The sequence below is a fragment of the Flavivirga rizhaonensis genome (assembly GCF_004791695.1).
GTDB classification, from domain to species: domain Bacteria; phylum Bacteroidota; class Bacteroidia; order Flavobacteriales; family Flavobacteriaceae; genus Flavivirga; species Flavivirga rizhaonensis.
This window is the reverse complement of record NZ_SRSO01000010.1, coordinates 1-115343: the sequence shown is the minus strand read 5'-3', so window position 1 is coordinate 115343 and position 115343 is coordinate 1. Positions and strand designations below refer to the sequence as shown.

The window sequence follows — 115343 nt, the reverse complement described above, 5'->3', positions numbered from 1 at the left end:
GGCCGTCCAGGAAGTTGTTTGCTATCCACTCTATATCGAACCCCTTTTTTCCAAAGCGCTTTACGAAAACGCATTTCTGGTTTGGTATTTTTACCACGAATTTTGCTCATCATTTTGGAGCGTTTCTTTGTGGTATAAAAACCAGATTCTTCATTGAATCTAGGGACTTTTATTTTTTTGTATTCGTAGGACATAATTACTCCTAAAATATAAATAATTATGAGTCAATGAAAAAAATAAACCTTAAGTTGGGTTGGTTTATAATAAAAAACCCTCACATTTCTTGTAAGGGTTTTAAATATCTTGAGTGTAGCAATCTAAAATTAAGAGTGCAAAATCTTTAGTATCTATAGTGCTCTGGCTTATACGGTCCTTCAACAGTTACACCAATGTATTTAGCTTGATCGCTTCTAAGCTCTGTTAACTCAACACCAATTTTAGCCAAGTGTAATTTAGCTACTTTTTCATCTAATGCTTTTGGTAACATATACACCTCATTTTTGTAAGCATCTGCATTATTCCAAAGCTCTATCTGTGCTAAAGTTTGGTTGGTAAACGAGTTACTCATCACAAAACTAGGGTGACCAGTAGCACAACCTAAGTTTACTAAACGACCCTCAGCAAGAATGATAATATCATTACCATTTACAGTGTACTTATCTACTTGAGGTTTGATGGTGTTTTTAGTATGACCGTGATTTTCATTTAACCAGGCCATATCAATTTCATTATCAAAATGTCCGATGTTACAAACAATAGCCTTGTCTTTTAAAGCTTCGAAATGACGCGCCTGAACAATGTCTTTATTACCCGTAGTCGTAATTACAATATCAGTATTACCAATAACAGTTTCTAGTTTTTTAACTTCAAAACCATCCATAGCAGCTTGTAAAGCACAAATAGGATCTATTTCTGTAACAGTTACAATGCTCCCGGCACCTTTAAAAGAAGCTGCTGTTCCTTTGCCAACATCACCATATCCACAAACCGTTACGCGTTTTCCAGCTAACATAATATCTGTTGCACGACGAATAGCGTCAACAGCACTTTCTTTACAACCATATTTGTTATCGAATTTCGATTTTGTAACCGAATCATTCACATTAATAGCAGGCATAGGTAATGTACCATTCTTTACACGTTCATAAAGTCTATGAACACCTGTAGTAGTCTCTTCAGATAAACCGTTAATTCCAGCTGCTAATTCTGGGTATTTATCTAAAACCATATTAGTTAAATCACCACCATCATCAAGTATCATATTAAGTGGTTTTCTGTCTTCACCAAAGAAAAGCGTTTGTTCTATACACCAGTCAAATTCCTCTTCTGTCATGTCTTTCCATGCATAAACCGCTGTACCAGCAGCAGCAATTGCAGCAGCAGCTTGATCTTGCGTAGAGAATATGTTACAAGAACTCCAAGTAACTTCTGCCCCTAAAGCTTGTAAAGTTTCAATTAAAACTGCTGTTTGGATAGTCATATGTAAACAACCGGCAATTCTAGCCCCTTTAAGAGGCTGTGAATTTTTGTATTCTTCACGTAAACTCATAAGCCCAGGCATTTCTGCTTCAGCTAATTCTATTTCTTTTCGTCCCCAATCAGCAAGTGAAATATCTTTTACTTTACTGGCTACATAAGGAATTGTTTTTGTACTCATATTAATTTTTCTTTTTATTTTTTAAGACCAAACAAGATTGCGATTAGCGCTTAAATAGTTAAATTCGCTTATCAAAAATTACAATCCTATTTATATAGGAGATGCAAAGATAACCAATAACTTTAAGAAAAGTAAATGCCTCTTTATAAAAGCATAAGTCCAAACTCACAAACTACTGTTAAAATCTGGAAGATTGATGAGTCCTATGATGATTTGATGCAATCAATACAACTAAGACCTGAAAGTTTAAAACGTGTTTTAGGTATGAAAAGTGAACTACATCAACGTGGGTTTTTAAGTGTTCGTTGTTTATTGGCAGAATTTGGGTATCAGGATTCAGATTTGTTTTATGATGAACATGGAAAACCACATTTAAAAGATGGAAAACAAATCTCTATTACGCATTCCTTTAATTTTTCTGCAGTAATTATTAGTGATTTAATTAGTGGGATAGATATTGAAAAACAACGTGATAAAATTACCATTATAGCTCATAAATTTATTGATTATGAAAGTGATTATTTAAATGAAGATGATAAACACTATATAGAGAAACTAACAGCTATTTGGTGTATAAAAGAATCATTGTACAAACTATTTGCCACTCCTGGATTAAGTTTTAAAGAACATTGCTTAGTGATTCCGTTTTCTAATAATGATAACCAAACAATAGCCTGGATTGATTATAAAACAAAAAAACGGCGTTACAACATTTATTTTTTCACGTTTGAAGGATTCACCTGTGCTTATGCCATTTTTTAGATGAAGCATATTTACAATGACATATTAGCTTCAATTTCTAAAGGAGAAAAACCACTAGCCGTTTTAATAGACCCAGATAAAATAAAGTTTGATAGCGTATCAAGTTTTATTGAAAAAGTGAATACATCTATAGCAACTCATATTTTTGTTGGAGGAAGTACTGTCAATGAAAATATTACAGATGCTTTAGTCGAAGAAATAAAGAGGCATACAAAAAAACCTATTGTTTTATTTCCTGGGGATACCACTCAAATCACTAGTAAAGCAGATGCTATTTTATTTCTTTCTTTAATTTCAGGAAGAAACCCCGAGTATTTAATTGGTAAACATATTAGATCTATTTCGAAATTAAATGAAACAAACCTTGATGTCATTTCAACAGGTTATATTCTCATTGAAAGTGGAAGAGAAACAGCAGTTGAAAGAGTGACAGAAACAAAGCCGTTATCAAGAACTAATATTCAACATATCGTTGATACAGCAAAAGCAGGTGAATTACTTGGAATGAAATTAATTTATCTGGAAGCTGGAAGTGGAGCAAAATTTTCAGTTTCAAAAGAAATTATATTAAATGTAAAGAAAGCGATAAATATTCCGTTAATTGTTGGAGGCGGTATTAGAAGTAAAAAACAATTAGAAAATGCTTATAATTTTGGAGCCGATTTAGTGGTGATTGGCACAGCTTTTGAGGAAGATGAATCTTTTTTTGATGAATTAAAAACCCCATTGTCCGTTGGACATTTCCCCAAAGGGGGAAAATAAAATGAGGATATAACAAATTATAAATTAAGTTTAACATAATAATGTCGACCATAAGGGGAGATTAAGAGGGGAATGAAAATATCAGTAGAATTAACCATAACACCTTTACAGAATGATTTTGAACCTACAATTATTCATTTTATTAAGAAGTTGAGAGCTTCAAATCTTAAGGTTATGGAAAATCCATTAAGCACCCAGGTTTATGGAGATTATGACGACGTAATGAAACTACTCACTACAGAGATTAAAGAAGCTTTCGAGCTTATGGAAAGTGGCTTATTATATATGAAGGTTGTAAAATCAGATAGACACGATTATGAACCCCATTTTTGATTTTTTTTTAAATTCTTATCGAGATAAAGAAACATATATTATTGTTTTAGAGGCTATTGTGTTAGTTACAGGAATAGCTAGTGTGTGGTATGCTAAAAAAGAAAATATTTTGGTTTATCCTACAGGGTTAATAGCAACTATAATTTCGGTTTATATTTTATTGAAAGATCAGCTTTATGGAGATATGATGATGAATTTTTATTTTTCTATTATGAGTGTTTATGGTTGGTGGAATTGGGCAAGAACCAAAAATAATAAAAAAGTAGTTCGAATTTCTAGAACTAACACTAGTGAGAAAATTATTGGATTTGTATTATTTGTATTAACAATGGTTATTACCTATATAGTTTATAAATCTTCAGGTATTCAAATTACCATATCCAATTATATAGATATTTTTACTTCAGGAATGTTCTTTACTGGGATGTGGTATATGGCAAGAAAGAAAATTGAAAATTGGACACTTTGGATTATCGCAGATATTATTACTGTACCGCTTTATGCATATAGAGGTTGGGGCATGTTGTCTTTTCAATATCTTATTTTTACCGTTTTAGCTATACAAGCTTATATTTTATGGAAGAAAAGTATAAACAACAGCCTGCAAACTGTATAAAAGTTGTTTTATTTGGTCCAGAATGTACTGGAAAAACAACATTGTCAAGACAATTGGCTAAGTATTACAATTCAGTTTATGTGCCAGAATATATGCGTGAATATCTCCAAAATAAATGGGATAATGAAGGTGAAGTGTGTGTGCAAGAGGATTTGTTGTCTATAGCAGAAGGACAAATGAAGCTTGAAAATGAATTGGCAAAAGAAACAGAATCGGTTTTAGTTTGTGATACCAACCTATTAGAAATTAAGGTGTATTCTGAAGCTTATTATTCAGGGAGTTGTGATCCTTTAATTAAAAAATACGCTTTGGAGAATACTTACGATTTGTATTTTTTAACTTATATTGATATCCTTTGGGAAGCGGATGATTTGCGTGATAAACCAGAAGATAGAGAAGGGATGTTTAAAGTTTTTCAAAATGAATTAATAAAAAGTAAAAAACCATATGTATTGTTAAAAGGCGATAAAAATCAACGTCTGGAAACAGCTATTAAACATATAGATAAGCTCCTAAAAAATAATTAATGTTTACAGAAAAAAATATTCAACAAATACAAAATAAAGGTATTACTATAGATCAAGTTAATGCTCAAGTGGCGCGCATAAAAAATGGAATGTCCTATTCTAATTTAGTAGCAGCAGCAACTATAGGAGAAGGTATTGAGAGTTATAGCGAGCAAGAGAAAACGGATTTTATTAAACTGTATGAATCAAAACAAAACTCTTTATCTTCTTTAAAATTTGTACCAGCATCTGGAGCAGCAACCAGAATGTTTAAGTTTTTATTTCGGTTTTTAAAGAATTTCAATCCTTCAAAAGAAAGTATTGAGGATTATGCCGAAAAACATAATGACACATTGATTAAAACTTTTGTTTCTAATTTAGAAAAGTTTCCATTTTATGATGACGTTGTGTTAAAAGCTAAAGAAGAACATTCAAATTTTTATAATTTATCACAAGGAGAAAAATATCTGCAATTTGTAAAAGTCATGTTGGACGAAAATAGTCTTAATTATAGTTTCTTTCCTAAAGGATTGCTCCCCTTTCATGAATATGGAGATACTGTGATAACAGCTTTTCAAGAGCATTTATTTGAGTCAACACTTTATGCCGCATCAAACAATAAAGCAAATCTTCATTTTACAGTTTCAGAAAAACATCATCCTTATTTTATTGAAGAGTTAAATCGTATAAAACAAGATCTGGAACAAAAAACGAATACTACTTTTAATGTATCGTTTTCCTATCAAAAAGAAGCCACAGAAACCGTTGCGCTAACGATGGAAGGAACTATTTTTAGAAATGAAGACGATTCTGTTTTATTTAGACCAGCAGGGCATGGTGCTTTGTTAGAAAATTTAAACGATTTGAATAATGATTTTATTTTTATTAAAAATGTTGATAATATTGTAGTTTCTGATAAGAATATCGAGGTTTCTGAGTATAAAAAACTACTTGCAGGCATTCTTATAAAAATTCAAGAGCAGATTTTTGCGTTTTTGCATAAACTAGATCAAGCTGTTGTTTTAGAAGAAGAACTTCTTGAAATAGCGCTCTTTTTATCAAATAAGATACATGTTCCCATTCATATAGATTTTGAAGATTTTATTTTAGAAGAAAAAAGAGCATATCTAAAGGAAAAATTAAACCGTCCAATTCGCGTGTGTGGTATGGTTAAAAATGAAGGAGAGCCAGGAGGTGGTCCTTTTTGGGTAAAAGATAAAAACGGAGTTATATCTTTACAAATAGTAGAGTTTGCTCAAATCAATATTCAAAATGAGGCACAGCATGAAATCGTAAAAAACGCTACCCATTTTAATCCAACAGATTTGGTTTGTGGTGTTAAAAACTACAAAGGCGAGAAATTCAACCTTAAAGAATTTGTAGATCCAGAAGCTGCTTTTATAACTACAAAAACTCAAAATGGAATAGATATAAAAGCATTGGAACTCCCAGGATTATGGAATGGGAGTATGGCACATTGGAATTCGCTTTTTGTTGAGGTTCCTTTAAGTACTTTCAATCCTGTAAAAACGGTTAACGATTTACTTAAGCCGGCACACCAGATATAGTTATGTTCAATAAAGAAATCTTAATAGAAGAGTTAAGTTTTAAAGCAATTAGAAGCTCAGGAAGTGGCGGGCAACATGTCAATAAAGTATCCTCGAAAATTGAATTAACCTTTAATTTAATTGAGTCACTTGCATTTAATAATGAACAAAAAATACGTCTTCAAAATAAGCTAAAACAGCGATTGACTAAAGATGGCTTTCTAATTTTACAATGTGATGAAAGCCGAAGTCAACATAAAAACAAAGAACTTGTTATAAAACGTTTTCTAGAATTAGTCCGTGTGGGCTTAATCATTCCAAAAAAGCGCATTCCTACTAAAATTCCTAAAGCAGTTATTAGAAAACGATTAAAAAATAAACGTAATCTTTCCGATAAAAAAGCAAATAGAAGGAAACCAGATATTGACTAAAATAATTATCAATTAGTATATTAACAATTATTAATTGTTAGTATCTTTGTGGCGTTCTCAAAAAGGGGTGCTTTTAGAGCTGAGATCATACCCAATGAACCTAGAACAGGTAATGCTGTTTAGGGATTTTAATAATTAACTAACAATAAAGAATAATGACCTCTTTTTATTCGATTATTAAATATAATCGTAATGAAATCGACTTTAAAAAAGTTATTCTTAAATTCAAAGAATGATAGTTTTTTTAACTTTCAAAATAACATCTTTCAAATTAAAAACGTATTTCTTTTTTTAGCACTATTAGTGTTCTCGATCAGTGCCAAAGCACAAGAAAATCAAAAACAACAAGATTCAACCAAAACAGAAAAACTAGACGAGGTTCTTCTTTCTGCAACCAGAGCTAAAGATAAAACACCAGTAGCTTTTACTAACATTGCAAAAGAGAAATTAGAATCAATCAATCTAGGTCAAGATTTGCCTATTTTATTAGATCAATTACCATCTGTAGTTACTACAAGTGATGCCGGTGCAGGAGTGGGGTATACAGGTATTAGAGTACGTGGTAGCGATGCTACCAGAGTAAACGTAACCATTAATGGGATCCCTTATAATGATGCAGAAAGTCAAGGGACTTTCTGGGTTAATATGCCAGATTTTGTCTCCTCTGTAGAAGATATACAATTGCAACGAGGTGTAGGAACATCAACCAACGGTTCGGGTGCTTTTGGAGCAAGTTTGAATTTGAAAACTTTAAACCCTTCAGCTAAAGGGTATGCCAAGACCACCAATACTGTTGGAAGTTTTGGAACGAGAAAGCATAACATTAGCATTGGTTCTGGACTTAAAAATAATTTTTATGCAGAAGGACGATTATCAAATATTCAAAGCGATGGTTATATAGATAGGGCAAGAGCAGATTTAAATTCATACTATTTAGAAGCAGGGTTTTTAAACAAAAAAACAGCCGTGAAAGCTATTGTTTTTGGAGGAAAAGAAGAAACTTACCAATCTTGGTATGGTACACCCGAAGCTGTTGTAAATAATGACAGAGTTGGAATACAAGCATTTATTGATAGAAATTTCCCTTCTGATGCAGAAACTCAGAATCTATTAAACTCTGGAAGAACTTATAATTTTTATACTTACGATAATGAAGTAGATAACTATCAGCAAACACATTATCAGCTACATATCTCTCATCAATTTAATAATCATTTTTCTGCAAATATTTCAGGTAATTTTACTAGAGGAAAAGGTTATTTTGAGCAGTATAAAAATGATGAAGAATTAGGTGATTACTTCCCTAATAATGCAAATGCATCAGACGAAGGAGATGTTATTAGAAGACGTTGGTTAGATAACGATTTTTATGCATTTGTATATTCCTTAAGTTATAAAAAAGAAAACTTAAACTTGTATTTAGGTGGGGGGTATAATACGTATAAAGGAGATCATTTTGGTGAGGTTATTTGGGATTCGTTTGCTTCTTCAATACCTATTAGAAGTAACTACTATTTTAGCTATGGAGACAAAAAAGATTATAGTACTTATGTTAAAGCGGAATATAATGTAACGGATAACTTATTTGCCTTGCTAGATCTACAATATAGAACGGTGGGTTATGAATCTGTAGGAACAAGTTCAGATTTATTAAATATTAATGTAAAGGAATCATATAATTTTTTCAATCCTAAATTTGGATTAACATATACAATAGATAATTATAATAGTATTTATGGGTCTTTCGCTGTGGCTAACAGAGAGCCTAACAGAGATGATTTAACTAAAAACCCTGTGCGCCCAAAATCAGAACAGCTCCATGATTTTGAGTTTGGTTACAAACTAAGAAAAGAAAACTTTTATGCAACAGCTAATCTCTATTACATGAATTATAAAGACCAGTTAGTTTTAACAGGAGATTTAGATGATGTTGGAGACCCCATAAGAGAAAATGTGGCAAAGAGCTATAGAGCAGGGATAGAATTGCAAACAGGGTATAAAGTATCTAACCAATTTAGAATTGATGCAAATGCGACGTTTAGTCAAAATAAAATAAAAGAATTTGATTATGTGATTTACGATACACAATATGACCCAAATACATTTGATAGTGTTTCTTATGAACCTGTAGTAGCACAATTTGAAGATACAGATATTTCCTTTTCGCCAAATGTTATATTTGGAAGTACTTTAACGTATTCACCAATTAAAAATGGAAGTATTGCATTGTTGTCTAAATATGTTGGGAAACAGTATTTAGATAATACATCCAGTGATGAAAAAAGTATGGATGCCTATTTTGTGAATAATTTAAATGTATCCTACAAGATTCAACCAAAGTGGATTAAAGAAATAGGGCTTAATTTATTAGTTAATAACTTATTTGATTCTCAGTATGTTTCCAATGGCTATACCTACAGCTATTTTTATAGACCAGTAGGATCCTCTGATGCTGCTATAACGGAAAATTTTTACTATCCACAGGCAACCATTAACTTCTTGTTAGGGATGACATTAAAATTATAAAAATAAGTTAGTTGTTATATTGAGTTTGTCGAAATGTTTTTAATTTACGGATGATTAATATTGGTTTCGACAAGCTCAACCTGACAAATCAAATCCCTTTTTTTATCCCTCTAATTAAAAATTAAGAGATTATTTCCATTTTTTTCTACTCTATAATTTTTCAAACTACATGGTAAGCTTTTACCTCCTAATAATTGACCAGTAACCAAGCTATATTCATTTGCATCATCACAGCCACAAGTAGCGTTTAATCCAGAAGGAACAAGCGTAGAGCAACTACTAGGTGTATGGTTTGGGTCACTAGCATCCCATGCTAAAAAATCGGCGCCTGTGCTGGCAACAATAATCCCCCATTTCCCGCGTTTTCTATGTAAACAGAGTTGCCTGCAAAAGGAAGCTGACTATATTGTGGTAAACTAAGATTGATATTAACATTAACCCCCAGATCTAATAAAAAATTACAATTTTTATTATCAACAGAATTTTTACTGCAAGATGTTAAAATAATTAGGGCAATAAGGTAGAAAACAGGTTTCATAAATAATTATAAAAATTAAAAAATGCAATTTACAACAAAAAGCAAATTGAGTTAAATATTTTGTATATTTGTTATACAATCTCGTGTTAGCGAGATTTTTTTATATGCTGAACCTGAGTGTTCGGCATCTTTTATTAAGTAAAACGATGAAGTTATGAGTAAAGTATCGTACTATACACCAGAAGGGTTAAAAAAATTAAGAGATGAACTACAACAATTAAAAGATGTAGAGCGAGTGAAGGCATCAAAAGCAATTGCAGAAGCCAGAGATAAGGGAGATTTAAGTGAAAATGCCGAATATGATGCTGCTAAAGAAGCACAAGGGATGTTGGAAATGCGTATTTCTAAATTAGAAGAGGTATTAGCAGGAGCGCGGGTCATTGATGAATCTCAGTTAGATAATTCTAAGGTATTAGTGTTATCTAAAGTTAAAATAAAGAATCAAACCAATGGCATGGAAATGAATTATACATTGGTGGCAGATGGAGAAGCCGATTTAGCTTCGGGTAAAATTTCAGTGAACTCTCCTATTGGAAAAGGTTTGCTTGGAAAATCTGTAGGTGACGTTGCTGAAATCCAAGTGCCTAATGGTGTTATGAAGTTTGATATTATAGAAATTTCTAGATAAAATTTGATATTTTTATTTCAATCTTTTCGTCAAGATTTCAGATAAACTCGAACAAAAAATATTTTCTGAATAATATATCCTCTCAATCAATATGGCTTCAATTTTCACAAAAATAGTTAATGGAGAAATTCCTTGTTATAAAGTTGCAGAAACAGACGACTTTTTAGCGTTTTTAGATGTAAACCCAAATAGTGAAGGACACACACTTTGTATTCCTAAACAAGAGGTTGATAAAATTTTTGACTTAGACGAAGCAACTTATAATGGATTAATGAGTTTTTCAAGACGCGTTGCTTTGGCTATAGAAAAAGCTATTCCTTGCGAGCGAGTAGGGATGTCTGTTATAGGTTTAGAGGTGCCACATGCACATGTACACTTAATTCCATTACATACTATGGAAGATGCTCGTTTTATTAAAAAAACAAAACTTTCAACAGAAGCATTCCAAAACTTAGCAAAAGCAATTAAAACTCAATTATAAATTAAAGGGGTATACTACTGCTAATGTTATTGCAGTGATGATTATAATGCTAGTTAAAATAATAGCAATCCACGACGCTTTCTTTAAGTAGGTTGATGCCTTTTTTGGTACAAATGCTTTTTTATGATATTCGAAAACACGCTCAATATCATCAGTCCATTTTACGGGATAAATAATCATTTTACACGTTTTACAGGTAATTTCATGACTAATTTTAGAAGTGATAGACTTATAAAATTTAGTGTCAATTATTTTCTGTTTAAAAGATAAGCGTAAGCCTTCTTTACTATAACACTCTGGGCAGTTGTTTGTTAATACAACTTCTTTTATGGTAACTAGTTTTTCAGACATAATTTGGGGCACGTTTTAAACTAATTTGTATTGTAGTTCCTTTTTCTTTTTGAGATTGTAAAACTTTTATTTTACCATCATGGAAATCTTCAATAATACGTCTGGTAAGTGATAAACCTAATCCCCAACCGCGTTTTTTTGTAGTGTATCCAGGGGTGAAAATTTTATTAAAATCTTTTTTAGAAATTCCTTTTCCCGTATCAGTAATACTAACCTTTACATTATTTTCTAATTGAGAAATTTCAACTAAAAGCTTACCTCTACCTTTCATGGCATCAATGGCATTTTTTACTAAATTTTCAATCGTCCAACTGTATAATTGTTTATTAAGTTTAACAGGGATATCTCCTTCTGGAGTTATAATTTCGAAGTCTATAAGGTTAGAAGATCTTGTTTTTAAATAATCGTAGGAGTCAATAGTTTCTTTAATAATGTCAGTTGTTTCTAAAGTAGGTAAAGATCCTATTTTACTAAAGCGTTCGGTAATGGTTTGTAATCGATCTACATCTTTTTCAATTTCTGCAATATAATCTGGATTTACATGCTCACTTTTTAAAATTTCTGTCCAGCCTATTAAAGACGATAAAGGTGTTCCTATTTGATGGGCTGTTTCTTTAGCCATACCAGACCACAATTTATTTTGGGTAGCATTCTTATTACTACTATAAAAAAAGAAAATAACAGCACCAAATAAAACAACAATAAGTAAAAGTGCTAATGGATAATATTTTAACTTGTTTAATAAAGGAGAATTTCCGTAGTAAATTGTACTTATAAGTTTACCATCAATTTTTACGTCAATTGGAGTGTTTTCTTTTTCAAAATTTGAAATTAGCTTTTTAATATATGCAGAATCCTTTGCTTTATCTTCTCTTATATTATTAAAGTCAAAACTACCATCAATATTAACTTTAATCATGGGAGTTGTTTTGTTACTTGTAATTACCTTTAAGGGCAAGTCACCTATATTACCATTAAGATTATCTGTTTTTAATAAATCAGATTGAGCAAACGACCAATTTTCCATTTTGGTGCGTTCTTCCTCTTTAAAATGTTGAAAAAACTCATAGGTTTTCCATAAAATGAGAGAAACAATAACAAAAGATGCTATTATAATAATCCAACGAAATGCGTTACCATACTTTGTAAAAATCATTGATTAATTAAATTTAACTTGTAATATAATGCAAATCTGTTAATATTATTGTTTAAGATGTTAGTAAATTGGTTTTTAGTTAAACAAGATAATAGTTACATTTGTTAAAACTAAAAGCTAATGACATCGTTTGAGCCAAAAAGCTTATCTACCAGTAAATTACATGGTTATTTGTTAAGCGCAGTAGCACCAAGACCAATAGCTTTTGCAAGCACAATGGATGCAGATGGGAATCCGAATTTATCGCCATTTAGTTTTTTTAATGTGTTTAGTGCAAATCCGCCTATTATGATATTTTCACCTGCACGACGTGTTAGAGATAATACGACAAAGCATACGTTAGAAAATGTTGAAGAAACTAAAGAAGTAGTTATTAATGTGGTGAATTATGATATGGTTCACCAAATGTCGTTAAGTAGTACGGAATACCCTGATGGGGTTAATGAGTTTGATAAATCGGGATTAACCATGTTAAAATCTGATATTGTTAAACCATTTCGTGTAGCAGAAGCACCAGTACAGTTTGAATGCAAGGTGAATGATGTTATTAAGTTAGGAACAGAAGGAGGCGCAGGAAATCTAATTATTTGCGAAGTTGTTAAACTTCATATAGATGAGGATGTGCTTGATAAAAATGGTATGATAAACCAGCAAAAATTAGATTTAGTTGCCAGAGCAGGTGGTAGTTATTATACGCGAGCTAAAAAGGGCTTTTTTGAAATCCCTAAACCGTTGTCAACATTAGGAATAGGGGTTGATAATTTTCCAGACCATGTTAAAAACAGTATGGTTTTAACTGGAAATGATTTAGGGATGTTAGCCAATATAGAAGCATTGCCTACAGATGAAAGTGTGAAGCGTTTTGTTGAAGATTTAGGAGCAAGATATTCAAATATTAAAACGGCTACACATAGGCAAAAGCATAAATTAGCACGTAATTACCTTAGTTTTGGTGATGTTGAAAGTGCTTGGAAAATATTGTTAAGTTAAATAAGTAATAAATAATAATTAATGGAAGTTCAAGGTAGAATTAAAATGGTAGGAGAAACTCAAACTTTTGGGAGTAATGGGTTTAGAAAAAGAGAAATTGTAGTAACAACAGAAGAGCAGTATCCACAACACATTATGGTGGAGTTTGTTCAAGATAAAACAGATTTGTTGAACAGTTATCAAGTAGGGCAGCAAGTAAAGATTAGTATTAATTTAAGAGGTAGAGAATGGGTAAATCCACAAGGAGAGACTAAATACTTTAATTCTATTCAAGGATGGAGAATAGAAGCTTTACAAGCTGATGCTTCAGGTGAAAATTTACCACCAGTACCACCAGCCGATGCTTTTGAGCCTGCAGGAGATTTAAAAGAAGACGATCATGATGATCTCCCTTTTTAATTAAAATGATTTATTATTCTCTTTAGTCTATACTGAGTGTAGTCGAAGTAAAGGTGGGAATCTTATAAAAACAACCTCAATGTTTATTTTAACGTTGAGGTTGTTTATTTTTATGAACTCATTTAGACTTTTTGAATTTAAGCGAAAATTAGAAGTTTTTGCCTCTGTTGAAGACTTTTTTGAGTTGCATAGCAGAGCTACGGAAGGAAAAAAAGACAAAAACAGAGCTGAAAACAGCAATTTTTTAGCAAGTTGAAAAAGTCTAAATGAGTTCTATATAAAAAAACTTTAGATGCAATACCTAACAGAAGATATTTGGTTTCCTGACCTAAGTGAAGCTACCAAAGATGGTTTACTGGCTATAGGAGGTGATTTATCTGTAGAACGGTTATTGCGTGCCTACAAATTAGGTGTTTTCCCTTGGTTTGAAGCAGAAGAACCTATTTTATGGTGGTCACCAGATCCGCGTTTTGTACTATTTCCAGAGAAACTAAAAATATCCAAAAGTATGAAACAGGTATTACGAAATAAAGATTATATAGTTACTGTTAACAAAGCTTTTAAAGAAGTGATTACAGAATGTTCTAAAATAAAACGTGATGGTCAAGCAAGTACCTGGATAACAAATAATATGATTGAAGCTTATGTGAAACTTCATGAGTTAGGTTTTGCAAAATCTGTTGAAGTTTGGAAAGATGATACTTTAGTTGGCGGACTTTATGGGGTCGATTTAGGTAATGATGTGTTTTGTGGCGAAAGCATGTTTACTAAAGAAAGTAATGCCAGTAAGGTTGGTTTTATAACGTTTATTCAAAATACTAATTATAAACTTATAGATTGTCAGGTGTATACAAACCACTTGGAAAGTTTGGGTGCCGAAGAGATCTCCAGAGATACTTTTTTAGGATATTTATAGTAACTTGTATCATAATAATTGTGGTGTCATCTTGTTTGAAGTTTGACATAATACAACTTGAGTTGCATTTGCTTTATTTTTAAGCTTTTATATCCTTAAAAGTGATGTACTAAATAATCCAAGGACTATTATATAAAAATTAAACTTGTTCATATCTAAAACAACTCACTTCATGGTCGTTTACCATGCCCGTAGCTTGCATATGGGCATAAACAACTGTGGTACCAACAAACTTGAATCCTCGCTTTTTCAAGTCTTTGCTAATAGTATCACTTAAAGGGGTGTTAGCAGGAACATCTTTTAGAGTTTTAAAAGCGTTTTTTATAGGTTTGCCATCTACAAAGCCCCAAATATACTTGCTAAAACTACCAAATTCTTCTTGAATTTTTATAAAAGCTTGTGCATTGGTAACCGTGGCATTTACTTTTAGTTTATTCCTAATAATCCCTGAGTCTAGTAGTAGCGAATCAATCTTATCTTGTTTGTAATTGGCGATCTTTTTATAATCAAAATGATCGAATGCTTTTCTGAAATTTTCACGTTTTCTTAAAACGGTAATCCAACTTAAACCAGCCTGAAATGTTTCTAAAATTAAGAATTCAAAAAGAGTTTCATCTTCATAAACAGGATTGCCCCATTCTTCATCATGGTACGCTTCATATAACTCATCTCCAACACACCAATGACATTTGTGCTTTGTTTTCATAAAAATCTCGTAAGGTTCAATACAAAAGTATGACAAATATCATCTTAATTAAAAAATCAAGATGCTAATTTTGTAGTATTCATTAAAAGAAGATTATGGACATCATTATAAAAAATAGTTTAGATAAAAGTATTTCATATCAAGATTATAGAAATTTGGTAAAGCAATTAGTTGAAAATAATTCTACTACTGGAAATGAAAAAACAGAAGCTTTAATTAGTTACACTAAGCTTAATGATCGACGTATGAAACGTTGGGATAAAACTATTAAGGTAACTAAAGAGGCTTTAAATAAAATAGAATCGTTTAAAGAACCTGTTACCTGGCTAGTAATTACAGAAAGCTGGTGTGGTGATGCTGCACACATAGTACCTGTTTTGAATAAAGTTTCCGAACTAAATGATAATATTACTTTTAAAGTGGTGCTTCGTGATGAAAACCCTGAGTTGATGGATGCTTTTTTAACCAATGGAGGTAAAGCCATTCCTAAACTAATCATGTTAGATAATAACACAGGAGATGTTTTAAGTACGTTTGGACCAAGACCTAGTGAAGCAACTAATTATGTTAATAGATTTAAAGCAATGCATGGGAAATTGACTCCAGAATTTAAAGAAGATTTACAACATTGGTATAATATTAATAAGGGGCAAAATATTATAGACGATTTAACCGATATGCTTTGCGAGTTAGAGCCTAATGTTTGCCAATAAAGAAAAATGTAATAGACCCTAATTGTGTTTTCTTGGTTGGGTCTTCACTAAAGCGAGAATCTTTAGCATACTGTAAAGCATGTTCTATTAGGCACTCGTTGTCTGAGGTTGAAGACGTATTTATATAGGCGTCTATAACATGTCCAGTTTCATTAACTGTAACATTTATAACTATTTTACCATCAACTTCGCATAAGTAAATAGGAATAGGGATATATACTTTATTTCTGTTGACTAATGAGAAACTGATGGTACTTTTTGTATTAGCACCATCTTCTTGCTGTTTTTTCAATAAATCATTGACTTTACTAAATGATGATAATTCGTCTTTGTTTACTTTAGAATCATCAGGGGCTTCATATGCTTTAGTGTAAGATTCGGTGTCTTCTGAAGTATTGCTAGATTTTGGTACATAATCTTCTGGAGGAGCAATAGGTTTAAAGGCTTCAGCAAAATGCTTGTTGCTTTTTGTTTCATTAAAAGCCTTGTTAGTTTCTGCTTTACTTGCATTTAACTTCTCTAAAGCCTCTAATATTTTAATTTCTTCTTCGGTTAATTCTTTTTCAGGCTCTATTTCATAATAGCTTTCTGAAGCAAATTTGTCTTGTTTCTTAAGACTTAAATTAAAAACAGACATGATTACCGTTCCTGAAATTAGGAACGTGATTAGTAGGGCTTTATGTTGATTTGTTAGGTGCAAATCGTTTTTGTTAGAGAGAATTATTTGCTTAATATACGGCAAAATACGCTAAAAAGTTTAAAATAACATAAATTCTAAAAAAATTGAAATGCTTGATAACCCTTCGATGGTTTTATATCCAAATTGTTTTCTGGTAAAATCTATTCCTATTAAAAATGAATTTCTGAAGTTTTGATCAAAAGTTTGAACACCAATACCAATTTTGTATACGTTACCTTTTTCAAAATTTTTATTCAAACCTAAAAGTGTTCCGTACCCAGCTCTCACAAAAATATTATCATCATCTGCGATAACATTATGTCGGAGATTTAAATAGGTTGGAAAAAAGTGAAGCCCTTGTTGTGAATGGTAATCATACTCAAAATTTAGTCCTAGAGAGGTGCGTTTATCGAATTGATAACCAATAGTGTTATTCAAGAAATATGCACTTGGATTTAAAAATGTTTCATCGTCATCATTGTTGATAGTATATTCTTTGTTGATGGTTAATGTTGCAGCCAGTGATAATTTATAAAAAAGACCATGAGATTTTTCTTTACGGATTTGAGAAAAACAAAAAAATGGTAAACATAAAAGTAAGATGTAAATTTGTTTCATAATTGAAGATTTCGTGAAACAAATTCTGTTATCAATAATTATTCCAAAGAAAGTGCTCTTATAAAAAACTCAATGGAAACAGCTTCATCTACATCAAAATTACCAATTTTAGTACGTCTTAGAGCAGATAAGTGAGCTCCTGAATTTAGTGCTTTTCCAAAATCGTTTGCCAAAGAACGAATGTAAGTGCCTTTACTACATACCACCCGAAAATCAATATTTAAACCATTTATTTTTGTGATTTCGAATTCTGAAATGGCAACAGTTCTCGGCTTTATTTCAACGGTTTCGCCTGCTCTGGCAAATTCGTATAATCGCTTTCCATCCTTTTTTAATGCTGAAAAAACAGGTGGATATTGTTGAATATCCCCTATAAATTGTTTCGTTGTATCAAGAATTGATGCTTCGGTAACATGGGTGGTAGAGAATGTTTCGTTGATTTCAGTTTCTAAATCATAAGACGGTGTTGTACTGCCTAAAACAATAGTACCTGTGTATTCTTTAACCTGACCTTGAAAAGTATCAATTTGTTTGGTCATTTTACCTGTACAAATAACCAGTAGTCCAGTCGCCAAAGGATCAAGTGTGCCAGCATGCCCGACTTTTATTTTTTTAATATCAAAAGCTTGACGGATTTCCCAACGCAATTTATTAACCACTTGAAAGGAGGTCCAGTTTAAAGGTTTGTCTATTAACAAGACCTGTCCGGAAAGATAGTTTTCTTTCGTAATCATTCTACGAATTTAATAATGAAAAAGCAATAGCAATAATACCAACAATAATACAGTAAATGGCAAAATAACTTAACTTACTTTTTTTAACCAAAGCAATCATCCATGTACAAGCAAATAATCCTGCAACAAAGGCAGCAATAAAACCAATTGATAATGACGTGAAGTTTCCACTATCATAAGTTAAATCACCACTCATAATATCTTTTGCGATTTTACCAAAAATTAGAGGAACTACCATTAAGAATGAAAAACGAGCTGCTTTTGTTTTGTCGTTTCCTAACAGAACAGAGGTCGAAATAGTAGCGCCAGAACGTGAAATGCCAGGAAGCATAGCTATAGCTTGAGAAATTCCTATAATAAAAGCGTTTTTAAAAGAAACTTTTTTATTAGTGTTTTTAGCTTTGTCTGCTAAAAAAAGTAAAATAGCCGTTATAATTAGCATGCACCCTACTAATAAAATATTACTTCCAAAAAGTTGCTCTAATTGCTCTTCAAAAAATAATCCGACAATAACCGCAGGGATCATTGATACTATAATTTTTGAAACAAATTGTAAATCTTCATTCCATTCAAATTTCAGTACCCCTTTAACAATGTCTAAAATATCTTTTCTAAAAACGACAATAGTACTTAAAGCAGTTGCAAAATGTAGAACGACTGTAAATAACAAACTTTCCTCTGGTACAGAACTGTCACCAAGAATGGCTTTTCCGAGTTCTAAATGACCACTTGATGATACAGGTAAAAATTCAGTGAGCCCTTGAATAATCCCTAAAATAATTGCATCGATAATATCCATGGCGCAAAAATATTAAAATAGACTTAGCAATAATGAATTCTTGCCAATATTTTAAACTTTAAAAGTAGAGTCACGTATTATGAGTGTTCCTTTAATTTCTATCATTTTATTAGATATAGTATCCGTAGTATTTTCTATTTCTTCAATTAAATATTTTACAGCATTCTTGCCTATGGTTTCACCGGGTTGATCAACAGTGGTAAGGTTCGGCTCAATAATTGTAGAAAATCTAGAATTACTAAAACCCACTACAGCAATCTCTTCAGGTATTTTTATGTTGAATTTTTTTAAAGTTTGTATAACACCAACCGCAGAACTATCTGTTATTGCAAAAATAGCATCTGGTTTTTTCTTTATACTAAGTAAATGGTTGGTCATTCGTTTTCCTTGTTGGGTAGAAATATCATCTACACTAATAATTATTTTTTCATCTATTTCTATGTTGTGGTCCTTTAATGCTTTTAAATAACCAGCATATCTTTTTTCTGAAGTATACGAGAACTCACGTTCTTTAATAATGGCGATCCTTTTTTTCCCAATATTTATTAAATGCTCTATGGCACTATAAGCCGCTTCTTCGTCATTTATAGTAACTTGTGTGCAAGGGATTTTATTAGATACTTTATCAAATAAAATTAAAGGACATTTATTTAATGTTTGGAGAACCGTATCAATATCTTTAGTCATTTTGGTTAATGATACTAATATACCGTCTACACCAAATTGAATCATTGTATTTAGCATTTCTGTTTGCTTTGCAGTATCATTATTAGATTCTGAAATAATAACTCTATATCCTTTTAACTTAGCTTCTTCAAGAATCCCTCTCACAATAGTTGTTGTAAAATAATGTGTGATGTTAGGAACTATAACTCCAATAATGTTTGTTTTGTGTTTTCTAAATCCTCTGGCAAAAATATTTGGGACATAGTGCATTGATTGGGCAAGATTCTTTACTCTTTTTCTGGTTGCTTCGCTTATATCTTGATGGTCGTTTAAAGCTCGTGAAACTGTAGAAGTAGATAATTCAAGTATTTGTGCTAGCTTTTTTAGTGTAATTATCTCCTTTTTCATCTTATTAGGTTATTCTATTGTTAACTAATGTATAAAGCAAACGTTCCCGCAAACGTTTGCATAAAAATATGGCAATTTTTTTAAACTTTTATTATATGTCTTCTTATAATTTTGGAATAAATTAACTAAACTATACAACATGAAGAAAATTATTTTTACATTATTATGTGCATTTAGCATTCCCGCAATATTTGCGCAAACAGATATTTCGGGTACTGTTAAAGACAAATCGGGTATGCCTATTACAGGAGCTAATATCCTTATTTTGGGTAGTGCTTCGGGAACTACATCAGATTTTGATGGAAACTTTAGTTTCACCTCAAATGCTTCAGGAGAACAGACAATACAGGTGTCTTTTATTGGGTACAGTTCAATTGAACAGTCTATAAATCTTGACGGAAGTGAAATTACTTTACAATTTATTTTAAAAGAAGGAGGAAACGAATTAGATGAAATTGTTTTAACAGCAACATCAACAACACGTTCACAAAAGGAGACACCATTATCCATAACTTCTTTTGGAGCTAAACAATTATCGAAAACAAACATTAGTAGCCAAGCAGATGTTTTAAGAAGCGTACCAGGTATTACCGCAGAAGGTGGTGGAGGAGAAGTTGCATCAAACATTTTTGTAAGAGGTTTGCCATCTGGCGGTCAGTACCAATTTAATCCTTTACAAATAGATGGAATGCCTGTGTTGAGTACATTCGGATTAAACTCTTCTGCACATGATGTTTATTTTAGAAACGACATAGGTGTTAAAAGTTTAGAGTTTGTTCGTGGGGGTTCTTCTATTTTATACGGAGTGGGTTCGGTTGCAGGTATTATTAACTATACTAGTGTAACTGGAAATGTAAAACCAAAAAGTATTATTAGAACGGAAGTCGCTTCAAATTCTAGATATAAAGCAGACTTTTTAACTAGTGGTCCTTTAGGTGATACAGATTCTAAAACTTTTTATGCGCTTTCTGGGTTTTATAGATATGATGAAGGACCTTTAAAAACAGGGTTAGCTACTGAAGGATTCCAGCTAAGAGGAAATTTAAAACATGTTACGGACAAAGGCTCAATAACATTCTCAGGACAATTTATCGATGATGCAGTTCAGTTTTTCTTGCCTTATCCTTTAGAAGGAGGCTCACGTAATCGCCCTAACGGCAATGATGGACAAGAAATATTTACATTACAAACAGCTGCAGCCTCCGATATATCGTATGCCACACCAGATGGTATTTATAGTTCTCCAATAGAAGATGGCGTCCTTACTAAAGGGGGGTATTTTTTAACCAGCTTTAAGCATAATTTTTCTGATGATTTAAAATTAGATGCCAAATTAAGATACTCTCGGTACAAACATCAATTTAATTTATTCTTAGACGGAAGTGGTGTTGGAGGAGCAAAAGTTGTTGAGACACAACAGGAATATTTAGATGCTAGAGGTCTATCTGGAGGAAGTTTCACATTGCTTAATGGGGAAGCGTTACCAGCTAATGCCTTATTATTTGAAAACAGAATTTTAGACAGAAACAGACCATTAACAGAATTAATGGCAGATTTTAAATTAACGAAAACAGCAGGACAACATAGTATCACTTTAGGAACTTTTATGTCGCGTTCTAAAGCTGGAGATTTTAATGTAATTACTAATTATTTAGGGGAGTATAATGACAGACCAGAGTTGGTAAACCTTTCGGGGTATACTGTTAATGGTGTAACTAATAGAGGAACTGCTTATACTAACAGAAATATTAACAGCAATAAAGTAGCTGTTTTTATTGCTGATGAGATAAAACTAGATAGATGGAATTTAGATTTTGGTATCCGTTATGAAAGAGCATCTGGAGATATTGAGAACGAAGGAACATCTTCTTTCAATGTCGACAATACAGGCATTACTAATTTAGATAATGTTTCATGGGGAAATGGTACTTGGACACGCGGACACGTATCTGCTGATGATTTTGCGGTAGCTATAGCTGGACTGTACAAGGTTAATGATAACCTTAGTGTTTATGGAAACTTTTCAAGAGGTTACTTTTTTCCAGAACTTAGAGGGACCAAATTCGATAATTTAGGAAACCCTAATAGTTACGATACGGAAAAAATTAATCAGGCAGAATTAGGTGTTAAATATGGTCAAAATAAATTTTCTGCAACAGCAGCACTATATGCAGTAAACTTAAAAGACAGAAGATCGGTAAGTTTTGTGAATAATGGATCTGGAGGAACCACTGAAGAGGTTGATAAACAAGATACTAAAACTTTTGGTATTGAGACTACCTGGAAATATAAATTCACTGACGAATTTAATTTCAACGGATCTTTTACATATCAAGACCATGAAATTAGTAAATCTGAAAGTAATCCAGATTTTGAAGGTAATGAATTAAGAAGACAGCCCAATATAGTAACGGCTTTCGGCTTAGATTATGATAACTCTAAATTTGACGGAAGTTTTGTTTACAACTATACGGGAAAAAAATTCTCTAACGACTCTAATTCAATTGAATTAGACGGGATAGGTTTAGCGAATTTAAATTTAGGATATACATTCCCTATTGGAGAAAATAGTGAAACACTGCGTTTCGGAATGCAAATATTTAATTTATTCAACGATTCTGGCGTAACTGAAGGTTCTCCAAGACTTAATAATAGTCAAACGGAAGAAGAATATTTTGTAGGAAGACCTGTATTGCCAACAAGGGTGTTTTTTAATGCTACATTTAATTTTTAATTTAAATTGTTTGGTTTGATTACTCATCACTTACTGCTAAGTGTAAGTGATGAGTTTTTTATGATTATAACAAATTCAAGGCTAATCGAAATAATTAAAAACAAATAATAATCTGAACTTTAAAACAAAAGATAACAGATGAAAGCTATACAAAACAAAGCGATTGAAGTTCTTAACAAGAACTGGAAAGATGGCTTTAGTGTACCTTGTGCTAACCTATATCCATTCCAATGGTTTTGGGATTCTGGTTTTATTGCCATTGGTTTTGCGCATTTTGATATGCCTAAATCCGAAAAAGAAATAGAAACTTTATTAGATTCTCAATGGGGTAATGGATTTATTCCGCATATCATTTTTCATACAGAAAGCGATACCTATTTTCCGGGATCAGATTTTCATCGTTCAGATTTACATGTACAAGCCTCTAGAGAATATAGGTCAACGGGCATGACACAACCACCAGTAACAGGTTTTGTTTTGCAAGAAATGTACAGGATAAGTAAGGATAAAAAAGCGACACTAAAATTCATTGAGGGCGTCATTGATAAAGTTTACGATAACCATAATTATTTTTATACTAATAGAGACCCTCAAAATGAAGGACTCATTTACATCTATCATAACTGGGAATCGGGTACCGATAATTCCCCTATTTGGGATGATATTTGGGCTACCATGAATCCGCCAGAATATACATTCGAGCGTAGAGATACTACCCATGTTGATGCTTCAGAAAGACCATCAAAAAGAGAATATGACCATTATCTGCATATCATTGATATTGCTAAAGAACACAATTATAAAGATGAAAAAATAGCAGAATTGTCACCGTTTTTGGTGCAAGACCCACTATTTAATACCATGCTCATCAAGTCAAACGAGAGTTTAATAGACTTGTATCAGCTTATCGGTGACAATCAAGATAAAATAGCACAACTTGAAAAATGGCAAAATCAAGCTATTGAAAGTTTCAATAATAAGCTATTTGACAAAGAGCTAGGAGCCTACATTCATTACGATTTAAGAAACGAAAAACCTTTAAGATTTGTATCCTCATCTTCTTTTTCTCCAATATATGCTAATATTCCTAGTAAGGAAAAAGCAGCCATATTAGTAAAAACAATGATGGATAAATTCGGAAATGACCATCAATATTTATGTGCCTCTTTCGACCCAACTAGCGAACGTTTCAATCCCAAAAAATATTGGAGAGGACCAGTTTGGGTTAATCTTAATTGGATTCTTTATAAAGGGTTAATCCAGTATGGATATAATGATATTGCTAAACGTGTAAAAGAAGATACCATAGAAATTATTGAGAAAAATGGGTTTTATGAATACTTCGATTCTAGAAAAGAAGAGCATGTTGATGGAAAAGCAGGTTATGGAGGAAAAGATTTTTCTTGGAGTGCTGCTTTGTTGATAGATATGCTAAATAATTAGTTTATCCCGCAAGGTTTTGATAACCTTGTAGGTATTCTAATAAGAACATTTAAACCTACATAGGTTTTTGAAACCTTGCAGGAGTAGTAAAAAATTATTAAGTACTAAAATAAAAATGTATGTTAGATTTCGATTATTCAAAAGCATATATTCTAGAGGATAATCGGGTTAAATTAAGCCCTTTAAAAATGGAACATGTTGAAAGTTTGCTTGATATTTCAAACGAATCAAATGTTTGGACATACTTTCTTGAAAAAGGAAACGGACTTGAAAATTTAACCAACTATATACAATCAGCCATTGATAACCGAAAACTAAAAAAGGAATATCCGTTTGTTATTTTCGATAAAATAAAAAATGAGTTTGTTGGAACAACAAGGTTTTATGACTACATAACAGACTTGAAATCAATAAAATTAGGACATACCTGGATTGGGGAAAACTTTAGAGGTACAGGATTAAATAAGCATTGCAAATATGTGTTGTTTCAGTTTGCCTTTGAAAAATTAGAAGTAGAACGCATAGGTTTTGGTGCACATATAGAAAACAAAACAAGTATTGCGGCTATGAAAAGTATAGGCTGTAAAGAAGAAGGCCTATTACGAAATTTTATTCCATCACTAGATGGAAAGGGAAGAACCGATATCATTCTATTAAGTATTTTAAAAAATGAATGGTTTGAAAAAGTGAAGACAGATTTGAAAACAAAAGTCAAGACGAGTTCATTAAAATTCTTAAAAAAATAAAATAATGAAACATGTTTTTTTTGAAAGCTTAGAGAATTTAGATATTAAGAATGATGATATAGTATTGGTTCATTCTTCTTATAAATCATTAGGACAAATGCCCTTTAGAGCCAATGATTTTCTGAATTTTTTCATTGAATATCTTTACAGAGGAACTTTGATTTTTCCAGGGTTATCACATAAACATGTAAATGCTTTAAACCCGTGTTTTGATAATAGAAAAACAAAATCATGTGTTGGGTTTTTACCAGAACTATTTAGGCAAAGTTTTAGGGTTAATCGAAGTATGCATCCAACACATTCAGTATGTGCCATAGGTAAAGAAGCCATGTCTATTACAGAATCACATGGTCTAGATAATACACCTTGTGGACCAAACTCTCCATTTGCGCTTTTACCAAAATATAATGGTAAAATTTTAATGTTAGGTTGCGGTTTAAAACCAAATACGTCTATGCACGCTATAGAAGAAACTATAGAGCCACCTTACTTATTTGGAGAAACAGTTAATTATACACTAATTAATAAAGAAGGTAATTGTTACAATAAAGATTATACGACGCATAATTTTGATGGCTTTGTACAACGCTATGATAGAATTATTGATTCTAATACAGACAATTGGATTAAAAAAGGAAAAATTTTCAAAGCAGAATGCTCAATATTAACTGCCAAGAAACTTTGGAATGAAGCATCAAAAATGCTGAAGTTAGATTCACACTACTTTGTAGAAAAAACAGAAAATTTAAACTAACACCAAAACTTAAAATCATGAATTGGCTAGACTATAGTATCGTCATATTTTATATTATATTTTTCTTAGGAATGGGGTTCTTTTTTAAGGATAACAAAGACTCTAAAGATTATTTTTTAGGAGGAAAAAGCATGGGATGGTTTCCTTTAAGTCTCTCTACTATGGCAACCCAATTGTCTGCTATAAGTTTTATATCGGCTCCTGCATTTGTAGGGCTAAAATTAGGAGGCGGCATGAAATGGTTAACCTTTGAGTTTGCCGTTCCGTTGGCTATGATTTTTATAATGGTTGTTATTATTCCACCCTTATTTCGGTCTGGAGTAGTCAGTATTTATGAATTTGTAGAAAAACGTTTTAGCCCATCAACCAGATTAGTATTAAGTATTGTTTTTCAAATTAGTCGCGCCTTAGCAACAGGGGTCATGGTATATACTATTGCCATTATTTTACAAGCCGTTTTAGATATAGATTTTGGTTACACCATTTTAATTATAAGTATAATAACCATTGTGTACTCATGGCAAGGCGGTATGAAAGCTGTTGTATGGGGAGACGCTATTCAAATGATAATACTTTTTGCAGGACTTCTTATTTGTCTTTATTTTGGATGGAATCTTTTGCAAGACCATGGCGGTTTATCTCAAGGATTTGACCCCGAAAGATTAAAAGTCATTGACTTTAATTTAGGTATTGGAGAAGGGAACGAATACGGTATTTTACCAATGATAATTGGAGGTTTCTTTTTATATGCCTCTTATTATGGATGCGACCAAACACAGGCACAACGATTATTATCTGCTAAAAGTGAAAAAACCATTCGCCAACTTTTATTAGCAAATGGTCTTCTGCGTTTCCCAGTAGTTTTAATCTATTGTGCCATGGGACTTGTTATTGGTGGATTAGTCACATTAGCTCCAGATTTTCTTCAAGAGATTACAGACACAACTCAGAAATATTTCCCGGAAGAGTTTGCAAAAAATGGAATAAAACCAGATTTGATGCTTCCTGTTTTTATCATGAAATATTTGCCACATGGACTCATTGGAATTTTAATGGTAGGCATACTATCCGCAGCAATGTCTTCTTTAAGCTCAACGGTAAACTCACTTTCGGCAGTAACAGTGGAAGATTTCTTTAATCGAGGCAAAGTAAAACTAACAGATAAAAAATACATGTTTATTTCAAAAGGATCGGTGGTTTTCTGGGGAATAGTTTGTATTGCAAGTGCCTTTCTTTTTGGGGGCAGTAAAAGTGCTGTTATAGAAATTATTAACGCTATAGGCTCCGTATTTTATGGTCCTGTATTGGTTACTTTTATTTTAGCGTTCTTTTCTAAAAAAGTGAATCATATTGGTATGAATGCAGGAATTATTATCGCAGTGCTTATTAATCTTACTTTTTCTAAGACGATACAGGAGTTGTTTCATGTAGATTTAGGAATTCATATTTTTTGGATATGGCTTAATTTTACAGGCGTTATCATTTCTTTAGTTGTGGCTTATGTTGTTAGTGCATTTACCAGGAATGTGAAAGTCAAAAGTATTTCAAATTTCAATGTAGCCATTAAGAAAGAAGATTTCATGATAAAAGAAGTTTATATTTTGGTGACTTTCTTTATAGCTATTTTAGTGTTTAGTTATTTTGTACCTGTTATTTTTGGATAAAGTTTTAAGTTTTGTATCATGAAAATTGTTCTAGCACCAGATAAATTTAAAGGCTCTTTAACAGGGACTGAGTTTTGTAATGCGGTTGAAGAAGGTGTTAAAAACATATTGCCCAATGCCAAAATCGTTAAATTACCACTTGCTGATGGTGGCGATGGCACTATAGAAATATTAGAATATCATTTACAAGGAAAACGTGTAAAGGTTATTGTAAATGATCCGTTGTTCAGACCCATTGAAGCCTCCTATTTATATATGGATACTGTAGAAACAGCGTTTATTGAAATGGCTGAAGCCTCGGGAATGGCACTTTTAAAAGCTGAAGACAGAAACTGTTTTTACACAACGTCGCTTGGTACAGGTGATATGATTCTAGATGCCATAAACAAAGGGGCAAAAACCATTATTTTAGGTATTGGCGGAAGTGCCACAAACGATTGTGGGATAGGAATGGCAATGGCTTTAGGTTATAAATTTGAAGATGAAAATGGGATTGAGTTAAGCCCAATAGGAAAAAATTTATCGCAAATTAAAAGCATCAATGCAACTCATGTTATTCCAGAATTAAAATCGGTTACTTTTAAAGTAGCTTGCGATGTTACTAATCCATTATTTGGAGAATATGGAGCAGCTTATGTTTACGGTCCTCAAAAGGGAGCTTCAAAAAAAGAAATTAAGTTTCTAGACGAAGGGTTACAACATATTTCTAAGCTGTTTTTAGAAGTTTTTAATTTAGAGGTTCAACATATAAAAGGCGCAGGAGCAGCAGGAGGCATGGGAGCTGGAACTATGGTTTTTCTAAATGCAACATTGCAATCAGGAATTGATTTGGTAAAAGATTTAATTGATTTTGATGAAAAAATTAAAAATACCGATTGGATTATTACTGGGGAAGGTAAGCTGGACTCTCAAACCCTTTCAGGAAAAACGATTCAGGGTGTTATTACTTCAGCAGAAAAACATAATATTTCAGTAGCCGCTTTATGTGGAAGTGTCTCGCTTTCTAAAGAAGAAGCTAAAAATTTTGGTCTTTCTTATACTGATGCCGTAATTGGAAAAGCTAAAGATCTTAATGATGCAATGAATAATTCTTATAAATACCTTGTGGTTATTTCAAGTAAGTTGGCTCAAAAAATAAAGAAACATAGTTTTTAATTTGTGTAATTTCAATTACAAGATCCAAAGTGTTATCCTGCAAGGTTTTAAAGAATCTTGTAGGTTTAAAACTCAAATAAAAACACCTAGGGATTATATAGAAAATTAAAAATCAGTATATTATTAATCGAAGGCAGGTTATTACAATCATTCGTGAAAACTAGCGCAATTCGTGTCAAAAATTTATGGAAACTTAAAGAGTCCTCTTTCAGCTAATTATGAGACTAAAAGATAGTTATTTCTTATCAGGATTCAATAAAATAGCATAAATTTCAATGCCGAACCCAATCAGAATAATAGCAGGCGCAAGCCTTATACGTCTCCAATGAAAGATTTCAGGATTAAAAACATTAGGGTCGTCACTACCGCCACCAGACATTAAAATAAAACCTAAAGCAATACAAGCTAAACCAATAAACATAAATTTATAGTTTTTCTTTCCAAAAACAAATATACTCTTAGCGGCTTCTTTTCGTTTTTTTTCTCCCATAACTAGTTAAATTCAGTATAAATAATATCTCTTTCAATGGTTATTTGTAATAACATGTTTAGAGTTTGCAAAGCTACTAGTAACTATTGCTAAATGCAAAGTAACTGTTTTATTTAAAACTTTTACGTTAAGAGAATCTAAATTTAATTGACTGTTACTCTATTAATACAGTTGATCCGTTTTCAGATTCAAGAAACGTTGTGTTGCAAAATGTGTACTTATCCAAGTAATAACAATACCTAGAGCAAAAATAAAAACAAATAAAAGCGTCATTAAAAAAGGATTGCTTAATAACTCTAATTCTAAAAAGGTTTTATTAAGATAATATAAAACAATGGCCATGCCTATGAGCGCCAAAACTGCTCCAATCATTCCCAAACGAACACTCTTCCAAATAAAAGGAAGTCTAATAAATTGCTTTGTAGCACCAACCATTTGCATGGTTTTTATTGTAAAACGCTTAGAATAAACAGCTAATCTTATAGAGCTATTAATAAGCAAAACAGCAATTAAAGTGAAAATAGCACTTATAATAAGTACCCAAAAACTAATCTTTTTCACGTTGTCGTTCATTAAATTAACCAAGTCATTGTCATAGTTAACCTCATCAACAAAGTTTTTGTTTAACGCATCAGCAGAAATTTTTTCTAAATGTTCAGAAGTTACAAAATCGGCTTTCAAATGCACATCAATTGAATTTTGTAATGGGTTATAACCCACAAAGTCCATGAAATCTTCACCATTTTCAGCTTTCATAAATTCGGCAGCCTGATCTTTAGAAACATATTCGGTAGATTTTACATAATCTGCCATAGCCAAACTTTTTTCAAGTTGTTTCGTTTCCACCTCTTTAGCAGAATCTTTTAAATAGATGGTTACAACTACCTGTTCTTTAAAATGATCAGATACTTTTTTGGCATTTAGAATAAGCATTCCTAATAAGCCCAATAAAAACAACACTAAAGCAATACTTAATACCACAGAGAAATAAGAGGAGATAAGTCTGCGTTTTTGGTGTTTTTCAAATGATGAACTCATAAAATGATGGATTAATGTCGTAAAAATAATAAAGTCTATGAAAAGAAACTTCAAAAGATTTAAGTCTTTTGATTTCAAGTAAAAAATACCTTTGTTATCAATATAAGAATCTTACTTAAATGAAATTTGAATTACAATCTACATGTTAGTCTTTTTTCAAATACATAAATACAACGTTTAAACTTTCAATAGTGTTGTAATAAGTTTAAATTTGCGCTTTCAAATTCGTCATTCCGAACGAAGTGTGGAAATCTGATTAATTTTAGTTTCGATTTAAAAGATCGCACAGTTGTATCTCTTTCGTAATGACGTTAATTTTTTAAAAGGATAATGAAATACAATTTCAACGAGATAGAAGCCAAATGGCAAAAGTATTGGGCAGAGAACCAAACATTTAAAGCTGTTAATAATAGTGAAAAACCAAAATATTATGTTTTGGATATGTTTCCTTATCCAAGTGGGGCAGGTTTGCACGTAGGGCATCCATTAGGGTATATCGCCTCGGATATTTATGCGCGTTATAAACGTCATAAAGGGTTTAATGTATTACATCCACAAGGATATGATAGTTTTGGACTACCAGCTGAACAATATGCTATTCAAACCGGGCAACATCCAGCAATAACAACTGCTGAAAATATAAAAACATACCGTAGACAGTTAGACCAAATAGGTTTTTCGTTTGATTGGTCTCGCGAGGTTAGAACGTCAGACTCGAGTTATTACAAATGGACACAATGGATTTTTATTCAATTATTTGAATCCTGGTATAATAATACGACTAACAAAGCTGAAGATATTTCAAACTTAATAGCCATTTTTGAAACGGAAGGTAACACAAATGTGAATGCCGTTTGTGATGATGATGTTGAAACATTTTCTGCAGATGAATGGCATGGATTTTCATCTAAGGAACAACAAAAAATACTATTACAATATAGATTAACATATTTAGCTGAAACAGAAGTAAACTGGTGTCCTGCATTAGGAACTGTTTTGGCAAATGATGAAATTGTAAATGGCGTTTCAGAACGCGGCGGACATCCCGTTATTCGTAAAAAAATGACGCAGTGGAGTATGCGTATTTCTGCCTATGCAGAACGTTTACTTCAAGGGTTGGATACGATTGATTGGACAGATTCTTTAAAAGAAAGCCAACGTAATTGGATAGGAAAATCTGTTGGAGCGTCAGTTTCGTTCCCCATCCTATCCTTCCCCATAGGGGAAGAGAAAGCAGGAACTAAAACTCCTGGGTATATGACTGGTGGGAATAATTCGCATCTATTGATTGAAAGAGCTAAAGACATGCGTGCTAATCCAACTCAGGCAGAAGCAGCATTGTGGGAACAGCTTAGAAATAAAAATTTAGACGCAAAATTTAGACAACAACATTTAATAGGCGACTATATTGTTGATTTTGTTTGTTTAGATAAAAAGTTGATTATTGAAGTTGACGGAAAAATCCATGAATCTCAAATAGAAGAAGATGCTAAACGAACTGAAGTTTTAGAAAATGATTACTTCAAAGTTATTCGATTTACAAACGAAGAAGTTTTGAGCAATCTTGAAAGTGTTCTAAAAACTATTCGAGAAGAATTAAGTCAAAGAGAATCAATCAAGAGTGAGCAAGTTCCCCCTTCGGGGTCTAGGGAGATTGAAGTCTTCACAACAAGACCCGATACCATTTTCGGAGTAAGTTTTATGACTTTAGCACCAGAACACGAACTGGTATCACAAATAACAACCCCAGAGCAAAAGGAAACCGTTGATGCTTATATTTTAGCAACTGCAAAGCGTAGTGAGCGTGATAGAATGGCGGATGTTAAAACCATTTCGGGAGCATTTACAGGAGCTTATGCAGAACATCCATTCACAAAAGAACCTATCCCTATTTGGATTGGTGATTACGTATTAGCAGGTTATGGTACAGGAGCAGTAATGTCGGTGCCATGTGGCGATCAACGTGATTACGATTTTGCAAAGCATTTTAATATTCCGATTCCAAATATTTTTGAAGGCGCCGATATTTCTGAGGAAGCGTTTGCTGATAAAGAAAAGACGATCATAGCCAATAGTGATTTCATTAACGGAATGAACTACAAAAAAGCAACCAAGCGTGTTATTTTTGAATTGGAACAATTAGGACAAGGTCAAGGGAAAACCAATTACAGATTGCGTGATGCCGTATTTAGCAGACAACGTTATTGGGGTGAACCATTCCCTGTGTATTATGTGAATGGAATGCCGCAAATGATTGCTAAAGAGCATTTACCAATTAAATTACCAGAAGTTGAAAAATATTTACCAACCGAAACAGGCGAGCCACCATTAGGAAACGCTAAAAAATGGTATTGGTTACAATATGGTGATAAAGCAGACATCGTATCCAAAGAAGAGTTTGAGAATTCCTCCCCTTCGGGGAGGTTAGGAGGGGCTTTAGAGTTAAACACCATGCCGGGGTGGGCAGGAAGTTCCTTTTATTTTAACAGATATATGGATCCTACAAATGATAGTGAAATGGCTTCTAAAGAAGCGTTGGATTATTGGCAGGATGTCGATTTATATATAGGAGGCAGTGAACACGCTACAGGACATTTATTATATTCTCGTTTTTGGCAAAAATTCTTGTTTGATAAAGGCGTTGTACCTGTTGATGAGTATGCTAAAAAGCTGATTAATCAAGGGATGATTTTGGGGACTAGTGCTTTTGTTTATGAAGTTAGTGCCTATTATACTATTGAAAATGAGAAATTTCACGTAAAGCTTAAAAACCCCATTTTTGTAAGTGAAAATATTTATTTGAAATCTACAGAAAGTAGAAAAAAGGATGTTTTTACACCTGAAGCTTTTAAATTTTCTGAAGTGGATTACAAAATCCTGGAATTAATCATAAAGTATGGGGGAAATAAATTTAAAGAAGAACCAGAATTTCATTTAAATCCAATTCATTCTGATGTTTCATTTGTTAATGCTTCAAATGAATTAGATATAAATGCTTTTAGAAATTGGAGAGAAGAGTACAAAGATGCCATTTTTATAGGAGAGATTGGTAAAGTCATCCCCTTCGGGGAGGATTTAGGTGGGGATAATGTTTACAAAGTAGGTCGCGAAGTTGAAAAAATGTCCAAATCAAAATACAATGTAGTCAATCCAGATAATATCTGTGAGCAATATGGAGCAGACAGCTTACGTTTATACGAAATGTTCTTAGGACCATTGGAGCAATATAAACCTTGGAATACAGCAGGGATTACTGGAGTGCATTCATTCTTGAAAAAACTATGGAAACTATACCATCAAGGAGAAAACGGAACTTTTTACGTAACCAGTTCCCCTCCTTCGGAGGGGCTAGGGGAGGATAAAGAGTTAGGGGAGGCCCTCAAAACCCTCCACAAAACCATAAAAAAAGTAGAGGAAGATATTGAGAATTTCTCATTTAATACATCAGTATCTACTTTTATGATAGCAGTTAATGAGTTAACGTCTCAAAAATGCACAAGCAGAGAGGTACTTGAGCCATTATTAGTTTTAATTTCTCCTTATGCGCCACATATTGCAGAAGAATTATGGAGCAAGCTAGGGCATAATGAATCTATTTCAACGGCATGCTTTCCAAAATTTGATGGTAGTCATTTAGTAGAGAGCAGCAAAAACTATCCAATTTCATTTAATGGGAAAATGCGTTTTACACTAGAGTTGCCATTAGATATGAGTAAAGACGATATAGAAAAGACAGTTCTAGAACACGAAAAAACGAAAGAACAATTACAAGGGCGTCAACCTAAAAAAGTGATTGTCGTTCCAGGAAAAATAGTCAATATTGTTGGGTAATGTGATTTTTGGAGACAAAAGATAAAAAAGCATTATTATGAATGAAACAGGGATTATCTCAAAAATAAGTCACCAAGATTTTGATACAACCTATCAAAAATTGAAAAGCGTTATCGAAAACAATCCAAATTTAAGGATTATAGCAGAGTTAAATCATCAAGCAAATGCTTCCTCTGTGGGTTTAGAGCTAAACCCAACACGAATCATAATGTTTGGAAACCCTAATTTAGGTACGCCATTGATGCAAAACGCACAGACAATAGGTTTAGATTTACCGCAAAAGGTATTAGTTTATCAAGATGCTGAAGGCGTCGTAAAAGTGTCGTATAATAACCCGCTATATTTAAGAGATAGGCACGGTATTAAGAATCAAGAAGACATACTGAATAAGATAGCTGGAGCATTAAATAAAATTACAGATGCGGCAATAGGATAACATGCAGGATAGTTTTATAGAAATAATTGGTTTTATTGCAGCGATCCTTACTACAGCAGCATTTTTGCCACAGGTTTATAAAACCTGGAAAACCAAAGATGTTTCTAGTCTGTCCTTACCAATGCTTCTTTTATTCTTTATAGGAATTGTTTCATGGTTAGCTTATGGGTTTCTAAAAAATAGCCCTTCAATGATCTTTGCTAATAGTATTACCGTAGTATCTTCATTTTTATTAGTCTATTTCAAAATTAAATACAGAGAATAATAAATTAACTTGATAATTTCGAGGGGGTATTTTGGGTCTAAATTTCCTATTTCATAAAATAATATTTCCATTTTATAGAAATCAATAAAAATGCCGCAGCTTTAGTTAAAAGGTAAATATTTTGTGTTTTTCATTGTAATTTTAACCAAGAAATTAACCTGAATTATTGTCTGTAAAATGAGCGTAATTAGTATTTACCAATTAAATAGTTTTTATGTGAAGTATCTGACAATTAACTAAAAAAACAAATAGATGAAAATTGGTATTCCTAAAGAAATTAAAAATAATGAAAATAGAGTAGGTATGACACCTGCTGGAGTTTTTGAGCTTACAAAAAGAAATCATATAGTTTATATACAAACTAGTGCTGGTTTTGGGAGTGGTTTTTTTGATGAAGACTACCAAGAAGCTGGAGCTATTATTTTAAATTCTATTGAAGAGGTATATGCCTCTAGTGATATGATTGTAAAAGTGAAAGAGCCCATCCAAGAAGAATATCAATTAATCAAACCTAATCAGATTGTTTTTACCTACTTTCATTTTGCATCCAGTGAAATACTAACAAAGGCTATGATAAAAAGTGATGCGATTTGTATTGCATATGAAACTGTTGAAGAGGCGGATGGTTCTTTACCATTATTAATTCCAATGTCTGAAGTTGCTGGTAGAATGTCTATACAACAAGGTGCTAAATACTTAGAAAAACCAATTAAAGGACGAGGTGTTTTATTAGGTGGTGTTCCAGGAGTACCACCAGGAAAAGTTTTAGTTTTAGGAGCAGGTATTGTAGGAATTCAAGCAGCTAAAATGGCTGCAGGATTAGGCGCTCATGTAACTATTATGGATATAAATATGAAACAATTACGCTATGTAAATGATGTGATGCCAAATCATGTGGTAACCGAGTTTTCAAGCGAATACAATATTAGAAAACGTATTGAAGAATCTGATTTAATTATTGGAGGCGTTTTAATAAAAGGGGCAAAGGCACCTAAACTAATCACGAAAGATATGCTAAAAAACATGCGGCCAGGAACGGTAATTGTGGATGTTGCAGTAGACCAGGGTGGATGTTTTGAAACTACAAAAGCAACCACGCATGAAGATCCAACTTATATTATAGACGATGTAGTCCACTATTGTGTTGCTAATATGCCGGGGGCAGTGCCATATACCTCTACTGTAGCGCTTACTAATGTGACTTTACCTTATGTTATTAAATTAGCTAATGATGGTTGGGAAAAAGCTTGTGAAAACAATGTCCCACTATCAAAAGGACTAAATATTGTTAAAGGAAAAGTGGTTTATAAAGAAATAACAGAAGCTTTTAATTGGGAAACTGAAGTTACTTGAAACTGACATAATTTCATATCCAAATATTGGCGTTATTTTTGCTATATTTATTTATAATAAAAAAAGAAAACAATGTTAATACAATATTATATATTATTAGGAGCCATAGCTTTAGTAAGTTGGTTAGTGAGCAGTACTTTGAAAAGAAAGTTCGAAAAATACTCGAAAGTACAATTGCGCAATGGTATGAGTGGTGCAGAAATAGCAGAAAAAATGTTAGCAGATCATGGTATTAGAGATGTTGAGGTGATTTCAACTCCAGGTCGTTTGACAGATCATTACAATCCAAAAAACAAAACCGTTAATCTAAGTGAAGCGGTTTACAATCAACGTAATGCAGCTGCTGCGGCAGTCGCAGCACATGAATGTGGTCACGCAGTTCAGCATGCTCAAGCTTATAATTGGTTACAAATGCGATCTACTTTAGTCCCAGTGGTTAGTGTAACATCTGGGATGTCTCAATGGGTCGTTGTTGGTGGCTTAATGTTAGGAGCTGCTGCTGGTTTAGGTTTTGGGTATTATGTAGCCGTAGCTGGTTTAGTAATGATGGGCTTTGCTACTTTATTTAGCTTTATAACATTACCTGTAGAATACGATGCCAGTAATCGTGCTTTAGCCTGGTTAAAAAACAAAAACATGGTGTCTCAAGAAGAATACGCAGGGTCTGAAGATGCGCTTAAATGGGCAGCAAGAACCTATTTAGTTGCAGCAATTGGTGCTTTAGCATCTTTAGTATATTGGGGGCTTCAAGTATTTGGAGGACGGGATTAATAACAACATTATAAATTAGAGAAGCTCTGAATCATTTCAGGGCTTTTTTGTTTCTTTACCCGAAAAAATAGTCCTCGATGCGATGCTTCGGGTTCCTATGAAATTGTCGTTCTCGCAAATGTGGGAGTCTAAATTAAAATTAAAATGAATAGCCCGATATCATACTATAAAGAACATTCAGAAGCGTATAAATCTGAAGCCCAAAGATTATTCAAAAAAATGACGGCCTTAAGCATGTTAAGATTATCTGTGTTCTTGGTAACAGGTTTTGGAATCTATTTTACGTTTCAATATTGGCAAGTAGCAATTGTTATAGCTGTAATTGGTATTGCTGTATTTGTTTATTTATTATCAAAGTATACCGATATAAAAACGCAAAGAAACTTTAATAAGGCCTTAGTTGAAATTAATGAAGAAGAAATTGAAATAGCTTCTGGCAATTTTCACGAGCGAGATAAAGGCTTGCAATTTCAAGACCCTAATCATTTTTATAGTTTAGATATTGACTTATTTGGTCGTGGTTCATTTTTTCAATTTATAAATAGAACAACCATTAATGAAGGGACTCAAAAACTGGCAGATGCTTTAAAAGCAAATAATGTCGATGCTATTAAATCACGTCAAGAAGCAATTAAAGAGTTAAGTTCTAAACCAAAATGGAGACAACATTATTCGGCAACATCAAGTTTAGTCGAAGTTGAGACACCTGCTAAGAGTATTATAAGCTGGTTACAAGGTTATCAATCTTTTTTACCAAATGTGATGCGATGGTTGCCAATAACCTTTGCTATATCTTCAATAGTAATATTTGGTTTAACAATTTCAAATATTATAAGCCCAAACCTTGTTGGATATTGGTTGTTTTTAGGACTTGGTATTACAGGTGTTTATGTTAAAAAAACAAATGTTTTAGCTTCAAATACAGATAGAGTTAAGGATACCTTTCGCCAATACACGCTATTATTGGATTTAATAGAAAATGAAACATTTACTTCGAAGCTATTACAGCAGAAACAACAACAAATACAATTGGATACAGAAAAAGCCTCTCATATTTTTAAAAAGCTTTCAAAATCGTTAGATGCTTTAGATAACAGAAATAATATCATAGGTGCTATTTTTGGAAACGGATTATTTTTAACAGACATAAATAATAGCTATAGTATTGAGAAATGGATTGAACAATATAAGACTAAGGTTGCCGATTGGTTTGAAGTCGTATCTTTTTTTGATGCTTATAATTCACTAGGGAATTTTGCTTTTAATAAACCAGATTTTACATATCCTGAGATACAAGAAAAAGGAGCCGTTATTAATGCTAACAGCTTAGGACATCCTTTGCTCGATAAAAAGAAACGAGTAGATAGTGATTTAACAATAGATAATGAACAGTTTTTTATTGTGACAGGAGCAAATATGGCTGGCAAGAGTACATTTTTACGAACCGTATCTTTACACATTGTAATGGCTAATGTTGGACTTCCAATTTGTGCAAAAACAAGTAAATATTCGCCAGTTAAATTAATTACCAGTATGCGAACAACAGATTCTTTAACAGATGATAGTTCGTATTTCTTTTCAGAATTAACACGCCTAAAATATATCGTTGACGCGATTAAAAAAGAGCCTTATTTTATTGTTTTAGATGAAATTTTAAAAGGTACGAATAGTACAGATAAAGCTATAGGTTCCAGAAAATTTGTTGAAAAACTAGTAGCTTCAAACGCCACAGGGATTATTGCCACACACGATTTAAGTTTATGTGAAATTGAGCAAGAATTAGAGGATGTCAAGAACTATTATTTTGATGCCGAAATTATCAATGATGAGCTTCATTTCGATTATAAATTAAAAGCTGGTATTTGCCAAAATATGAATGCTTCTTTTCTTTTAAAGAAAATGAACATTGTTTAATACATCTTATCTTAATTGAGCACTTGTTTCTAAATGACTTGAAAATATGATTTGATGTTCTGCGTCATTCCGACGATAGGAGAAATCACATAATCAGAATCACAGAAATTAATAGGATGTGATGTCTCAATCGTGCCTCATTCGACATGACCTGAACGATTAATACCAATTCTCATTTAAAATAACCGTAATAAAACACCCTTTTTCGCCTTCTACTTCAATAGAAAAAGAAACCGTAACTTAGGCTATGCTTTATTTTTATATTTTGTATAAAGCAAAAAATCATTATTTTATTTTACAGTAATTCTAAACAAGAAATGGTATGATTTTGTGTTCTGAATAACTTCGAGTGAATTTGTGAAGTAAAACGAAACAAATTTGTATCGAGAAGTCAGTTCATCTCTAACTTTATCTTCTCAATCATTTTAACAGCATGTTCATCATCAGGTTTTATACTCAATACTTTGTAGTAGTTTTTAAAAGCTTCAGTGTAATTTTTAGTCACTAAATAGGCCTCTATTAAAATGGTATAAAGGGTAATTGTTCGTTTCATGATTTTGATTGTTTTAAACCAAAAATAAATGATTATACCATACGACTCTAGAAACACGGATAGCTTACTTAATTAATAATGCGAATGATAATAGTCTATTTACAAACTACATTTTTGGCGTTTGTAACTACAAAACTGATTTTTGTACATATTCTTTGATAGTTATAGCTTTTCTGTTTACTTTCATTTAGTAAAATGACTTTTGTAAAAAAACATAGCTCGCAAATTTTAGTTCACATTCTGTTTTGGATGTTGTTTGTATTTGTATCCTTGTTTTTGTTTTCAGATTTTTATTGGAAGGAAAACCCCTTTCTTCAATACCTCACGCTTTTAGTCATTATAGTTTACGGAAACAATTTTTTACTGCTTCCCTTTTTTGTTAAGAAGAAATTGTACCTGCTTTATACACTTGTATTTGCTGCCATTTCGCTTTTAGCAACACAATTATATTGCTATTCGTTTGCTAAGTGTGGATGCACCATTATTAAATGTTTAAGCGACTATTTATGGCAATCATTAGTACCATTAATTTTCTTTTCTTTTATATGGATCCTATATCGTTTTATTGATAAAGAAAATGAGATTGAAGCCATTAAAAAAGAACATGTCGAAATGGAGCTGAAATTTTTGAAGTCACAGATAAATCCACATGTATTGTTTAATAACTTGAATACAATTTATTCGTATTCATTAGAAAAACCAACTGAAGTTCCAGATATGATTTTAATGCTGTCTGATAACCTTAAACACGTGTTATATGAAAGCAATTCCAAAACAATTCCTGTAGAAAAAGAGATTAGATTTATAGATAATTATATGAAGTTCCAAATGATAAGAACAGAAGGAACAAAGCAGGTTAATTATAAAAAAAGTATAGATTCTTATAGTCATCAAATAGCACCATTGCTTTTAATAACCGTTATAGAAAATGCCTTTAAGCATAGTGTGTTGAATAGCGAAGTTTCTATTTTTATAGGAATTGAAAACGGAATTTTAGAATGTATTTGCGAAAATGATTATGATAAAGAAAAAGGAAGTATAACCGATTTTAGGATTGGCTTACAAAATCTAGAGAAGAGGCTGGAACTTATTTATAAAGATGCCTATAAATTTAGAATAGATAAAGGCGAAAGTTTTAAAGTGTATTTAAAACTTGATTTCAAATGATGTCCAGTCGAGCGCTCAATGTCATTAAGTTAAGATTGAAGTCAGTCTGAGCGCAGTCGAAGACATTATTAAACGTTTGTTTTTAATAGCATTTCGACTATGCTCCTGTGACAACAGAATAATTTTTCTTAGCTTAATGACATTGAGTATTCGCCTGTCCGCTAGGCAGGCAAATGAGATTAATAGTATTTGGTATATAGATTAATAAATAAATGATGAATTGTATTATTATAGAAGACGAAATTCCTGCTCAAAAAATCTTAAAGAATTTTATAGGCAAAATACCTAGCCTTAATTTAGTTGAGACCTTTAAAGCGGCGATTGAAGCAAATTCATTTTTGAATGCGAATAAAATGGATGTTGTTTTTTTAGATATTAATTTACCGGATATGTCTGGATTAGATTTTATAAAAACAGTTAAAAATCCACCAGCAATTATAATGACCACAGCATATCCAGAGTATGCTGTAACTAGTTTTGAACTACCAACTATTGTTGATTATTTAGTGAAACCCTTTTCTTTCGATCGATTTTTAAAAGCCATTAATAAAGCAAAGGATAGAATAGAGGTATCAGAAAGCACATCAGAAGAAAATAATGATGAAACCATTTTTTTAAATGTGGACAAGACTTTACATAAACTTGTTTTAAGGACTATTTTATATATTGAATCAGATAGAAACTATATAACAATAGTGACTGGGACTCAAAAATTATCCTACGTAGATTCGTTAAAAAACTGGACTGAAAAACTTCCCGAAACGCAATTTATTCAAGTCCATAAATCATACATTATAAACAGTAAATTTGTAGATAAGATTTCTGGAAACAGTATTTTTGTAAAAGCCAATAAAATTCCTATTGGAAGAACCTATAAACAAGAATTGTTGAAAGCATTAGGCGTGTGAATTTAGCATATCGTTTCAAATCACTCCAACTCTTTTCATCAGTATGAATTTGTAAGTTGTTATATTTACATTAGATAACAACTACACATATGAAGTTTAGGAAAGCTACAGAAAAAGATATTCCAGTTATTGTAGAAATGCTTGCCGATGATGAGCTTGGAAAGAAAAGAGAAAATTTTCAAATACCATTATCGGTCGAATACGCACAAGCATTTACCAGAATTGAATCTGATGAAAACCAGGAGTTAATTGTTGTAGAAGATGAAAATTCTGAGGTTATAGGAACTTTACAACTCACGTTTATTCAATACCTCACCTATCGAGGAGGAATCAGAGCTCAAATTGAGGCAGTTCGAATTAAAAAAGATAAAAGGGGATTAGGCATTGGAAAAACAATGTTCGAATGGGCAATAAACAGAGCGAAAGAACGAAAGGCGCATGTGCTACAATTAACTACTGATAAAACAATACCAAAAGCAATTAAATTTTATAATGACTTAGGGTTTGTTCAATCTCATGAAGGTATGAAGATGCATTTTAATTAAAAAAAATTCCCCAAGGTTTAGCCCCTAGGGTTTCCATTGAAATTGTCATTCCTGTAAAAACTGGAATCAAACGAATTTTAATTTTAGAAGACACTAAAAATTTTTAAGAACAGCTATGCAGCACCCATCTAAGCTTCCTAATATAGAAACTACTATTTTTTCAATTATGAGTAAGTTGTCTAATAAACACAATGCCATTAACTTATCTCAAGGGTTTCCGAATTTTGAAAGTGACCAGAAGTTAACGGATTTGGTTAGTAAAGCGATGAATTCCGGTTACAATCATTATGCACCCATGGCTGGAAACTTGGAATTGAGAGAAGCTATCTCCCAAAAAATAGACTTATTATATAACACAAGTTACCATCCGGAAAACGAAATAATAGTGACCGCTGGTGCCACTCAGGCTATTTTTACCATCATAACAACATTTATCAATCCAAATGACGAGGTTATAATTTTTAGACCAGCTTACGATAGTTACGAACCTGCCATAACTCTTAATGGAGGAAAAACAGTTTCAGTTCAGCTAGAAGCACCTGGTTTTAAAGTGGATTGGAATGATGTAAAAGCGAAGGTGAATGATAAAACGAAGATGATCATTGTTAATACACCGCATAACCCTTCCGGTACTGTATTTTCAAAAGAAGATATGTTACTATTGGAAGAGATAACAAGAAACACAAATATTATTGTATTAAGTGATGAGGTTTATGAACATATGATTTTTGATGAAGAAAAACACCAAAGTGCATGTTTATTTCCCGATTTAAAATCGCGAAGTTTTGTAGTTGCCTCTTTTTGTAAAACATTCCATAATACAGGATGGAGAATAGGCTATTGTTGCGCGCCAAAAGAACTCATGGAAGAGTTTATGAAAGTGCATCAATTTAACGTCTTTTGCGTTCATCATCCAACACAAAAAGGAATAGCAGATTATATGCAAGAACCTAATCGCTATTTAGGCTTGTCTGCTTTTTATCAAGAGAAAAGAGATTTGTTTTTAAATCTTATTAAAGATTCCAGATTTAAATTTACACCATCAAAAGGCACTTATTTTCAAGTACTTGATTATTCAGAAATCACAAAAGAATATGATGTTGATTTTACAAAACGATTAACGATCGAATCTGGGATTGCTTCCATTCCATTATCAGTTTTTAATAGTAATAATTTAGATAATAAAGTACTTCGATTTTGTTTTGCAAAGACCGACGATACTTTAAGAAAAGCAGCAGATATATTAAATAGTATTTAAAAGATGAAACATCCATAACTGAGAGTTCGATACGCAAGACAATGATTATTTGGATGTTACATGTGATAAATAAAAAAACAATAGATATAGACACATGAAAGAGACCTTTAAAATAGCGTTAATTCAATCTGATTTAGTTTGGGAAAACCCTAAACAGAATCTTGAGAATTTTTCTAAAAAAATAGATGCGATTTCTGAAGCCGTAGATTTAATTGTACTTCCTGAAATGTTTACTACAGGTTTTACCATGAATGCAAAAGATGTTGCAGAACCTATGGATGGAAAAACAGTTGCATGGATGCAATCTGTTGTCTCAAAATTAAATACTGCGATTGTTGGTAGTCTTGTTATTTTGGAAGAAGACAATTATTATAATCGATTGCTTTTTGTGGAGCCATCTGGGACTATTCAATATTACGATAAGCGACATACGTTTACCTTGGTTGGTGAAGATAAAATTTACACTGCAGGTGTTGAAAAGCTAATTGTTAATTATAAAGGATGGAAAATATGTCCATTAATTTGTTATGATTTGCGTTTTCCGGTCTGGTCAAGAAATACCGAAGATTATGATGTATTGCTATATGTTGCCAATTGGCCAAAACCAAGAATATCTGCATGGGACGCTTTATTAAAAGCACGCGCTATTGAGAATATGAGTTATTGCATTGGTGTAAACCGTGTTGGTGTAGATGGCGTTAATTGTGAATATTCGGGACATTCTGCTGCATATGATGTTCTAGGGAATATAATGACATCAATAACGCCAAGTAAAGAAGAAACCCAGATAACCATTTTAGAAAAAAGGCATGTAGAAGCTTACAGAAATAAACTTAAGTTTTTAGATGATAGAGATCTGTTTACTCTGAAGTAAAATTAAGCGTTTCTGAGATACCCCAATCTGCTCTAATTTCTATTTCTTTAAAATGACTAACGCGTTCTGGCTGTGTTATTTTAAGATAGTTTCCTGTGTCGTATTTTTTGTTGCCATTGGCATCATGTATAACACGAATATTATAGATTTTAGGAGGTAAATTTAAAAAATCAATAGGTTTAGAGTTCTCAACGAATTGTTCAAATTCCACCTCGCCTTTATTATCAGTTAATTGTATAATAACTGGGTATTTAGCATTTACTAATGTGAAGCGTACATAGCCATATTCAGAAGCCTTCTTTGTTTTAAGGTAATAACTTAAAGTATCATTTTTATCACCAAAAAAATCTACAAAAGCTTCAGGAAGCACTTGCATATTATAAGCATTATCTTCTGTCTTATCAAAATTGAAAGTATACGTGTTTGTAATGGTATCAAAGTTAGTAGTGAAATCTATTTGAGTTGAATCTTTATCAATCAATGTAATTTTAGAAGTATCTATACTAGAAAAGGGAACACTACCGGAAATTTTAAATGGTTCATTTTTACGAATGACTCCAGATGGTGATGCATCGATTACTAATGAGTCTCTTTTTTGTTCGCTAATTCTAACAATAAACTCTTCATCTTGAATGGTAGGGTGTGATACTTTAAAAATTAGAGAGTCAACTTCAAGACGAGGTTTGTACCAGTAGTTAAGACTATCGGTTTCTTTGTCTTCTGTTATACGATATTCAAATTCAGGAGGTGTTTCAGATAACATATTAATAACCATTCCTTTATAGTCACCTTCATACCCAAAGGCAATTTTTTCACCTGATATCAAGCGAGGTCTAGTGGCTTTAAAATCTAATTCTTCCGAAAATAATTTTAAAGTATAAAGAGAATCAGTAGGCACTTGAATAAAGTCCTGAAGAAATGCAATCTGATCTGTTTTTTGTTGAAATTTATTATCGCCATTGCCATCTTTTAAGGCAATAAGCATATATTTTCCTTCTTTAATGTTTTCAATAGAAAATGTTGTAAGACTATCTAATGTATTGGTAATGTATCTGGGGTTTTCTTTATAAATAATGGAATCGCTAAATGTAGAATCAACTTCATATAAAGCCACAGAAATAAAAGTTTCCGGTTCAGTTTTTAAAGCATCTACAATAGTACCGCTTACACTAAGAGAATCTATATAATCGCCGGTTGAGAACACATATCTGTAATAAGGGTATGGATTTCCTTCGTTATTATCCGCAATACTATTTCCAAAGTTAAAAGCATAAGTGGTATTAGGTTGTAGCGTATCGTGAATTTTAATAGTAATGTATTTACTAGCACTACCCAATGGAGTAACTTCTGGTTGGGTGATCATAGGTGGTGAAATAATAAGCTGCTTTTGCAAGTCCTTAATTTTAATGTATTCGTCAAAATATATTTTTATTTCGTTACCACTAAAATTAGTCGAATAATTCTCTGGAATAGATTTAATAATAACTGGGGGTGTTTCATCTTTTGGCCCCCCTCCAGGAGTACCTCGGTTTGCACAATTAATAAAAAGTATACTCAGAAAAACGATTAAAATAAAATTTGAAAGGGTTTTATTCATTACCAATTTTAAATTTTGCACAAACCTACATAATTTTGAAGATATAACGGTTAACTCATTAAGCTATTGCCATGGTCGCGATACTTATTTTTATATTTTTTGCTTGGTTTAGTACCGCAATACAAGCTTCTAAAGTGGCTCCGGTGGTAATAATATCGTCTACTAACAGAATATGTTTGTTCTCTATAGATTCAGAATTGATAAGTGTAAATAATTCATCACTATTATTCCAGCGTGCCAAACGTTTTTTATAGACTTGTGATTTAGTATTAGTTTCTTTTAAAAGCGTATCTTCTTTGTAAGTTACTTTTAAAGCTTTAGCAATTTGTTGGCCAAATTTAGCCACTTGATTATACCCTCTTTTTTTTAATTTCTTTTTATGAAGTGGTACAGGAATTACCATATCAATAGATTTATAGAATTCTATATCTTTTAATTCGCCTCCTAACCAATCACCAAGAAACAAACCAATGTTTTCGTACCCTTCGTATTTAAGTCTGTGAATAAGTTGTTGAACAATTCCCTTTTTTTCAAACCGAAAAAGTGCCGTTCCGTTTTCAATTTTCACACGCCCATAAAAGACTTTTGTTACCATATTATCATTATTAAAGTGGAAATTTGTAACGGGTAAACTATGTCGACAATCAGTACAGATCGTTTTTTCATTATCATTTAATAAATTAAGACAAGCGTAACATACCTTAGGGAAGAATAAGTTAACTAATGAATGAATCATTTGTAGCGAATAAGTATTCCTGTAAACTTAAATAAAAAATAAATGAATTCAGACTTAATTTTTAAGAAAGTAGTCTGTTTGTTTCAAGCGGTTTTTTATTTTTGCAGAATGGCAAATCAAGACGATCAATTTAAGAAGGTTATTTCGCATGCGAAAGAGTATGGTTATGTATTTCAAAGTAGTGAAATATATGACGGATTAAGTGCAGTATACGACTATGCGCAAAATGGCGCAGAGTTAAAGAAAAACATACGCGATTACTGGTGGAAAGCGATGGTGCAGATGAATGAAAACATTGTGGGTATAGATGCTGCCATTTTTATGCATCCAACCACATGGAAAGCGTCTGGTCATGTAGATGCTTTTAACGATCCGTTAATTGATAATAAAGATTCTAAGAAACGATATCGTGCCGATGTTTTAATTGAAGACTATTGCGCTAAAATTGAAGCTAAAATTGATAAAGAGGTTGCAAAAGCAGCAAAACGTTTTGGTGAGGCTTTCAATAAAGAAGAATTTGTTTCTACAAACGGACGTGTTGTAGGGTATCAGGAAAAAATAAACGCAACACTTTCTCGAATGGCGAAATCTCTTGAAAATGAAGATTTAGCCGATGTTAAAGCGCTTATTGAAGAATTAGGGATTGCAGATCCATTAACAGGAAGTAAAAACTGGACAGATGTTAAGCAGTTTAACCTCATGTTTGGTACTAAACTGGGTGCTTCTGCAGAGTCTGCGATGGATTTATATTTACGTCCGGAAACAGCACAAGGGATTTTTGTGAATTTCTTGAATGTTCAGAAAACGGGACGTATGAAGATTCCATTTGGAATTGCACAAACAGGAAAAGCCTTTAGAAATGAAATTGTAGCAAGACAATTTATTTTTAGAATGCGTGAGTTTGAACAAATGGAAATGCAGTTTTTTATAAAGCCAGGAACTCAAAAAGAATGGTATGAGCATTGGAAAGAACATAGAATGAAATGGCATTTGTCTTTGGGAATGGGGGAAGATAATTATCGTTTTCATGACCATGAGAAATTAGCACACTATGCAGATGCTGCTTCTGATATTGAGTTTAAATTTCCATTCGGGTTTAAAGAATTAGAAGGAATTCATTCACGTACAGATTTCGACCTAAAAGCGCATGAAGAATATTCAGGAAAGAAATTACAATATTTCGATCACGAAGATAATGCAAGTTATACACCATATGTTTTAGAAACGTCTATTGGTTTAGATAGAATGTTTTTAGCAGTATTTTCTAATTCGTTACAAGAAGAAGCATTAGAAAACGGGACAACACGTACGGTTTTAAAATTACCAAGTGTTTTAGCACCGGTAAAAGCGGCTATTTTACCATTGGTTAAAAAAGATGGCTTACCTGAGGTTGCTCGTAAAATTGTAGACGATTTAAAGTGGGATTTCAATGTGATTTATGATGAAAAAGATGCTGTGGGAAGACGTTATAGAAGACAAGATGCCAACGGAACGCCGTTTTGTATCACGGTAGACCATGATACTTTAGGAGATAATACAGTTACTATTCGACATAGAGACACAATGGTACAACAACGTGTTAAAATTGAAGATTTAAGTGATATCATTAAAAAAGAAGTAGATGTACGATCTTGGTTAATGAAGATGTAATAAATCAATTCCTTTGACCCGTGCTGAACTTGTTTCAGTAAGAAAGGAATCTTATAATGAACAAAACCCATGCTTGCATGGGTTTTGTTCATTATAAAGCTTACTACATTAAAACCTATAACCTAAAGAAGCGGCTATTCTAGGTACAAGCTCTGTACCAATAGCATCGTTAGATTGTGATAAGTTTCTACCCAAACCGCCTAAAAACTCAAAAGCAAATCCTTTTTTACTTACAAATTTACCTCCTAAAGCAATCCCTAAAGCAACATTGTTTGAAGTTCCTTCTGTTAAAACATTTCTATCAAGATTATTATCATAATAACCATCAAAATCTTTTTGAACATTATACATTCCAAAAGCTTCTAGAAAAAATCCCCAAGCATACTTATTTGAAAAAAAATGCCTATAATAAGGAGTCAATGCAAATTCTTCGTTGTATACAGGACCATCTTCAAGGAATGCCTCTTCGGGGTCATGTAAATTAAAGAAAACAGATACTCCTACAGATGATTCAGAATCGATTAAATATTCATAAGAAAAATCAACAGATTTAAAAATAATAGCATTGAATGCATTTATTTTAATTTCATGAGATTTTATGTTTTCTTCTTCTTGAGAAAAGGAAAAACATGATACTAGGAGTAATAATAAAAAAAGTAATTTTTTCATAATTTAGATTTAAGATTAAATATGGCTTATAATCAATAATTGTACCATAGAAAAGATGATATGTTTGCAAAAAGGTTGCTTAGGGAAAAGATACTTATTAATTAAATTTTTATTTGTCTATTAATTTGCTGATCCAAGGAAATAATAGATGCTGTTCTTAATACACCAACTATGGTTTGAATTTTGTTATTTAATAGCATCATTAAATGGCTATTGTTATACGCTAGCATTTTAATAAAAATGTTCCATTCTCCAGTGGTATAGTGGCACTCTAAAACCTCAGGGACTTTCTTTAAAGCCCTGATAACATCTTCCGTATTTACGGCTTTTTCAAGATAAATACCAACAAAAGTCATAGTTGAGTAGCCTAAAACTTTAGCATCGATAATGAATTGCGAACCAGAAATAAGCTTAGACTTCTCTAATTTTCGTAAACGTTGATGAATAGCAGCGCCAGAAATACCAACATTACGAGCTATCTCTAAAATGGGTGTTCTAGCATCTTCCGTTAATGCACGTAGTATTTTTTTGTCAATCCCATCTATTATTATAGGCTTATTTTTAGACTTCATTAGTTGAGTATTAAAACATAAAAATAGCTATTTGGTTTCAAATTGAAACTATTTTTGTGTTAAGAACTACTCATTAAGTGAAATTTTATAACCAACTGTAAAACGAAAACATGTTCTCAATTTGTCTAAAGGAGTACAGTTGAGAGGTTATTAAACTAACTCGATATATTAAAACTTAACAATCAGTTGTTTAATTGTTTTAATAAAGAAACTATGTCATTCCGAACGCTACGGAGAGTAAAATATATTTTACTTGAACGTATATAGCGTAGCTATTGAGTAGGAATCCCATCCTTATGAGATTTCTCGAAAGTTTATCTTGAGTACTTCGACTACGCTCAGCATAAACTAAAGTCGAAAGGCTCATGCTTCGCTCTGTCGAAATTGACAAACACTTGAAAATCATTGATTTAATATTATTTTTTATAAAAAAATTAAATCGACGTTAAACTAATTATTTAATGGATTGTACCCCAAATAAGGCACCTCTTTTTCATGAAAGGAGACACCAAAAGTTTCCAATTCTTTTAAAATAGGTTCATAAACTTCTTTAGTAATAGGGATTTGAACACCAGGAGACGTTATTTTTTTATTCAGAATAGCCAGAGTAGCCATAGCTACGGGTAAACCAACTGTTTTTGCCATAGCCGTATAGGTTTGATCTTCACCTAAAACAACCATATTAGCATCTATCTGATATTTTTTACCATCTTTTTCGTAGCCGAATTTATGGTACATAACAATCATATCTTTATCATTAGTATCAAGTGTCCAGCTGTCCATGAGTATTTTTTGAAGTATTTGAGCCGGAGTTGCTTTTTTTAGCCCTACTTTCTTTTCAGCATTAAAAATATCAAGTTCTATAAGTTTGTCCCAAACAATATCGTCTTGATCAATCTTAAGCGCATGTCTCAATTTTAATTCTACAGAATCAAAAGGACTGTAAGTCAAAAAAGCATTTATAAAATCACGATAACTCATATTTTCGCTATCATCTATAGTGTAACTATCATCCGTCATTCCAAGTGTGACGAAAATATTCCACGCTCGACTAAATCCAACACGCCTCATAGTACCTCTATACAATGTTTTAACATTATCAAGCCCATAAACACTTTGATATTTTAAGGAATCTCTATTTGCATAAACTTCAAAACGACCATAATTATCAATATCCAAAAACTCCGTACGTCTAAACAAACGGTTATAAGGTATATATTTATAGGTGCCTTCCTGTAAAAATTTGGCAGTCCCTCCTTGCCCAGCAGTAACTACATTTCTAGGGTTCCAGGTAAATTTATAGTTCCATAAGTTATTATCACTTTCAGGAGCTACTAAGCCACCTGTAAACGATTCAAATAAAATTATTTTCCCACCATTGTTACGTATACGATCTAAAACTTGCATCGCACTCATATGGTCTATACCTGGATCTACACCAATTTCATTCATAAGTACAAGACCTTTGGTTTTAGCATCTTCATCTAAAGCCTGCATTTCGGGGCTTACGTAAGAAGCCGTAACCATATGCTTTCCTAGTAAAATACAATCTTTAGCCACCTCTATATGAAAACGGGCAGGAAGCATAGATACTACAATATCCGCATTTTTTATAGCCTCGGTACGAGATGTTTCATCGAAAACGTCTAACAATATGGCTTTCGCATTTTGATGGTTTCCAATTAGTTTTTTAGCAGCATTAAGGTTTAAATCACTAACAGTAATAAAAAGGTTTTCTGAAGCCGATTTATCTAATAAATATTTTAGAAGACTGGAAGCCGATTTCCCTGAACCAATGACTAAAATTTTTCGCATAATAAGAATAGTTAACTAGTTTTGTAAAAACGAATTTAATAAATACATTAGGTTTTAGTAGCCATAACGAAACACATATTATGAACAAAAAAATATTAATTACGGCATCAATTTTTGGTTTATTGGCTGTTATTCTTGGAGCATTTGGAGCACATGCATTAAAAGAATTAATTACAGTTGAAGTACAGCAAACTTTTGAGACAGGTGTCAGATACCAGATGTATCATGCTATTTTACTATTATTTATAGGAAGTTCTACATATATTCAACAAAAAACGAAGAAAGTTTTATATTATTTAATTGTATCGGGAATCATTTTATTCTCAGGATCTATTTATGGGTTAGCAACAAATTTGTTAACAACTTTTGATTTCAAAATGATCGGTTTTGTAACTCCAATAGGTGGATTGCTTCTAATTTTAGCATGGGGAGTTATGATTGCGAATTTCTTAAAAATGGAATCTAAAAACGATAATCAATAACAGATAATTTAAAATAATTGTTTTAATTTTGCGCAATAAATAATTTTACAACAAATTATGATAAATTATAATCAAGTTACGAAAACGATTTCGCTGGAGGTATACGGAATTAAAAATGCCAATGTACAGTATCAACTTTCACCAGAACAACTTCATGAAATTACGGTTGAAAAAGGATTAGGTAAAGAAGCCTCATCTGGAGCTTTAGCGGTTAATACAGGTGAATTTACTGGGCGCTCTCCAAAAGATCGATTTATTGTTAAAGATGATATAACAAAAGATCGAGTTTGGTGGGGAGATATTAATATTCCGTTTGATGCAGACAAATTTGATGCATTATATAATAAGGTCGTTAATTATTTATCTAATAAAGAGATTTTTGTAAGAGATAGTTATGCTTGCGCAGATGAAGATTATAAGTTGAATATTCGCGTGATTAATGAATATCCTTGGAGCAATCAATTTGCTTATAATATGTTTTTAAGACCAACGGAAGAGGAGTTAAAAGGCTTTGATCCAGAATGGACTGTGGTTAACGCTCCTGGTTTTATGGCAAACCCAGAAGAGGATGGGACACGCCAACATAATTTTGCAATTTTAAATTTTTCTAAGAAAATAGCATTAATTGGAGGAACGGGATATACTGGTGAAATTAAAAAAGGTATTTTTTCAGCGCTTAATTTTATACTTCCAGTATTTAAAAATACATTACCAATGCACTGTAGTGCTAATGTAGGTAAAGAAGGTGATACGGCTATTTTCTTTGGATTATCTGGTACGGGCAAAACAACCTTATCTACAGACCCAAATAGGAGTTTAATTGGTGATGATGAACATGGGTGGACTGCAGGGAATTCGGTATTTAATTTTGAAGGTGGCTGTTATGCAAAAGTCATTAATCTTTCAAGAGATAACGAACCAGAAATATATGATGCTATTAAAAAAGGAGCTATTTTAGAAAATGTTATTCTAGATAAAGATGGTCACGTTAATTTCGAGGATATTTCAATTACACAAAATACAAGAGTTAGTTATCCCATTGAGCATATTGAAAATATTCAAGTGCCATCAACTGGTAAGAATCCAAAAAATATTTTCTTTTTAACAGCCGATGCTTTTGGAGTATTGCCACCAATATCTAAATTAACACCTAGTCAGGCAGCATATCATTTCATTTCAGGATATACAGCAAAAGTGGCAGGAACAGAAGCTGGAGTTGTAGAACCACAACCGTCTTTTTCGGCATGTTTCGGTGCGCCTTTTATGCCTTTACACCCAGCTAAATATGCTGAAATGTTAAGTGAAAAAATGATAAAGTCTGGAGTTAATGTGTGGCTGGTAAATACAGGTTGGACTGGTGGTCCTTACGGTGTTGGTACTAGAATGAAATTAAAATATACACGTGCTATGATTAGCGCTGTATTAAATGGCGATTTAGGTTTATATAACTATGATGATTACCATATACATTCAGTTTTTGGTGTAGCACAACCTAGAGAATGTCCAGGTGTACCAACAAGTGTTTTAAGTCCTAGAGCCACTTGGAATGATGATGAAAACTATTATAAAACAGCTTTTAAATTAACTAATGCGTTTCGCGAGAATTTCAAAAAATTCGAAGCCCATTGTAATGAGGAAATCAGACGAGGCGGTCCGCAACGTTATGCATTTTAAATATGTTAGCTAAATAAAAAAGGGATAATTTTTTCAAATCATCCCTTTTTTACTGTAAGAGTGTTAAGTTTATTTTCCTTTATTAACTTTATCAATATACTTCTGTAAAGCCATTGTCATTGATGGTGTTTCTGGTGTTGGTGCAGCAATATCTACTCGCAATCCTTTTTCTTCTACAGCTTTTATTGTTGTATTTCCAAAAACAGCAATTCGTGTATCGTTTTGTTTGAAATCCGGAAAGTTCTGAAATAAAGATTCTATTCCAGAAGGGCTGAAAAAGACTAAGACATCATAATAAACATTTGCTAAATCGGATAAATCACTAACCACAGTTTTGTAAAAAGTAGCTTGTTTCCAATTAACACCTAAAGCGTTTAAAGTTTCAGGAACTGCTGGTTTTACTTTATCTGTATTTGGTAATAAAAATGTTTCTTCTTTATACTTTTTAATTAATGGAGATAATTCAGAAAACGTACGTTTACCAACATAAATTTTGCGCTTTCTGTATACCACATACTTTTGAAGATAGAAAGCAACAGCTTCAGACTGACAGAAATATTTCATAGAATCTGGAACTTTAAATCGCATTTCTTCTGCAATTCTAAAAAAATGATCTACGGCATTTCTGCTCGTTAAAATAATAGCTGTATAATTATTTAAATCTACCTTTTGTTGCCTAATATCTTTTGCAGATACACCCTCAACATGTATAAAAGGTCTGAAATCTATTTTTACCTTTTGCTTTTCTTGTAAATCAAAGTAGGGTGAGTTCTCTATTTTGGGTTCGGGTTGAGATACTAGAATTGTTTTTACTTTCATACTGGTAAGTAGTTTGTTCTCTTATTATTTGGTAATAAACACCTTGTACAAAATGATGTAAGGTGAGATTTCGAGAGTGCAAAGATACAAAATAAAATAAAAATAATTGCGTTTTATTAAACTTTGATGCGTTTTAAAAGAAGTAATAAGCCCAATAATATTAACAATTAACAATAAAATAACTATCAAATATATAATTGGCAAAGAAGGTTTAAAACTAAACAATAGCAAAGCATTTATAGGAAGTAGTAAAACACCTAAGAAATTCTTATAGCTAATTTTCTGAAAAAGATATTGATCTATTAGCTTATCAATTTCCAAAAGACTCCCAATAAGTCGCTCAATAAGAACCTTTATTAAAATAAAAACAGCAATACTAAAAGATATTTTAAACATTAGATCTATAGAAAGTAACTTGCCATCAGTTATATGCTGATATGAAATAAAGCTAAAAACAGATAATGAAAGAATTAAATTGCCAAATAATAAAGCATCAAATTTGTCGAGGAATTTTTGCTCTCTAGAGTAAATTTTAAGGTATTTATAATTTCCAATAACAAATATGAAATCATCAAAACGTTTTGGAGAAGCCAATTTTGCCATAGCTACGACAAGCAGTCCTGTAACTAATAAAATTGTATATAATTCATTTGATACGATATCTCGAAGCATGGTATAAAATTATTATAAATATTAATACCACGCTTATAATTATTAAGGAATATTTAAAAAAAATGAACGGTTATTAATGTACATTTGCTAAAAATTAAAAAGTTTTAATAGAGTTAGAGAATGAAAGATACGGTTGTTATCATTCCAACATACAACGAAATAGAAAACATTGAGGCTATTATAAAAGCTGTATTCTCTCAGTCTGATAGTATTCATATCCTTATTGTTGATGATAATTCTCCAGATTTAACGGCTTTAAAGGTAAAAGAACTTCAAGCCGATTTTCCCAACAGATTATTTTTAGAAATTCGAAAAGAAAAATCGGGGTTAGGGACTGCCTATATACATGGCTTTAAATGGAGTTTAGACAAGACCTATAAGTATATTTTTGAAATGGATGCAGATTTCTCACATGATCCAAACGATTTAATAAATTTATATAATGCTTGTCATATAGAAGGGGCAGATTTATCTATAGGTTCTAGATACATTACAGGTGTTAATGTTGTTAATTGGCCAATGAATCGTGTTCTTATGTCTTATTGTGCCTCAAAATATGTGCGTATCATTACTGGTATGAAAATTCATGATACAACAGCAGGTTATGTTTGTTATAAACGACATGTCCTTGAGGCAATAAATTTAGATGCTATAAAGTTTATTGGTTATGCGTTTCAAATTGAAATGAAATTTAAAACATATTTAAAGAAATTTAAGATTATAGAAGTACCAGTTATTTTTACTGATAGAACAAAAGGAGAATCAAAACTAAGTTCTGGCATTATTTCCGAAGCCATTTTTGGAGTTATTTCTATGAAACTAAAAAGCCTTTTTAAAAAATAAGAATTTATATGAAGTTAAAATCGACACTTATTAAGAATGCAAATATTGTAAATGAAGGCATTATTTTTAATGGAGACATATTAATTGAAGGTGAGTACATTAAAAAGATAGGTAAATCTATAAGTGCTAAGTCTGCCGATGTACTTGTTGTAGATGCCGAAGGAAAATATTTATTACCTGGAGCTATTGATGATCAAGTTCATTTTAGAGAGCCAGGGTTAACGCATAAAGCTAATATAGAAACAGAATCCAGGGCGGCTATTGCCGGAGGAATTACCTCTTTTATAGAAATGCCAAATACAAATCCTCAAACAACGACCATTGAAAAACTGGAAGAGAAGTTTGAGATCGCTTCAAAAACATCTTCAGCTAATTATTCGTTTATGTTTGGAGGAACTAATGATAATTTGGATGAGATTCTAAAATTAGATATAAATCAAGCAGCAGGTTTAAAACTATTCTTAGGGTCTTCAACAGGTAATATGTTAGTTGATGATATGGAAGTGCTGGAGAAAATTTTCAAGAGCACGAAAATGGTTATTTCTGTTCATTGTGAAGATGAAGCAACTATAAAAAAGAATTTCCAAGAACATTTAGAAACCTATGGAGATGATATTCCTATTAAATATCACTCAATAATAAGAAGTGAAGAAGCTTGTTATTTGTCATCTTCTAGGGCGATAGAATTAGCTAAGAAAACAGGTGCAAGGCTTCATGTGTTTCATCTTTCAACAGGAAAAGAAACAAATTTATTTGACAACAAAATTCCTTTAAAAGATAAAAAAATCACCTCAGAAGTTTGTACACATCATCTGTGGTTTAGCGATGAAGATTATGATGAAAAAGGCACTTTTATAAAATGGAATCCAGCGGTTAAGACCAAAGAAGATAGAGAGCAATTATGGGAAGCTTTATTAGATGATAGAATAGATGTTTTAGCTACAGACCATGCCCCACATACTTTAGAAGAAAAGAAAAATGTTTATACTAAAGCACCATCAGGAGGTCCGCTAGTACAACATGCATTGCCCGCCATGTTAGAAATGTGCCATAAAGGTAAAATTTCTCTGGAAAAGGTCGTTGAAAAAATGTGCCATAACCCAGCAATTTTATTTCAGATTGCAAGGAGAGGGTTTATTAAAGAAGGTTATTTTGCAGATTTAGTGTTAATAGACCTAAATAACCCATGGACTGTAAATAAAGATAATATTTTATATAAATGCGAGTGGTCTCCATTTGAAGGAACAACCTTTAAATCCAGAGTTACACATACATTTTTAAACGGCAGTTTAGTGTATCAGAACTCTAAATTTAGCAATGTGAAAGCAGCCAAACGATTAACTTTTAACAGATGATTTTAAAACGAGTTACTATATACTTAAGTGTTTTAATAGTTATATCAGCTTGTCATGATTTAAAAAAACCTAAGAAACCTGATAATTTAATATCTAAGGAGAAAATGGTTAACGTATTAATAGATGCCAAGATAATATCATCTTCAAATTCTGTTAATAGAAAAATAATGGAAGATCATGGTATTAATTTCAATACTTATGTTTACGAAAAGCACAATATAGATAGCTTGCAGTTTGCTTTGAGCAATGAGTATTATGCTTTTTATATAAAGGATTATGAAGAAATTTTTCTAAAAGTTAAAGATTGCTTGGAAATACTTAAGGTTAAGTTCAAGAAGGAGGAAGAGGAAGAAAGAAAGGAAAAAGAAGAAAGAAGAAAAGATTCGCTTAGGCTGGTATTTACAGAAAAGGATTCTCTAATGCTATTAAAAATTAAAGACTCATTAAAAGTATTGAAAGTAAAGGATTCGGTAGCAGAAATGCTAGTAGAAAAAAGACTTAAGGAAATAAGAAGTGTAATTGATTCTATTTCAGATAAAGACCCCCAAGAGTAGTAATCGTTTTATCTATAGGTTTAAATTTATAGTTTAAAGTCGTTTTAATTTTATGACTACTGTATTTTGTTTCTGTAGATAAGGATATAGCGATATGCCTTGTTAATTGTCTTCGTTTACCAGTTAATTTGGTTTTTAACCAATCTAATTTCCAAGCTAATTTCAATAACCAGTGACTAACCATTTTTTCTGGAGGCTTCACATTTACAGACTCAGACAAAGCTTGTAAAAACTGTTTATAAGTCCAATGCTCTGCAACTAACACAAAACGCTCATTTATAATATCACTTTTTGTGAGTGTTATCATAATTGAAACAACATCTTCAACAGCTATAAGCGCAACCGTTCCAGAAGTATAATATTTAAAACCTCTATGTGCTTTTTTGAATAAACTTCCAGTTCCATAATGCCAAATACCAGCGCCTAAAATAACGCCAGGATTAACAATTACAACATGAAGGCCTTCTTGAGTTGCACGCCAAACTTCCATTTCTGCTCCGTACTTTGTAATCGCATAAACACTATTGTCATCTTCAGGGTTCCAATTAGTACTTTCACTGATTTCCTCATTATTAACAGGGCTTCCTAAGGTTGCTATAGAACTTACATAACAAAGTTTGTTAATAGTGTTTGATAAACAAAGATTTACAATATTAGCAGTACCTTCAATATTTATTTTCCGTAACCTTTGATATTTATCAGGTTCAAAAGAGACAAATGCAGCACAGTGATACACATAGGTAATCCCTGCAAATGCTTCAGATAAAGCAGGAACATCTAAAAGATCTGCCTGTACCCATTCAATGGTTTTAAAAAGCGACTCGTAGTTATTTGTATAAGTGGCAAAAACAGATTTTACATTAGCAAGTTTACGCTCTGTTCTATAAATCGCTCTAATTTTCTCATTACTGCTTGCAAGCTCATAAAGTAAATGAGAACCAACTAAACCCGTACCACCTGTTACTAAAATCATGCAACGAAAGTAATAAATATTTAAGAGTACTTAGATTCAAATATTATCTATATAACTTATTTATTATAAAGATTTATACTAAAACTAACGTGAGTTTGACATATTAAAAACTGACAATCAGTTGTTTAACTATTTTAATAAAGAAACTATGTCAGAAATGACAAACACTTGAAAATCATTGATTTAATATTATTTTTTATAAAAAAATTAGATTGAACTGACGTTAAAACTAGAATAATAATTTGAATTGAAACCTCTATGCCTTATTTGGAATTGCTTTTTCAAATAAAGAATTATTCATAATAGCTAAGTAATTATACATTGATTTTTATCTTTGCATAGTTTTGTAAAAAATTGAAAATAATGATAAAGAACTTTGTTGAAGAATTAACATGGAGAGGTATGATACATACCGTAATGCCTGGAGCTGAAGAGCATTTAATGGAAAGCATGCGTAGTGCTTATGTGGGTTTTGATCCTACAGCGGATTCTTTACATATTGGAAACTTGGTCCCTATTATGCTATTGGCGCATTATCAACGTTGTGGGCACAGACCGGTAGCTTTAGTAGGAGGTGCAACAGGAATGATTGGAGATCCGTCCGGTAAATCTAATGAGCGTAATTTATTGGATGAAAAAACATTACGTCATAACCAAAACGCCATTAAAAATCAATTATCACATTTTTTAGATTTTGAAAGTGATGCTGAAAATGCAGCAGTTTTAGTGAATAATTACGATTGGATGAAAGATTTTTCATTTCTTGAATTTATTCGCGATGTTGGTAAGCATATTACTGTAAACTATATGATGGCAAAAGATTCTGTGAAAAATAGAATCTCGTCTGAGTCGTCTGAAGGGATGAGTTTTACAGAGTTTACATATCAATTAGTCCAAGGCTATGATTTTCTTCATTTATATAAAGAAAAAGACTGTACAATTCAAATGGGAGGAAGTGACCAGTGGGGAAATATTACAACTGGAACAGAATTAATTAGAAGAATAGATAGTGGAAAGGGGTTTGCTATAACGTGTCCACTAATAACTAAATCTGATGGTTCTAAATTTGGAAAATCAGAAGGAGGAAACGTATGGCTAGATGCTAACAGAACCTCACCATACAAATTTTATCAATATTGGTTAAACTCTAGTGATGAAGATGCTGAAAAATATATCAAAATATTTACCTTTTTAACGGAAGAAGAAATTAACGCTTTAGTTGAGACACATAAGGAAGCATCTCATTTGCGTGTTTTGCAAAAACGATTAGCAGAAGAAATTACAATGATGGTGCATTCTAAAGACGATTTAGAAAATGCTATAAAAGCCAGTGATATTCTTTTTGGGAAATCGACTAGTGATGATTTAAAAGGATTGAATGAGCAAACATTTTTGGATGTATTTGATGGTGTGCCACAAACAGAAATATCTCAATCGGATATTGATAATGGCATAGATATTATTGCAGCTTTGGCCGAAAAAGGAGGATTTTTAAAATCTAATGGAGAAGCAAGAAGAGCGCTTAAAGAGAACTCTATTTCTGTAAATAAGGAAAAAGTAAAGGATGATTATTGTGTTACTGCAAAGGATTTAATTAATAATAAGTTTGTGTTATTGCAGCGTGGTAAGAAAAACTATTTTGTACTAAGAGTTATATAAAACAACAAAGCCTGATTTCAGAAATCAGGCTTTGTCTTAACCAATCAACTAAAAACTAATTTTTCTTTTATCTTAGCTGGTGGTTTTGTCGTAACTATTTTAAATAACTTACAGAATGATTAAATTATTTTTTTCGAAACTTATTTTTATAATTAAAAAACCATGAGATTACAGCCACGAATATCCGAATTATCAAAACGACCAATAATTTCGAAGGTATTATTATCATTAACGCGACCTAAATCTTGAGTGGCAATAAAAGAGCAGGAATTTATGTTGGCCAGATCAATAACATTTATACCACCTGTTTTACCTAATGATTGTATCGTAAGCGGATCTTCAGTGTCGCGAGTTAATATACGCATCCAATTAGGATGATTAAAAATTCCATGCCCTTTAGAATATCCTTGACTTAGCAGTTCGGTCATGCCGTATTCACTATGTATTATGTTTACACCAAAGCCTGTTTTTAATTTTGCATGTAAAGCTTCTCTAATAAGTTCTTTTCTTCTGCCTTTCATACCACCAGTTTCCATAATAATGGTGTTTTTTAAATTAAACTGATGTATTTCAATCAAATCCAACAAAGCAAAAGACACCCCAATTAACAATACCTTTTTTCCTTGGGAATCTAATGTTATTAATGTATCTTTCAGTTCTGAATAGTTATTTAAATAAAACCCACTTTCTGTATGTTTTGATTGTTCAATCATAGCATCTACCATATGTATTAGCGAAGAGCCTTCACGTTCTAAATAAGAGGGTAATAATGCCAGAATTACATAATCTTCAATAGGTCCGTAGAATTGCTGAAATCCTTTAGTAAAGCTTTGGGTGTAAATATCTAAATCTGTTACATGGTGTTTACTAGTCATACTTCCAGTAGTACCAGAACTTGAAAAAGTAGTTTTAATAGCGTCTTTGGAACTTAGTACATTATGAGATTTAAAGAACTGAATGGGTAAAAAAGGAATATCCTTTATAGTTTTTACATCGCTGGGATGTTTGTATATCAAATCGCAAAAAGAACGATAAACCCTATTGTTATCAAATTGAAATTTAAAAATTTGTAGTGCCAAATCTTCAAATTCTGTTTGACTATTAATGTTGAAAATAGAATTAGTGTCAATCATAAATTATTCTAAAAGAATTCCTCAAGCTGAGCCTCGTGATTTCTGTTGAAATTGTCATTCCCACACCTGTGCTGAACTTGTTTCAGTAAAATCGAGAATCTAAATAACAAAATTTCGGTTTTCAAACCCTCTGTTTTAAAAGAAACTACTAAAATATCTCTATAACTTCTACTATTGAAAATAGTTTAGTACCAAGAAATTTTTTATTAGAAAGACAAAAATATATAAAATAAAAAGGCGTTACTATTAGTAACGCCTTTTAAATTTATGAATTTACAATATTATTTAATCACCAATTTTCTTGTTTCACTAATGCTGCTTTCAGTAATCTTTAAAATATAAACACCTTTACTTAAGTTTGAAATGTTTAATTCTTTACCAGCTAAAATAACAGAACGAATTTGTTTTCCTAAAACATTGAAAAACTCAATTTTTTTAGTCAGATTACGTTTTGATGTGACATTTATAAATGTTCTGCCAATAGGAGAAGGGTTAGGGTATATAGATAAACCTTCAATATTTTGTTGAATAGGAGGTTTGTTAACATTGTTTTGAGCAAACCCATATTGGGTTGCAGACAATGTTAAAGCTAAAAATAAAATGAATAAGTAGTTTTTTTTCATACACGCTTTTCAACACCATAAAGGTAATAATTTACTACAAAAGTGATGCCAAAAAAGTGTTAAAGATTTCGTTATTTGGTCGAAAGTTTAAATTACTGTAACTTGTCTGTTACGTAAATGTTATTAATTTTGGAATACCAATAAAACAGTACTATTTAGTTTTATCTTTACTCTAAGAAATAAATATAATTTATTATTTAAGTATGAAAAAGAATGATATTAAGATATTATTAGTTGATGATGAACCAGATATTTTAGAGATAGTCGGGTACAATTTGTCGAGTGAGGGATACCAAGTTATTACTGCTGAAAATGGTCATGAAGGTGTTAAAAAAGCAAAAAAGGAGCTTCCACAATTAATCATTCTAGATGTTATGATGCCTGAGATGGATGGTATTGAAGCTTGTGAGTTGATTCGAAAAAGTCCAGATTTAAAGAATAGTATTATTACTTTTTTAACAGCAAGAGGAGAGGATTATTCTCAAGTAGCCGGTTTTGATGCTGGTGCAGACGATTATATAACGAAACCAATAAAACCGAAAGTGTTGGTTAGTAAAGTAAAAGCACTTTTAAGGCGTTTTAAAGAGGAAGATGTTTCCGATACTGTTAAAATAGGAAGTTTGGTAATAAATAGAGATGAGTATAAGATTATTTCTAAAGGTGAAGAAATTATTTTACCCAGAAAAGAATTTGAATTACTATCTTTATTGGCTTCAAAACCAGGGAAGGTTTTTAAAAGAGATGAAATTCTTGATGCTGTTTGGGGCAATGAGGTTGTTGTTGGAGGTAGAACAATCGATGTACACATTCGTAAATTAAGAGAAAAATTAGGAGATACTAGTTTTAAAACCATAAAAGGAGTAGGCTACAAGTTTGTAGAATGATGCAAGCAAAATTTAAAAGATCGTATAAGTTTGCCATAAAAACGGCATTATATATAACCTTATATACAACGCTCTTAATGAGTGTTTTTTTATACTATTTATATGAGTTTAAGTGGTTTTATGTACTTGCTTTTTTAGTAAGTGCCTACATCTTTTCTTTTTTAGTAATTCAATTTAGTGTAGAACGTTTTATATACAGGCGTGTTAAAAGAATATATGATGACTTAACACTCCTGGAGTCAGCTAATTTAAATAAAGGCCCCATAACGACAGATATGCGTACACTTACTCAAGAGATTGATAAGTTTGCCCGAGATAAAAAGCTAGAAATTGAAACTCTAAAAGTTCGTGAAAAGTATAGAAAGGAGTTTTTAGGAAATGTATCTCATGAACTAAAGACGCCTTTATTTACAGTGCAAGGATACATTCTTACATTACTAGATGGTGCTATGAATGACGAAAAATTACTAGAAAAGTATCTAGGGAGAGCCAGTAAAGGTATTGAGCGCTTAGGCTACATTATAAAAGACTTGGATATGATTACTAAATTAGAAGTTGGTGATCTAAGTTTAAATATAGAGAAATTTGATATTGTTGAGTTAGTTAAAAATGTATTTGAGATGTTGGAGATGAAAGCCAGCAAAAGAAAAATCACACTTACCTTTGATACAGATTATAACAATTTAGTGTTAGTTAAAGCAGATAAGGAGCGCATACAGCAAGTATTGGTAAATTTAATTGTTAACTCTTTAAAATATGGAAGAGAAAAAGGAACTACAGAAATAAGCATCGAAAACTTAATAAAAAACAAGGTTATTGTTCGTGTTACAGATAATGGAGAGGGGATAGGAAAAGTGCATCTTCCTCGTTTGTTTGAACGTTTTTATAGAGTTGATAAAAGCGGCTCCCGTAAAGAAGGCGGTTCTGGGTTAGGGCTTTCTATCGTAAAGCATATTATTGAAGCTCACGACGAAAAAATATATGTAGAAAGTGAGTTTGGAGTCGGTAGTGAGTTTTCATTCACACTCGAAAAGGGCGAATAGTTTTTTGAAATTTACATGATAATCAAAGGATTTTAAACCTTTAAAAGAGTCGATGTCTTTTAATTTGTCTAATGTAAAACCCTCCTGATTACAGCTTGATACTAATTCTAAATCAGTCAATCTTTTTGCTAAATATTCTTGTTCAAATTGTCCGGGAGTAGGTATAAAAAAAGCTTTTTTATTAAGTTTAGCTAAATCCATAATGGTTGTATAACCAGGCCTTGATAAGATTAATTTACTCTGATTGATGGTTTTTTCTAATAAATTAGAGGTCATAAAATTGTAAATAGTCATATTCCCTTTAATTTGTATAGTCTGCTCCTTTTCCATAATACCCTTAACAAAAACGACTTTTCCAGTATAATTCTTTAATTCTGAAAAAAGAGTGTCTTCAAGCAATGTACGTTGTGGTTCGGGGCCAGAAAGTAATACCATTAAATCATTTTCAATGTTTAAGTGTTTATTTTCAAACCTACTCAAAGGCCCAATATATTCTGTAGGGATTTCAAAACTATTAATATGTCCGAGTTTGCCACTTAGGTTAATGTCTCCTTCGATATCAGGCACCCAACATACATTAAATTTCTTTATGATTTTTTGATGCATTTTTGTGCTTAGCCATGTGGTGCTTCCTGTTAGAACGTTTAATTGATGCGTTATAAAAACAGATGGTACTTTTTTACTATAAACACCAAGTCGATTATCAGAAATAATCCCTTTAATACCATGAGTTTCTACAATAAACTTTGTCACTTTTTTTTCAGCTTTAATAGCTTTAATCAATTTTGGAGAATCCTTAATAAGTTTTAATTTAAAATGCTTTCCCTTTTTAGCGTATGTTATATTATAAGAAGGTAATTCTATAGACGATAGCTTTGGGAATTCTTTTTGTAAAAGTGTTAAAGCCACTCCATCGCTGGCAATAATGGGTTCAAAGCCGTACGTTATTAATTCATGAATAATAGGAATACTTCTTGTGGCATGCCCTAAACCCCAATTTAAAGGAGCGACTAAAATTCGTTTTTTCATCTGTTAAATATAGCCTGCCTTTGGCTTCACAAAAGGCGGGTTTACTACTATGCCTTTTTTAATTAATAATATGACTAAGTTAAAAAAGATGTTGCTACTATTTCTTATTCAAGTTTTTAGTAAAATCAAAGATAAGCATTATAAACACTCTCGTATATTTCCTTAATTTTACCAAACTTATTCAAAATAATAAGTAATTGTTAACTTAAAAATTTTATAATAGGTTCTCTCTGTCTTACTTTTGAAAATTATAAAACCAGAGAAAAATTTTAAATAATAGTGGGAAGTAAAAATAAACTCAAAAGATTTAAAGAGAACGAAACCTTTTCAAACGTGTTTCAACCATCTAGAGATGAATTGGTTAATGAGACGTATGAGTTAAGAGGTCATTGGAGAACATCTGTATTTAAAAATGAAAACCCATTAGTATTAGAGCTAGGTTGTGGAAAAGGAGAATATTCTGTAGCATTGGCAAAAAAGTATCCTAATAAAAATTTTATAGGGATAGATATAAAAGGGGCACGTTTTTGGAGAGGTGCTAAAACAGCCATTGAAGAGCGTATTCCAAATGTTGCTTTTATAAGAACTCAAATAGAATTAATAGACCATGCTTTTGCAGAAAATGAAGTGGACGAAATTTGGATAACCTTTCCAGATCCTCAAATAAAATATAAGCGTACCAAACATAGAATGACTAATGAAACGTTTTTAAAACGTTATAAAAAAATATTGAAAGAAGAAGGTGTTGTTAACCTAAAAACAGATAGTGAGTTTATGCATGGGTATACACTTGGTTTGCTTCATGGTGCGGGGCATGAGGTGCTTTATGCTAATCATAATGTTTACAAACAAGAAGGAAGCCCAGAAGAAGTTACCAGCATTCAAACATTCTATGAATCGCAATATTTAGAACAAAACAAACCAATTACGTATATTCGGTTTAAAATTAAGCATTAGTGAACATAACTCTTATCTTTATTTTAGGTTTATTTATAGCTTTAATTGGAGTTATTCCTCCTGGCTTGTTAAATATGACAGCTGCTAAAATAAGTTTAAAAGAAGGCCACGCAAGAGGAATTATGTTTTCAATAGGTGTTTGCGTTGTTGTTTTACTTCAAACATATCTTGCCACTGTGTTTGCACGATACTTAAGTAAACATATAGAAGTTGTTGATATTTTACAACGTGTTGCGTTCGTTATCTTTGTATTAATAACCATTTATTTTTTACTTATAGCAAAGCCTAAAATCCCAATCGAAACCCAGATGCGTCGTAGTAAGCATAGTCGGTTTTTTCAAGGCATGTTTCTCTCTGCAATAAATGTGTTTCCTATTCCTTATCAAGCATATATGACAATCACATTGGCATCTTTTGGGTGGATGTCTTTTGGTCAAACAAGTATAATATCCTATGTAGCTGGTGCTGCTATGGGAACTTTTGTTATGCTATATATGTATATTTTCTTTTTTGATAAAATAAAAGGAAAATCGTTTACCTCTCAAAAAAACATGAACTATGTTATTGGAGGAATTACGGGTGTTATTTCGATTATTACACTAATTAATATTATCAAGGAAATGTAGGCTATGAAACCAGAAACCCTAAACTTCTTTGACAAAGTTTACGAAGTTGCTAAACTAATACCCTATGGCAGAGTTACAAGTTATGGAGCCATTGCTAACTATTTAGGAGCAGCGAGAAGTGCTCGTATGGTTGGTTATGCTATGAATGGCTCAGGAGGCAAAGATGTACCTGCACACCGCGTTGTAAACAGAAAAGGCTTATTAACAGGTAAGCATCACTTTGATGGAACAAACCTGATGCAACAATTACTGGAAAGCGAAGGAATTGAGGTGATAGAAAACCAAATTCAGAATTTGGAAAAGGTGTTTTGGGACCCTTCAAAAGAATTGTAATTATTTCCTAATTTGTCAAAAATTTACAAATAATTACATATTAGTATCTCTATAAATAAACCGAATATCCATATAAATCATTTCAATAAAATGGCTTTAAAGTCTAAACAATTCACTGTATATTTGCATATTAGAATTAATCTAAATAAGGAATGAAGCTTAATAAACAAGATATATTAAAAGCATTAGAATCTATTACCGTACCAGGAGAAGGACAAAATATGGTTGAAAGTGGTGCTGTGAAAAATGTGATTACTTTTGGAGATGAAGTTATTGTAGATATTACCATTAAAAACCCTAGTTTACAAGCTAAAAAACGTACTGAGGTAGATATTTTAAAAATAATTCATGAGCAGGTTTACGAGAAAGCTAAAATTACAGTGAATGTAAAAGTAGAAGCTCCTGCAAAACCAAAAGCTAATGTTATTAAAGGAAATCCTATTCCAGGTATTCAAAATATTGTAGCTGTAGCATCAGGTAAAGGTGGTGTCGGCAAGTCTACGGTTACTGCAAATTTAGCAGTTACTTTAGCAAAAATGGGCTTTAAGGTAGGTGTTTTAGATGCCGATATTTATGGTCCATCCATCCCTATTATGTTTGATGTAGAAGCAGAAAAGCCTTTAGCAGTTAATATTGGTGGGAAATCTAAAATGAAACCAATAGAGAATTATGGTGTTAAAGTATTATCTATTGGGTTTTTTACACAACCAAACCAAGCAGTAGTTTGGAGAGGGCCAATGGCAGCTAAAGCATTAAATCAAATGATTTTTGATGCCCATTGGGGAGAATTAGACTTTTTACTTTTGGATTTACCTCCAGGAACAGGCGATATTCATTTGAGTATCATGCAATCGTTGCCAATTACAGGAGCTGTGGTTGTTAGTACGCCACAAAATGTGGCATTGGCAGATGCTAAAAAAGGGGTTGCTATGTTTCAACAAGAGAGTATAAATGTGCCTGTTTTAGGAATTATAGAAAATATGGCTTACTTTACACCTGATGAATTGCCAGATAATAAATATTATATCTTCGGAAAAGAAGGCGCCAAAAATTTATCTGAAGATTTAGAAGTGCCATTTTTAGGAGAGCTACCTTTGGTGCAAAGTATTAGAGAAGCAGGTGATGTTGGTCGTCCAGCAGCTTTACAAACTGCTACAGCATTAGAGCAAGCTTTTGAAAAACTAACTCAAAATGTAGTGCAGGAAGTTGTAAGACGAAATGATGACTTACCTCCCACAGAAGCAATTAAAATTACAACAATGGCTGGGTGTTCAGCAGTTAAAAAATAACAGATGACTTCAGAAGAACTTAAAGTAAATGTTGAAAAAGCTTTGGATGAGATTCGTCCGTTTTTACAAAGCGATGGTGGAGATATTTCTTTGCTATCCATAGAAAACGACAACTTAGTCAAAGTGCAACTAAAAGGAGCTTGCGTTGGTTGTAGCGTCAATCAAATGACCTTAAAATCGGGTGTAGAAATGACTATTAAAAAGTATGCACCTCAAATAGAACAGGTTGTTAATATTGAAATTTAATTTACTTTTTTAAATTCCTACTAAAATAATAGAGAAACTTGTCTCTAAATAATTCAGAAAGTTTAAATTTGCGGCACGAATTGTGAAATGCTTTTAACCAAAAGTGTAAAAACTTAACAATGGAAGACATTAATATAAAAATAACAGATAGAGATGGTGTAACTCATAATATTGTTGCGCCAACAGATATGGCAATGAATCTTATGGAAGTGGTAAGGTCTTATGAATTGGCTCCCGAAGGCACTATTGGTGTTTGTGGAGGTATGGTCATGTGTGCATCCTGTCAGTGTTATGTATTAAGCGAAACAGAATTGCCGGAAATGAGTGACGATGAAGAAGCCATGCTTTCTGAAGCTTTTGATGTTAAAGACAATAGCCGTTTAGGATGTCAGATTCAAATGACTCCAGACATGGAAGGTCTTGAGGTAGAGTTGGCACCAGAGAGTTAACATATTTCTGCGACTTGTGCTGAACTTGTTTCAGTAAGGTAGGAATCTCATAAATCACAACTAAAAACATTAAATATTTGGACGTTACCCCTGTTGGAACCAGGTTTTCCATTACAATCCCTAACGCAAACAGTTCCCATCTAACACTGCCAAAAGTATAATCACCACCAAACTAAAAATATTTTTTTCAATGCACCGTTTTTCAATTTCACCCAGCATAAAGGAGAAAATTGCTGTTCAAAATAGTCTTTAGCGACGACTTCAAATTCATTGAAATTCAACCACTTTACATTTGTGTGTGGAATTATTAACCAATCTTTCTTTTTTGGGATATAAAATTTGCAATCATTAAACTGGTCTAATTTATTTTTGTTGATATAGAAACCGGAAATACAATCGTTATTCAGTGTTTTAAGTTGAATATCTTGATTTGAAATTGGAACAAACAATTGTGCTTTAAAATAGACCTGTTGGGCAATGTCTTCCGATTTTAAATTAAGAGCCTTTAAGTAGTTTCTGCAGGTATTAGAATGTAAAAGAGGTAATTGTTTATCTTTCAGTTTAGTGATTTTTTCTTTTAAAGAATCCTTTCTGTTTGGACCAATAAAATGTTCAATTTCTGTTTTTCCAATGGAGGTATCATATACATAGAATTTATAAACAACCTCTAAATGAATGGGTTTGTTGTTTTTAAGCAATAAACAATCTAACTCTCCTAAAGTTATTTTATTATCTTGAATTTGTATGTTTTCAGCTAAAATAGAAATGTTCTTATGCTGTTCTAATTCAAAAGAAACAAATCGTTCCACGTATTTCCCCAAGCATAGTTTTTCATCAATATTAATATCGATTTTATTAGATTTAGAAGTGATTTTAAACGAATTTAAGTTAGAAAGGATATCACCTTTCCATAAAAAAGGCGTGTTTAAAAAGCCTTCATATCGTTTTTGAATCATTTGTGTTAAATGGTAGAATTATTATTCAGTTTTATAATCAATTAACTTCCTAGGACCTTCAAGCAATACCCTTACAATTTGCAGTGTGCCATCATCTTTGGTTGCAATTTGCCATTTGATTAATGAGATTTCACCGTTTTCAATTTCAATACCGGTAATGCTTCGTGGGTGCACACAGCTCCCATCATTAAAAAAAGCAATATCTCCTGGTTCAGGAAAACGAGGCCTGTGTGTATGGCCTACAATAGTTAACAAATTATTGTTTTCGCTAATCCATTTTTTAGTTCTACGTTCTACTTTAATAAGTTCTTTATAGTTTTTAGCTGGGCTTGTAGGATCTGCTATACCCATAACATTTAAGGGCTTCCAAAGAATACGCACCATAAATCGGCTCCATTTCCAAAATAAAAAGTTCCACCAATCAGCCTGATGTCCATGGGTTAAAAATAATTCTTGTTCAGTTTCAGAATGTTTTAAAACAATGGCTTCGTTGTATGTAATATCCCCAAAAAGTTCTACGTCTTCCCCAACTTTAGGATCAAAATAAGTAGATAAATGTTTTTTTACGTAATTAGGATTTCTGTAAACCATATCGTGGTTTCCCCAAATCATGTGTAGTTTATGTTCCTTATTGAATTGCTTCATAAGCATAAACACATTTTTATGGGCATTTAAAATAGAAGTGAAAGAAATGTTTTCCCAAAGCTCGTCACCGTCTCCTAATTCGCAATATTGAAAACCTTCTTTATAATAATGCTTTAAAGCATGAAAGTAAATATTTCTATTGTTAGCAAAATCATCAGCAAAACTATTATCTCCCCTATGGCAATCGCTAAAGAGAATGAATTTACTGTCGTCATTAAAATCTATGATTTTGGCGTTTTTATAAGCGTGGTCTAATCGTTTTTTTGATGAAAACATGAAGTAAAAGTAAACAAAAAAGCGTTTCATACAGAAACGCTTTTTAAAATCATATAATTTTGAAATGACTCTATGCTATCATTCTGCTAGTCCAATTATAATTATGGATTTGTAGACCATAAAGCTGCACTTTTAAGCATTGCTCTTCTTGGAAGTTTTAAACCTGCAAGTATTAGTTCTGCAAAATCTTCTGGTTGTAGAACACTATCCTGAGAACCCTTGTTTGCAATACCCAATTCAATCGCCATATCAGATTCTATAGTACTTGGTGTTAATGTACAAACTCTAATGTTGTTTTTACGAACTTCCTTCATCAAGGATTCGGACATTCCTATAACAGCGAATTTTGATGCAGAATAGGCAGATATGTTTGCATTTCCATTTAATCCTGCTGTAGAAGAAACATTAATAATATCACCGGCATTCTTATTAAGCAAGTATGGTAAAACTTCTTTTGTCACATAATACATCCCCATAACATTGGTTTGAATGATTTGACTCCATTGGTTAACTTCCATATCATTAAAAGATCCAACAGCTGCAATTCCAGCATTATTTACTAAAATATCGACAGAACCTAAAGTATCTAAAATACTTTTAATACTGTTTTTGACTTCGTCATAATTGCCAACATCGAATACCGAATACATAGCCTTAACACCAAAAGCCTCTAATTCAGAAACAGTTTCTTTTAATATTTTTTCATTTCTGCCTGTTATGGCAATATCAATGCCTTCCTTGGCAAAGGCTAATGCTGTTGCTTTTCCTAGTCCTCTGCCACCGCCAGTTATGATTGCTTTTTTGTTTTTTAAATGACTCATTTTTTATCTTTTAGAATACTTATTCACAGAAAAATCATTATTATTTTGTCCAGTAATCTAGCACCAAAACGTCATCAATGATAGGGCCAATTTTACTTACCAAATCTAAATGCGCTTTATGAAATAGGTAAATTTCTCTGGCATGCTCATCATTAAAAGTTAATGTGAAGCAATGTGTTAAACCTTTGCTATGACCTTCAGTACTATCATTTATTCCCCACTCAAAACCAGCTATTTCAGGAATTTTATTTTTAAGATTTTCAAAAGCTTTAACTGCATCATTGATTTGTTTTTCGGTGGCATCATCTTTATATTTTAGATTTACCATGTGTCTTAAAACTTTTCCTTCTCTATTGATTTTAGGAGCAATCTTGTAGGTTGCTATCTTTTTTATAAACCTAAAAGACCCAGCAATTAAGAAGTTGTCTTTGCCTATTTTGTGAGACCTCAATCCGTAATAAATGGGAAAACCAGTTTCTAAATAGTTTATAGGACTAAGGATACCATCTTCATTTAACTTTAGTAGTTGAATACTAGCATCTTCTCTTGTGCCAACTGCTAATACAGCTTCATTGTTGTCTGTTGAAATAACTTCAATTCTTGTTTGTCCTTGTAGTTTTGTGGTTTCATCATCTTTTAAAATAAAGTGAGGGATCAATGCGCCTTTTTTATTCACCTTAAAAATACTGACACCATCTCCATGATAAACAAAGTCTGTCTTTTTTATAAACCCATTTCTTTTATAATATTTGTGATGCCTGTGACCAACAATAACATAATGATTTTCACCTAATCTCACTCCGGTCACCGGATATGCACCAGTTAAGTACCTGTCTTTCACGTTGTCACTGATATTGTTAATATTTTTAAATGTACCATTTTCATAAACTCTAAAACTACTTACACCATTATCATGAAATCCGCCAGTATATAAAAAGGTTTTTCCGTTGATTTTGTGGGTGTACATACCTATAATACCATCGGTATGAATGGTTTCGTCATCTTTCATTGACTGCACGTGGGTTAGTTTACCATCGTCTTCAATTTTAAAACAGCTTAACCCTGGTGTTTCTTCTAGACCGCCAACAAAGAGATATGATGATTTTTTCATGTGAACAACCTGTAAAGTAATAGCTTCGCCAATGTGAGTTTGATCAGTGTCTTCCTCTAAAGAAACACGTTCAAGGGATCCGTTGTTTAAAATTTTAAAGGTTTCAATGACATTCCCATGCTTGTTAGCAACAAATAGAAAGTCTGTACCGTTAATATTATCTGCAACCATGCCCCTTGCTGGTCCTTTTTTCTTATGAAGTTCATGGTTGCTTATTGGGTTAAGCATGCCTTCTTTATCTAAGCTGTAGACGTCTATATTGCCTGCTCCACCACCACCAGCAAAAACGAAATGAGAACCGTCTTTTTCATAACTTGTAATAGTAACAGCATTATTATTTTTAGATAGATTTTTGAAGTCTTTTCTATAGAGCATCAATTCATCCGAAACTTGGGCTAAACAAATTTGTGATAAAAGCAATATTATTACAAGAATTCCTTTTTTTATATTATCCATAATTTTAGTTTTTCTAGTTTAATTAATCTATAATTGCTTTTGCTCCCGTAATAGCGATAGCTCTATCTTGTTCTATGGTACCACCACTTACACCTATAGCGCCAATAATTTTACCTTCTTTATTTTTAATTGGGATACCACCAGGGAAAGTTATTAATCCGCCATTAGAATGTTCTATATTGTAAATTATGCCTCCAGGTTGTGTTAATTCTCCAAGTTTTCCAGTGTCAATGTTAAAATACCTTGCTGTTTTTGCTTTTTTAATAGCAACATCTATACTTCCTAAAAAAGACTCATCCATTCTTATAAATGCTTTTAAATTAGCGCCAGCGTCAACTACTGCTATATTTACTAAAACATCTGTTTCTTCTGCTTCTTTTTTTGCTTCTAATATGATTTTTAGTGCTTCTTCATGTGTAATATCGTTTGATATTTGAGCATGAGCAGAAAAAGTTTTTAAAGCTAATAGAAAAACTAGTGCTGCTATAATATTTAATTGTGCTTTTGCTTTTTTCATTTAAGATTTATGTTTTTATGGATACAAATTTCTTAAATGAGAATGATAAAAGAGTTGAACAAGTTCAACTATGCAAAAAACTATTTACTCTTTTTTATGTAGTTTTTTAATTTTACTCAAAAATTCATGAGTAATACCTAGATAGCTAGATATTTTTTTATCGGTTAGTTTATACGCGATTTCAGGATAGGTTTCTATAAAATGGAGATAGCGTTCTTTAGCTGTTAGGGTATGATTACGTATTAGTCTCCTTTGCCATGCCACTAAAGCTTTTTGAGACATGATTCGAAATAATTTGTCTATTGTAGGCAGTTGATTATATAGGACTGTTTTATCTGATCTACTAATTAAAAGTACTTTACTGTCTTCTAATGCTTGTATATTGAGATCAGATGGTATTTGATTCATAAAACTATCTATATCCATTAGCCACCAATCTTTTGAAGCAAAATAGAGGGTGCTTTCATTCCCTTTTTTATCAATAGTAAAAATTCTAAAACAACCTTCTAATACAAAGCCTTCAAATTTACAGATACTTCCCTGAGTTAATAAAAAATCTCTTTTTTGTATAACTTTAGGTTTAAAATAACTACAAATAATATCTAATTCTGTATTAGAAAACTGTAAATGTTTTTCTATATTTTGTACTAGTAAATCGTGAAGCATTACTTTTAAGAATGTTATAGATTATTTACTAATTCAATATAAGAAATTTGTTTTAACTAGAAACCTTTATTAGTGAAACGCATATTGCATTCCAAACGTTAAATTGTAATTCTGTTTTAATTGAATACCATTTAAATCCTGATAAAGTGGCGTTGTACATTCTACGGCAAAACGTAAGCCTTTTAAGCCGTCGTTGATAATTAAATAATTAAGTCCAAAACCTGAGTTAATGAAAGTTGGAGTTAGCGGTATCTGCAGTTGTAACCATCATAGGAGTTAATGCAGGACTTTGTCCGTCAATTTCATCAACAAGAACACCTTCGTCTAATATAAATACGTAAGGATTTAGACTCGTTTCTTTGCTGTTTTTCAAATTCTTTTGCTAAATGACATTTACCGTTACATTGAAGCTCTGGTTTATCTTTATTAATACATAAAACTCAGCAATATAATCTTGATTTAATACGTACTCAACATAAGGTTGAATAGGCCGTAGCATGGCAACCGTATATAGTAAAACAAAAAATATAGCTGTTAGTTTACTCAAAGACTAATTTTTGGCAAATATATGATTAGATACCAAATTGAACTAAAAAAAAGAGGCTGTCTAAAAAGTAAGTTTTTAGTTTAAATGTCACATTGAGCGCAGTCGAAATGCTTTAGTTTTCAAAACATTATAACTTCGACTGCGCTCAGTTTGACAATAATTAATTACTTTTTAGACAGCCTCTTTTAAAAAGGTTGTTTTAAAGAATTATTTTACTTTCTGAATAAAGGATCAGCTCCAATAGTGCCGATTAAACTGTCTAAATATGAATCGGATTTAACATTATTATATGACTGTTTTACAGATTCTAAACGACCTTTAATATTCATTTCAGAAACTAAGACGCTATTATCTGGATTTGCAATGAAATCTTCTAAATAAGCGATTTGAGAATCATAAAAACGGATATCTTTTTGTTGTTTTAATACCAATCGTTCTTTATACCAATTACTATTTAAAACATAATCTCTATCAAAGAATTTTCTTAATTCCGGATCATTTATCTGTTTGCCTTCATAAGTGCCGTAAGCCATAATATGCAATAGGATTTTAAGTGGTGGTATCGCTGCATCAACGCTTCCATCTTCAAAGTAATTTAATGCTACTTTTTGCTGAGCTTCAACAATATTTTTAATACCGTCTACATAATCTTCTAAACCTTGTCTTTCTGGTTTTAACATTCTTTCGTTAAAAACAGCTGTTGGTTCATCGAATATACGATTTAAGCATCTTAATGAGAATGTTTTGGTAATTCTATACCCTAAACGGCTGGCTAAAATAGTTTCACCGTTATAATCGAAATCTTCAAGCTTTTCTAACGACCCATTTGCGATAAGGTGTTTAGGGTCTCTGTCTTCTGGTTCCAGTCTGGCCCAAATTTCAGGGATTAATAAACTTATATCATGATCTACTTTATTTTCAGCACCAACATAGCCGGCAGCTGTACTAAATCCATTAGATTCTGTTAAAATGTGTGATAATAAAGCATTGTTTAAATCGCTTGTTGGCGTTAACATATTAAATGGTGCTTTTGTTAAAGCACCTTCAGACCCTGCTCCTGTTGTAGATGGTGATTTACCTGTTAAGCTACAAACAAAATCCATGAATAACTCTGGTGTTTCCTGATAGTGAATTGGGTTATAAACGGCCAACGGACGTATACCTGCTTTTTTATCTACCGGATTATTTCTTCTACCTGGTAATACCGAATTCACCACATGAATTACCGGGTCTTCTGGTTTTATCTTTCTAAAAAGACGCACGCCAATATCTGCCAGATATGTTGCTTCAGTTTCTTCAACAAATCTATTTGGCTCTAAATAACGAGGGTTTTTTGTTGGTCCATCACTTATAATTCTTGTATGTGAAGGCAATACAAACAATTCTTCCTCATTTGAACTGTTTACAATATCTAAAATAAAGTCTTTAACAGGTTGTGTATATTTATCAAAATTAATGGTGTCCTCATAAATTGCTATCGCATCTTTTTTCTTTAACAATTCATAGTTTGTTAAGAATCGACCATCTGAAACAATATCCAACTCAGCATTTTTATCGTAACCTCTAACTACAGCTTCATCAGGTCTTTGGAATAAATGAGCTTCACAGTTGGTAAGTACTTTAACACTTTTGTTATCAAATTCTGGATTTAAGTTTTTAAACAGATGTCTAGGCAATGTTATTGATGCTGAAATATCATCTTCAGTCTGAATTTTTTCACTTGGAGAGAAATCAGATCTTAGTTTATTTAGCATCCAATTTCCTTTTTGGTTGAAACCAATACGCACATAACTACCTACAACTGGAGTGTTGTTATGTAAAAGGCCTGTGCCTTTTTCTCCGTTAATAATTTCTACAGACATGTAATCTTTCCAGTTTAGAACACCATGAGCTTGTCTGTATAATCGTTTAACAAATAAAACCAAAGAACGGATATGTACTGGGATATTCTCTAAAAATTCATTGAATTCATCTGAGTTTTCTTCAGAAGGGATGAGTAATTTAACGGCAGAACTTAAGGTTCTTTCTTCGCTTAAGAAAGGTCTTGATTTAGGTCTTTTAGGGTCTTTAATTTTCCATCGTGTAGAATAATCAAATTCTATAATCTCATCGGCTTTTTTAAAATCTTCATCTATATTATGAATGTTGAATGGGCTATATGTGATAGCATTTTGCATAGATTTTGAAATCTCAGATTTACCTCCACCAGATACTGTACAAGGTTTATGACAGAAAACGCCTTCTGCAAATGTGTCTACAATTCGCCATAAATCGATTGACTTATGTTTTTCTAATCTAAATTTATTTCCAGTTGGGTGTACATAGGTTTTATTAGGGGATAGTATTAATTTTTGTTTTTCATTATTATGCGTCCATGTAATACTATTTGTGTTGATATTCACATACGAAAATTCAGGAATGTAAATAATGTTAGGATATTTCTTATCGATTGCGTAATTCTCTGGCTGAACATCTATTCTATCGGCTAATAATTTTTTTACATCTTCAAAGTTGTAACGGAAATCATGATATTCGGAATAATCTTTACCGTCTAAAGTGTCACCCATGACTCTTCTTGCAAACGCTATAGCACCCCCTGCGTGTTCTTCTTCAAGTATACCAAATAAATTTGCAGAGTAACTTATTTGTGTTTTGATTTCTTTTTTTGAGTAACCATAATAATTATCTGCAATAAGAGTAATTACAACACCTCTATCATCTCTACAAGTAATTTTAAAAGCGCCTCCGTCGTTATAAAGTTCATTCTCATCTTTCCAGCACATACCATCTTTTCTTTGACGCTCTGTGGCATCATCAAAATGAGGTAATCCAACATCTTTTTTCTTTAAAGTTTTTAATTGTGGTGCTAAAATAATACAGCCTGTATGACCTGTCCAATGCTCAGTATCTAATGCTGCATCATTATGTACTAAATTAGGATCTCCAGCGTTTCCAAAAATAGATTCTACAAAGTCAAGATTACTCACCAAAGTACCAGGAACAAAAAAGCGAACTTCTAATGATTTTTTAGCAATAATTCCTGGAACCTCAGGACAAACAGTTGGTCTTAATAACATAGAAACCATTGTTTTTGCTTGATCTTCCTGGTTAGAAGTAAAAGGAAGTATTTTTAAATCATCAGATGGATTAAAAGCAGCATGTAAAAAATGTGCAAATGCAATTTTAGGAACTTCTTTTTTGTCAAGAGGAACAGGTAAATCTCCTTCTACAATATGAAAGGTGCCTTTTGTAGTTCTTTTATCATGTAATGGGTTATTTAAAATACCTTGTTTTACACGATTTGATGTTACCAAATCACTTTTAAAAGAATTTCCATCTGGAGGTAAACTAACCTCTCGGGCTTGTCCTTTTTTTGATAAAACCAATGTGTTATTTGGTAGTTTTAACGATTTGTTTATTGAAACATCTTTTAAATAATCGTCAATAAAATTTTGAATCCTAGAGTCTGCTGGTGCCTGATGGTCTGCCAATAATCTTGATTTCTCTCTCAGACTCATTATAAGAGCTCTGGTAGATTTTTCAAATTTTGGATCTAAAAATTTATCAGCACTTTCTGGCTTATCTTTAAAAGTTGGTTGTCCTAATGAAGCTAACTGTAAGTTAATAAACTGAATGATGTCTTGTCTTGATTCTCGCATAGTTTTAAAAGTTAGAATATAGTATTCAAATTCACGGACAAAGTTAAAATGAGAATGATATTAAAAACATGTCAAAAGTCAGTATTCCAATAATTTTATAAGAAAACGTTTTCGTAAAATATATTAAGACAAAAAGCTATGATTATTTGAAAGCATTTAGCCCAGTAATATCTAAACCAGTAATAAGTAAATGTATATCGTGTGTACCTTCATAAGTAATGACACTCTCCAGATTCATAGAATGGCGCATAATGCTGTATTCTCCTGTAATACCCATACCGCCAAGTATTTGTCTGGCTTCTCGAGCAATGTTAATAGCCATGTCTACGTTATTACGTTTTGCCATAGATATTTGTGCAGATGTTGCTTTACTGTCATTACGTAAAACACCAAGTCTCCAGGTTAGCAATTGTGCCTTGGTAATTTCAGTAATCATTTCTGCTAATTTTTTTTGTTGTAATTGAAACTGACCAATAGGCTTTCCAAATTGCATACGTTCTTTACTGTATCGAAGTGCCGTATCATAGCAATCCATAGCAGCTCCAATAGCGCCCCATGCAATACCATAACGAGCAGAGTCTAGACAGCCAAGAGGAGCGCCTAATCCAGATTTATTAGGGAGTAAGTTTTCTTTTGGTACTTTAACATTATCAAAAATAAGTTCCCCAGTTGCCGAAGCGCGCAGTGACCATTTATTATGAGTTTCTGGGGTTGTAAACCCTTCCATGCCACGTTCAACAATTAAACCATGAATACGCCCTTCTTCGTTTTTTGCCCATACAACTGCGACTTGAGCAAATGGTGCATTACTAATCCACATTTTGGCACCATTTAAAAGATAGTGGTCTCCCATATCTTTAAAATTTGTAACCATACCACTAGGGTTGCTTCCGTGGTCAGGTTCTGTTAAACCAAAACAACCTATCCATTCACCACTGGCTAATTTTGGTAAATATTTTTGGCGTTGTTCCTCATTCCCATATTTCCAGATAGGATACATAACTAATGAAGACTGAACAGAAGCTGTACTTCTAACGCCAGAGTCACCACGTTCTATTTCTTGCATGATTAAGCCATAAGAAATTTGATCTAATCCTGCACCACCATATTCCATTGGGATATAAGGACCAAAAGCACCAATTTCTGCTAATCCGTTAATGATTTGTATTGGGAATTCTGCTTTTTGTGCGTACTCTTCAATAATTGGAGAAACCTCACGTTTTACCCATTCACGAGCAGCATCTCGTACTAATTTATGTTCATCTGTTAGTAACTCATCAAGGTTGTAATAATCGGGAGCTTCGAATAAGTCTGGTCGCATAAAGACTGAATTTAAGTATATTTAAAATCAAATTATTAATAAAAATGCTGTTTTTTTAATAATTCAACATTTTTAGAGCTCAAATTTAATTAATTCATATCGATTCGATTACATTTTTAGGTAAAAATCTTTGGTAAGATTTATGTAATTCTCAGTATATTGATGTCTTGAAGATTCAATAATTAAACTGTCGATTTTTAGATCGCTCTTAGAGAAAGAAAATTCGATTAAACTTCGTTTAATTTCGGAAGTTGGAGTTCCTTTTATGTGTAGTGTTTTGTTTGGAATGAGATTGAATTTTGAAGCTAAATGAACTAGTTTGTCTTCTTCTTTAAATGGAATGATTACTGAAAAAATACCGGATTCTGATAATAATTTTGAGACACTTTCAATTAAATGATCAAATGGCATGGCGTCTTGAAATCTTGCTATATCACGTTGTTTATTCTCTGTTTTATAGTCTTCAGAATAAAAAGGAGGGTTGGAAATGATGAGATCGTATTTATCGTCTATCTCATTAACAAATTCTTCAAGTGCAGCATGATAACAAAATAATCTGTCTCCCCAAGGCGATTGTTCAAAATTATCAACACATTCTTCATAAGCATCGTCATCAATTTCTATGGCATCAATAACTTTTGCATGACTTCGTTGTGCTAACATGAGTGATAAAATACCAGTGCCAGCTCCAATATCTAATATCGAAAATGGATTGCCTTTAACGGATGTCCAGGCACCTAGTAAAACACTATCGGTACCAATTTTCATGGCACATTGTTCTTGGTTTACTGAAAATTGTTTAAAAACAAAGGGTTTTTTAGACATGACATTATGTTTGAAGTTTAAGACAATAGTATAAAATAAAAAGATGTTATGAATCAAAAATCATAAAAGTATATTAAAATTAATATTAAAGATATCCGTTTGTTTTATAGCTAACGTATATAAAAAAAACAGCGGCTTAATTGAAGAAAATGAAAAAAGAAAATAAAATTTTAGTGAAGTTGAATGACATCTTTTTAATGAATAAAGTTATTGAAAAAACCTATATAAAAACATACGAAAAAGTTTCTGATATAAATATAAAAGCCTTGTTAAAAGAAAAAAGTTTAGAACGATATAATTTTAGTGAAATATTGCAAAATGAAATTAAAAAGTTAGGTGCGGATGTTGAAGAGTCAATAATGTCAAAAAGACGATACCATTTTTATATGAGAAGTTTTAGCAATTTATTACAACTAGAGGATAATATTGGTTTGCTAAATGCTGTTTATAAAATTGAGCTATTATGTATAGAAAAATATAATGAATTGCTTCAGGAAATTAATTTGTCTTTATCACTTTGCAGATTATTGGTGAAGCAACGAGATCATATTCAATACGGATTACGTTTAATAAAAAAAGAATTGGATTTTGTTGATTAATTTTTTAAATATCAAGTCTTTACAAATACAAGTCGATTAGCCCTTCTGGTGTTTCAACCAAAATAGTTTTATTATCTCTATCCACCTTTACTATAAACTCGTCATTCATAGGAATTAAAATTTCAATACCATTTCTATCTATTTCAAAAAGTGATTGTGCAGTCGAATCGTTTATAGCTTTTATGGTTCCTACTTTTCCGTAATTGACATCTTCTATATTAAAGCCAATGACTTCATGAAAATAGAATTTATTTCCTTCTAGTTTAGGGAGTAAATCGAGAGGCAAATACAAATCACTTTTCATTATTGCGTCTGCATCAGCTTCTTCATCAACATCTTCAAATTTAATACGTAATAATTCTGATTTATGAAGTTGTGAGCGTTCAATAAAAAACGGAATCAGATTATTTTTTAAGTTCAAAAAAATAGCATCTAGGTTTTCGTAAAGTTCAGGCTGATCTGTGTCAAGTTTAGCTAAAACCTCACCTTTAAAACTATATTTTTTAACAATTTTACCTAAGTAAAAACAATCTTCTTTTTGCATTGACAAATAATTTTTTTGTCATTCCCGCAAAGGCGGGAATCTCTTTAAAGTGTACCTCAAAGCTTATGAAATTCCCACCTTCGTGGGAATTATTTAATCAAACTTGTACAAGTTTGATTAAATAAAAAAACTCCGATAAAAAATATCGGAGTTTAAAAGTATAAAAAAATATTTTTTTACTCTTCTTCATTTGAAGCTTCTGCTTCAGCAGCAGGAGTTTCATCTTCAGCAACCTCCTCTTCAACAACAGGAGCAGCTGCAGCAATACGAGCTTCATTAGCCGCTTTTTCAGCTTCAAGAGCTTTTGCTTTTGCTTCTTCCTCAGCTTTAGCTAAACTGTCAACTTTTGCACCAACTTTACTTTCTTTTTCTTCTACCCAAGTAGTAAACTTAGCTTCTGCTTGCTCTTCAGTTAAAGCACCTTTTCTAACACCACCTGCAAGATGATTTTTTAGTAAAGCACCTTTGTGAGATAAAATAGCTTTGGCTGTATCGGTTGGTTGTGCACCGTTCTGTAACCATTGTACCGCACCGTCGATGTTTAATTCGATAGTTGCTGGGTTTGTGTTTGGATTGTAAGCGCCTAATTTTTCTAGGTATTTACCATCTCTTTTTGAACGTGCATCTGCTGCTACGATCCAGTAGTAAGGCTTTCCTTTTTTACCGTGTCTTTGTAATCTAATCTTTACTGGCATAATAATTAATTATTTGAGGTTCTCGACCTCGGTTATTAATGAGGGCGCAAAGATACTATATTTTTTAATTATCAACACCTTATTTTGTTTAGAAATTTTAAAATAATAAACAAACTGGAGCAGGTAAATCTGTTGCGTGTAAAAAAGTAAGTTTTCCGGATTCGTTATCTATCTTAAATACACTAATATTGTTACTCTTTTTATTTGCTGCTAAAAGGAATTTACCCGTTGGGTCCAACGAGAAATTTCGAGGCCAATCCCCATGAACACTCATGTTTTGAATTTTATCTAAAGTACCGTTTTTAGTATTACGTTTAAAAACAGCAATGGAGTTTTCACCTCGATTGGAGCCATATAGAAAACGGCCGTCTTTAGATAAATGAATATCTGCACATTTGTTTTTGCCTTCATAATTTTCATCTAAAGTAGAATCGAAATCTATTTGCTTGAAGCCTTTTTTTGTTTTTTTAATTGAAGCAATAGAGCATCCGTACTCATTAATAACATATAAGAATTTACTTTTTTTGTCTAATGAAAAATGACGTGGTCCAGGATTCCCTTCCATTTTAACAATAGAAGGAGATTCTAGTTTATAACTATCGTCTGTTATTTTATAATGATAAATAGCATTTCTGCCTAAATCAGAAACAAACAAATCATCTTTAGAGAACTTAGCAGAATGTGCATGTGATTTTTCATTTGCCGAATTATGATTGAAAATTTGGGAAGCTTCTTTTAGGCTACCATCTTTATTGATAGGATAAATAGATACTGTACCTGCATTGTAATTAGAAACAACAATTTTATCCCCATTTTCATTTATCGAAATATGACAAGGTCCTTCACCATTACTGCTAACTCGTGTTAAAAGCAATAAAGTACCATCATTATTGATTTTATAAGATGATACATACCCGTCTTCACTTTGGTTTACAGAATAAAGATGTTTTTTGTCTGGAGAATAAGCTAAAAAGGAAGGGTTATCAATGTTTATAGCAAGTTGTTTGTTGTTTAAGCTTCCAGTTTCGGTATTGAATTCAAATTGGTAAATACCTTCGCTTTCCCCATTAGTGTAGGTGCCAACATATAATGGGATATTTTGAGCTTGAATATTTAGTAGTGTAAAAGCAAAACAGAATAATAATGATTTAAGTTTCATGTAAACAAGTATATATATGACTTTCAAAAATAATACAAATAAAATTAAGTGTTTTGTTTAAAACTGTTCATAACTTTCATTTTCATAAGTTATAATATTCTGTATTTTTATAAACTACGTTTAATAATTCTAAACGACTTAACACCAAATATCTAAATACAGATATGTACTTAATTTTCGATACAGAAACTACTGGATTGCCGAAACGTTGGGATGCGCCCATTACCGATACAGATAATTGGCCAAGGTGTATTCAGATTGCATGGCAATTACACGATGCTATGGGGAACTGTATCGATCATCAAGATTATTTGGTGCAACCCGAAGGTTTTAATATTCCTTATGATGCTGAGAAAATTCATGGGATTTCTACGGAATTAGCTCAAGAAGAAGGTATTCCATTAGCTGAAGTTCTGGAAAAATTTAATGATGCTTTAAGTAAAACTAAGTTTGTTGTTGGGCAAAATGTAAAGTTCGATTTAAATATTATGGGAGCCGAATTTGTTCGGGGTGATGTTTCGAACCCATTACAAGAATTGCCCGTTTTGGATACCTGTACAGAGCATACGGCAAGTTTATGTCAGATTCCTGGCGGACGAGGTGGTAAATTTAAACTACCAACACTTACCGAATTACACGAGTTTTTATTTAAGACTCCTTTTGCAGAAGCGCATAATGCGACAGCCGATGTAGAAGCAACGACGCGTTGCTTTTTTGAGTTGGTTCGTTTGGGCGAGTACACTAAAGAACAACTTGATGTAGAACCTGAGTATTTTCAGAATTTTAACAAAGCCAATCCAAAAGAAATTGAGCTTATAAAATTAAAGCACGTTAATCTTAAACAAGAAAGTGCTAAAATTCGAGAGCGTCTTCAAGGTCTTAAGCAAGAAACAGTTTCAACTGAAGATATTAAGAAGAATATATCTGATTTAGCAGATGTTGATTTTGTACACCTTCATAATCATTCACAGTTTTCTGTATTACAATCGACTATGAGTGTTGTCGATATAGTGGCTGCTGCTGCTGCTCATAATATGCCAGCTGTGGCGCTCACCGATCATGCAAATATGATGGGAGCGTTTCATTTTATAAATGCTGTTAACAAACAAAATAGTAGTATAAAGGCGAGTATAGCAGAAGCAGAGGAGAGAGGAGAGACTTCAGAAAAACAATTGATAAAACCAATCGTAGGATGTGAGTTTTTTGTCTGTGAAAATCATGAAGATAAATCAAGAAAAGATAATGGGTATCAGGTTATATTGATAGCTAAAAACAAAAACGGGTATCATAATCTTGCAAAACTATCTTCTCATGCCTTTGTTAATGGGTTTTACTATGTGCCTAGAATAGATAAAAAACTCATACAACAATATAAAGAAGACATTATAGTACTTACTGGTAACTTATATGGTGAAGTACCAAGTAAAGTTCTTAATATTGGTGAAAAACAAGCCGAAGAGGCATTGTTATGGTGGAAAAATGAGTTCGGAGATGATCTGTATGTAGAACTTATGCGACATAATCAGGAAGATGAAAATCGTGTAAATCCAACTTTGATAGCATTAGCGAAAAAGCATGATGTAAAATTGGTGGCAACAAATAATACATACTACCAGAAACAAGAGGATGCAAATGCACATGACATTTTACTATGTGTAAAAGATGGCGAAAAACAGGCCACGCCTATAGGTAGAGGAAGAGGTTATCGTTATGGATTACCTAACCAGGAATATTATTTTAAGTCTTCTGACGAAATGAAAGAATTGTTTCATGATCAACCAGAAGCCATTATAAATATTAGTGACTTAGTTGATAAAATTGAAGAATTCCAACTTGCAAGAGATGTCCTTTTACCTGCTTTTGATATCCCCGATGAGTTTAAGCACGAAGAAGATTTAGTTGATGGAGGAAAACGTGGTGAAAATGCCTATTTAAAGCATTTAACATTTGAAGGAGCTAAAAAACGTTATGGGGAACCACTCTCGGAAGAGGTCATTGAACGACTTGATTTCGAATTAAGTGTTATAGAAAATACAGGGTACCCTGGGTATTTCTTAATCGTAGAGGATTTTATTCGAGAGGCTCGAAACATGGACGTATCTGTAGGACCAGGTCGTGGGTCTGCTGCTGGATCGGTAGCCGCATATTGCTTGTGGATTACTAACATCGATCCTCTGAAGTATGATTTACTTTTTGAGCGTTTCTTGAATCCGGATCGTATTAGTATGCCGGATATTGATATCGATTTTGATGATGAAGGAAGAAGCCGGGTTATGGATTATGTGATTGATAAATATGGTGCTAATCAAGTAGCACAAATTATTACTTATGGTACTATGGCGGCTAAGTCGTCCATTCGAGATACAGCACGTGTGTTAGATTTACCTTTGTTTGACGCCGATAGAATTGCAAAGTTGATTCCTAATATGTCGAAGCTCAATAAAATTTTTGGGTTAGACGAAAAAGCACTGGCAAGTAAGTTCAGAGCAGAAGAATTAGAAAAGGTTAATGAGCTTTTAAATATTTCTGAAGGATCAGGTTTAGAAGCAGAGACTGTTAATACTGCAAGAGCTCTAGAAGGTTCTGTGAGAAATACAGGAATCCATGCCTGTGGGGTTATTATAACACCCGATGATATTACTAAGTTCGTACCTGTATCTGTAGCTAAAGATTCCGACTTGTACGTCACACAATTTGATAACTCGGTTGTTGAAGATGCTGGCTTATTAAAAATGGATTTCTTAGGGTTAAAGACACTGACTTTAATTAAAGATACTGTTAAAATTGTAAAAGCAAAACATAATATTTTACTAGATCCGGAATCCTTTCCTTTAGATGATGAAGAAACATATGCTTTATTCCAACGTGGAGAAACTGTAGGGGTGTTCCAATATGAATCTCCAGGAATGCAAAAACACCTTAGAGATTTAAAACCAACAGTGTTTGAAGATTTAATTGCCATGAACGCCTTGTATCGTCCGGGACCTATGGAATATATTCCAAGTTTCGTTAGAAGAAAACATGGTGATGAAGATATTAAGTACGATTTACCAGCAATGGAAGAGTATTTAAAAGAAACTTACGGTATTACAGTGTATCAAGAGCAAGTAATGCTTTTGTCTCAAAAATTAGCTGGATTTACAAAAGGTGAAGCCGATGTGTTACGTAAGGCGATGGGGAAAAAGCAAATTGCGGTACTGGATAAAATGAAACCGAAATTTGTTGAGCAGGCAAGTGCAAATGGACATGATGCTAAAGTGTTAGAAAAAGTCTGGAAAGATTGGGAAGCCTTTGCAAGTTATGCCTTTAACAAATCTCACTCCACCTGTTATGCATGGATAGCTTACCAGACTGCTTATTTAAAAGCACACTACCCAGCAGAATATATGGCTGCTGTATTATCCAATAACATGAATGATATAAAACAGGTTACGTTTTTTATGGAAGAATGTAAACGGATGAAATTGGATGTTTTGGGACCAGATGTTAACGAATCGTATTATAAATTTTCAGTGAATCAAGACAATGCAGTGCGTTTTGGTATGGGTGCTATTAAGGGTGTTGGTCATGGTGCAGTAATGACTATCGTAGAGAATAGAAAAGAAGATGGCCCATATAAATCTATTTTCGATTTAGCAAAACGAATCGATTTAAGAGCAGCCAATAAAAAGGCCTTTGAAAATTTAGCTTTAGCTGGAGGTTTTGATTGTTTTGGAGACACACACCGTGCTCAGTATTTTCATAAAGAAGGTGATGGAATTACTTTTTTAGAAAAAGCAGTCAAATATGGGAATAAACATCAGGAAAACGAGAACTCATCTCAAGTAAGTTTATTTGGAGCAACAAGTGATGTTCAGATAGCAGAACCAGAAGTACCACCATGTGAAGAGTGGGGAACTATGGAAAAATTAGCCCAAGAGCGTGAAGTTGTAGGTGTTTATATTTCTGGGCACCCATTAGACGATTTTAAAACTGAAATGAAAACCTTTTGTAATGGTGCCATTGCTATGTTTAATAATTTAGAACCTTATGTAAACAGAGAAATTGTTTTTGGCGGGGTTGTTACCGATGTACAACACCGTGTGAGTAAGCAAGGAAAAGGATGGGGAATGTTTACTGTTGAAGATTATACCGATAGTTTTGAGTTTAGGATTTTTGGTGAAGAATATTTAAAATTCAGGCACTTTTTAATGAAGAATAACTTTGTATTTGTAAAATCATTTATTCGAGAAGGTTGGGTTAATAAAGATACAGGAAAAAAGAGTGATCCAAGATTGCAATTTAATAGTTTTCAATTACTGCATGATGTCATGGAAAACTATGCTAAAAAACTTTCCATACAGCTTAATATTAAAGATTTACATGAAGAAAGTATTTTTCGCTTAAAAGAATTGTTACAAATGCATCCCGGAAACCAAGCGTTAAATTTTGTTGTGTACGATAATAAAGATAAAATAAAATTACAGATGCCTAGTAGAAGACAGAAAGTTAAAGTATCTCAAGAATTACTCAGTGAATTAGAAAGTCAGGATGTGATGTTTAAGTTAAATTAATAAATCCCTGAGAAGGCAGGGATCTCATGATTATGAAAAAAATAATATTCTATCATGTGATAACATTTTTAGTTTTAGAAATAATATTCTTTTTCTCTTCTGGAGAGTTAATAAAATTATTGGCTTCCGAAATTCAAAATGTCGTATTGTGGATTTATTTAAATTTGTTTGGAGTCGTATTTCTTTTTATAGTAGTTCTTATTTTATTTCTAATTAATAGAAGAAAGTACAAAAAGAAACGCCATTCTGAGTCACGCTTCTAAGCGTAAAGTCAGAATCTGATCAATTGGAGTTTTTTTAACTTAATAAACAGATCAGCATACTTAAACTGCGATCAGCATAGGCTAATTGTTCCTTCCTTACTAATGACAATTTATTTTTTTACCTCTAAATAGTTTTTTAAACTGTTCGTAATAAATCGATCCCAAGTAGTAGAACATACTTCATAGCAATCAATATTTGGAGTGAGTCCAACTTGATTGAAATTAATTAAACTTTTTCCGTTAAGATCTTCTATTTCCCAATGTAATACGTGACCGATCCATTCTTTATTAAAATCAGGTTCACCATCAATACATTTCCAAACTAATTCCTGATTGGGAGTGTATTCTATAATTTTAAAAGTCCACCAATAATCATTTTCAAATTGAATAGTAAATTGACCACCCGCTTTAAATTCAGAATTACTTATTTTCCCCCACCATGAATGAAGCCCTTCGTTTAAAGCACAAAACACTTGTTTAGAGCTAACGTTTACCTTTAACTGCTTTTTGTAGTTCTTAATATGGCGGTCAATTTGTTTTATATTACTAGACATCTTTTGAATTGTTTAAATAATTCTCCAAATCTTGTAGCGAATTATCCCAGAATTGTGAATAAAATTCCACCCATTTACTAACTTCCTTTAATGGTTTAGCATTGGCATTGCAAAAACGTTCACGTCCGTGTGTGTTAATATGTACCAGACCAGCTTCTTCTAAAGTTTTTATATGTTTAGTTATACCTTGTCTGCTAATATCAAACTGACTGGATATTTGTGTAATCGATAAGGCTGAGGTTGCAATAACCAAGGCGTGAAAAATATCACGCCTTGTTGGGTCTGCAATAGCTTTAAATAGTTTTGTTATTTTATCCTGCATTAACCAATTGTTTTAAGTAATCTGTTAATCCATTTATACAGTTATCCCAACCACCGTTAAAACTTTCAAACATTTTTACAGCAGTTTCGCCTTCGTAATTTGAAATTCCAGAATGTTCCAGATATAATTTGGTACCGTTTTCGGTAGCCTCTAACTCCCAGGTAACTGTAGTTTCTACTTTCATTTCTGCAACTATCCAGGTGTAAACTAATTTGTATGGATTAGATTCTTTTACTTCTCCACTAATGGTAGTGCAACCTTTTTCGTTGGGTTCTGAAGTAAACGTATATTGATACCCTTTTTCGGCTTTAAAATCTGCTTGAATAAACCAAGCAGATATTTCTTCAGCTTTAGAAATAGCATTCCATACTTTATCTATGGAGTGTTTAAATATCTTTTCTTTTTTAATAACATCATTCATAATAAGTTCGATTTTTAATTAATATGCAACTTTATGGTTGCTAAACTAAAATAAATATTTTAAATACGCAACTTTTTGGTTGCTTAAAATGATTTTAATTCTAATAATAAATTTAAAATAATGTAAATCAGGTTATTGGGATTTTTTGAATATCACATTTTATAATAAAATAAATTTAGATAACGACGAATTTTCATTAAGTGTAGAAACATTTTTAAAAATATAATAGTGCTGAACAATATTGATATAGATAAAACAAATTGTTAGATTGTAAGCTTTCGTAAATATTTTGACTAATTTTGCGATATTAATAATAAAATACGAACTTAAAACATAAATATTATGGCATTAGAAATAACAGATGCAACGTTTGAAGAAACTGTATTAAAAAGTGAAAAACCTGTATTGGTTGACTTTTGGGCTGCATGGTGTGGACCTTGTAGAATGGTTGGACCAATTATAGAGGAAATTAGTGGAGAATATGACGGTAAAGCTGTTGTTGGAAAAGTAGATGTAGATGCCAATCAAGAGTTTGCCGCAAAATATGGTGTGCGTAACATACCTACTGTTTTGGTTTTTAAAAACGGAGAGGTTGTTGGAAGACAAGTTGGGGTAGCACCAAAAAATGCTTATACTGAAGCTATAGATTCACTTTTATAGTCAATCTCATTAAAAAGAAAATTGAAAAGGTTTGTCATTATGGCAAACCTTTTTTTATTTTAGATGAAACGAAAATTAACAAATTTAAAAAGTACTTTTACAAAATGCTTTTTAAAATTTTTAATAAGAGAGCGAAGCGGTTCTGTTCGTTCTCAATTTTATTATTAATTTTAAAAAATTAATAAAATAAGAACGAGCAAAAAATTAAAAACAGATATGAGTAAACAAATAAAAGTACAAGATGCCATTGATAGTAAACTAATAGAAGAACGTAAAGTGTTTTTGTGGGGACAAGTTGATGATGATTCTGCCAAACACGTTATAGATCGGTTAATGTATTTAGATGCATTAGAAACTAAAGATATTCATTTATATATTAATAGTCCTGGAGGTTATGTAACGTCTGGTTTTGCTATTTACGATTGTATAAAATCTTTAAAAAGTGAAGTGTCAACAATTTGTACAGGATTCGCAGCTTCAATGGGCTCTTTAATATTATCTGCAGGAGAAAAAGGTAAACGTTTTATTCAACCACATGCACGTGTTATGATTCACCAACCAAGTGGTGGTGCACGTGGGCAAGCAAGCGATATAGAAATTACAGCTAAAGAAATTATAATTACTAAAGAGTTAAGTGCGCAAATACTAGCAGATAATTGTGGGCAAACTTTTGATAAAATAATGAAGGATTTTAATCGTGACCATTGGATGGGAGCAGATGAATCTGTTTCTTATGGTATTGTTGATGCAGTTTTATAATGTTGTTTGGTAATTAAAAGAAATAGATAAAAAGTTTGCATTATAGTAAACCTTTTCTCGTTTTAATCAGCCGTTTTTATGAAGAATTTTTTATACTTTTTGTGTTTCTTAATTATGTTTTCTTGTGAAACCAAACAAAGAGAAAGCATCCTTTTGTCTGAAGGCATTTCTTTAGATTTATCAACGTATAGAAAAACACAAGTTGAAGATGTTGTCTATAATTTAAAATTTAATATTCCTTTAAAAAAAGAAGATTCAATAGCCTCAGAGTTAAAGTTGAATTTAAAAGTTAAAGATTTAGAATATCCATTGTATTTAGATTTTAATGAAAAAAAGTCTTTTATTAAAAACGTGATTGTAAATGGAAAAGCTATTGATGTTAATCATGAACAAGAACATCTTATTATTTCTGAAACGTATTTAAAACTAGGTGATAATACTATAGATATATCGTTTATAGCAGGTGAATTATCACTTAATAGAAACGATGATTATTTATACACGTTATTAGTACCAGATAGAGCGAGTACATTATTTCCTTGTTTTGATCAACCAGATATAAAAGCCAATTATATGCTAGATATTACAGCCCCAAAATCGTGGGAAGTATTATGTGGCTCTAAATTAAACTATAAAGAGGATAAACAGGATTATACAAGGTATGTGTTTCATGAATCAGATAAAATGAGCACATATTTATTTTCTTTTGTAGCTGGTGTATTTAATAGAACAACACAAAATTTGGGTTTGTTTGATACGAAACTACTTTACAGAGAAAATAATGAAGCTAAAATAAAAGCTAGCATTGATGAGATTTTTAAGCTTCATCAAGAATCTGTTAATTTTTTAGAAGACTATACACAAAAAGAGTTTCCGTTTCAAAAAATGGATTATGCTAGTATTCCAGGATTTCAATATGGAGGTATGGAGCACGTTGGAGCTGTTCAATATAGGGAATCATCACTTTTTTTAGATGAAAGTGCTACTTTAAATCAGAAATTAAATAGAGGAAAACTAATAGCTCACGAAACATCACATATGTGGTTTGGTAATTTGGTTACCATGAAGTGGTTTAATGATGTTTGGTTAAAAGAAGTATTCGCGAATTTTATGGCAGATAAAATTGCAAATCCAGCGTTTCCAGATATTAACCATACGTTGGAGTTTATGTCCGATCATTACCCAAGTGCTTATAGTGAAGATAGAACTAGAGGAGCTACTCCAATCCGTCAAAATTTAGATAATTTAAAAAACGCAGGGACACTTTATGGTAATATTATATATCATAAAGCACCTATAATGATGAGGCAATTAGAAGCCGCTATTGGTGAAGATAATTTTAAAAAGGGTTTACGCAATTATATTCAAAAATTCGCCAATAGTAATGCTGATTGGAATGATTTGATTGATTTATTATGTGCAGAGACTAACATTGATTTAAAACAATGGAGTCGCGTTTGGGTAACACAACCGGGAAGACCTATTGTAATGGATAGTATTACTTATAAGGATAATAAAATTAAAACCTTTGAAATTTACCAAAAAGCTGAAGATGGGAGTGATAATATTTGGCCACAAACCTTTAATATAGGTTTAATATACCAAGATACAACACTTGTAAAAACGGTACGTTTAAAAAATAAAAGAATACAGTTAAAAGAGGTTATAGGGATGCAAAAACCTAAAACTATAGTTTATAATTATGATGCTTTTGGTTATGGTATTTTTCCTATTGATGTTGAAAATTTGAAAATACTTCCAGATATTAAAAATGATGAGGCTAGAGGGTATGCATATATTAATTTGTACGAAAACATGCTTGAGGGTGCAGTACCTCCCACAAAGGCTTTTAACTTGCTTTTAGAAGGTATTGAGAGTGAAACAGAAGAGCAAATAGTTAACCTTATTTCAAGAGAACTATCTTCGATTTTTTGGAATTACCTTACGGTTCAAGAGCGCTTCGAAGCACAACAACATATGGAGTTATTATTGCGACATATTTTAAATAAAGATTTAGATTCTGGAATAAAGAAAACACTTTTTAATTTATATAAAGGTATTGCTTATTCTATAAATGGAAAGTTGTTCTTGTATGATGTGTGGACTAAGAAAATAAAGATTAAAGGATTAAACCTAAATGAAAATGATTTTACAAGTATTGCTTCGGTATTGGCAATTTATAATCATGCAAAGGCAGATGAGATCCTTGAAGTGGCTAAAACACAAATAACGAATCCAGATACTAAAAAACGATTTGAATATTTACTACCATCATTATCAAATGACGAAAAGGTTAGGGATGATTTCATGAATTCTTTTCTTAAAGCAGATAATAGAACAAAAGAGTCTTGGGTGCTAAGTGCTTTGGGTAATATACACCATCCATTACGTCAAAAATCGGCAGAAAAACATTTACAGGCATGTTTAAATGCGTTAGAAGACATACAGTTAACAGGAGATATCTTTTTCCCTAAAAATTGGCTAAATAATACTATAGGAAGATATTCATCTAAAAATGCATATCATGTGGTAGAGACATTTTTAGTAGAAAACCCAGATTTTAGCCCCGTGCTAAAGAATAAACTGTTGCAAAGTGTAGACATATTGTATCGTGCTCAAAAAATTAAGTACTCTAATTAATGGATTTGCAAGCAGAATTAAATAAAACAGAAGGTTTTAAAAACCTAGAGCTACTTGCGAAACAAGTCGTAGAAGGCTTCATTGCTGGAATGCATAAAAGTCCGTTTCATGGGTTTTCAGCCGAATTTGCTGAGCATAAGATCTATAATCAAGGAGAGAGTACACGTCATATAGATTGGAAACTATTTGCTAAAACAGATAAGCTTTACACCAAACGTTATGACGATGAAACTAATTTGCGTTGTCATATTATTATAGATAATAGTAGTTCAATGCACTATCCAAAGATGGATTCTTTTTCTATTGATAGTTTAAATAAGATAGGGTTTTCAGTATTAGCTTCGGCATCTTTAATGCATATTTTAAAAAGGCAGCGAGATGCAGTTGGTTTAAGTATATATAGTGACGATTACGATTATTATGCGCCAGAAAAGGGTAGTGAACGTCATCATCAAATGCTATTGAATCATTTGAGTGATGCTGTGATTTCTAAACCTTTAAATAAAGAAACTGAAACGTATAAATATTTACACGAAATTGCTGAAAAGATTCATAGGCGTTCCATGATATTTTTGTTTACCGATATGCTTCAAACATCAGAAGATGAGATGAAATTGTTTGAAGCATTACGTCATTTAAAATACAACAAACACGAAGTCATTCTATTTCATGTATTTGATAAGAAAAAAGAATTAGCTTTTGATTTTGATAATAAACCAAAGCGTTTTATTGATGTTGAAACAGGAGAGTATATTAGTTTATATGCAGATACTGTAAAAGACAACTATAAAAAAACGGTGAGTGATTATTTTGAAACTTTACGATTAAAGTGCGCTCAATATAAAATTAAATATGTTGAAGCAGATGTTAATAAGAATTTCAATAACATCCTGACAACATACATGATAGAGCGTCAAAAGTTTGTATAAGTTCTATAAGGATCCTTTTGAGTAAAGTATTGAAGCTTTCTTTTTTAAAATAAAATTCAAAAAACTTAAAAAAACATTTGAGATATAAAAAAAGGCGTGTATATTTGCAACCGCAATAAAGCAACGGTCTGGTAGTTCAGTTGGTTAGAATGTCGCCCTGTCACGGCGAAGGTCGCGGGTTCGAGTCCCGTCCAGACCGCAAAAAGCTCTCAATAATTTGAGAGCTTTTTTTGTATATAACGATTTAAAATACTGTTTTTCAATATTTTACAAAGATAATTTCTTATTAAATAGATTTGATTTTTTCTTTGTTGTGCCACGTTTGTGCTGCAATTTCTTAAAAAAAATGATTTTTACAATATTTAATTTACTTCATATAAATAATTGTAAAATTTAAATAAATCTTGTCAAGGAAATTTCCGCTAAATTAAAACGAACTTGAAATAAACAAATTAATACTTTGAAGATACAAAATATTAATTTGGTGATTTTTTTATGTAAGTAAGAGACCCATTTAGTGATTGATGTTTTTAAAGAACCAATGAAATAGAAAACATCTTCATCCTCATGCTGAATAATAATTTGATTTACTTGATTAGAAATTACAAGAATTACCCTCGATAGAATGTTTTATCACAATATTTCTCCCAATTTTGTCTGCATTTCTTTTGCTTTATTCTTTACCCATTGAGGTTCGTAATTTCTAGCAACGACCCAAAATTCATTTCCTTCTTCCAAAAAAGTAGCATCTAAACATCCTACTTATTTTGGCTTTTCTTTAAAATGCCAATGAATAGAGTTTTGGGAATTTTCTTCTAGAAAAGGAACCTATATGCGAGATGTATATGTTTAGACTTTTTGTAACATTTTCAATTATATTATGCATTTCTTTTCCAGAGTATTTTCTAGATAAATTCACTTCATATCTGATAGATTTTAATTTTTTGGTTATATTATTCCGTTTAGCAATCCATTTTTTTGCTAAAGTTTATTTTTCTTTTTATGATAAAGCATCACATGAATTGAGTTTTTATGCAATTTCCGTATATCATTATTCGTTTACTATTTCTTTTAGAACAGGATTAAATAAATCAGGTTTTTCAATCATCACAAAATGCCCAGATCCCTTTATTATGTTGATTTCGAATCCTAAAGATATATAGTGGGCTTTATCTGTTTTATTCAAATCGGCATTAATAATATATCTATTAATATTTTTTATAGATAGTTTTTTGAAGTCGTCACTATAGTCCCTTACCCCGAGATTTATCATTGCAGGAATAGCAACTTCTGGAGGAGCATTCGACATGTCGTCGGCTATTTGTGCTACTAATACAGGATCGGCATCAGGTCGAAAAAGTGTAGACACAAAACCTTTGGTTGAATTCACAAAATCGGTTCGAAAAGGGGACACAAGCCCTTCTGCTATTTCATTAGATATGGGCACCAATGGATCTTTCAAATAATCTACACAGACCAATGCATTAATAGGTTTGTCAATTCTTGATGCCACATCTACCACCACCATAGAACCAAGTGAGTGGCCTACCAGGCTAAGCTTTTCAAATTCAATAGCATTAACCACATCTATTACGTCAGAACCATATGATGCTATGGTCCAAGTTGCCCTATTGGTTCCTGATTTACCGTGCCCTCCAAGATCAATAGTTACCACTTTATAATTATTCTCAAAATAATCTATTTGATTTTTCCAATACGTTTGGTCACAAGACCAACCATGGACAAATACTATTGTATGACTTCCTTTACCTTTTACTGTATAGTGAATATCTACATCGCTTATACTGGACTTAACAACAAAGGAGTTCTCTACTTCCATTTCGTCATCTTTACAACCGTATAATAGGCTTGACAAAACAATAATAAACACTAAAAAAAGCCTCTCTAAAAATGATTTTTTCATAATATATTTATTTTGATTATAAATTAAATATTTGAAATACTATTTCAGTTATGTATTCATTTTTTTCAAGGTCTTGTGTTTTGAATTCTACATAACTAAGATGATTGTCTTAAAAACAATCATCTTTTTTGTTTTTCTAAGGGGCTTAACTATTTAACAGCATAATTCATACTCCTTTGCCAAAATTAACATAACAAAACGTGTTACAAATAGGATAAAAATGTAATTACATAGGACTTATTTGAAATTAATTCTAAACGTATCTGGTGGTTGATAGGTGTGTTTTTTAAACAACCGAATAAAATATGAAACATCTTCATACCCTAGCTTCATAGCAATTTGATTTACTTGATTAGTGGTTGCTAATAAAAGCTTTTTGGCTTCAAGAATTACTTGCTCTTGAATCATTTCAGAAGCTGTTTTTCCAAGAGTTTCCTTGGTTATAGAATTTAATTGATATTGGGAAATATTCATCTTTTTAGTATAATATGACACCTTTTTTTGTGTATATATTTGTGTTTCTAAAAGTTGCTGAAATTCATCAATACGTTGTAGTGAATAAGATGATACAGTAATTAATGAATTTCTCTTTTGAAATCGTGTCAATTCACTGAAAAATATAGTAAGATTTGCTATTACAATTTCTTCAAATCCTTTTTTTTTATTATTAAATTCTTGAAACAAATAAGTTATTGTAGAATACAATCTATTAAATTTTTGCTTTTCTAATTGATAAAAATTTTGTCCGCTGGCCTTTCTTAATAATTCTGATTTGACCTTATCTTTTGATAAATATATCTCTGAATTAAAGTTGATTAAAAAACCTGTACAATCTTTTTCCAATGTGAGTTGATGTACTTGCCCTGGTCTCATAAAATAGATAGTATAATTTTCAACAGGGTAAGAAATAAAGTCAATAAAATGGCTTCCGCTACCATTCTCCAACACTAAAACAAAATAGAAATCATGCTTGTGAAGTTTTTCAACCATTGGTGCTCCGTTAAGCATTTTTGCAACACTCTGAATACCCATAAAATCTGAAAAAAATAATCTTTCTTTGGGCTCTTTAATCCTTTTTACAGGTATTTTATTCTTCATTTGTATTTCACTTTTTATTTCAAAAAAATGTTGAAAGAATCTTTAACAGATTATCATCTAGCTTCATTTGAAGCTAGATGATTTTTTGGACTAAAGGTTGGGTCAAATTACTTTAAAATATCCGTTTTGGTGTTTTTTTTACAGTGAATTTATTCCATACTCTCTTACAGTGTTCTTTTATCGAAACACCCGATTCTTGTATACTTTAATGATTTGTTATTCGCTTAATCTCCTTTTTTCATATCCTAAACTTACAATTACTTCCTATTTTAACTGTAGTTTTTAGGAATATTTAACTAGAATTAGGAGCTCCATTATTTTGTACAAACTATTACTTTCATCTCATATTTATTGAGCAATAGTTTTTTAACGAGATTCCATTTCCAAACAATCTAAACATTCATGATTGTTTTTTCATTTTTTATACGGTTAAAAATCCATTGGTATTGATCAATGGAGTACTTACCACCTCCAAAAAAACATTGTTATTTTTGTTAGACTATGCAACAACATATCAAGACCGAATATCATTTGTGCAATGAGAATAGCTATCTTCTCGATTTTAGGATTTTTTAATTCAACAAAAAGGATTCTGTGTAAGCTCCAAAATTGGTATCTCCATTATCTCCAAACACAGCATCTCCAATCTTGAAAGAAGATACATTTTGCCCCACAGCTTCCACTACTGTTTTTCTTTGGTTTTAACAATCCTAGCCATAATCTAATTAAAAACGGTTAGCCTTAACATGGGCAACATTGGCATAGTTTACCGATGAGCATATCACTTTTACCAAAACTTCATTAGCTTTCGGTTTTGGTCTTGGGGCTTGAGTAATTCTGATATTGCTTAAGCCTCCATATTTTATTATTGTGGCTGCTTTCATCTTATTTTTTTCTACATCCATAGACAATATTTTATCCAAAAAAAGTCATTTACGTTTGAGGTTAAAAATTCTTAACAAATAGACTAGTACTTTGAACTCTAAAAAAGCCATAACATATTGTTAAATTTATTGAGGTTTATATTGTTTTAGCCCAATACAAATTATATATTTGCAACTCGAAAGTTATTTTGACATTATAGAAATCATATAAAAGCTCACAAACCGTCAACAATTGTCACGTTTTTATATGGTTTAAAAATATAAGGTTTGGATTCTGTCCAGACCGCAAAAATTGCAAAAAAGAAAGTTCTGAGAAATTAGGGCTTTTTTTGGCAATAAAAAGAAGTTGTGTTGTTCTCGAAGTTAATTCGGGATGTAGTAATACCAAAGTAAATTTGGTATTCCAATGAGAAGCTTTCCTTTTCCGATGTATCGGAATTGGGATGCTTTTTTGTTTTATAACCTTTTTATCTTAAAAAAAGGTGTCCTTTTGGACATGATCTGGAGTTACTTGTACAATAGTAGATATTAAGATTTTATAACATCAAATTCGAAGTTTAGAAACATTCGCCCTATAGTTGTATCTGGAGAGGGATACAAAGTTTTATTATGGTTAGGTGATGGTCATTGGAATACGTTTGTTAGATTATAAGGTAAATGAAAAGGGTTTGCGCTAAAACGGCCTTAAAATATTTGCATACCGATTAAAAGGCTTAAGGTTGGGAAAGTTTAAATGCCTAATATATCCTGTATTTAAGAGGGTAATGTTTTATGTTTAGATAGGTCTAATTTATCATTACTACCAACTATTTTTTACCGCATTTCCCTGTCACTAAAAATATTCAAAATCGATAAGCATTTTAACGTTTTTTATATAAACCAACCAACATTAAAATACTTAAATCTACAATTTTATTTTTAGCTCATTACCATTGTAATTAACACTTAAGGGTTTTTCCAGAGTGGTAGATATACCAGACTTTTCTGAAATTTTAAATATATTAAAAGTTCTTTCATGTGGCATTCCATTAAATCCGCCATTTAAGGCACCTATTGTAAGAGTTTTATCTTTAGCAGTGTATGTTAACGGTATCTGCGAAAATTTCCCTTCCTTATAATTATAGTTGTCGTTCTCGTCTTCATATATGGTAAAAGTTGCATCTTCATCACCGTAAATCATCAAGTCCAATATATCATTATTTTTTTCACTAGCATATTGTATTGCTTCACCCATCGGAAGTATAGAACCAGCTTTTACAAATAGTGGAATAGTTTCAATAGGCGCATTAGCTTCTATAGTTTGCCCACCATTATATGATTCGTTGGTCCAAAAGTTGAACCATTTTGTTCCTTTAGGTAAGTAAACGGCTCTTTTAATGGCTCCAGCTTCCAAAACTGGGCAAACAAGAATATCATCACCAAACATAAATTGATCACTTATTTCATGTACTTTTTCATCTGCCATAAAATCAAATGCTAAGGCTCTCATCATTGTATACCCTTCTGCAGATACCTTATGAGATAAGGTATATATGTAGGGTAGTAACCTATAACGAAGATTTATATAATCGGTTAGAATTTTTTCTTTGTCAGCACCATAAGACCATATTTCGTTTTCACCACTTCTTGTATCAGAAGGAACTCTACGCCCATGTGCTCTAAAAAAAGGTGTAAATGTTCCATACTGAAACCATCTTGTAAATACTTCTTGATATTTCGGGTCTTTGGGGTCTCCACCCAAATAACCACCTATATCCGTATTCCAGTAAGGGATGCCTGTCATGCAAAAATTTAAACCTGTTGGAACTTGTTCTCTAAGTGTCTTAAAATCAGTACCAATATCACCAGACCATACAATACTCCCAAATTTTTGTTGGCCCAAGAATGCAGAACGTGTTAGGATTACAATCCTATTCTTCGCACTTTGTATTTGCCTCTCATATATGTTTTTCATATCAAAATAAGAGTAAAGATTTAAGCGCTTTGCAATTGGCCCCATATAAGATTGGGCTTTTTCAAGCCTATCAACGTCTCCTGCTTCTGTAGAATCGTACCAAATGGCATCAACACCTTTGTCCAAGTAGTTTTTTTTAACCAAGTCATAGTATAGTTGTCCTGCTTTAGGATTAAAAGCGTCATGTATTGTTCCGAAATTTCCCATATCTAAATCTAGTAAGAAGTTGTCTTTCTTAAAAAGTTTCCAATTTTCCGTAGATGGGTGAAAAGATGGCCAAACAGAAACTATAAGTTTACAATTGTAGTTTTCATGCAGTTCGTTAATCATGCCTTCGGCATCCGGAAAATCAGTTTCATCAAATATCATTGATCCAAAACCACGATCACCCCAATGCAAGTAATCTAGAATGATAGCATCCAAAGGGATACCCTTTTTTCTTTGCTTTTTTACCACCCCCATGAGTTCTTCCCTATCTTTATATCTATTCCTGCTCTGTATATATCCTAATGCCCATTTTGGGAGCATTGGCACCTCTCCTGTGAGCATCCTTAGATTGGCAATAATGTTATCAAAACGATTACCCTTAACAAAATAGTACTGAATCTTATCGCCAACTTCAGATGAGATGTAAGACGTATCTCCACTATCATTAAAAATCGTACGCGAATAGTTGTCCCAATAAATACCGTAGCCTTTCGTAGAAAGGATAACAGGAACAGATACTTTCGTGTTTTCTTGTATCAATTCAATCTTTTTACTCCTTAGGCTAAGGCTGTTTTGATTATGTTGTCCTAAACCATAAAGAACCTCGTTCTTTGTCCAATTAAAATTTTGTTTAATTCGATTTTGATTGCCAATAATATCATTAGTGTAAGGACTTATTTCCTTACCAGATTCAGTTAATAACAAACTTCCGTCCAAATCTGCATAACTAATAGTACCGTTAAGGAGATTCAACTTTACAATAAGACTGTCTGTTGTAATCTCAACAGAATCTTCGTTTTCGGAAATATCAAAGGCAACTTCTTTTTCTAAAAATTCAGAGGCAATTAAGCTAGGAACATACAATATTGAGTCGGTTTTTGCTGTAGCAACTTTAACTATGGTGGGCGATAGTACCGAGATTTTGATTTTGGTATCTACCTTATCGTTAGAGTTTGTGATTTCAGCAATTACTCCATTATTGGTTTTGGTGATTTTGGAAGTATTACAGCTAAAAAATAAGAGTGAAATCAGTATGGTAGTTATTGTTTTTTGTATTTTTTTATAATTCATTGGATAAACTTTAAATTGTGGCTTAGGTAATTCCTATAAATAGGCAAAAGAAGCATGTTGATTGTGATACACTTCTTAAAATTAATTCAAATATTCAACTAAAATAATTTCAATATCATTATTACTAAATTGTAAGTAAATAACGAAGTTTCTTATTTATAGTATACTTAAAAAACATTCCCCCCCTACTGCAAGTAAACTTTTTTTGAAACCTATATATAGTAGATTTTCCTGAGATTTTGTTTTTGGAGTAAGTTAATTTAAATAGTCAAAGTAATGAGTGGTAACTGATCATCTCAATGTTTTTATATGGTGTAAATAAATATTAATTATATTATCAAATGTAGTATTTATTTAGACAATAGATTGTCACTGTAACAGTTTTGTAATTTTAAAATAATTAAGAGGTTTAAATCCTTAGCATTTTATTTGTGAACATTAAGTTGTATTTAAATCTAGTTTTAATTTTTTTAAATTAGAATGAAAACAGTATTTAAAATTGACTATTTGCATTTTATACGCCCATTAAGAAGTGTTTTTAGACACCTGTTTTTTTAAGTGTTTGTTAATTTTGGTTTTTAGGATAGAAACTCAGGTTTATAGAAAATTGGGATGCTTTTTTGTTTGTACAAGTTTATTTCTTCAACAATGTGTGACTTTTTATTTTAACTTGTGTCTTAATACCAAACTTAATTTTTTAAACCCATATAAGATGGCAAAATTTGAAATTTATAAAGACAAAAGAGGCGAATTTAGATTTAGATTAAAAGCTGGTAACGGACAATCAATTCTTGCAAGTGAAGGATATGCTGCAAAATCTGGCTGTAACAATGGTATTGAATCTGTAAAGAAAAATTCAACAGATGATACAAGATACGAACGCTTGGAGTCAAAAGGAGGAAGTCCTTATTTTAACTTAAAAGCTATTAATGGACAAGTTATAGGTACCAGTGAAATGTATTCGTCTGCAAGTGCCATGAAGAATGGAATAGCTTCAGTAAAGAAGAATGCATCAGGCGCTAGCGTTGATGATTTATCTTAAGATTAATTAGATTATTCATAATATGTTATTTTGGGGCTACAAGAAATTGTAGCTCTTTTTTTGCTTTAAACTTAAATATTAACGCTTTAATAAATTTCTACATTAAAAGGGAAAAACATGCTAGATGTTTATTTACATAGATGTACGTTTATAATAATTGTTAGTTAAGTATATCAATTTATTGATTATAAATAGATTGTGTGTTTGTATGAATTTATTTGTTAAATTTGGGATACAGAAATAATAGTTGTTTTAAATTATTAAAATTAGTTATGAAAAATATTATCCTATTTACAATTATTCTTGTTTCGACTTTTTCTTATGCTCAAAATGATAATAACACCCATTCTAAAAATACCAAGTTCGTTTATGGTGAAAAGGGATTGGAACCCAGAAATTTCACCGTGATTGTAAAAGGAATGGATAGACATGAGTTACTATCCAAAGCAAAAGAATGGCTTACTGAAAAATACAAAGACGCAGACGATGTCATTATTATAAACGATAAGACTGACAAAACTGTTGATCCTGATGAAATGGGAAAAGCGAAACCAAGCGAAAAAATTAGCTTTAATGGTTTTACAGATAATGCTATTTGTTTTGGAGAAGAACCAGATTATAGTTGTGAAGGGTTAGAGTATATTATAGAGCTAAGATTTAGAGATGGTGAATATAGGTTTAAGCCCAAAAAATTGAAATATAAAATAGCTTCTAGTAAAAAAAAGCAAACTATAGGTTTAAAAAAGCACAATTTTTATTCTAAAGATGGAAAAATAAAGAAAGGTTACGAAAAGGTTTCATCACAAATAGAAGCGTTACTTAATAAAATAAATAGAAGCCTTTTAAGCTATTTGACTGATAAAGTGCAGGATGATGAGTGGTAATTCATCAGAGGTATAGTTCAGGAGACAATTAGTGATAAACCTGTTTTTAAATCATAGAAAAATGACTAGATCAGACATTTGTTAAATAAGGTTTAGGCAAACTTTATGTTAAAATAACCCGTTAATTTCTGCATCAATAGTATTAATAACGTTACCTAGGTCTTCAGGGTTATCTACAAAATCTAAATTATCAACGTCTATAATTAAAAGCTTTCCTTTATTATAACCATGAATCCATGCTTCGTAACGTTCGTTCAATCGGCTTAAATAATCAATACTAATTGAATTTTCATAGTCACGACCACGTTTATGTATTTGAGATACCAAATTAGGGATAGAGCTGCGCAAATAAATTAAGACATCTGGACCTTTAATTAAGGATTCCATTAAATCGAAAAGCGACCTGTAGTTTTCATAATCACGATTTGTCATTAAACCCATAGCATGCAAGTTAGGAGCAAAAATATGAGCATCTTCATAAATGGTTCTATCTTGGATAATATCTTTGCCACTTTGGCGAATTTGCTGTACTTGACGAAATCTACTATTTAAAAAGTACACCTGTAGATTGAAGCTCCAACGCTCCATTTGATTATAAAAATCGTCTAAATACGGGTTGTCTACAACATCTTCAAGTTGTGCTTCCCATTTATAATGTTTTGCTAATAGTTTAGTGAGAGTGGTCTTTCCGGCACCAATATTTCCAGCAATAGCAATATGCATAATTTTCAGTCAATTTTTATTTTGTACTCATGTAAGATTTCGTTTGCGTAAATATACAAGGTTTCGTTGGTTACAAAAAACGCATTTATTAATAAATTTGGTATTAATAGTGGAATTGTAGTTTCACTACCCTTATTCAAATAGAACAGAGCGTTTTCCTTTTTTAAAAATATATCTCCGTTGCTTTCAGCTAATTGGGTGTATCCGTCGTTTTTTATTCTTTTAACTAAGCTTCCAAAATAATTATAAGTGTACAAATAGTTTTTTGTGAGTAAAAAACAAAAGTTGTAATTACTTTTTAAGTCTAAAATAGTACTTTGAATGGGTACAGTTTGAGCACGTGTGGTAAGCGCTCTATAATCAAAAAGTTCTAGTTTTTGATTATTCTCGTTAAAAACCCATATAGTATTATCATGCCCTGTCGAAATATGTGATACATTTTTATATTTTTGGAGTGCATTGAAGTCAATTTTGAAAATCTCAGCTAGCCGGTTATCAAGAATTATAACACTATTAAAATCTTTGTAAAACAAATTTATTTTTAAAGGATTAAAGGCATTGGCGGTAGTTATATTACCAAGCTGTAAATTATTATAAGTGATCGTTTTATGGGGATCTTTTTTATTAAAAACATTATTGTTTATAAAGTATTTGGTTTCAAAATTGTCAATAGTAACAAGTTGGCTAGCTTTAAAATTTGTTTTTTTAATAAAGGAGGTTTCAATAGTCTTTTGAGCACATATTGAACAAGATAGAAGCAAAAAAAGATAGATTGTATATTTCATACCGACTTGAAAAATACAAAAACCTTACCACTTTTATTTGTTAATTTGATTTTGATTAAATAAACGAAGCGGAATTTTCAATTTTATTTAGCTACCAATAAAATGAGAAGTTTAGTTATACAACAAAAATCGAATTAACAAATTAATTTATAACCAAACCCACGAACATTAATAATTTGTATAGTACTATCTTGATTTAACTTTTTGCGAAGTTTAGTAATAAACACATCCATACTACGAGCGCTAAAAAAATCATCATTTCCCCAGAGTTTATTTAGAATTAAGGAGCGATCTAAAACCTGGTTTTTATTTTTTATTAAGTGAAACAATAAATGTGCTTCTCGATGAGTTAATTGTGTGCTTTTTTGATTTTTAAGTTGAAGTGTTTGTTTGGTGAAATTAAATGTGTAATTCCCAATTTGTAATATTTCTGCTGTTTTTTGAAGTTTTGTTCTATTTAGTAAATTATTAATTCTAACAATCAATTCTTCCATACTAAAAGGTTTTTTTAAATAGTCATTTCCACCAATAGAAAACCCTTCAACAACATCTTGTGTTTGAGACTTTGCTGTTAAAAAAATGATAGGAATACTTTCATCTGTAGTTCTAATCTCCTTAGCTAATGTAAAACCATCTTTTTTAGGCATCATCACGTCCAAGACCAACAATTCTGGATTAGATTTTTTATATACTTCAAAAGCGGTTTCGCCATTATTACATAATAAAACCTTGAATTGTCGTGTTTCTAGACTCTCTTTTATTATTTGCCCTAAAGCAGGTTCATCCTCTGCCAAGAGTATGGTGGTGAGTTTATTCATTTGGAAATGATATTTTAAACGTTGTAAGAGTATTATCTAAACCTAATTGAATTGTGCCACCATGTTTGTCCACTATTTTTTTAGTATAATACAATCCAATACCAAACCCTTTTACATCATGAGTATTTCCTTTCGGGATACGATAAAACTTCTCGAAAATTTTGTCTTTAGTAGCTTTAGTAAGTGAATTTCCAGTATCGGAAATTGAGATTGAAAATGCAAACGAGTTTTGAGTTAAATCTATAATAATTGTATTGCCACCATATTTAATAGCATTATCTAAAACATTATTAATAGCATTTTCAAAATGAAAAATATCCAGATTAGCCATCACAGATTCAGAAGGAGGATTGTAAGTGATCGTTTTTGCTTCAGTTTGCATTTTGTGTTTTTCAACAATAGAAAGTAATATGTCTGCGACATTATATCTTTCTTTTTTTAGTTCTAAACTTTCACTATCTAAAGTGGCTGTTTCAAGCAGTTTTTCGACCATCATATTGAGTTTAGATAATTGACTACTCGACATGTCTAAATAGGTTTTGGTCTTTTCTTTATTATCAATAACATTAAAATTTTTAATACTTTCCAATGCAACACCTATAGTAGCAATTGGGGTTTTAAATTCGTGAGTGATATTACTTATTAAATCATTCTTTACTTCGGCTAATTGCTTTTGTTGTTTAATGATTTTTAAAAGATAGAATAAGCAACTAATAACCGCTAAAACTAGTAATGTAGAAATAAGAATACTAGTTAAAATATGCTTTAAAACAATAATGGTTTCATTGGAAAAATGAATTTTTAAATCATTATGATTAGACAAATAAGTAGATTTTGATGATAGTACTAAAGAAGCCTTTTTAGTAGAAGCTTCAGAAAAATGGTCAATATTGGAGGTATTGCTTCTATAAGATAATCTATAGTTGATTTTTAACTTTTTTCTCTTAAAATCGTTACATAATAAACTGTCAATTTTATTTATTTGTAAAGAATCATGCATCATGGAAATCAAAACTTTAGAAGTGAGGGCTTTAAAGTTATTTATATGTGGAAGTGAGATAGTCGAATCCATAGATCTTTTTAAAATAACTCTATTTTTACCCTTCTCTTTTTTCAAGAGATCTTTAAAAACATTTTCAGCTAAACTATCAGATCTCAAACCTTTTAATAAATAAATATCTTCATTCAATTCAATATTTAATGAGTCGCTAGAAGTATTACTAGTAAATACTTCAATATTATTGACGATGCTGTCTGACGGGGTTTTATTATGAAAAGTTTCCTCATTTAACTCACCATTAAAAGTGAACGTTAATGTATTTGTTTGAGCAAGATCTGCAAAATAGGCTTCTACAGCATTATCTAAACTTGCCTGTACACTATTAATTAATTGTTGCTTACTGGCAAGGTAGTTTTTGTAGTTCCAATACACTTGAACGCTTATTGTACTTAGTATAACAAATACTATGATATATAAAATCCATCTATATCTTATATCATTCATATCTCAAAAGTAAACGTTAAAACCTTATAAAACGAATCGGTTAACACACGTTAACACTCGTTAACTATTATGTTTTAAATGAAGTGCCACATTTGTAGCATTAATCATTAAAACGAATTAAAATGAAACAGTTATTAGGTGTGTTACTAGCATTTTTATGTTCTAACAGCATAGTCGCTCAGGATTTTCAAGGAATTGCTACATATAAAACACAAAGGAAATTAGATGTTAAACTGGATAGTACGCAAATGAATTCTGAAATGCATCAGCGTATGGTAGCAATGCTAAAAAAACAATTTGAGAAAACATACATCTTAAATTTTAATAAAGAAGCGTCTATTTATAAAGAAGATGAAAAATTAGAAGCGCCTCAAAATGCAGGAATGCAGATGGTTTTTGTGTCTACTGATGGATCAGATATCTTATACAGAAACACAAAAGAAAATCGATTTACATCTCAAAATGAAGTGTTTGGTAAAATATTTCTAATTAAAGACACCCTTGAAAAAGAAGATTGGACTCTAGAAAACGAAACGAAAAACATTGGTGATTATACCTGTTATAAGGCCACTAAAAAACGTATGGTTGCTATAGTAGAAAGCACTATTAGTGTTAATGGAGATACGGATTTAGATGAAGAACAAGAGGAAGGGCCACAAATGAAGGAAGTAACAATAACAGCATGGTACACACCTCAAATACCAGTAAATAGTGGGCCAGCAAGGTATTATGGATTGCCAGGCTTGATTTTAGAAGTACATGATGATCAGGAAACGATAATATGTAGTAGAGTTGTTTTAAATCCTAAAAGTAAAGTTGCCATAAACGAACCAACAAAAGGTAAAGAGGTTACACAGGAAAAATATGAAGAGATTATTGAAAAAAGAATGCAAGAAGAAAGGGAGCGCTATAGACCGGAAAGGAATAGCGATGATGGTGAAAGGATAGAAATTAGAATAGGCGGATAATTTTAAGAGTTATTTAACATTAAGTAATTAAACTACATAGGATAGTTTTAGTCAAATTAAAATAGAAACATTATTTTAATAACCTAACTAAAAATATCCTATTCCAATGAAAATGAATTCTAAAAGATTAGCAACTCTTGTTTTGTTTTTCGTGTTTTCCATGGCATTCGCCCAAAAAAACTTCCAAGGGAAAGCGTATTATCAAACTAAGACAACTCTTGATATGAATGGGTTTGGAGGAAGGCAAGTGAGCGAAGACCAAAAAAAACGTATAGCAGCACGAATGAAAAGCATGTTAGAGAAAACATATATTCTAACGTTTAATCAGATAGAATCTATTTATAAGGAAGAAGAAAAACTTGAAGCTCCCGGAACTGGTTCTGGACGTTGGGGAAGTATGATGAGTAGTTTTACAGCAGGCAATCAATATAAGAACGTGAAAGAGCAAACATTGTTGCAAGACCAAGAGTTTTTCGGAAAGCAGTTTTTGATTAAAGATTCTTTGCCACAATTAAAATGGATTATGACTGGTGAAACAAAACAAATAGGAAAGTATACTTGTTTTAAGGCAACAACTACGAAAACGAATACAGATTTTGATTTCAATAGATTTAGAAGGCCTCCAGATAGAGTTGGAAGTAAAGAAAAGGATTCTGCAAATACCAAAGACCTTTCTACAAAAGAAGTAAAACCTAATTTGGTTAAGGTCGAAGTATGGTATACGCCTCAAATTCCAGTAAATCAAGGACCAGGGGAGTATTGGGGGCTTCCAGGTTTAATTCTGGAAGTTAATGAAGGGAGAACAACCATTTTATGTTCTAAAATTGTCTTGAATCCGGAGGAGAAAGATGATATAAAAAAGCCTTCAAAAGGAAAGGAAGTATCAAAAGAAACATACCATGCTATTGTGAAAAAGAAAACTGAAGAAATGCGAGAAAACTTTAGCAGAGGTAGTGGTCGTCCAGGTGGAAGGAGAAGGTAGTCTTTATAAGTATATAACCAATCAAAAAACATGTAATGAAATTTAAAATAACCACGTTACTCTTCTTGCTGGTAACAAGCTCTCTTCTTGCTCAAATCAAGCTGGAAGGTATCGTAAAAGACAGTATAGGTAATCCCTTAGAGTTAGCTAATGTTGTGGCCATAAATCAAGAAACAAAAGCTTTGGATTCCTATGGCATTACAAACGATAAAGGACGTTATAAACTTAGTTTAAAAAAGAATACAGTATATAAAATTCAAGTAACTTATATAGGCACAAAAACTGGCGAAGAACTATTAGAAATTAAAGAAGACCCTATTACAAAAAATTTCATATTACGATATGATAATGTTTTAGATGAAATAGAATTAGTTTATGAAATGCCAGTGACCATAAAGGGAGACACGATTGTTTATAATGCAGATTCTTTTAACCGAGGTACAGAAAGGAAATTAGAAGATGTACTTGAGAATTTACCAGGTGTAGAAATCAATGATGATGGCGATGTAGAAGTAGAAGGTAAAGTAGTTTCTAAAGTGATGGTTGAAGGCAAAGATTTTTTTGATGGGGATTCAAAATTAGCAACAAAAAATATTCCTTCTAATGCTGTAGATAAAGTTGAAGTACTTAAAAATTATGCTGAAATAGGTCAGTTAAGCGGGGTAACTAATAATCAGGATAATATTGCCATCAATATTAAACTAAAGGAAGGGAAAAAGAATTTTTGGTTTGGTAATATCACTGCTGGTGGTGGTGCTTCTAATGAAAATGAATTGTATTTATTTCAACCAAGACTATTTTATTATAGTCCAGAGTACAGTATCAATGTTATTACTGATCTAAATAATGTAGGAGAAATTGCTTTCACACGACGCGATTATTTCAATTTTTCAGGCGGGTTTCGAAGACCGAGTAGACAAAGTGGTACCAATATTAATTTAGGAGGTAATAACCTTGGGTTTTTAACAGTTCAGAATAATAGAGCAAAAGACATCAATACTAAGTTTGGAGCAGCAAATTTTAGCTGGTCACCTAATAAGGCATTAGACTTAAGCGGTTTTGCTATCTTCTCTAATAGTAAAACAGAATTACAAGAAGATAGGGATGTAAAATATACAAACCCAGATATAGGTATTCCCGATGAAAACACAGAAAGCAATACCATTCAACGTAGTGATTTGGGCATGTTAAAATTATCTGCCAAGTATAAGCCTAACACCAATAATCAATTAGATTATGATATTTTAGGTCGCGTATCAAAAGAATCACAAGATCAAGGTTTCTTCTCATCAGTTATAGGAGATGTTGATCAGTTGGAAAAATCGAGTCCTTATAGCATTAATCAGAATTTAAACTATTACTATACACTAAACGATACCAATATTTTTGCACTGGAAGTTCAGCATTTATTACAAGATGAAGATCCTTTTTATAATGCTATTTTAGAAGATAAAGCAAATTATGATGACACAGCAAATAATTTAGGTCTAGACGGCGCACAATTAGATTACAACGTGGCACAAGATAAGCGTATAAAATCGAATCAAACAGATGCAAAATTAGACTATTGGAACATTTTAAATAATAAGAGTGATATCAATTTTACCTTGGGAACTATATTGAGTAGTCAACAATTCAACTCAAATATTTTTCAGTTTCTGGATAATGATTCTCAGTTTAATCCAACACCAACCATTAATAATGGTATAGATACAAACGATATTAAATATAATTTTAGTGATTTGTATTTAGGTGTGCATTACAGATTAAAGTCAGGTATTTTTACATTTACACCAGGTTTTTCAGCACATGCATATAGTGCGAAAAACACACAGTTTGATAATCGGATAACCGATAATTTTTTCAGATTACTACCAGATTTTAATATGAGAATGCAGCTAAAAAAGAGTGAGCAAATTATTTTAAATTATAGGATGCAAACACAGTTTACAGATGTGTCGAGATTTGCAAGTGGTTTGGTGCTAAATAATTATAATGCGTTGTTTTCGGGTAATCCAGAACTAGAGAATGCCTTATCACATAATGTAAATGTATCCTATTTTAGTTTTAATATGTTTAATTATACAAATGTAACTGCCAATATTAATTATAACAAAAGCATAGATAATATAAGAAACACATCTATTTTCGAACCAGGAAGTGTGATACGAGTTAGTTCGCCGTTTAATTCGACTTTTGCAGACGAAAGTTTAAGTGCAAATGGAAGGTTTGAACGTGCCTTTGGGAAAATCAAAGCGAATTTGAGAGGTAGTTTTAGCTATTCAAAGTTTAATCAATTTGTGCAAAATGTAAAGTCTGTTAATGAAAGTTTTTCACAAACCTATAGAGCAGGGGTACGAACTAATTTTAGAAATGCTCCCAATGTTGATCTTAGATATCGCTATAGAATTCAAGATAACAACCAAGGGGCTAATAACAATACTAAATTCTTTACTAAGACACCCTCAGTACAGGTGGATGCACTTATATTAAAATCTTTTACTTTTAGAGCAGATTACTCGTATAATAATTTTAGTAACGCATCTGGTACGATAAATAGTTATGAGTTTTTAAATGCGTCTTTATCGTATCGAAAAAATAAAGATGCTAAGCTTGAATATGAAATAAAAGCTACTAACTTATTTGATACGAAGTCGCAAAACAATAGCAGTACAAATAGTATATCTGTAAGTGCCACAGAATATTACATTCAGCCACTATTTCTATCGTTTAGATTACGTTACGAGTTGTAAAAAAATATAATGTTTTTATTTGTAGAATTAAAGAACAGTAATATATTTGCGCACAGTTTGGGGGAGATACTCAAGCGGCCAACGAGGGCAGACTGTAAATCTGCTGACTATGTCTTCGCAGGTTCGAATCCTGCTCTCCCCACTTTAATTAGAAAAGTTTGCATGCAAATGCAAGCTTTTTTGTTTTTAGATACACTTAAAGCAAATACTCTGTGGTTGTTGTACAAGACTAATATAAAGATAAAATGATTATCTTTAGTTATGCAAGGCAAGAAAGATTATCAAGAAAAAATTATTTGCACAATTCCAGTTGAGTGAACGTGTTCCCGAGCACAACTTTTATAGAAGATTAAAGTCTGTTTTAGATTTAGACTTCCCATATCCAATGACCAAAGCTTATTACGGATCAAGCGGACAAAAAAGCATTGACTCCGTTGTTTTCTTCAAGCTGTGTATGGTAGGTTATATAGAAAATATCATCAGTGACAGGCATTTAATACGGCACAGCAGTATGCGTTTGGACATCCTGTATTTTTTGGACTATGATATCGATGAAGAACTACCGTGGCATTCCAGGATTAGTCGTACCCGACAACTATATCCAGAGTCCTTATTTGAACAGGTGTTTACAAGCGTTTTGACCATGTGTGTAGTACCGGCCATCATGTGGTTACGGATATCAAGGCGTATCATGCAGATGGGAAGGACAGCCAGTGTTTGCGCGATATCTGTGACCGCTTAGAAAAACGCCTGCATAAACAGGGCTTGCTGTGGCATGATTGCATTGCCGATACGGGCTATAGCAGTGGAGAGAACTATGCTTTTTTAGAACGAAAAGGGACCGTGCAGTTATATCCCGCCCCACGGTACTTGCAAAGGTGGTCCGGACGGGTTTGGGTATCACAAAGAGAAGGATTGTTACACCTGTCCACAGGGAAAAATCATTCCCTTTAAAAAGGTGTTTTTTGAGAAAAAGGACCATACGAAAAAGAAGGAATATAGAGCATTAAAGCATGTTTGTGTAGACTGCCCAATACGATCGCAATGCTTAGGCAGATCGGCTCAGGAGAAGAAATTTACGGTGACCTTTTATCGTGAGCGTATGAGCGTAATAACGTCCGGGTAAACAAGTCCGAGAGGCAGCTACATGAAAGGAAAGCGACAGAGTACCGTGGAACCTTTATTTGGAACGCTCACTCAGTTTTTAGGGCTCCGAAAGATAAATACTTTGGGGTTAAAACAGGCCAACAAAGTAATGCACCTCTCTGCCATTGCTTATAATTTAAAGAAATACCTGAAGTTCACTTCTAAAACAGTGCTAGGCGATGCAGGAATACCGTTTGTCTTTTGTCAAAGTTTAAAACATGGCTGTAGGTTTGAAATTAAGCGCGTATGAGCAATGCTATATCGGCTTAGTATTTTGTCCTAAATAGATTAGACCTCTTAAAAAGGAGCTAGAAAACTCCTTTTTATCATTTTGTTGGGCTTGTGCAATGGCTACCATTGTTGTGTGCAGTTTTTTATTTCAGTCGCTTTTTAATATCCATTCTCTGATGCAGAATTCTAACGATTTCCACAATTTCATTTTCAACTTTTCTGTAAAAAATCAGATGCGATTTGATTTTCGTTACTCAATAGTTCTTTCGAGTTTGTTCTACGGATTTTTCAATCAGATAGTTGTCCGCTATAAATTCAATCTCGTCGATTATTAAGTCGTAATATCTGTCGGCTTGCTTTTTAGTCCATTTATGAAAAGTATAAACCCAAATATCATTTAAATCATCAATCGCTTGTTTACTTATTCGATATTTGTTTTTACTTATAAGTGTTGACGATGTAATTCAGCCAGATTTTGTTTAGGGTCAAAATTTTCAACAAATCCACTTTGTTCGCCGACTTCAAGTGCTTTAATCAGTTCTCTCTCCTTTTTTTCTTCTCGTTCCAAAAGTCTCAAAGCTGAACGAATAACTTCGCTAACCGAACCATATCTACCAGAATTTACTTCTTCTCGGATAAAATCCTCAAAATGATTTCCGAGTGATATTGATGTGTTTTTTCCCATTTTGACTATAATTTTATTCAAATATACCAAATATTGGTAACGTAGCCAAATTGCACACAACGTGTTCGTGTATGATTAGTTGCGTGTGTAAGTAACTAATTTAGCAAAATGGAACGAACCAGAAATTCCGAAGGAATTTCCAAGTAGGCTAGGACCAAGCAATTAAATATAGCATTGTGCAGCGTTTATATTTTTGAAACTGCATTTCAGATTTCTTTCCATAATCTTTTTCATTTGCAACAGCTTTATTCACAAATTTAAAACCTCTCATTTCATATTCTGAAGTTTCCAGTTCATCATATCTTTTTTCGAAAATTCTTTTAGTCAGTTCAAATGCTGTGTCATAAGTAACTTCTAATTCCATTTCATTTTGAATTTGCTCTTCGGTCAATTCCTCACGCATTTCTTTTAAATCTTCTTTTGAAATCAGTTCAAGAGTTCTTGCTTCTATTTCTTCTGGCAATGGATTTCCAAAATCCTGATAAATTTCATCTCCAGCTTCTCGTAGCCTTATTTTCCGTCCGTTTTTGAAAATACAGTAAGAAAGTCCGTGTCCGATTGAGATTTGGATAATTTCAGAGCTTGGAAATCTTTCGAGAAATCTTTTTTCAGTTTTGGTTTGTGTCGGTTTAGCAAATTGCCAACTTAAACAAGCATTAGCAATAATCAAATTACCTTTATAATTGGTAATATGTGTTTCTCCAAATTCAGGTCCAATATTGAAATCAGATTACCCAACGAGTTCAAAGTCTTTAAAACCCAGCGAATTCAATAATTTAAGATTGATTTCTAAATCTCCGATATCTTTAATAAATGTTGCTGTTAAATTCCAGCCCATAGGTTTCTCTCAAATGTTGCACAACGTCTCGGCTCTGGTTAGTTACGGGAATTCAGGGAACTGAACTTTCGGTCTAGTACTTAGCCAAAATTTTAATTTTGTTTTATCTTTTTATTTTAAAGCCAAATCAAAAGATTTGGCGGGCTTGGTTTAAAGCTCTAAACTTAGGGTTAAGCATCAACCCGTATTAACTATGGCCATTGTTGTGGTGTCGTTATTTATTTTTTCAATTTCATTATTTGTTTATTCCTATCTCTATTGGCCTTTCTGTAGTTGGTTTTACGATTACTTATTTTTTTTAGCTTTTCTGTAGAATAATTGGGATTAGTATAAGGGGTTTGGGCATTCATTTCGTTTAATTCCTTGTCAAGAAGTTCTTTGAGTACATTTACCTTTTCTGGCATTTCACTAGACAAATCATTTTGTTCGTATGGATCTTTATTTA

The 115343-nt window shown here is 32.0% G+C and carries 111 protein-coding genes, 2 tRNA genes and 2 pseudogenes (1 of these 115 running past the window's edge); 62 read left to right on the top strand and 53 right to left on the bottom strand.

All coding sequences use genetic code 11. From position 1 onward, the window contains the following. Both EM932_RS09285 and ahcY read right to left on the bottom strand, forming a co-directional pair. Window positions 1-194, bottom strand: partial view of a very short patch repair endonuclease gene (locus EM932_RS09285; RefSeq protein WP_135876906.1) — the start only. 283 nt of this gene lie to the left of the window's left edge; only the first 194 of its 477 coding nucleotides appear in the window; its start codon is at window positions 192-194; its stop codon lies beyond the left edge, outside the window. A 146-nt stretch (window positions 195-340) separates the two neighbouring features. Next, window positions 341-1657: an adenosylhomocysteinase gene (gene ahcY / locus EM932_RS09280; protein ID WP_135876905.1), complete on the bottom strand. Its 1317-nt coding sequence runs from the start codon at window positions 1655-1657 to the stop codon at window positions 341-343. A 135-nt stretch (window positions 1658-1792) separates the two neighbouring features. Here ahcY and EM932_RS09275 point away from each other — a divergent pair, with 135 nt between their 5' ends. From EM932_RS09275 to EM932_RS09240, 8 genes are all read left to right on the top strand, one after another. After that, the gene (locus EM932_RS09275; RefSeq protein ID WP_135876904.1) at window positions 1793-2419 is read left to right on the top strand and encodes a 4'-phosphopantetheinyl transferase family protein; all 627 of its coding nucleotides are present in this window, start codon (window positions 1793-1795) and stop codon (window positions 2417-2419) included. Next, on the top strand, window positions 2420-3181 hold the full coding sequence (locus EM932_RS09270) for a phosphoglycerol geranylgeranyltransferase (RefSeq protein WP_135876903.1): 762 nt from the start codon (window positions 2420-2422) through the stop codon (window positions 3179-3181). It abuts the gene before it with no gap. Window positions 3182-3253: 72 nt separating this feature from the next. Beyond that, a complete protein-coding gene (locus tag EM932_RS09265; RefSeq protein WP_135876902.1) occupies window positions 3254-3514 on the top strand; it encodes a thiamine-binding protein in 261 nt (86 codons plus the stop codon). Next, a complete protein-coding gene (pnuC, locus tag EM932_RS09260) occupies window positions 3498-4130 on the top strand; it encodes a nicotinamide riboside transporter PnuC (RefSeq protein ID WP_211344275.1) in 633 nt (210 codons plus the stop codon). The genes EM932_RS09265 and pnuC overlap by 17 nt, the downstream gene beginning before the upstream one ends. Continuing rightward, window positions 4091-4657: an AAA family ATPase gene (locus EM932_RS09255; protein WP_135876901.1), complete on the top strand. Its 567-nt coding sequence runs from the start codon at window positions 4091-4093 to the stop codon at window positions 4655-4657. Before pnuC ends, EM932_RS09255 begins: the two co-directional genes overlap by 40 nt. Then, on the top strand, window positions 4657-6204 hold the full coding sequence (locus EM932_RS09250; protein ID WP_135876900.1) for a DUF4301 family protein: 1548 nt from the start codon (window positions 4657-4659) through the stop codon (window positions 6202-6204). Before EM932_RS09255 ends, EM932_RS09250 begins: the two co-directional genes overlap by 1 nt. A gap of 2 nt (window positions 6205-6206) precedes the next feature. After that, window positions 6207-6614, top strand: coding sequence for an alternative ribosome rescue aminoacyl-tRNA hydrolase ArfB (gene arfB / locus EM932_RS09245; RefSeq protein WP_135876899.1), 408 nt, complete (start codon window positions 6207-6209; stop codon window positions 6612-6614). A gap of 192 nt (window positions 6615-6806) precedes the next feature. Next, window positions 6807-9140 (top strand): TonB-dependent receptor, encoded by a 2334-nt coding sequence (locus EM932_RS09240; RefSeq protein WP_135876898.1) that lies wholly within the window; start codon window positions 6807-6809, stop codon window positions 9138-9140. 313 nt (window positions 9141-9453) lie between these two features. On the opposite strand, the gene EM932_RS21215 is transcribed toward EM932_RS09240, so the two are convergent. Beyond that, window positions 9454-9678, bottom strand: coding sequence for a hypothetical protein (locus EM932_RS21215; protein ID WP_246040989.1), 225 nt, complete (start codon window positions 9676-9678; stop codon window positions 9454-9456). Between the two features lie 154 nt (window positions 9679-9832). Here EM932_RS21215 and greA point away from each other — a divergent pair, with 154 nt between their 5' ends. Next, window positions 9833-10306: a transcription elongation factor GreA gene (gene greA, locus EM932_RS09230; RefSeq protein ID WP_135876897.1), complete on the top strand. Its 474-nt coding sequence runs from the start codon at window positions 9833-9835 to the stop codon at window positions 10304-10306. A 91-nt stretch (window positions 10307-10397) separates the two neighbouring features. Next, window positions 10398-10787 carry an HIT family protein gene (locus EM932_RS09225; protein ID WP_135876896.1) on the top strand — a complete coding sequence of 130 codons (390 nt, stop codon included), beginning with the start codon at window positions 10398-10400 and terminating at the stop codon, window positions 10785-10787. Here the strand turns inward: EM932_RS09225 and EM932_RS09220 are convergent. Beyond that, a complete protein-coding gene (locus EM932_RS09220; RefSeq protein WP_135876895.1) occupies window positions 10782-11138 on the bottom strand; it encodes a hypothetical protein in 357 nt (118 codons plus the stop codon). The genes EM932_RS09225 and EM932_RS09220 overlap by 6 nt on opposite strands. Beyond that, window positions 11131-12294, bottom strand: coding sequence for a sensor histidine kinase (locus tag EM932_RS09215; protein ID WP_135876894.1), 1164 nt, complete (start codon window positions 12292-12294; stop codon window positions 11131-11133). Before EM932_RS09215 ends, EM932_RS09220 begins: the two co-directional genes overlap by 8 nt. Before the next feature lie 120 nt (window positions 12295-12414). Here EM932_RS09215 and EM932_RS09210 point away from each other — a divergent pair, with 120 nt between their 5' ends. From EM932_RS09210 to aat, 3 genes are all read left to right on the top strand, one after another. Beyond that, the gene (locus EM932_RS09210; protein WP_135876893.1) at window positions 12415-13284 is read left to right on the top strand and encodes a flavin reductase family protein; all 870 of its coding nucleotides are present in this window, start codon (window positions 12415-12417) and stop codon (window positions 13282-13284) included. A gap of 21 nt (window positions 13285-13305) precedes the next feature. After that, entirely contained in the window at window positions 13306-13683 is a 378-nt protein-coding gene (locus EM932_RS09205) for a DUF3127 domain-containing protein (RefSeq protein ID WP_135876892.1), read from the top strand. Window positions 13684-13975: 292 nt separating this feature from the next. Continuing rightward, on the top strand, window positions 13976-14599 hold the full coding sequence (gene aat, locus EM932_RS09200) for a leucyl/phenylalanyl-tRNA--protein transferase (protein ID WP_135876891.1): 624 nt from the start codon (window positions 13976-13978) through the stop codon (window positions 14597-14599). A gap of 139 nt (window positions 14600-14738) precedes the next feature. Here aat and EM932_RS09195 read toward each other — a convergent pair whose 3' ends face one another. Next, window positions 14739-15305: a DNA-3-methyladenine glycosylase I gene (locus tag EM932_RS09195; RefSeq protein WP_135876890.1), complete on the bottom strand. Its 567-nt coding sequence runs from the start codon at window positions 15303-15305 to the stop codon at window positions 14739-14741. Window positions 15306-15400: 95 nt separating this feature from the next. On the opposite strand from EM932_RS09195, the gene EM932_RS09190 reads away from it, so the two are divergent. Beyond that, a complete protein-coding gene (locus EM932_RS09190) occupies window positions 15401-16018 on the top strand; it encodes a thioredoxin family protein (RefSeq protein ID WP_135876889.1) in 618 nt (205 codons plus the stop codon). Here the strand turns inward: EM932_RS09190 and EM932_RS09185 are convergent. The 5 genes from EM932_RS09185 to EM932_RS09165 form a co-directional block, all read right to left on the bottom strand. Next, a complete protein-coding gene (locus EM932_RS09185) occupies window positions 16002-16655 on the bottom strand; it encodes a hypothetical protein (protein ID WP_246040988.1) in 654 nt (217 codons plus the stop codon). The two genes, EM932_RS09190 and EM932_RS09185, sit on opposite strands and share 17 nt — an antisense overlap. Window positions 16656-16775: 120 nt before the next feature. After that, window positions 16776-17315, bottom strand: a complete 540-nt coding sequence (locus EM932_RS09180) for a hypothetical protein (RefSeq protein WP_135876888.1) — start codon at window positions 17313-17315, stop codon at window positions 16776-16778. A gap of 38 nt (window positions 17316-17353) precedes the next feature. After that, on the bottom strand, window positions 17354-18049 hold the full coding sequence (gene truB, locus EM932_RS09175; RefSeq protein WP_211344274.1) for a tRNA pseudouridine(55) synthase TruB: 696 nt from the start codon (window positions 18047-18049) through the stop codon (window positions 17354-17356). A gap of 1 nt (window position 18050) precedes the next feature. After that, window positions 18051-18848: an undecaprenyl-diphosphatase UppP gene (uppP, locus tag EM932_RS09170; RefSeq protein WP_135876887.1), complete on the bottom strand. Its 798-nt coding sequence runs from the start codon at window positions 18846-18848 to the stop codon at window positions 18051-18053. A gap of 51 nt (window positions 18849-18899) precedes the next feature. Beyond that, window positions 18900-19922, bottom strand: coding sequence for a LacI family DNA-binding transcriptional regulator (locus EM932_RS09165; RefSeq protein WP_135876886.1), 1023 nt, complete (start codon window positions 19920-19922; stop codon window positions 18900-18902). 139 nt (window positions 19923-20061) lie between these two features. On the opposite strand from EM932_RS09165, the gene EM932_RS09160 reads away from it, so the two are divergent. From EM932_RS09160 to EM932_RS09135, 6 genes are all read left to right on the top strand, one after another. Further along, window positions 20062-22656: a TonB-dependent receptor gene (locus tag EM932_RS09160; RefSeq protein WP_135876885.1), complete on the top strand. Its 2595-nt coding sequence runs from the start codon at window positions 20062-20064 to the stop codon at window positions 22654-22656. Window positions 22657-22794: 138 nt separating this feature from the next. Next, complete coding sequence (locus EM932_RS09155) at window positions 22795-24099, top strand: MGH1-like glycoside hydrolase domain-containing protein (RefSeq protein ID WP_135876884.1); 1305 nt, start codon at window positions 22795-22797, stop codon at window positions 24097-24099. Window positions 24100-24218: 119 nt separating this feature from the next. Then, complete coding sequence (locus EM932_RS09150; protein WP_135876883.1) at window positions 24219-24845, top strand: GNAT family N-acetyltransferase; 627 nt, start codon at window positions 24219-24221, stop codon at window positions 24843-24845. Window positions 24846-24849: 4 nt separating this feature from the next. Next, on the top strand, window positions 24850-25599 hold the full coding sequence (locus tag EM932_RS09145; RefSeq protein ID WP_135876882.1) for an AAC(3) family N-acetyltransferase: 750 nt from the start codon (window positions 24850-24852) through the stop codon (window positions 25597-25599). A gap of 17 nt (window positions 25600-25616) precedes the next feature. After that, window positions 25617-27263: a sodium:solute symporter family transporter gene (locus EM932_RS09140; protein ID WP_135876881.1), complete on the top strand. Its 1647-nt coding sequence runs from the start codon at window positions 25617-25619 to the stop codon at window positions 27261-27263. 18 nt (window positions 27264-27281) lie between these two features. Beyond that, complete coding sequence (locus tag EM932_RS09135; RefSeq protein ID WP_135876880.1) at window positions 27282-28418, top strand: glycerate kinase; 1137 nt, start codon at window positions 27282-27284, stop codon at window positions 28416-28418. Window positions 28419-28653: 235 nt separating this feature from the next. Here the strand turns inward: EM932_RS09135 and EM932_RS09130 are convergent, their stop codons facing one another. Together EM932_RS09130 and EM932_RS09125 are read right to left on the bottom strand one after the other, a co-directional pair. Further along, window positions 28654-28908 (bottom strand): DUF3098 domain-containing protein, encoded by a 255-nt coding sequence (locus EM932_RS09130; RefSeq protein ID WP_135876879.1) that lies wholly within the window; start codon window positions 28906-28908, stop codon window positions 28654-28656. Between the two features lie 162 nt (window positions 28909-29070). After that, complete coding sequence (locus tag EM932_RS09125; RefSeq protein WP_135876878.1) at window positions 29071-29946, bottom strand: cell division protein FtsX; 876 nt, start codon at window positions 29944-29946, stop codon at window positions 29071-29073. A gap of 330 nt (window positions 29947-30276) precedes the next feature. Here EM932_RS09125 and EM932_RS09120 point away from each other — a divergent pair, with 330 nt between their 5' ends. From EM932_RS09120 to EM932_RS09095, 6 genes are all read left to right on the top strand, one after another. Next, a complete protein-coding gene (locus EM932_RS09120) occupies window positions 30277-33777 on the top strand; it encodes a leucine--tRNA ligase (RefSeq protein ID WP_135876877.1) in 3501 nt (1166 codons plus the stop codon). Between the two features lie 37 nt (window positions 33778-33814). After that, window positions 33815-34213, top strand: a complete 399-nt coding sequence (locus EM932_RS09115; RefSeq protein WP_135876876.1) for a DUF302 domain-containing protein — start codon at window positions 33815-33817, stop codon at window positions 34211-34213. Window position 34214: 1 nt separating this feature from the next. After that, window positions 34215-34478 (top strand): SemiSWEET family sugar transporter, encoded by a 264-nt coding sequence (locus EM932_RS09110; protein WP_135876875.1) that lies wholly within the window; start codon window positions 34215-34217, stop codon window positions 34476-34478. Between the two features lie 252 nt (window positions 34479-34730). Next, window positions 34731-35831, top strand: a complete 1101-nt coding sequence (ald, locus tag EM932_RS09105; RefSeq protein WP_135876874.1) for an alanine dehydrogenase — start codon at window positions 34731-34733, stop codon at window positions 35829-35831. 72 nt (window positions 35832-35903) lie between these two features. Further along, on the top strand, window positions 35904-36602 hold the full coding sequence (locus tag EM932_RS09100; RefSeq protein ID WP_135876873.1) for a zinc metallopeptidase: 699 nt from the start codon (window positions 35904-35906) through the stop codon (window positions 36600-36602). Window positions 36603-36746: 144 nt separating this feature from the next. After that, window positions 36747-38516 (top strand): MutS-related protein, encoded by a 1770-nt coding sequence (locus EM932_RS09095; RefSeq protein ID WP_135876872.1) that lies wholly within the window; start codon window positions 36747-36749, stop codon window positions 38514-38516. A gap of 391 nt (window positions 38517-38907) precedes the next feature. Here EM932_RS09095 and EM932_RS20875 read toward each other — a convergent pair whose 3' ends face one another. Further along, window positions 38908-39069 carry a hypothetical protein gene (locus EM932_RS20875; RefSeq protein ID WP_170179763.1) on the bottom strand — a complete coding sequence of 54 codons (162 nt, stop codon included), beginning with the start codon at window positions 39067-39069 and terminating at the stop codon, window positions 38908-38910. Window positions 39070-39264: 195 nt separating this feature from the next. On the opposite strand from EM932_RS20875, the gene EM932_RS09090 reads away from it, so the two are divergent. The 5 genes from EM932_RS09090 to EM932_RS09070 all read left to right on the top strand — a co-directional run bounded on the left by EM932_RS09090 (window position 39265) and on the right by EM932_RS09070 (window position 43821). Continuing rightward, a complete protein-coding gene (locus tag EM932_RS09090; protein WP_246040986.1) occupies window positions 39265-40236 on the top strand; it encodes a sensor histidine kinase in 972 nt (323 codons plus the stop codon). A gap of 215 nt (window positions 40237-40451) precedes the next feature. Beyond that, window positions 40452-41144, top strand: a complete 693-nt coding sequence (locus tag EM932_RS09085; protein ID WP_135876933.1) for a LytR/AlgR family response regulator transcription factor — start codon at window positions 40452-40454, stop codon at window positions 41142-41144. 89 nt (window positions 41145-41233) lie between these two features. After that, entirely contained in the window at window positions 41234-41689 is a 456-nt protein-coding gene (locus EM932_RS09080) for a GNAT family N-acetyltransferase (protein ID WP_135876871.1), read from the top strand. Between the two features lie 115 nt (window positions 41690-41804). After that, window positions 41805-42947 carry a methionine aminotransferase gene (locus EM932_RS09075; protein ID WP_135876870.1) on the top strand — a complete coding sequence of 381 codons (1143 nt, stop codon included), beginning with the start codon at window positions 41805-41807 and terminating at the stop codon, window positions 42945-42947. Window positions 42948-43041: 94 nt separating this feature from the next. Continuing rightward, window positions 43042-43821, top strand: coding sequence for an amidohydrolase (locus tag EM932_RS09070; RefSeq protein WP_135876869.1), 780 nt, complete (start codon window positions 43042-43044; stop codon window positions 43819-43821). Here EM932_RS09070 and EM932_RS09065 read toward each other — a convergent pair. Continuing rightward, a complete protein-coding gene (locus EM932_RS09065; RefSeq protein WP_135876868.1) occupies window positions 43808-45418 on the bottom strand; it encodes an Ig-like domain-containing protein in 1611 nt (536 codons plus the stop codon). The two genes, EM932_RS09070 and EM932_RS09065, sit on opposite strands and share 14 nt — an antisense overlap. A 58-nt stretch (window positions 45419-45476) precedes the next feature. Next, window positions 45477-46154: a ComF family protein gene (locus EM932_RS09060; protein ID WP_135876867.1), complete on the bottom strand. Its 678-nt coding sequence runs from the start codon at window positions 46152-46154 to the stop codon at window positions 45477-45479. A gap of 108 nt (window positions 46155-46262) precedes the next feature. Here EM932_RS09060 and EM932_RS09055 point away from each other — a divergent pair, with 108 nt between their 5' ends. Next, window positions 46263-47804 carry a glycine--tRNA ligase gene (locus tag EM932_RS09055; RefSeq protein ID WP_135876932.1) on the top strand — a complete coding sequence of 514 codons (1542 nt, stop codon included), beginning with the start codon at window positions 46263-46265 and terminating at the stop codon, window positions 47802-47804. 108 nt (window positions 47805-47912) lie between these two features. Here the strand turns inward: EM932_RS09055 and EM932_RS09050 are convergent, their stop codons facing one another. The 3 genes from EM932_RS09050 to EM932_RS09040 all read right to left on the bottom strand — a co-directional run bounded on the left by EM932_RS09050 (window position 47913) and on the right by EM932_RS09040 (window position 50860). Then, entirely contained in the window at window positions 47913-48473 is a 561-nt protein-coding gene (locus tag EM932_RS09050; protein WP_135876866.1) for a DUF3575 domain-containing protein, read from the bottom strand. A 101-nt stretch (window positions 48474-48574) separates the two neighbouring features. Beyond that, complete coding sequence (locus EM932_RS09045) at window positions 48575-49045, bottom strand: Lrp/AsnC family transcriptional regulator (RefSeq protein WP_135876865.1); 471 nt, start codon at window positions 49043-49045, stop codon at window positions 48575-48577. A gap of 450 nt (window positions 49046-49495) precedes the next feature. Continuing rightward, entirely contained in the window at window positions 49496-50860 is a 1365-nt protein-coding gene (locus EM932_RS09040; RefSeq protein WP_135876864.1) for a saccharopine dehydrogenase family protein, read from the bottom strand. Window positions 50861-50940: 80 nt separating this feature from the next. Here EM932_RS09040 and EM932_RS09035 point away from each other — a divergent pair, with 80 nt between their 5' ends. Both EM932_RS09035 and pckA read left to right on the top strand, forming a co-directional pair. Next, window positions 50941-51342, top strand: coding sequence for a DUF423 domain-containing protein (locus tag EM932_RS09035; RefSeq protein ID WP_135876863.1), 402 nt, complete (start codon window positions 50941-50943; stop codon window positions 51340-51342). 57 nt (window positions 51343-51399) lie between these two features. Then, window positions 51400-53016, top strand: a complete 1617-nt coding sequence (gene pckA / locus EM932_RS09030) for a phosphoenolpyruvate carboxykinase (ATP) (RefSeq protein WP_135876862.1) — start codon at window positions 51400-51402, stop codon at window positions 53014-53016. Between the two features lie 69 nt (window positions 53017-53085). Here pckA and EM932_RS09025 read toward each other — a convergent pair whose 3' ends face one another. Further along, window positions 53086-53835 (bottom strand): uroporphyrinogen-III synthase, encoded by a 750-nt coding sequence (locus EM932_RS09025; protein WP_135876861.1) that lies wholly within the window; start codon window positions 53833-53835, stop codon window positions 53086-53088. Window positions 53836-53859: 24 nt separating this feature from the next. Further along, window positions 53860-54507 (bottom strand): DUF4271 domain-containing protein, encoded by a 648-nt coding sequence (locus EM932_RS09020; RefSeq protein WP_135876860.1) that lies wholly within the window; start codon window positions 54505-54507, stop codon window positions 53860-53862. Window positions 54508-54627: 120 nt separating this feature from the next. On the opposite strand from EM932_RS09020, the gene EM932_RS09015 reads away from it, so the two are divergent. Genes EM932_RS09015 through EM932_RS09005 form a run of 3 tightly spaced genes read left to right on the top strand, consistent with a single transcriptional unit; the run spans window position 54628 to window position 57259 of the window. Further along, a complete protein-coding gene (locus EM932_RS09015) occupies window positions 54628-55350 on the top strand; it encodes a polyprenol monophosphomannose synthase (RefSeq protein WP_135876859.1) in 723 nt (240 codons plus the stop codon). An 8-nt stretch (window positions 55351-55358) separates the two neighbouring features. Next, on the top strand, window positions 55359-56705 hold the full coding sequence (locus EM932_RS09010) for a dihydroorotase (protein WP_135876858.1): 1347 nt from the start codon (window positions 55359-55361) through the stop codon (window positions 56703-56705). After that, window positions 56702-57259 carry a DUF4296 domain-containing protein gene (locus tag EM932_RS09005; protein WP_135876857.1) on the top strand — a complete coding sequence of 186 codons (558 nt, stop codon included), beginning with the start codon at window positions 56702-56704 and terminating at the stop codon, window positions 57257-57259. The genes EM932_RS09010 and EM932_RS09005 overlap by 4 nt, the downstream gene beginning before the upstream one ends. Here EM932_RS09005 and EM932_RS09000 read toward each other — a convergent pair. Further along, the gene (locus tag EM932_RS09000; protein ID WP_135876856.1) at window positions 57231-58232 is read right to left on the bottom strand and encodes an NAD-dependent epimerase/dehydratase family protein; all 1002 of its coding nucleotides are present in this window, start codon (window positions 58230-58232) and stop codon (window positions 57231-57233) included. The genes EM932_RS09005 and EM932_RS09000 overlap by 29 nt on opposite strands. A 363-nt stretch (window positions 58233-58595) precedes the next feature. Here EM932_RS09000 and tyrS point away from each other — a divergent pair, with 363 nt between their 5' ends. Next, window positions 58596-59891: a tyrosine--tRNA ligase gene (gene tyrS / locus EM932_RS08995; protein WP_135876855.1), complete on the top strand. Its 1296-nt coding sequence runs from the start codon at window positions 58596-58598 to the stop codon at window positions 59889-59891. Window positions 59892-60043: 152 nt separating this feature from the next. Here tyrS and EM932_RS08990 read toward each other — a convergent pair whose 3' ends face one another. Next, entirely contained in the window at window positions 60044-61024 is a 981-nt protein-coding gene (locus EM932_RS08990; protein ID WP_135876854.1) for a LuxE/PaaK family acyltransferase, read from the bottom strand. A 281-nt stretch (window positions 61025-61305) separates the two neighbouring features. Continuing rightward, a complete protein-coding gene (locus tag EM932_RS08985; RefSeq protein WP_135876853.1) occupies window positions 61306-61647 on the bottom strand; it encodes a T9SS type A sorting domain-containing protein in 342 nt (113 codons plus the stop codon). Between the two features lie 203 nt (window positions 61648-61850). Between EM932_RS08985 and EM932_RS08980 the strand changes: the two genes are divergently transcribed. Beyond that, entirely contained in the window at window positions 61851-62531 is a 681-nt protein-coding gene (locus EM932_RS08980; protein ID WP_135876852.1) for a response regulator transcription factor, read from the top strand. Continuing rightward, window positions 62531-63574: a sensor histidine kinase gene (locus EM932_RS08975; protein ID WP_135876931.1), complete on the top strand. Its 1044-nt coding sequence runs from the start codon at window positions 62531-62533 to the stop codon at window positions 63572-63574. Before EM932_RS08980 ends, EM932_RS08975 begins: the two co-directional genes overlap by 1 nt. Here EM932_RS08975 and EM932_RS08970 read toward each other — a convergent pair. After that, window positions 63548-64603, bottom strand: coding sequence for a glycosyltransferase (locus EM932_RS08970; RefSeq protein WP_135876851.1), 1056 nt, complete (start codon window positions 64601-64603; stop codon window positions 63548-63550). The genes EM932_RS08975 and EM932_RS08970 overlap by 27 nt on opposite strands. Window positions 64604-64882: 279 nt before the next feature. Between EM932_RS08970 and trmB the strand changes: the two genes are divergently transcribed. The 6 genes from trmB (at window position 64883) to EM932_RS08940 (ending at window position 68503) form a co-directional block, all read left to right on the top strand. Beyond that, window positions 64883-65560, top strand: coding sequence for a tRNA (guanosine(46)-N7)-methyltransferase TrmB (gene trmB / locus EM932_RS08965; RefSeq protein WP_135876850.1), 678 nt, complete (start codon window positions 64883-64885; stop codon window positions 65558-65560). After that, the gene (locus EM932_RS08960; RefSeq protein WP_135876849.1) at window positions 65560-66186 is read left to right on the top strand and encodes a lysine transporter LysE; all 627 of its coding nucleotides are present in this window, start codon (window positions 65560-65562) and stop codon (window positions 66184-66186) included. Before trmB ends, EM932_RS08960 begins: the two co-directional genes overlap by 1 nt. Window positions 66187-66189: 3 nt before the next feature. Then, window positions 66190-66519, top strand: a complete 330-nt coding sequence (locus EM932_RS08955) for an MGMT family protein (protein ID WP_135876848.1) — start codon at window positions 66190-66192, stop codon at window positions 66517-66519. A gap of 152 nt (window positions 66520-66671) precedes the next feature. Next, entirely contained in the window at window positions 66672-67808 is a 1137-nt protein-coding gene (locus EM932_RS08950) for an Mrp/NBP35 family ATP-binding protein (protein ID WP_135876847.1), read from the top strand. Window positions 67809-67811: 3 nt separating this feature from the next. Beyond that, window positions 67812-68054, top strand: coding sequence for a NifU family protein (locus tag EM932_RS08945; RefSeq protein WP_135876846.1), 243 nt, complete (start codon window positions 67812-67814; stop codon window positions 68052-68054). Between the two features lie 119 nt (window positions 68055-68173). Next, on the top strand, window positions 68174-68503 hold the full coding sequence (locus EM932_RS08940; RefSeq protein WP_135876845.1) for a 2Fe-2S iron-sulfur cluster-binding family protein: 330 nt from the start codon (window positions 68174-68176) through the stop codon (window positions 68501-68503). 161 nt (window positions 68504-68664) lie between these two features. On the opposite strand, the gene EM932_RS08935 is transcribed toward EM932_RS08940, so the two are convergent. The 10 genes from EM932_RS08935 to EM932_RS08895 all read right to left on the bottom strand — a co-directional run bounded on the left by EM932_RS08935 (window position 68665) and on the right by EM932_RS08895 (window position 80303). Then, window positions 68665-69459: a DUF1853 family protein gene (locus EM932_RS08935; RefSeq protein WP_135876844.1), complete on the bottom strand. Its 795-nt coding sequence runs from the start codon at window positions 69457-69459 to the stop codon at window positions 68665-68667. Window positions 69460-69480: 21 nt separating this feature from the next. Then, window positions 69481-70410 (bottom strand): metallophosphoesterase family protein, encoded by a 930-nt coding sequence (locus EM932_RS08930; protein WP_246040984.1) that lies wholly within the window; start codon window positions 70408-70410, stop codon window positions 69481-69483. Between the two features lie 71 nt (window positions 70411-70481). Next, complete coding sequence (locus EM932_RS08925; protein WP_135876843.1) at window positions 70482-71201, bottom strand: 3-ketoacyl-ACP reductase; 720 nt, start codon at window positions 71199-71201, stop codon at window positions 70482-70484. A gap of 40 nt (window positions 71202-71241) precedes the next feature. Beyond that, window positions 71242-72768, bottom strand: coding sequence for a Dabb family protein (locus EM932_RS08920; protein ID WP_135876842.1), 1527 nt, complete (start codon window positions 72766-72768; stop codon window positions 71242-71244). Between the two features lie 22 nt (window positions 72769-72790). After that, the gene (locus EM932_RS08915; protein ID WP_135876841.1) at window positions 72791-73285 is read right to left on the bottom strand and encodes a GlcG/HbpS family heme-binding protein; all 495 of its coding nucleotides are present in this window, start codon (window positions 73283-73285) and stop codon (window positions 72791-72793) included. An 84-nt stretch (window positions 73286-73369) separates the two neighbouring features. After that, a complete protein-coding gene (locus EM932_RS08910) occupies window positions 73370-73951 on the bottom strand; it encodes a Crp/Fnr family transcriptional regulator (RefSeq protein ID WP_135876840.1) in 582 nt (193 codons plus the stop codon). A 226-nt stretch (window positions 73952-74177) separates the two neighbouring features. Beyond that, entirely contained in the window at window positions 74178-74324 is a 147-nt protein-coding gene (locus tag EM932_RS20870) for a hypothetical protein (protein WP_170179762.1), read from the bottom strand. 386 nt (window positions 74325-74710) lie between these two features. Beyond that, entirely contained in the window at window positions 74711-78157 is a 3447-nt protein-coding gene (locus EM932_RS08905; RefSeq protein ID WP_135876839.1) for a hypothetical protein, read from the bottom strand. Window positions 78158-78299: 142 nt separating this feature from the next. Continuing rightward, the gene (locus EM932_RS08900) at window positions 78300-79478 is read right to left on the bottom strand and encodes an acyl-CoA dehydrogenase family protein (RefSeq protein WP_135876838.1); all 1179 of its coding nucleotides are present in this window, start codon (window positions 79476-79478) and stop codon (window positions 78300-78302) included. A gap of 108 nt (window positions 79479-79586) precedes the next feature. Then, a complete protein-coding gene (locus EM932_RS08895; protein ID WP_135876837.1) occupies window positions 79587-80303 on the bottom strand; it encodes a tRNA1(Val) (adenine(37)-N6)-methyltransferase in 717 nt (238 codons plus the stop codon). Window positions 80304-80452: 149 nt separating this feature from the next. Here EM932_RS08895 and EM932_RS08890 point away from each other — a divergent pair, with 149 nt between their 5' ends. Beyond that, window positions 80453-80902, top strand: a complete 450-nt coding sequence (locus tag EM932_RS08890) for a DUF2383 domain-containing protein (RefSeq protein ID WP_135876836.1) — start codon at window positions 80453-80455, stop codon at window positions 80900-80902. 19 nt (window positions 80903-80921) lie between these two features. Here the strand turns inward: EM932_RS08890 and rimM are convergent, their stop codons facing one another. The 3 genes from rimM to EM932_RS08875 all read right to left on the bottom strand — a co-directional run bounded on the left by rimM (window position 80922) and on the right by EM932_RS08875 (window position 83300). Then, on the bottom strand, window positions 80922-81446 hold the full coding sequence (gene rimM / locus EM932_RS08885) for a ribosome maturation factor RimM (RefSeq protein ID WP_135876835.1): 525 nt from the start codon (window positions 81444-81446) through the stop codon (window positions 80922-80924). A 176-nt stretch (window positions 81447-81622) separates the two neighbouring features. Next, entirely contained in the window at window positions 81623-82141 is a 519-nt protein-coding gene (locus tag EM932_RS08880; RefSeq protein ID WP_135876834.1) for a 30S ribosomal protein S16, read from the bottom strand. 97 nt (window positions 82142-82238) lie between these two features. Next, a complete protein-coding gene (locus EM932_RS08875) occupies window positions 82239-83300 on the bottom strand; it encodes a lactonase family protein (protein ID WP_135876833.1) in 1062 nt (353 codons plus the stop codon). 164 nt (window positions 83301-83464) lie between these two features. Here EM932_RS08875 and dnaE point away from each other — a divergent pair, with 164 nt between their 5' ends. Then, complete coding sequence (gene dnaE / locus EM932_RS08870) at window positions 83465-87853, top strand: DNA polymerase III subunit alpha (protein ID WP_135876832.1); 4389 nt, start codon at window positions 83465-83467, stop codon at window positions 87851-87853. Between the two features lie 373 nt (window positions 87854-88226). Here the strand turns inward: dnaE and EM932_RS08865 are convergent, their stop codons facing one another. Genes EM932_RS08865 through EM932_RS08855 form a run of 3 tightly spaced genes read right to left on the bottom strand, consistent with a single transcriptional unit; the run spans window position 88227 to window position 89413 of the window. After that, on the bottom strand, window positions 88227-88670 hold the full coding sequence (locus tag EM932_RS08865; RefSeq protein WP_135876831.1) for an SRPBCC family protein: 444 nt from the start codon (window positions 88668-88670) through the stop codon (window positions 88227-88229). Then, window positions 88663-88992 (bottom strand): ArsR/SmtB family transcription factor, encoded by a 330-nt coding sequence (locus EM932_RS08860; protein ID WP_135876830.1) that lies wholly within the window; start codon window positions 88990-88992, stop codon window positions 88663-88665. The genes EM932_RS08865 and EM932_RS08860 overlap by 8 nt, the downstream gene beginning before the upstream one ends. Beyond that, entirely contained in the window at window positions 88982-89413 is a 432-nt protein-coding gene (locus EM932_RS08855) for an SRPBCC family protein (RefSeq protein ID WP_135876829.1), read from the bottom strand. Before EM932_RS08855 ends, EM932_RS08860 begins: the two co-directional genes overlap by 11 nt. 342 nt (window positions 89414-89755) lie before the next feature. Here EM932_RS08855 and trxA point away from each other — a divergent pair, with 342 nt between their 5' ends. The 5 genes from trxA to EM932_RS08830 all read left to right on the top strand — a co-directional run bounded on the left by trxA (window position 89756) and on the right by EM932_RS08830 (window position 94600). Next, entirely contained in the window at window positions 89756-90073 is a 318-nt protein-coding gene (gene trxA, locus EM932_RS08850; RefSeq protein WP_135876828.1) for a thioredoxin, read from the top strand. 216 nt (window positions 90074-90289) lie between these two features. After that, window positions 90290-90832, top strand: a complete 543-nt coding sequence (locus EM932_RS08845) for a ClpP family protease (RefSeq protein ID WP_135876827.1) — start codon at window positions 90290-90292, stop codon at window positions 90830-90832. 114 nt (window positions 90833-90946) lie between these two features. After that, complete coding sequence (locus tag EM932_RS08840) at window positions 90947-93472, top strand: M1 family metallopeptidase (RefSeq protein ID WP_246040982.1); 2526 nt, start codon at window positions 90947-90949, stop codon at window positions 93470-93472. Continuing rightward, window positions 93472-94401 (top strand): DUF58 domain-containing protein, encoded by a 930-nt coding sequence (locus EM932_RS08835; protein ID WP_135876825.1) that lies wholly within the window; start codon window positions 93472-93474, stop codon window positions 94399-94401. The genes EM932_RS08840 and EM932_RS08835 overlap by 1 nt, the downstream gene beginning before the upstream one ends. A 125-nt stretch (window positions 94402-94526) precedes the next feature. After that, window positions 94527-94600 (top strand) — tRNA-Asp (locus tag EM932_RS08830). An 852-nt stretch (window positions 94601-95452) separates the two neighbouring features. Here the strand turns inward: EM932_RS08830 and EM932_RS08825 are convergent. The 4 genes from EM932_RS08825 to EM932_RS08810 form a co-directional block, all read right to left on the bottom strand. After that, entirely contained in the window at window positions 95453-96325 is an 873-nt protein-coding gene (locus tag EM932_RS08825; protein WP_135876824.1) for an alpha/beta fold hydrolase, read from the bottom strand. A gap of 237 nt (window positions 96326-96562) precedes the next feature. Beyond that, window positions 96563-97423: a helix-turn-helix transcriptional regulator gene (locus EM932_RS08820; RefSeq protein ID WP_135876823.1), complete on the bottom strand. Its 861-nt coding sequence runs from the start codon at window positions 97421-97423 to the stop codon at window positions 96563-96565. A gap of 725 nt (window positions 97424-98148) precedes the next feature. After that, entirely contained in the window at window positions 98149-98346 is a 198-nt protein-coding gene (locus EM932_RS08815; RefSeq protein WP_145988296.1) for a hypothetical protein, read from the bottom strand. A gap of 865 nt (window positions 98347-99211) precedes the next feature. After that, complete coding sequence (locus EM932_RS08810) at window positions 99212-101539, bottom strand: glycoside hydrolase family 31 protein (protein WP_135876821.1); 2328 nt, start codon at window positions 101537-101539, stop codon at window positions 99212-99214. Between the two features lie 712 nt (window positions 101540-102251). Here EM932_RS08810 and EM932_RS08805 point away from each other — a divergent pair. Both EM932_RS08805 and EM932_RS08800 read left to right on the top strand, forming a co-directional pair. Then, complete coding sequence (locus EM932_RS08805; protein WP_135876820.1) at window positions 102252-102581, top strand: YegP family protein; 330 nt, start codon at window positions 102252-102254, stop codon at window positions 102579-102581. A gap of 272 nt (window positions 102582-102853) precedes the next feature. Next, window positions 102854-103465: a hypothetical protein gene (locus EM932_RS08800; RefSeq protein ID WP_135876819.1), complete on the top strand. Its 612-nt coding sequence runs from the start codon at window positions 102854-102856 to the stop codon at window positions 103463-103465. Window positions 103466-103573: 108 nt separating this feature from the next. Here EM932_RS08800 and EM932_RS08795 read toward each other — a convergent pair whose 3' ends face one another. The 4 genes from EM932_RS08795 to EM932_RS08780 form a co-directional block, all read right to left on the bottom strand. Further along, window positions 103574-104188 carry a deoxynucleoside kinase gene (locus EM932_RS08795; protein WP_135876818.1) on the bottom strand — a complete coding sequence of 205 codons (615 nt, stop codon included), beginning with the start codon at window positions 104186-104188 and terminating at the stop codon, window positions 103574-103576. Between the two features lie 5 nt (window positions 104189-104193). Then, window positions 104194-104973: a hypothetical protein gene (locus EM932_RS08790; RefSeq protein ID WP_135876817.1), complete on the bottom strand. Its 780-nt coding sequence runs from the start codon at window positions 104971-104973 to the stop codon at window positions 104194-104196. Window positions 104974-105107: 134 nt separating this feature from the next. After that, complete coding sequence (locus EM932_RS08785; RefSeq protein WP_135876816.1) at window positions 105108-105791, bottom strand: response regulator transcription factor; 684 nt, start codon at window positions 105789-105791, stop codon at window positions 105108-105110. Then, window positions 105784-107295 carry a sensor histidine kinase gene (locus EM932_RS08780; protein ID WP_135876815.1) on the bottom strand — a complete coding sequence of 504 codons (1512 nt, stop codon included), beginning with the start codon at window positions 107293-107295 and terminating at the stop codon, window positions 105784-105786. Before EM932_RS08780 ends, EM932_RS08785 begins: the two co-directional genes overlap by 8 nt. Before the next feature lie 122 nt (window positions 107296-107417). Between EM932_RS08780 and EM932_RS08775 the strand changes: the two genes are divergently transcribed. From EM932_RS08775 to EM932_RS21470, 7 genes and pseudogenes are all read left to right on the top strand, one after another. Further along, the gene (locus EM932_RS08775) at window positions 107418-108263 is read left to right on the top strand and encodes a GLPGLI family protein (RefSeq protein ID WP_135876814.1); all 846 of its coding nucleotides are present in this window, start codon (window positions 107418-107420) and stop codon (window positions 108261-108263) included. A 112-nt stretch (window positions 108264-108375) separates the two neighbouring features. Beyond that, entirely contained in the window at window positions 108376-109245 is an 870-nt protein-coding gene (locus EM932_RS08770; protein ID WP_246040981.1) for a GLPGLI family protein, read from the top strand. A gap of 35 nt (window positions 109246-109280) precedes the next feature. Then, on the top strand, window positions 109281-111998 hold the full coding sequence (locus tag EM932_RS08765; protein ID WP_135876812.1) for a TonB-dependent receptor: 2718 nt from the start codon (window positions 109281-109283) through the stop codon (window positions 111996-111998). 60 nt (window positions 111999-112058) lie between these two features. Then, a tRNA-Tyr gene (locus EM932_RS08760) sits at window positions 112059-112140 on the top strand. A gap of 243 nt (window positions 112141-112383) precedes the next feature. Then, window positions 112384-112740 carry a transposase gene (locus EM932_RS21210; protein ID WP_317129366.1) on the top strand — a complete coding sequence of 119 codons (357 nt, stop codon included), beginning with the start codon at window positions 112384-112386 and terminating at the stop codon, window positions 112738-112740. Next, window positions 112644-112952 carry a transposase gene (locus EM932_RS21205; protein WP_317129363.1) on the top strand — a complete coding sequence of 103 codons (309 nt, stop codon included), beginning with the start codon at window positions 112644-112646 and terminating at the stop codon, window positions 112950-112952. Before EM932_RS21210 ends, EM932_RS21205 begins: the two co-directional genes overlap by 97 nt. Before the next feature lie 4 nt (window positions 112953-112956). Then, window positions 112957-113394: pseudogene (locus EM932_RS21470) on the top strand (transposase). Between the two features lie 124 nt (window positions 113395-113518). Here the strand turns inward: EM932_RS21470 and EM932_RS08750 are convergent. The 4 genes and pseudogenes from EM932_RS08750 to EM932_RS20865 all read right to left on the bottom strand — a co-directional run. After that, window positions 113519-113800 (bottom strand): annotated as a pseudogene (locus EM932_RS08750) (type II toxin-antitoxin system RelE/ParE family toxin). Window positions 113801-113817: 17 nt separating this feature from the next. After that, entirely contained in the window at window positions 113818-114060 is a 243-nt protein-coding gene (locus EM932_RS08745; protein ID WP_135876811.1) for a type II toxin-antitoxin system ParD family antitoxin, read from the bottom strand. A 148-nt stretch (window positions 114061-114208) separates the two neighbouring features. Further along, window positions 114209-114730, bottom strand: coding sequence for a hypothetical protein (locus EM932_RS08740; RefSeq protein WP_135876810.1), 522 nt, complete (start codon window positions 114728-114730; stop codon window positions 114209-114211). 386 nt (window positions 114731-115116) lie between these two features. Then, on the bottom strand, window positions 115117-115343 hold a 227-nt coding region (locus EM932_RS20865), incomplete at its 5' end, for a hypothetical protein (RefSeq protein WP_211344273.1).

Bases quoted from the DNA above. Each gene is read 5' to 3' on its own strand.
- EM932_RS09000 (WP_135876856.1), bottom strand. From the start codon at position 58,232: ATGATTTTAGTAACAGGTGGTACGGGTTTAGTTGGTTCTCATTTACTT.
- EM932_RS08825 (WP_135876824.1), bottom strand. From the start codon at position 96,325: ATGAAAAAATCATTTTTAGAGAGGCTTTTTTTAGTGTTTATTATTGTT.
- EM932_RS21215 (WP_246040989.1), bottom strand. From the start codon at position 9,678: ATGAAACCTGTTTTCTACCTTATTGCCCTAATTATTTTAACATCTTGC.
- EM932_RS09025 (WP_135876861.1), bottom strand. From the start codon at position 53,835: ATGAAAGTAAAAACAATTCTAGTATCTCAACCCGAACCCAAAATAGAG.
- EM932_RS09115 (WP_135876876.1), top strand. From the start codon at position 33,815: ATGAATGAAACAGGGATTATCTCAAAAATAAGTCACCAAGATTTTGAT.
- greA (WP_135876897.1), top strand. From the start codon at position 9,833: ATGAGTAAAGTATCGTACTATACACCAGAAGGGTTAAAAAAATTAAGA.
- tyrS (WP_135876855.1), top strand. From the start codon at position 58,596: ATGATAAAGAACTTTGTTGAAGAATTAACATGGAGAGGTATGATACAT.
- EM932_RS09150 (WP_135876883.1), top strand. From the start codon at position 24,219: ATGTTAGATTTCGATTATTCAAAAGCATATATTCTAGAGGATAATCGG.
- EM932_RS09090 (WP_246040986.1), top strand. From the start codon at position 39,265: ATGACTTTTGTAAAAAAACATAGCTCGCAAATTTTAGTTCACATTCTG.
- EM932_RS08970 (WP_135876851.1), bottom strand. From the start codon at position 64,603: ATGAAAAAACGAATTTTAGTCGCTCCTTTAAATTGGGGTTTAGGGCAT.
- EM932_RS08835 (WP_135876825.1), top strand. From the start codon at position 93,472: ATGGATTTGCAAGCAGAATTAAATAAAACAGAAGGTTTTAAAAACCTA.
- EM932_RS09125 (WP_135876878.1), bottom strand. From the start codon at position 29,946: ATGAGTTCATCATTTGAAAAACACCAAAAACGCAGACTTATCTCCTCT.
- EM932_RS09020 (WP_135876860.1), bottom strand. From the start codon at position 54,507: ATGCTTCGAGATATCGTATCAAATGAATTATATACAATTTTATTAGTT.
- EM932_RS08880 (WP_135876834.1), bottom strand. From the start codon at position 82,141: ATGCCAGTAAAGATTAGATTACAAAGACACGGTAAAAAAGGAAAGCCT.
- EM932_RS20875 (WP_170179763.1), bottom strand. From the start codon at position 39,069: ATGAAACGAACAATTACCCTTTATACCATTTTAATAGAGGCCTATTTA.
- aat (WP_135876891.1), top strand. From the start codon at position 13,976: ATGCAATACCTAACAGAAGATATTTGGTTTCCTGACCTAAGTGAAGCT.
- EM932_RS08770 (WP_246040981.1), top strand. From the start codon at position 108,376: ATGAATTCTAAAAGATTAGCAACTCTTGTTTTGTTTTTCGTGTTTTCC.
- ahcY (WP_135876905.1), bottom strand. From the start codon at position 1,657: ATGAGTACAAAAACAATTCCTTATGTAGCCAGTAAAGTAAAAGATATT.
- EM932_RS09095 (WP_135876872.1), top strand. From the start codon at position 36,747: ATGAATAGCCCGATATCATACTATAAAGAACATTCAGAAGCGTATAAA.
- EM932_RS08780 (WP_135876815.1), bottom strand. From the start codon at position 107,295: ATGAATGATATAAGATATAGATGGATTTTATATATCATAGTATTTGTT.
- EM932_RS09190 (WP_135876889.1), top strand. From the start codon at position 15,401: ATGGACATCATTATAAAAAATAGTTTAGATAAAAGTATTTCATATCAA.
- EM932_RS08840 (WP_246040982.1), top strand. From the start codon at position 90,947: ATGTTTTCTTGTGAAACCAAACAAAGAGAAAGCATCCTTTTGTCTGAA.
- EM932_RS09045 (WP_135876865.1), bottom strand. From the start codon at position 49,045: ATGAAGTCTAAAAATAAGCCTATAATAATAGATGGGATTGACAAAAAA.
- EM932_RS08990 (WP_135876854.1), bottom strand. From the start codon at position 61,024: ATGATTGACACTAATTCTATTTTCAACATTAATAGTCAAACAGAATTT.
- EM932_RS09185 (WP_246040988.1), bottom strand. From the start codon at position 16,655: ATGTCTGTTTTTAATTTAAGTCTTAAGAAACAAGACAAATTTGCTTCA.
- EM932_RS09255 (WP_135876901.1), top strand. From the start codon at position 4,091: ATGGAAGAAAAGTATAAACAACAGCCTGCAAACTGTATAAAAGTTGTT.
- EM932_RS08925 (WP_135876843.1), bottom strand. From the start codon at position 71,201: ATGAGTCATTTAAAAAACAAAAAAGCAATCATAACTGGCGGTGGCAGA.
- pnuC (WP_211344275.1), top strand. From the start codon at position 3,498: ATGAACCCCATTTTTGATTTTTTTTTAAATTCTTATCGAGATAAAGAA.
- EM932_RS08810 (WP_135876821.1), bottom strand. From the start codon at position 101,539: ATGAATTATAAAAAAATACAAAAAACAATAACTACCATACTGATTTCA.
- EM932_RS21210 (WP_317129366.1), top strand. From the start codon at position 112,384: ATGACCAAAGCTTATTACGGATCAAGCGGACAAAAAAGCATTGACTCC.
- EM932_RS09215 (WP_135876894.1), bottom strand. From the start codon at position 12,294: ATGATTTTTACAAAGTATGGTAACGCATTTCGTTGGATTATTATAATA.
- EM932_RS08855 (WP_135876829.1), bottom strand. From the start codon at position 89,413: ATGAATGATGTTATTAAAAAAGAAAAGATATTTAAACACTCCATAGAT.
- dnaE (WP_135876832.1), top strand. From the start codon at position 83,465: ATGTACTTAATTTTCGATACAGAAACTACTGGATTGCCGAAACGTTGG.
- EM932_RS09160 (WP_135876885.1), top strand. From the start codon at position 20,062: ATGAAGAAAATTATTTTTACATTATTATGTGCATTTAGCATTCCCGCA.
- EM932_RS08895 (WP_135876837.1), bottom strand. From the start codon at position 80,303: ATGTCTAAAAAACCCTTTGTTTTTAAACAATTTTCAGTAAACCAAGAA.
- EM932_RS09010 (WP_135876858.1), top strand. From the start codon at position 55,359: ATGAAGTTAAAATCGACACTTATTAAGAATGCAAATATTGTAAATGAA.
- EM932_RS09070 (WP_135876869.1), top strand. From the start codon at position 43,042: ATGAAAGAGACCTTTAAAATAGCGTTAATTCAATCTGATTTAGTTTGG.
- EM932_RS08980 (WP_135876852.1), top strand. From the start codon at position 61,851: ATGAAAAAGAATGATATTAAGATATTATTAGTTGATGATGAACCAGAT.
- EM932_RS08820 (WP_135876823.1), bottom strand. From the start codon at position 97,423: ATGAAGAATAAAATACCTGTAAAAAGGATTAAAGAGCCCAAAGAAAGA.
- EM932_RS09180 (WP_135876888.1), bottom strand. From the start codon at position 17,315: ATGAAACAAATTTACATCTTACTTTTATGTTTACCATTTTTTTGTTTT.
- EM932_RS08940 (WP_135876845.1), top strand. From the start codon at position 68,174: ATGGAAGACATTAATATAAAAATAACAGATAGAGATGGTGTAACTCAT.
- EM932_RS08945 (WP_135876846.1), top strand. From the start codon at position 67,812: ATGACTTCAGAAGAACTTAAAGTAAATGTTGAAAAAGCTTTGGATGAG.
- EM932_RS09100 (WP_135876873.1), top strand. From the start codon at position 35,904: ATGTTAATACAATATTATATATTATTAGGAGCCATAGCTTTAGTAAGT.
- EM932_RS09195 (WP_135876890.1), bottom strand. From the start codon at position 15,305: ATGAAAACAAAGCACAAATGTCATTGGTGTGTTGGAGATGAGTTATAT.
- EM932_RS09075 (WP_135876870.1), top strand. From the start codon at position 41,805: ATGCAGCACCCATCTAAGCTTCCTAATATAGAAACTACTATTTTTTCA.
- EM932_RS09005 (WP_135876857.1), top strand. From the start codon at position 56,702: ATGATTTTAAAACGAGTTACTATATACTTAAGTGTTTTAATAGTTATA.
- EM932_RS09270 (WP_135876903.1), top strand. From the start codon at position 2,420: ATGAAGCATATTTACAATGACATATTAGCTTCAATTTCTAAAGGAGAA.
- EM932_RS08795 (WP_135876818.1), bottom strand. From the start codon at position 104,188: ATGCATATTGCTATTGCTGGAAATATTGGTGCCGGAAAGACCACTCTC.
- EM932_RS08790 (WP_135876817.1), bottom strand. From the start codon at position 104,973: ATGAAATATACAATCTATCTTTTTTTGCTTCTATCTTGTTCAATATGT.
- EM932_RS09015 (WP_135876859.1), top strand. From the start codon at position 54,628: ATGAAAGATACGGTTGTTATCATTCCAACATACAACGAAATAGAAAAC.
- EM932_RS08975 (WP_135876931.1), top strand. From the start codon at position 62,531: ATGCAAGCAAAATTTAAAAGATCGTATAAGTTTGCCATAAAAACGGCA.
- EM932_RS08845 (WP_135876827.1), top strand. From the start codon at position 90,290: ATGAGTAAACAAATAAAAGTACAAGATGCCATTGATAGTAAACTAATA.
- EM932_RS09155 (WP_135876884.1), top strand. From the start codon at position 22,795: ATGAAAGCTATACAAAACAAAGCGATTGAAGTTCTTAACAAGAACTGG.
- truB (WP_211344274.1), bottom strand. From the start codon at position 18,049: ATGATTACGAAAGAAAACTATCTTTCCGGACAGGTCTTGTTAATAGAC.
- EM932_RS08905 (WP_135876839.1), bottom strand. From the start codon at position 78,157: ATGCGAGAATCAAGACAAGACATCATTCAGTTTATTAACTTACAGTTA.
- EM932_RS09110 (WP_135876875.1), top strand. From the start codon at position 34,215: ATGCAGGATAGTTTTATAGAAATAATTGGTTTTATTGCAGCGATCCTT.
- EM932_RS09050 (WP_135876866.1), bottom strand. From the start codon at position 48,473: ATGAAAAAATTACTTTTTTTATTATTACTCCTAGTATCATGTTTTTCC.
- EM932_RS08765 (WP_135876812.1), top strand. From the start codon at position 109,281: ATGAAATTTAAAATAACCACGTTACTCTTCTTGCTGGTAACAAGCTCT.
- EM932_RS08865 (WP_135876831.1), bottom strand. From the start codon at position 88,670: ATGTCTAGTAATATAAAACAAATTGACCGCCATATTAAGAACTACAAA.
- uppP (WP_135876887.1), bottom strand. From the start codon at position 18,848: ATGGATATTATCGATGCAATTATTTTAGGGATTATTCAAGGGCTCACT.
- EM932_RS09265 (WP_135876902.1), top strand. From the start codon at position 3,254: ATGAAAATATCAGTAGAATTAACCATAACACCTTTACAGAATGATTTT.
- trxA (WP_135876828.1), top strand. From the start codon at position 89,756: ATGGCATTAGAAATAACAGATGCAACGTTTGAAGAAACTGTATTAAAA.
- EM932_RS08920 (WP_135876842.1), bottom strand. From the start codon at position 72,768: ATGGATAATATAAAAAAAGGAATTCTTGTAATAATATTGCTTTTATCA.
- EM932_RS09080 (WP_135876871.1), top strand. From the start codon at position 41,234: ATGAAGTTTAGGAAAGCTACAGAAAAAGATATTCCAGTTATTGTAGAA.
- EM932_RS09035 (WP_135876863.1), top strand. From the start codon at position 50,941: ATGAACAAAAAAATATTAATTACGGCATCAATTTTTGGTTTATTGGCT.
- EM932_RS09130 (WP_135876879.1), bottom strand. From the start codon at position 28,908: ATGGGAGAAAAAAAACGAAAAGAAGCCGCTAAGAGTATATTTGTTTTT.
- EM932_RS09120 (WP_135876877.1), top strand. From the start codon at position 30,277: ATGAAATACAATTTCAACGAGATAGAAGCCAAATGGCAAAAGTATTGG.
- EM932_RS09085 (WP_135876933.1), top strand. From the start codon at position 40,452: ATGAATTGTATTATTATAGAAGACGAAATTCCTGCTCAAAAAATCTTA.
- EM932_RS08860 (WP_135876830.1), bottom strand. From the start codon at position 88,992: ATGCAGGATAAAATAACAAAACTATTTAAAGCTATTGCAGACCCAACA.
- EM932_RS08930 (WP_246040984.1), bottom strand. From the start codon at position 70,410: ATGAAACGCTTTTTTGTTTACTTTTACTTCATGTTTTCATCAAAAAAA.
- EM932_RS09165 (WP_135876886.1), bottom strand. From the start codon at position 19,922: ATGAAAAAGGAGATAATTACACTAAAAAAGCTAGCACAAATACTTGAA.
- EM932_RS08875 (WP_135876833.1), bottom strand. From the start codon at position 83,300: ATGAAACTTAAATCATTATTATTCTGTTTTGCTTTTACACTACTAAAT.
- EM932_RS08950 (WP_135876847.1), top strand. From the start codon at position 66,672: ATGAAGCTTAATAAACAAGATATATTAAAAGCATTAGAATCTATTACC.
- EM932_RS08900 (WP_135876838.1), bottom strand. From the start codon at position 79,478: ATGCGACCAGACTTATTCGAAGCTCCCGATTATTACAACCTTGATGAG.
- EM932_RS09225 (WP_135876896.1), top strand. From the start codon at position 10,398: ATGGCTTCAATTTTCACAAAAATAGTTAATGGAGAAATTCCTTGTTAT.
- EM932_RS08985 (WP_135876853.1), bottom strand. From the start codon at position 61,647: ATGAAAAAAAACTACTTATTCATTTTATTTTTAGCTTTAACATTGTCT.
- EM932_RS08805 (WP_135876820.1), top strand. From the start codon at position 102,252: ATGGCAAAATTTGAAATTTATAAAGACAAAAGAGGCGAATTTAGATTT.
- EM932_RS08935 (WP_135876844.1), bottom strand. From the start codon at position 69,459: ATGATTCAAAAACGATATGAAGGCTTTTTAAACACGCCTTTTTTATGG.
- EM932_RS08890 (WP_135876836.1), top strand. From the start codon at position 80,453: ATGAAAAAAGAAAATAAAATTTTAGTGAAGTTGAATGACATCTTTTTA.
- EM932_RS09140 (WP_135876881.1), top strand. From the start codon at position 25,617: ATGAATTGGCTAGACTATAGTATCGTCATATTTTATATTATATTTTTC.
- EM932_RS09135 (WP_135876880.1), top strand. From the start codon at position 27,282: ATGAAAATTGTTCTAGCACCAGATAAATTTAAAGGCTCTTTAACAGGG.
- rimM (WP_135876835.1), bottom strand. From the start codon at position 81,446: ATGCAAAAAGAAGATTGTTTTTACTTAGGTAAAATTGTTAAAAAATAT.
- EM932_RS08800 (WP_135876819.1), top strand. From the start codon at position 102,854: ATGAAAAATATTATCCTATTTACAATTATTCTTGTTTCGACTTTTTCT.
- arfB (WP_135876899.1), top strand. From the start codon at position 6,207: ATGTTCAATAAAGAAATCTTAATAGAAGAGTTAAGTTTTAAAGCAATT.
- EM932_RS09145 (WP_135876882.1), top strand. From the start codon at position 24,850: ATGAAACATGTTTTTTTTGAAAGCTTAGAGAATTTAGATATTAAGAAT.
- EM932_RS08955 (WP_135876848.1), top strand. From the start codon at position 66,190: ATGAAACCAGAAACCCTAAACTTCTTTGACAAAGTTTACGAAGTTGCT.
- EM932_RS08915 (WP_135876841.1), bottom strand. From the start codon at position 73,285: ATGAAAAAAGCAAAAGCACAATTAAATATTATAGCAGCACTAGTTTTT.
- pckA (WP_135876862.1), top strand. From the start codon at position 51,400: ATGATAAATTATAATCAAGTTACGAAAACGATTTCGCTGGAGGTATAC.
- EM932_RS09040 (WP_135876864.1), bottom strand. From the start codon at position 50,860: ATGCGAAAAATTTTAGTCATTGGTTCAGGGAAATCGGCTTCCAGTCTT.
- EM932_RS08775 (WP_135876814.1), top strand. From the start codon at position 107,418: ATGAAACAGTTATTAGGTGTGTTACTAGCATTTTTATGTTCTAACAGC.
- EM932_RS08745 (WP_135876811.1), bottom strand. From the start codon at position 114,060: ATGGGAAAAAACACATCAATATCACTCGGAAATCATTTTGAGGATTTT.
- EM932_RS09220 (WP_135876895.1), bottom strand. From the start codon at position 11,138: ATGTCTGAAAAACTAGTTACCATAAAAGAAGTTGTATTAACAAACAAC.
- EM932_RS08785 (WP_135876816.1), bottom strand. From the start codon at position 105,791: ATGAATAAACTCACCACCATACTCTTGGCAGAGGATGAACCTGCTTTA.
- EM932_RS09210 (WP_135876893.1), top strand. From the start codon at position 12,415: ATGACATCGTTTGAGCCAAAAAGCTTATCTACCAGTAAATTACATGGT.
- EM932_RS09060 (WP_135876867.1), bottom strand. From the start codon at position 46,154: ATGATTCATTCATTAGTTAACTTATTCTTCCCTAAGGTATGTTACGCT.
- EM932_RS08910 (WP_135876840.1), bottom strand. From the start codon at position 73,951: ATGCTTCACGATTTACTAGTACAAAATATAGAAAAACATTTACAGTTT.
- EM932_RS09055 (WP_135876932.1), top strand. From the start codon at position 46,263: ATGGCAAATCAAGACGATCAATTTAAGAAGGTTATTTCGCATGCGAAA.
- EM932_RS09275 (WP_135876904.1), top strand. From the start codon at position 1,793: ATGCCTCTTTATAAAAGCATAAGTCCAAACTCACAAACTACTGTTAAA.
- EM932_RS09205 (WP_135876892.1), top strand. From the start codon at position 13,306: ATGGAAGTTCAAGGTAGAATTAAAATGGTAGGAGAAACTCAAACTTTT.
- EM932_RS09240 (WP_135876898.1), top strand. From the start codon at position 6,807: ATGAAATCGACTTTAAAAAAGTTATTCTTAAATTCAAAGAATGATAGT.
- ald (WP_135876874.1), top strand. From the start codon at position 34,731: ATGAAAATTGGTATTCCTAAAGAAATTAAAAATAATGAAAATAGAGTA.
- EM932_RS09065 (WP_135876868.1), bottom strand. From the start codon at position 45,418: ATGAATAAAACCCTTTCAAATTTTATTTTAATCGTTTTTCTGAGTATA.
- EM932_RS09250 (WP_135876900.1), top strand. From the start codon at position 4,657: ATGTTTACAGAAAAAAATATTCAACAAATACAAAATAAAGGTATTACT.